Genomic DNA, 100,487 nt, shown 5'->3' with positions numbered 1-100,487 from the left:
TACTCATAGTCGCCTTGTTGTTTCATTACCCCCCCAGCTGTCTAGTGCGCCGCCGTCCCATCTCTCAGTGACAGCTTGCGCCGTCTTTCCTCGTCTCTTCATGCGAAGAATCGATGTATCCGGTATTAGCATCCGTTTCCGGAAGTTATCCCAGTCTGAAAGGCAGGTTGCCTACGTGTTACTCACCCGTCCGCCGCTAAGTATCAGAGAAGCAAGCTTCTCGTCAGCTCCGCTCGACTTGCATGTATTAGGCATGCCGCCAGCGTTCGTCCTGAGCCAGGATCAAACTCTCCATTAAAGTTGCGACCCGAAGGCCGGCTTATCAAGAAAGCACCATGTGCTCGTTTAAAACGTGGCGATTCTCGATTGCTCAAGAACCTTTTATTCTCACGATGACCGAAGCCATCGTTGTTCACTCGTTATCCAGTTTTCAAAGAACAAACTCGGTAATTCTCGTTTCCGCCGCTCAGTGTTTCTCGCAGCAGCAACTCTTATATATTAGCACGTTCGTTTTCGTTTTGCAAGCCTTTTTTGAAATCTTTTTTTCAGGCCCTTTCGAACCGTTCATCCGATTTCCTTTTTTGACTCGCTCGCTTTTTCGAACGCCCGTCGCGCCTTCGCTCGACTAGATTTCTAGTATACCACCCTCCCTTCTCGTTTTCAAGCCTATCTCCAATATTTTTTACGTCATGCAACATTTCCGTTTATCACGGCTTTTTAAGGTCGGCCAATCATACAAAAAGAGAAGCGCGGACGCTTCTCTTCGGATTCTTGCTCATTCATCCTAACGACCGTTTATGCCTCGGACTCCGATTTCTCCTGTTGGTAATCAAAGCAAGGATAAGATCCTAGGATTCTGACCTGGCAGCCCAAAGCTTGAATCTCTTCCACTGCGGCTTGCAGAAGAATCGAATCGCCCGGCACGAGAACATCGATGTAGAAGTAATAATTGCCCAGTTTCTTTTTCGTCGGCCGGGATTCGATACGCGACAAATTCAGCCTTCTCCAAGCGAAAGCGGACAACACCTGATGAAGCGCGCCGGCGTAATCTTCGGGAAGAATGACCTGCATGCTCGTTTTCTCGTGATCGCTTGACCGGTTCGCCTTGAGCGCTTCGGGACCGATCAGCACGAAACGGGTGTAATTGTTATCGTGATCCGTTACCCGTTCCGCCAGTATGTCGAGTCCGTAGCGCTGCGCGCCCAGTCGAGTGGAAAAGGCCGCCCAACCGTTTCCGGGATGCGCCGCGACCTGAGCCGCTCCTTCGGCCGTGCTGCTCGCGTTCTCCAAGTCGGCGTGCCGAAGATGTTCGGAGATGAACGTTCGGCACTGCGCGATGGCAACCGGGTGCGAGAGAACTTTGGCGACTTTCCCGAAATCGAGCGTCCCGTCTTCGCCAATGAATTCTTCGCGGCGGCCGACCAAATTCTGAATCGACGGGTATACCCATTCGGCCTGCATCGGCACGTCGACTTCGTTGACCAGCCAATCCATATGCAGACTTACGGAACCTTCGATCGTGTTTTCGATAGGAATGACCGCGTAATCGGCTTCTCCTCGGACCACCGACATAAAGACTTCGGAGATTACTTTGCAATGAATCAATTGGACCGGCTCGCCTCGAAGCAGATATTCGACCGCTTCATGAGAAACGGAACCGGCGGACAGAAGTGCAATACGTTTCATGACGAAATTTCTCCTTTGATCCGTTCCAGAAAAAGATCGGGGTGAATGCCGGCCTCGCAGACTGCACCCTCAAGATCCGGTTCTAACCACAACGTACGAGCGGCGATGCCGTTCTTCTGCATGACATCCCGCATGAAGTTCTCCAGCTCGCCGTGCGTCGCGCCGTCGCGGTCGACGAGAGCCAACACCGTCGGTCCCGCTCCGCTGAGCGCGGCGCCCAGCGCCCCGTAGTCGGAAGCATGCTCAAGGATCGTCTCCATCCCCGGCACGAGCGCCGCTCGATAAGGTTGATGCAGACGATCGCGCATCGCTGAAGACAGCAAGTCCAGACGCCCCGAAGCAAAGGCCGCGGTCAGCAGCGAAGAACGGCTGATATTATGCACGGCGTCCTGCAAGCTTAGCTGCTGAGGCAGTACGGCCCGCGCCGCCGAAGTGGCCAATTCGAACTCCGGGATCAGCGCGAGCACTTTGAGTTTCCGCGGCGGCTCGATACGAACGTAATCCGCATGTTCTCCGTCCCAAGCCGCCGCGACGATACCGCCGAACAGCGAAGCTCCAACGTTATCGGGATGCCGCTCCAACCCCGTGGCCAGATCGAACAATCGGTCTTTGGACAATGGCGACCCGATCAAAGCATTGGCCGCAACCAGTCCCGCGATGATCGCCGAAGCGCTGCTGCCCAGTCCCCGCGTAAGCGGAATGTCCGAACGCATGCCGATCTCCAGCTCCGGAACGTCCGCTCCGGCCGCGTCGAAAACGAGCTGGGCCACTTTGTAAATCAAATTTTCTTTATCCGCCGGGATGCCTTCAAAGCCCTCTCCCGCAAAATGGACAACCGTTCGTTCCGCGCGGCGCATTTCTACCCAGATATACAGGGACAGCGACATGCCGAGCGTATCGAATCCCGGGCCGAGGTTGGCCGTGCTGGCCGGCACTCTGACGCGTACCGATCCGGCGTTTTCGTTCTTCATGAGGTTCCTGCTCCTTCCGATTCCGTTTGCGCTTTACCCTTCTACCCGATAGACGCTGACGATCCGCCGCACCACTTCAAGCTCTTCGAATCGGTTCAGCACCTTCTTGATGCTCTCTTGGCTGGCTTGGTGCGTAACGATCACGATCTCCGCGTTCGGATTCAGCTCGTTCGGCTGCTGCACGACCGAAGCGAGACTGACTTCGTATTCGGTGAAAATTTGCGTGATCCGGGCAAGAACGCCGGCTTTATCGTCCACATGCAGCAAAATGAAATTTTTGGACATGACTTCCGCGTCGGTCTTGAGCTTCTTCGGCTTATGCGGAGCGATCTGCTTCAAGCCGTTCACGCCCAGTCGCAGATTCTTGATGACCGACACCAGATCGGCGACGACCGAAGTAGCCGTCGGCATCTCGCCCGCGCCCGCTCCGTAGAACATCGTTTCTCCGACCGCTTCGCCGTACACGTATACCGCGTTGTAGACACCGTTGACCGAAGCGATCGGATGCGAGACCTTGACCATCGTCGGCTGAACGCTGATCGAAATCGCGTCTTCGTCGCGTTCGGCGATGCCCAGCAGCTTGATCTCGTAACCGAGATTCTTCGCATAGGCGATATCGGATTGGCTGACGCCGGAGATGCCTTCGACTTTGACGTCGGACAGCTCTACATTGGTGCGGAATCCCAAAGTCCCCAGAATGGTCATCTTCCGTGCCGCGTCCAGACCTTCGACGTCGGAAGTCGGATCCGACTCGGCATAGCCGAGCTGCTGCGCCTCTTTGAGCACGGCCTCGTAAGAGACGCCTTCTTTGCTCATCTTGGTCAGCATGTAGTTGGTCGTTCCGTTGACGATGCCTACGATCTTGGTGATCCGGTCCGAAGAAAAGCCTTCGATCAGCGTCCGGATGATCGGGATGCCGCCCGCGACGCTGGCTTCGTAGAAGACGTCGCATTTCATCTCCTGCGCTTTGGCCAGAATCTCCGTGCCGTACAACGCCATCAGGTCCTTGTTCGCGGTGACGATATGTTTGCCGCGCGCCAAGGCTTCGAGAACGTAAGTACGCGTCTGTTCGACGCCGCCCATCACTTCCACGATCACGTCGATCTCCGGATCGCGAATGACGGCCCACGGGTCGTCGGTCAACTTCGACGGATCGATCGGAATATTGCGTACCTTTTCCCGATCTTTGACGGAAATTTTCTCGATCACGATCGGCGAACCTACTTGCCCGCTCAGATCTTCCTGATGCATGTCCACGATCCGTACGACTCCCGTACCTACCGTCCCCAGACCGAGTAATCCTACCTTTATCGGTTTGCTGCTCACGTGCACGTTCCTCCCCGTCCCTATGCGGTCCTTGCCTTGGCAATAATCGTTCCGCATCTCTCTGTTTCTCAAGCTTCCTGTCCCATCTTATCGCGTTCGTCGATTATCCTTGTCCGATCACGACTACCCGGCTTACGCCCGCCAGCGCTTCGAGCGACGCCGTCAAACGGCCGAGTTCATCATGCAGACGCGACGTTTCTACCGATAATACCACATTTGCCGTACCTTGCAGCGGAATACTTTGATTGATCGTCAACACGTTGCCGCCGCTCTCCGCGATCAGACCCAGGACTTTAAACAAGATGCCGGCGCGATGTTCGAGCAGCAGCGATAACGTCACCAGCCGCTCGCGTTCGAGTTGATTGACCTGATGAATGCCGTCCTTGTATTTGTAAAAGGCACTTCGGCTGATTCCCGCGATCGCTACCGCTTCGTTCACCGTCTTGGCCTGACCGCCCGCCAACAGCTCTTTGACATGCAGAGTTTTGAGAATGGCTTCGGGCAGAATGTCTTCTCTGGCCAAATAATAACGTTCTTTCATAAGCAGTCCTCTCCTTAAAGACGAGTGTTTTCATATAGCGGACATTATAACGAAGAAACCGACTCAGCGTCAACCCTTTAACGCAAAAAAGTTACACGGCGCGTGATCCTTCGGTTCAGATAAAAGAGATTCGGCGGGGAGTTCGCAAAAAAAAGCGAGCGCCGATCCCGCAGGACTCGACACTCGCTTGCTTGTTTCTATTCGACGGACGCCGGCTTATCGCTCGCTCCGATTTGCGTTTTAGAAATAACTGCTGCCTTCGACGAATTCGAACTCGAAATCGCCGATCCGCACGATCGTGCCGTCTTTGGCGCCGCGTTTGCGCAGCTCGTCGTCGACGCCCATATAACGCAGCGTGCGGGCGAGCTTCAGGATCGCGTCGTGGGAATTCAACTGCATCCGTTTCATCATGCGTTCGATCTTCGCGCTCTCCACCACGAACATCTCGTTCTCGCGGCGAACCGTGAAGCTCTCGTCTTCGGCTTCTTCCGCGCGATAGATCTTGCGTTCGTTTTGCTCGGCCGTTTCTTCGATCGCCGGAGCTTCCGGAATGGAATCGAGCAGATCGGCGGCGCGGTACATCAGTTCCTGCACGCCTTGACGGGTAAGCGACGAGATCGGCAGAATCTCGATGTCCGGGTTGACCTCGGCTACCTTCTCTTTGAACACGCGCAGGTTCTCTTCGGAGTCCGGCATGTCCATCTTGTTGGCCGCCACGATCTGAGGACGCTTCTCCAACTCCGCATTGTACAGCTTGATCTCTTCGTTGATCTTCATCCAATCTTCGAACGGATCGCGTCCTTCGGAGCCGGACATATCCACGACATGAATGATGACTCTTGTCCGTTCGACGTGACGCAGGAATTCGTGTCCCAAGCCTACGCCTTCGTGAGCGCCTTCGATCAGTCCCGGAAGATCGGCCATCACGAAGCTTCGGCCTTCTCCCACGCCGACTACGCCCAGATTCGGCGTGATCGTGGTGAAGTGGTACGCGCCGATCTTCGGAGTCGCTCCGGAAACGACGGACAAGAGCGTCGATTTGCCTACGCTAGGGAAGCCGACGAGACCGACGTCCGCCATGACTTTCAGCTCCAGCACGATATAACGTTCTTGGCCTTCTTCGCCGTTCTCCGCAAGTTCCGGGGCCGGATTGTTGGGCGTAGCGAAACGGATATTGCCGCGTCCGCCGCGTCCGCCGCGCGCGACGATGATTTCTTGACCGTTGCGCGTCATATCCGCCAGCACTTCTTGCGTGTCGTCGTCGATGATCACGGTACCCGGAGGAATACGCACGACCATATGCTCGGCGTTTGCGCCGTGTTGACTCTTGTTGCGGCCTTTTTCGCCGCGCTGCGCTTTGAAGTGACGTTGGTAACGGAAGTCCATCAACGTGCGCAGACCTTCGTCGACGCGGAAAATGACGTTGCCGCCTTTGCCGCCGTCGCCGCCTGCAGGACCTCCGTTCGGCACGTATTTCTCACGCCGGAACGAGACGATGCCGTCGCCGCCGTCGCCGCCTTTGACATAAATTTTCGCTTTATCTACAAACATGAATTCACCTCTTCTATAACATCCGCCCGACGCTCGGCATCGTCGATCCGATCGACGAGGTTGCGCGGACGGCTATTTTAAGTTCGAACAGGAAGCCTCCACCGGATCAAAGTGCCTCCGTCGGCCGCTTCCGCCCTCAATTCGCAAGATTCCAGAGCTTCTTCGACCGCTTGATGCAGAACCGATGCCGCTGCCGGATCATTTTCCGGTTCGATGAACAAAGTCGCTTCCCCGCCCTCTTCGCCGAACACGATCCGCAGCGCCGGGGCCGAAACATTAGCCGCCAGTCCGGAATATCGATAAGCCGACATCCCCGCGCGAACGGCACGAATCAATCCTTCTTCTTCGCGGACAGCCAGACTTCCGTCGTAACGCAGCTCCGAGTCCGCCTCGATATGCAAAGCGATCTCCCGATTCTCGCCTTTGAACGTCATCAAATAGAAGACCAACTCGGGCAGACCGAGCTTCGCGATCCGGCTTTCCGTATGCATGCTTTCGCTAACGCGCGTCACGATCTCTTCGATGCGCTCGGATTTGCCCATTTTGGCGTAACCGTAAATCAATTGAAGATCATTCATCCAATCGTGCCGCTGATGACTGAGCACGCCGAGAAAAAACGACTGCATCGATTGTCTGACTTCTCCAACCTCGCGCGTTCTGCGCATTTTCTCGTGCCGGGATAACAGCACAAAGACCGCCGCCAACCAAACGGCCAGCAAACCGAACGTGGCGATCCCCGGAAAAATCCAAGCCAGAACCAAAGGAAATGCAGCAGACAGCGGCAGTATTAAGGATAGATTCCCCCAGCTTCTCATCGGCCCTCTCCGTTTCTGATCATAGTTTTCGTCCTCTTCAGCCCTACGCCCCATCAAGATTTACTAACCATGAGTATACCCAGAATACGGCAAAAATCCAAGCAAAAGCAATTCGTCGTGCATCTGTTCCTGCGAAAATCCGGTCGTCTCTTCCCATAAAAAAAGACCTTCGGCACGAATACCGAAGGCTTCTTGATTACCCGTTAGGTCTTAGGCCTCTACGGAAGCTGCTACGTCAGCAACTTGTACCGGGTAGACGCTGACTTTTTTGCGGTCACGACCCAGACGTTCGAATTTCACGACGCCGTCGATCAGAGCAAACAAAGTGTCGTCTTTGCCAATACCTACGTTCGTTCCCGGGTGAATCTTCGTACCGCGCTGACGGTAAATGATACCGCCGCCGCGTACGGCTTGACCGTCCGCACGTTTAGCGCCAAGGCGCTTCGAGTGGCTGTCACGTCCGTTTTTCGTCGAACCTACACCCTTTTTGGAAGCGAATAACTGGAGATCCAATTTCAACATAGTGGTCTACCTCCTTCTTTGCTTATTTTGTAACCTCGTCGATGCGAATATATTCACGGTAAGAAGTTTCGATCGTATTCAGCATAACCACCATCGATTCAAGAATCAGCTCGGCTTGGGCTCTGAGTTCGTCCGATTCCATCGGCGGAAGGCTTCCGCTTAGAAAACCGTTCTTCATCCGGGTCTTCATCACCGTCTTCGTGAGCACCTCGACCGAATTCACCGTTCCGACCGTGATGGCCGAAATGGCGGAACAGACGATATCCTCGCCGCGATCGGCGTAACCCGCATGACCCTTAACCTGAAAACCGGTGATTTTGCCGTCCGGTGATCTTACGATTTGGACGATAACCAAGTTATCACCTTCAATTATGCTTGAATTTTGCCGATCGTTACTTTAGTGTACGGTTGGCGATGGCCTTGTTTCTTGTGATAGTTCTTTTTAGGTTTGTATTTGTATACAACAACCTTTTGGCCTTTACCGTGTTTTTCAACAGTCGCCGTTACGGTTGCTCCGGATACCAATGGAGTACCGATCGCCAGTCCGTCCTCTTTGGAAACGGCCAGGACACGGTCGAACGTTACGCTTTCGCCGTCGCCGGCTTCCAGCTTCTCGATGAACAGAACGTCGCCCTCTTGGACTTTGTACTGTTTACCACCTGTTTCGATAATTGCGTACATCTTCTTGCACCTCCTCATGTCTCAGACTCGCCTGGTTCGGGTGGATCTTCTGCTTAGCAGGGATCGCTTCGACCCGGCCTGTGCGGTTACAGCATGTTGTGCAAAGTGAAGTACACCGGCACACATACCAGAGTATCTTAGCATGCCTTTGAGCAAAAGTCAACGGCCCACTTCAACGTTCAGCGAATCGCGATTCGGCCCGTTCCTTCGCAGGCCCCGCACGTTTCGTAGAACAATCCCGCTCCGCTTTCCCTGACCTTCTTGCGCGTCATCTCCAGCAGGCCGAGCTTCGTCCAACCGACGATATGCGATTGCGTCCGATCCCGAATCAACTGTTCTTCCAAGCGGTTCAGCACGCGAGCGCGGTTGCGTTCTTCCTGCATGTCGATAAAATCCACGATCACGATTCCGCCTACGTCCCGAAGCCTCAGCAGCCGCGCGATCTCCGCCGCAGCTTCGAGATTGGCATCGGTTACCGTCGTCTCCAAGCTGTGATCGGCTCCGGTAAATTTGCCCGTATTGACGTCCACGACGGTCAAAGCTTCGGTCTGATCCCAGACCAGGTAGCCGCCGCCCGGCAGCCAAATCTTTCTTCCGAAATCCCGGTGCAGTTGACGCTCGACCGAGTACGCTTCGAACAAAGGCGTCGAATCGCGGTGCAGCCGAACGCGCGGCCGCGCCTGCGGCATCATTCGTTCCAGATAAGCGGACGCCTTCTCCTGCTGCGCGGCCTCGTCCACGATCAACTCGTCGGCCGCCGGATCGAATACGTCCCGAATCATCCGCTGCGCCAGATCCAGATCGCGATACAGCTCGTCCGGAGCCTGCGAAGTTTCGGCAGAGCGGCGAATGCTTTCCCACTGCGCGCGCAGCCGTTCGAGGTCCTCTTCCAACTCCTCCGCATGCTCGCTGCTTGCCACCGTGCGCAGGATCAAGCCTTCGTCCGAGCGGCGCATGCGCTCGCCTAGCTTTTTGAGCCGAACGCGCTCCGCTTCCGGTTCGACCTTTTTGGAAACGGCGACGTAATCGGCTTCCGGCATATAAACGATATACCGGCCGGGCAGCGAATAATGCATCGTAACCCTCGCGCCTTTGCCGCCGAACGGTTCTTTCGTGATCTGCACAAGCACTTGCTGACCTTTGCGGGCGATCTGCTCGATCGAAGGTTTGGGCTTGGACGGTTTGTCCGGATGGGCCGGAAGCATGTCGTCGATATATAAAAAGGCGTTTTTCTTGAGTCCGATGTCGACGAACGCGGCCTGCATGCCCGGCAGCACGTTGACGATCCTTCCTTTATAAAAACTTCCGGCCACGCCGTACTCCCGTACGCGTTCCGCCGCGAATTCGATCAACCGCCCGTTCTCGAGCAGCGCCGTCTGGGTCCATTCCGCTTCGCTATGCACTACCAGTTGTTTCATGCGTCACCTCTTGCGGACTTTGATCTCCATATTCGGCATGCCGCGAAGCGCGCGGCGCCTACCTCACTAGACGCGGTTCGCCGTTCAAAAGTTTCGCCGGCTTGCTCGGCATACGAAAAAGGCTCTTCGCCGAAAACGGCGAAGAACCTTGCGGTACGGCTTTATTTGCCGCCCCCGAAAATTTTCCGGAACAGATTGAACCGGCCTTTTTTCTCGTCCAACTGCATCAAAGGTACGGTATCTCCTTGAATGCGGCGAGAAATGTTTCGATACGCGATCGACGCCTTGGAATCCGGATTCATGACGGTCGGCTCGCCGGTGTTGGCCGCCTTGATGACCATCTCGTCGTCCGGCACGATGCCGAGCAGATCGATGTTCAACACCTGAAGCACTTCGTCCACGTCGAGCATTTCGCCCGCTTTGACCATGTTCGGACGAATCCGGTTGACCACCAGCTTCGGCGAACCGATATGCGAGCCTTCGAGCAGACCGATGACCCGATCGGCGTCGCGCACCGCCGCGTTCTCCGGCGTCGTCACGACGATCGCTTGATCGGCGCCCGCGATCGCGTTCTTGAAGCCTTGTTCAATGCCTGCCGGGCAGTCGATCAGCACGTATTGGAACTCGTTTTTCAATTCGAGAATGATGTCGCGGATCTGATCCGGCGACACGGCGTTTTTGTCTTTGGTCTGCGCGGCCGGCAGCATGTAAAGTTCGTCGAAGCGTTTATCTTTGACCAGCGCTTGATGCAAGCGGCAGCGCCCGTCGGCCACGTCGCAAATATCGTAAATGATCCGGTTTTCCAGCCCCATGACGACGTCCAGATTCCGCAAGCCGATATCCGTATCGACCAGACAGACCTTTTTGCCGAGCAGCGCCAGCGCAGTCCCGATATTGGCCGTGGTCGTCGTCTTGCCGACGCCGCCTTTTCCCGAAGTGACGACTATAGCCTCTCCCATTCTCTACACTCCTTTGAACACATTCAGATCCCGGCCCAGCCGGGCGATATTCGCCATCTTGTCCACCTGCATCTGCCCGTCTTGAAGATAAGCGAATTCCATCTGCGTCTCGTGCGGATGGAAGCTGACTTCTTCGTCGTTATCGGGCGGACGGCTGATGACTTCCGCGATCCGCAGCTGCGTCGGCGCCAGATAAGAAGCGCCCACGATCGCGAGCTCGCTGCCTTCCGAACCGGCATGAGCCATTCCGCGCAGCGCTCCGAGAATGTAGATATCGCCGGTACATACGATGGAACCTCCCGGATTGACATCTCCCAGAAACAGCAGATTGCCGTCGTGCCGGAGCACCTGCCCGGAACGGACCATGCCGCTGATCGTCGTCACCGGCGTCCGCAGCACTCCGTTCTCCCGCGCGTCGGCCGCTTTGGCGGCACCTTCGATCGAACGCACGAGCAGATTCCGTTTGCCGCGAAGCACGTCGAGGATTTGCAGCTTCTGCTCGTCCGACAGTTCCCGGATGCCGTAACGAACGTCGATCGAGACGAGCGGTCCGCTCAAGATGGCCTGATGACTGTTCTCGAGCATCTCTTTCAACTCTTCGAGCAGCTCTTCGAAGTCGCAGCGTTCGTCCAACCGGAATACGAGTCCGTCCTTGATTCCCTTGATCGTAATGAGTTTGCGCTTAATGGACATCTCCCCCGCTCCCCTTTCGACTGAATCTTTCGCGACGAAGGTTCCTTTCTCCTGCACGAAACCGATAAAAGTTGCCTGCGGGCTTACTCGTTCTCTTCTTTCTTCGGACGCAGCGGCATCTTGTCGAATTGCCGGCGAATCGGCACGTAGACGATCAACGCGAACACGACCCGGAACAGCAAATCGGGGATAATGTATTGGATGAGCGCCCAGTTGTAAGGCTGGTTGTTGAAATCGAACACGGTGTAGATCCCGAACAGCATGCTGTCGAGCATGAAGCTGCCGATCATGACGACGCCGAGCATGACCGGAAGCGGGGCTTTAGGAAGCTGGAAGATCAGTCCCAGCACGTAAGCGGTAAAGCCCATTGTGAACGAATAAGGACCCAACATCGCGCCGTAATACACCACGTCGTGCAGCATCCCGAAAACCGCGCCCAACACCATTCCCGCGTAACGATGGCGATACACGGCGACGAACAGCACGCAGACGAAGATCAGGTTCGGCATCAGATGCTCCGACCAAGCCTCCGGCATGAACCACGGCAGCACGCTGCCTTCGAACAGGAACAGCACGAACAGCAGCAGGACGAGAACCTGTTTGCGCCACGTCATGGCGTACCGTCTCCCGTCGCTGCGTTCGGATCGGGTCCCGGGATGACGACGAACAGCTCTTTCCATTCGACGAAGCTGGCCGTCGGCCGGATCTTGGCCGTCGAAGTCAGACCGAATTGACTCGGTTCGACCACCATGACTTTGCCCAATACGATGCCTGCCGGGAACACGCCGCCGCTGCCCGAGCTGACGATGATATCGCCGGATTTAATCATTTTGGTCGGATCGTCGTTTTTGATTCCTGTCATCAGCAGGCGTTTTTCTTTGGGATCGTAGCTTTCCACGATTCCGAAAGTTCCAGACTTCCCGTCGGCCGTCGCCGAAATGGCGTAGCTGTCCGGCGAAGTAAGGCTGAGCGAGGTAATCAATTGCACCGTCGCCGTATAATCGGTCGTCGTGCTGACCACTCCGACCATACCGTCGATGCTCGTAACCGCCATGCCCACTTCGACTCCGTCCTTCGAACCGACGTCGATATTGACCGTCGGGTTGTTAACGTCCTCGTTGACGGAAACGACTTGCGCGAATCGATAATGCTTCGTCGAGTTGTCGGTTTGAGTTTTCGTGAAATTGAGGGAAGCTTTTAATCCGTCAACGTCATTTTTCATCTGATTATAATTCACCAGATCCCGTTCCAACTGCGCCACCTTGATCCGCAGACGATCGTTCTCGTCGTACACTTGGCCGAGTTCCGAAATGTCTTTGAAGAAACCGGACACCGCGGAAGCCGGCTTGTTCACGACGCGCTGCGTGAAGCCTACCGTGTCTTTGACGAATTTCTCGGGCCAGGTCAAGCCGACCCGATCGCCGAGCGTCACGCCCATCAAGGCGATGAACAGCACGAGCACGATCAGCAGGATGAATAATTTGCGATTGCCGAACATTCTAAACAGTTCGAACACCTTCTAACGTCACTGAATTGGCCGTAAGCATGATTCGCCTCCGGTCTTAGCGTTTCGAGCGGGCCGAACCGTTGCTTCCGCGGCCCTTGAACAAGTGGATGTTATCCAGCGCGCGGCCCGTGCCGATCGCCACGCAGTCCAACGGGTTGTCGGCCACGATCACCGGCATGCCCGTCTCGCCGGCCAGCAGTTTGTCCAGATTGCGCAGCAGCGCTCCGCCGCCCGTCAAGACGATGCCGCGGTCCATGATGTCGGCCGCCAGTTCCGGCGGGCACTTCTCCAGCGTGACCTTGACCGCTTCGACGATCGAACTTACCGTATCGGCCAGCGCTTCGGCGATCTCGTGCGAAGTGATCGAGATGGTCTTCGGCAGGCCGCTGACGAGGTCGCGTCCGCGGATCTCGATCGTTTCCGCCGTTTCGAGCTGAATCGCCGAACCGATCTCCATTTTCAACATTTCGGACGTGCGTTCGCCGATCATCAGATTATACTGGCGTTTCACGTACTGCATGATCGCTTCGTCCATCTCGTCGCCCGCCACGCGAACCGAACGTGCCGTCACGATGCCGCCGAGCGAGATGACCGCGACTTCCGTCGTGCCGCCGCCGATATCCACGACCATGCTGCCCGTCGGTTCCCAGACCGGAAGATCCGCGCCGATCGCCGCCGCGAACGGTTCTTCGATCGTGTAAGCTTCGCGCGCGCCCGCCTGCTTCGTGGCGTCTTCGACGGCGCGCTGCTCGACCGCGGTGATGCCCGAAGGCACGCAGACCATCACGTTCGGGTGGCGCTGGAACATGGAACGCTTCTTCTGCGCTTGATTGATGAAGTATTTGATCATCGTGGCCGTCGTATCGAAATCGGCGATTACGCCGTCTTTCATCGGACGGATCGCGCGGATGTTGCCCGGCGTGCGGCCGATCATTTTCTTCGCGTCTTCGCCTACCGCTTCGATCGTTTTCGTGTCGGTACGCAGCGCAACCACGGAAGGTTCTCTTACCACGATGCCTTTTCCTCGTACGTATACCAGCGTGTTTGCCGTACCCAAGTCGATTCCCAGATCTTTATTGCCCATCATGTTCGTTTAACTCCTTTTCTCGTTCGAGTGTCGATTTTCGTGTTGGTTAATTCCGTGCGTGAATAAAAGCCCTCAGGCAGGAAAGCTCACATCATTCCCTGCTCCTTGAGGCTGACAAAATGGCCGTCGCCCACGACGATATGATCGAGCACGTCGATGCCGACGATCCGTCCCGATTCGACCAACCGCTTGGTGATCGCGATGTCTTCGGGGCTCGGAGCCGGATCGCCGCTCGGGTGGTTATGGGCGCAGACGATCGAAGCGCTGCCGTATTTGATCGCGGCGCGAAAGACTTCGCGCGGATGCACGATCGACGCGTTGAGGCTGCCGATCGACAGCGTCTCCTGCGCGATCACTTGATTTTTCGTATTTAGAAAAAGACACACGAAATGTTCTTTTTGAAGGTATCTCAGCTGTTCGGCCAGCAGTTCCGCCGCGTCGCGGGGACTTCGGATCACGACCCGATCGCCTACGCGCGAAACGGCCATGCGCCGACCCAGCTCGATAGCCGCTTTCAGCTGCACCGCCTTCGCCGGCCCGATGCCGTTGATGCCGATCAGTTCTTCGATGCCCATATCGGCCAGCTGCCTCAGGCCGCTCGTCTGGCCCAATATGCGCTGGGCGACCGTGAGCGCGGATTCTTTCCGCGTACCCGTGACAAGCAGAATCGCCAGCAGTTCCGCATGGCTTAAAGCTTCGGCTCCGGAGCGAAGCATCCGTTCTCTCGGCCGCTCTTCGCGCGGAAGATCCCGAAGCATAATAGTCGTTGTCGATTCCATTCGCAGTCTTCCCTTCATGGTCGGGAAGCCGCTTCATTCGTTCAACGCGTGTATGTCGATCATGGCAGGATCGGAACCCGGGCTTGTTCAACGCCTAATGCGGCAATACCGAATTTGTCCCTTTTAAACAATACCAGCTTAAAGCGGGTTGTCAACCGGACCTGCGCCGCGTTTTCTCCGCGGCTTAAGCACTCTCGAGGTTCCGGCGGCTATGTAACATCGCCCATTATACCATGCTCCGCTTGCGCAATCGAGTCGGCCCCGAACGTTGTTCGGGCGTTCGCCGATCAAGCGAGGGCGTTCGCGCCCAGACGCGTCAGCATACGGTACAGCAGAGCGACGGGCAGGCCCACGATCGCGTGATAATCGCCTTCGACGCGCTCGACGAACACCGCGCCCAGTCCTTGCACCGCGTAAGATCCCGCTTTGTCCATGGGCTCTCCGGTCGCGATATAAGCCGCGATCTCCGAATCGGAGATCTCCCGCATGGTCACGCGGGCGCTGCTGTATCCGGATAAAGTGCGGGCAGGCTGTTCGGGCACTCCGATACAGGCAAGTCCCGTATATACTTCGTGTTTGCGGCCCGATAAGCGGCGAAGCATTCCGGCCGCTTCCTCGGCGTTCGCCGGCTTGCCCAGCACTTGGCCGTCCAGCACGACGATCGTATCGCTGCCGATGACGATGGCGTTCTCCGGCATCTTTTCGCCGATGACGGCGCGCGCTTTGCGAAGCGCCAGCTCGGTGACGATCTTCTCCGGCTCCCAATCTTGCGGCGTGCTCTCGTCGGCATCACTCGGCCGAACTTCGAAAGGCAAATTCAGCAGCGACAACAGCTCCCGTCTGCGCGGCGAGCCGGAAGCGAGGATCAGCAGCGGTTCGTGTCGGTTCATCTTCATGTTCCCCCTTCAAAAAGGCATCGTCGACGCGAAGTCCGAACGATGCCCGCCAAAATAGCACTTACCCATTATAATTGAACGCTACTTGCGTCTCAAGTTCGCTTGCGCAGCCTTGAAATAGACGATGCTTCGGAACATTCGCCCTGCAAGGAGGATTGTTGAAAAAGAAGCTTTGCCGCGCCCGAAGGCGGAAGCAAAGCTTCTTGCAAAGGCAAGCTTATGAACCGAAACGAAGCGTTCGTCCTCAGCGCGTCCGGTTCTTCCAATCTTCGGCGAGCGCATGCGACACTTTCCAGATATCGCCCGCGCCCATCGTGATCACCAGGTCGCCGTCGGCGATGCGGTCCGTCAGATCGGCCAGCACTTCTTCTTTGGTCGCCAGATAACGGGCGTTCGGATTGCTGTTCTGCCGGATCAGTTCGGTCAGCGACGACGAATGCACGCCTTCGATCGGCTGTTCGCCGGCCGGCGAATAGATGTCGACGATAATCGCTTCGTCGGCGTCCGCGAACGCCCGGCTGAACGCGTCGAGCAGGAAGAACGTGCGCGTGTAACGCTGCGGCTGGAACACGGCCACGATCCGTTTGCCTGTCGACTTCGCCGCGCGAAGCGTCGCTTCGATCTCGGTCGGATGGTGCGCGTAATCGTCCACGACCAGCGCGCCGGCCGTATCGACCAACACTTGGAAGCGGCGCTTCGCGCCGTGGAACTTCGACAAGCCCTCCGCCGCTTCTTCGAACGGAATGCCGGCTTTGAGACAAGCAATCAGCGCGGCCGTCGCGTTGAACGCATTGTATTTGCCCGGCACGAACAAGTTGACGCGGCCCAATTCCCGGCCTTGCTCGCTGACGGTGAACGACGAGCGGCGGTCGCCCAATTCCAGATCGGAAATGCGGTAATCGACGTCTTCGCCCATGCCGTAGGTCACGAGGCGGCCCGTCAAACGCGGCATCAGTTCGCGCAGATTCTCGTCGTCGCCGCAGACGATCGCGTATCCGTCTTCGCGCGTCTGATTCAGGAACTGCACGTAAGCTTCCTTGATCTTCTCGAAGCTGCCGTCGTAATTCTCCAGATGGTCGGCTTCGATATTGGTCACGATGCTGATGTACGGATGGTATTGCAGGAACGTGCCGTCGCTCTCGTCGGCTTCCGCCACGACGTATTCGCTTTTGCCGGCTTTGGCGTTGGTGCCGAAGCCGACGATCTCTCCGCCGATGATGTAAGTCGGATCGACTCTGCATTCTTCCATCGCCAGCGCGGTCATCGACGAAGTGGTCGTTTTGCCGTGCGCGCCCGCGACGGCGATACCTTTGCGTTCGTTCAGGAGGCGGGCCAGCATCTGCGAACGATGCAGCGTCGGGATGCCGAGGCGCTGCGCTTCCACTCGTTCCACGTTGTCTTCCGGCAGCGCGGTCGAGTACACGACGGTGTCCGCTCCTTGCACATAAGCGGCGTTATGTCCGTAATGGATCTCCGCTCCGCCTTCCACCAAACGCTTGGTCAAGCTTTGTTCGGCCACGTCGGACCCCGTAATTTTATATCCCATTTCAAGCAAAACTCGCGCGATCGCGCTCATGCCGTAACCGCCGATGCCGATGAAATGGATGTGTTCGGTCTTATTCATCTTGCGTTTCACCAACCTTTCTCAGAATCGGCCTGCTGCAGCAATTGTGCACGCACGTCGGAAATCAAATATAAAGTGCCGGAAACGACCCCGAGGTCTTCCGGACCGATCGACGCTTCGAACCGGGCCAGCGCCGCGCGCCAGTCCGGCTCGACCGTAATCGCGAGTTCCGGCTTGGCGTATTCCGCCCGCAATCCTTCCGCGATTTCGGCCAATGCCGAAGCGTCCATCTTTTTGCGAAAATCCGGTTCCGTCACGATCAGTTCGTCGACCAGCGGCAGAATGGATTTGAAATAGTCTTCGTGGCTTTTGGTGGACAGCATGCCCATCATCAGCACCAGACGGCCGTACGTCCAGCCGCTTTGCAAGCTTTGCGCGAGCGCCGCCGCTCCTTCCGGATTATGCGCGCCGTCCATCAGAATGCGCGGCTCCCGGCGAACGAGTTCCATGCGTCCCGCCCAGAACGTCTCGGCGAACCCGGCGGCCGTCTTCTCGTCGTCGAGTTGGAACGCCATGTATTGGCGAAGCACTTCGAGCGCCATGAAAGCGCCGGCCGCGTTCTCCAACTGGTATTCTCCTCTCAGCGAAAGAGACAGGTCGAATTCGCGGAACGGTCCTCGGAAATGCAGGCTCTGCCCGTCTTCGCTGCCGGCCGTCTTCTCGTAAAAGAAGTTCTCGCCCGCCGCGTAACAGGTGCTTTTGCGCAGATTCGCGGTTTCTTTGATCACGCGCAACGCTTCCGGTTGGCTGACGCCGGTCACGACCGGAACGCCGGCTTTGATAATGCCCGCTTTCTCCGCCGCGATCTTCTCCAGCGTGTCGCCGAGAATGTCCATATGGTCATGGCCGACGTTCGTAATGACCGACACGATCGGATGCACGATGTTCGTCACGTCCATGCGTCCCCCGAGACCCGTTTCCCACACGACGACGTCGGGATAGCAGACGTCCGCGTAATACAGAATCGCGAGCGCGGTCGACACTTCGAACATCGTCGGCGAACCGAGCTCGGTCAAAGCGATCTCTTCCACCGCCGGTTTCAGGCGATTCGACAAGGCCAGCAGCGTCTCGTCCGGAATATCTTGTCCGTTATATTGAAAACGGTTCGTGAATTTGGTGATGTAAGGCGACGTGAACGTGCCGACGTCGTAACCGTTGCGGATCAGCGCGCCGGTCAGAAAAGCGCAGGTCGAACCTTTGCCGTTCGTGCCCGCGACGTGAATGAATTTGAGCCGGCGATGCGGATGCCCGAACAGCTCCATCAGACGCTCGATCCGTTCCAGCCCGGGACGGATGCCGAACGGAATGAGTCCGTTGATCCAATCCACGGCTTCCGCATAAGAAGTCAGGGGCGCCGAAGCGCCCCGATCGTTGTTGTCCATCGTGCCACCTTATCCTTTCAACTCGGCGATGCGAGCCAGCACCTTGTCGCGCTTGTCGGAGTAATCGGCTTGTTTGGCGCGTTCCTCTTCGATGACATGCGCCGGCGCTTTGGACGTGAAGCCCGGGTTGGACAGCTTTTTGTCGACGCGTTCCACTTCCGCGTTCAGCGTCTTGACTTCTTTCTCCAGACGGGCGATTTCTTGAGCGATATCGATCAGTCCCGCCAGCGGCAGATACAGTTCGGCTCCCGTGATCACCGACGTTACGGCTTTGTCCGGAGCTTGCAGATCCAGTCCGCTCGCGTAATCGGACGTGTTGCAGAAACGGCGGATATAGCCTTCGTTGGCGTTCAGGATTTCGAGCATTTCCGGCGAAGTCGCTTTGACGTTCAGCTCGATCTTTTTGCTCATCGGCACGTTGACTTCGGCGCGGATGTTGCGGACGGAACGGATGATATCCATCAGCAGTTCCATTTCGCGCGCGGCTTCGGCGTTCTCGAATTTCTCGTCGTAAGTCGGCCACTGGGCCAGCGTGATCGTCTCGCCGTCATGCGGCAGATGCTGCCAGATCTCTTCCGAGATGAACGGCATGAACGGATGGATCAGGCGCAGCGTGCGGTCGAGCACGTAAGCGAGCACGGACTGCGTTTTGGCTTTGGCAGCCGCGTCTTCGCCGTACAGCGAGAGCTTGGCGAATTCGATGTACCAGTCGCACAGATCGTCCCAGATGAAGTTGTACAGCAGTCGTCCCGTTTCGCCGAACTCGTACGAATCGATCAGACGCGTGATATCGCGGGCCGTCTCGTTCATGCGGTGCAGAATCCAGCGGTCCGCGGTCGTCAGGTCGCCCGTAATGTCGATCTGATCGTACGTGAAACCTTCGAGATTCATCAGCGCGAAACGCGAAGCGTTCCAGATCTTGTTCGCGAAGTTGCGGATCTGTTCGACGCGTTCCCAACGGAAGCGCAGGTCTTGTCCCGGCGTGATGCCCGTCGACAGCATGAAGCGCATCGCGTCCGCGCCGTATTTGTCGATGACTTCGAGCGGATCGACGCCGTTTCCGAGCGATTTGGACATTTTGCGTCCTTCGCTGTCGCGGACAAGGCCGTGGATCAGCGTATCTTTGAACGGCATTTTGCCGGTAAATTCGTAACCTTGGAAGATCATGCGCGATACCCAGAACGGAATGATGTCGTATCCCGTTACGAGCACGTCGACCGGATAGTAGCGTTTGAAATCTTCGCTGTTTTCGTCCGGCCAGCCCATCGTCGAGAACGGCCACAGCGCGGAGCTGAACCACGTATCGAGCACGTCGTTGTCCTGAACGAGATCGCCGCGGCCCAGTTTCTCGCGCGCTTCTTCTTCGCTCTTCGCTACGACCATCTCGCCCGTTTCTTGGGAATACCAAGCCGGAATGCGGTGCCCCCACCACAATTGACGCGAGATGCACCAATCGCGAACGTTCTCCATCCAATGCAGATACGTGCGTTCGAAGCGGTCCGGCACGAAATTGACGCCTTCGCCGTTCTTTTGCGCGGCGACGACCGGCTCGGCCAGCGGCTGCATTTTCACGAACCATTGGGTCGACAAATAAGGTTCGACGACGGCGTCGGTACGCTCGCTGTGGCCGACTTGATGCAGGTGGTCTTCGATCTTGATCAGCACGCCCTGCTCTTTGAGATCGGCGACGATCTTCTTGCGGCAGTCCGCGCGGTCCAGTCCTTCGTACGGACCGGCTTCGGCGTTCATGATGCCGCCTTCGTCCATCACCGTGATCTGCGGCAGATCATGACGCAGGCCGACTTCGAAGTCGTTAGGATCGTGCGCCGGCGTAATCTTCACCGCGCCGCTTCCGAATTCTTTCTCCACGTAGTCGTCGGCGATGACCGGAATCTCGCGGCCGATGATCGGCAGCACGAGGGTCTTCCCGATCATATCCGCATAACGCTCGTCTTCCGGGTGAACGGCTACGGCCGTATCGCCGAGCATCGTTTCCGGACGCGTCGTGGCGACCGTGATCGAACCGCTTCCGTCTTTGAGCGGATACTGCAGGTGATACAGATGTCCCTGCGTTTCTTTGTATTCGACTTCGATATCCGACAGCGCCGTACGAGCCGCCGGATCCCAGTTGATGATGCGTTTGCCGCGGTAGATCAAGCCTTTGTCGTACAGCTTGACGAAGACTTCTTTAACCGCGTCGGACAATCCTTCGTCCAGCGTGAAGCGTTCGCGCGAATAGTCGAGCGACAAACCGATCTTCGCCCACTGCGCTTTGATATTCGCGGCGTACGTTTCTTTCCATTCCCAAGTCTGCTCCAAAAATTTCTCGCGGCCCAGATCGTGGCGGCTGATGCCCTGCTCGCGCAGTTTCTGTTCGACTTTGGCCTGCGTCGCGATCCCCGCGTGGTCGGAACCCGGCAGCCAGAGCGCGTCGTATCCTTGCATGCGCTTCGCGCGAACCAGAATATCCTGAAGCGTGAAGTCCAGCGCGTGGCCGATATGCAGCACGCCCGTTACGTTCGGCGGCGGGATTACGATGGTGTAAGGCTTCGCTTCCGGCACGCGGCCGGCTTTGAAGAAACCGTTCTCCATCCAGTATGTGTACCATTTCTGCTCCGCGGACTTCGGATCGTAAGTCGTCGGCAGCGAGGTTTGATTTTCGTTGGCTTGAATATCCGACATCGGACAGCCCTCCCTGTTTTTGAAATGCGAATGTTGGGGTTAAAAAAGGCAATAAAAAAAGCCTTTCGTCGCAAAGGACGAAAGGACTTGCTTTCGCGGTACCACCTTTGTTCCGTGACTTGCTGGTTTTCGAAGAAAATCCAGAACAACTGGTCTTCGAAAATCCAAAAAAAGCCGCGGCACTCGTACGGATAACGGCCGTAAACCGGTTCTTCCTAGCTAATCGCACATTCGAAATCGAAGGCCGAAAAAAGGTTCAGAAGAACGACTCCCGGGCGACTTCGGTCAGCTTGTATCCTGCGGAATCTTCCAGCCTGCGAATTCCGCTCTCTGAAGGGCCTGCTGCCTACTCTTCCCGATCCTCGTCTGTAGAAAAGTTCATGAATATCCTCTATCATACCGTGAGCTTACGCACTCGTCAATGATTCTCCGCGAAATGTGCCACGTCATGTCAGACGGTCGAGCAGCCGCTCCATGTCTTCGGGCAAGGGATCGGATACTTCGATCCCTTCTCCGGTAAAAGGATGCGTAAAATCCAGCCGTTCTCCGTGCAGCGCCTGTCGGTTCAAAGGATCTTCCGGACCTCCGTACAAGACGTCGCCGATCAGCGGATGTCCGGCATGCGCCAGATGCACGCGGATCTGATGCGTGCGTCCGGTATCCAGCGTCAGCCGGACGAGGCTGGCGCGGCCGCCGGACAGATGGCGGACAAGCTCCACGCGCGTCCGCGCTTCCTGTCCGCCGGGGGATACCCGGCGGCGGCTCTTGTGATGGCGGTCGCGTCCGATGGGCGCGTCGATCGCGGTCAAGGACGGCGGGACTTTGCCCGCCGCGACCGCGAGATAGACGCGGCCGATGCCTTTTTCGCGCATTTGGGCGTCCAGCGCCAGCCGCGCGAACTCGCCTTTGGCGTAGAGCACGGGACCGGACGTGTATTCGTCCAGACGGTGCACATGGTGCACGGCGCAGGCTTCGCCGTGCATCTGGTAATGCGCGGCGACGAGGTTCGCCAGCGTCGCGCGCTGCGCGCGGCTGCCGTCGGGATGCACCGCGATCCCCGCGGGCTTGCGGACGACTAAGCAGAAGTCGTCCTCGTACAGGACTTCGATCCCGCTTTCTTCCCAAGCGGGATCGAAGCCGAGATCTTCGTCCGGGCGCAGCCGCAGCATCGCGCGGCCGCCCCGGACCTGCACTTCGCCCGCCGCGAGCAGGCGGCGGGCCAGCTTCTCGGGCACGCCGAGCGCAGCGGCGGCCCGGGCTTCAAGCCCGGCGGCCGCAGGCGCCGGGCGGCTCTCGCTCGCGGACGCTTCGGAGTCCGCGCCGGGTTCGCCGTCAGCCGCGCCCTCATTCGGCGCGGCTGACGGCGGCTCGGCCGGCAGCTTGCCGGCTTCGGCGCTCGGAACGCTCGCGTTCTCCGCTTCCGCGATTACCGCCCGGGTCGCTGCGCTTTTCGCCTCGGCGCTTGACGCGTCCGCCTTGTCCGCTTCCGGCTTATGTCCGTCCGCGAACCCGGCGGGCAGCGCCGTCTCGATCCATTCGCCGCGGCGCGTCCAGCTCCGCGCCATCAGAGCGACAGCAGCGCGCCGCGGTGCGCTTCGATCGTGGCGTCGATATCGGCGTCGCTGTGCACGCCCGAGACGAACATGCCTTCGAACTGCGACGGCGCCACGCTGACGCCGCGGTCGATCATCGCCGCGAAGTAGCGGCGGAACAGGGCCAGATCGCTCGCTTTGGCCGTGTCGTAGTCCACGACCGAACCTTCCGCGAAGAACGGGCAGACCATCGAACCGACCCGGTTGATCGTCACCGGAATCCCGGCTTCCCGGGCGTTTCGTTCGAAGCCCGCTTGCAGGCGCGCGCCGGCTTCTTCGAGCCGTTCGTAGACGGCCGGCGTCAGCAGTTTGAGCGTCGTGTAGCCCGCCGCCATCGCCAGCGGGTTGCCGCTGAGCGTACCGGCCTGATAGATCGGGCCGCTAGGAGCGACCTGCTCCATGATCTCGCGTTTGCCGCCGTAAGCGCCGACCGGCAGACCGCCGCCGATCACCTTGCCGAAGCAGGTCAGATCCGGCGTCACGCCGAAACGTCCTTGCGCGGAATTCAAGCCCACGCGGAAGCCGGTCATGACTTCGTCGAAGATCAGAAGGCTGCCGTAACGTTCCGTCGCTTCGCGCAGGCCTTCGAGGAAGCCCGGCCGCGGAGGCACGACGCCCATGTTGCCGGCGACCGGCTCGACGATGATGCAGGCGATCTGCTCGCCGAATTTTTCGAACGCCAGCTTGACCGCGTCGATATCGTTATAAGGCACGGTAATCGTATTGGAAGCCAGCGTTTCCGGTACCCCGGGACTGTCCGGCAGGCCGAGCGTCGCCACGCCCGAACCGGCTTTGATCAGCAGGCTGTCGCTGTGCCCGTGATACGAACCTTCGAACTTCAGAATCTTGTCGCGCTTGGTGATGCCGCGCGCCAGACGAATCACGCTGAGCGTCGCTTCCGTGCCGGAATTGACCATGCGCACGATGTCGACGGACGGAACGCGTTCGGCGACCAGCTTCGCCATCTCGGTCTCGAGCAGCGTCGGCGCGCCGAAACTCGTGCCTTTGGCCGCCGTTTCCTGAAGGGCGCGCACGACTTCGGGATGCGCATGGCCCATGATGAGCGGCCCCCACGAACCGACGTAATCGATAAAGACGTTGCCGTCGATGTCGTAGACGCGGGAACCTTCGCCCCGCTCGATGTAGATCGGCGTCAAGCCGACCGATTTGAAAGCCCGAACCGGGCTGTTAACGCCGCCGGGGATGTATTGTTTGGCTTCTTCGAAAGCGGCGCTCGAACGGGTATCGACCCGCTTGGATACGGATTCGCTCATGGAATCACTCCTCGATAATTAGTCCGACGAACCGGAGAAAAACGAGACTCCGGCTTCGGCTGCGGTACTTAATGCTGTTCTTCGCGCAGCCAGCGGGCCGCGTCTTTGGCATGATAAGTGATGATGATGTCCGCTCCGGCGCGTTTGAGTCCGGTGAGCAGTTCGAGCACGATGCCCCGCTCGTTGATCCAATTGTTGTTGGCCGCCGCTTTGACCATCGCGTATTCGCCGCTGACGTTATAAGCCACAAGCGGCAGATCGAATTCGTTTTTGATCGTGCGGATGATGTCCATATAGGCCATCGCAGGTTTGACCATCAGCATGTCCGCACCTTCCAGCACGTCGCTCTCCGCTTCGCGGATCGCTTCCAGCGCGTTCGCCGGGTCCATCTGATAGGTCTTGCGGTCGCCGAACTGCGGCGCCGAATCGGCGGCTTCGCGGAACGGGCCGTAGAACGCCGACGCGTATTTGACCGAATAGGCCATGATCGGAATCTGGTCGTATCCGGCGGCGTCGAGCCCTTCCCGGATCGCTTGAACGTAACCGTCCATCATGTTCGACGGCGCGATGATGTCCGCTCCCGCTTCCGCCTGCGATACGGCCGTGCGGACCAGCAGTTCCAGCGATTCGTCGTTAAGCACGTCGCCGTGAATATGGCCGTCGCGTTCAAACGTATGGACCATGCCGCAGTGGCCGTGATCGGTGAATTCGCACAAGCAGGTATCCGCTACGACCAGCAGGTCCGGATACCATTCTTTGATCTTGCGCGTCGCCTGCTGCACGATGCCGTCCTGCGCGTAAGCGCCCGTGCCCACGCTGTCTTTGGTCTCCGGAATGCCGAACAAGATCACCGCTTTGATGCCCAATCCGACGATCTCGTCGACTTCCGATCTCAGCGTGTCGAGCGAGAAGTTGTATACCCCCGGCATCGAGCTGATCTCGGTCTTGACGCCTTCTCCGTAAGTCACGAAGATCGGCATGATAAAATCGTTCGCGCTGATCGCGGTCTCCCGGACCATGCTCCGCAGCGCTGCGGTGCGACGCAAACGACGATGTCTGACAGTTGGAAATGCCATAATGAAAGACTCCTTTTTTAGAAAGAAATGGACCGGCCGCGACCGGCAAAAATCCGGCCGGTCCTTCGCGATGAAGGATTCCGGCCGCTTTATCTTACATACCCGATTCTCCGTGATCCGTCCCCGCTTTCCAGCCGCAGAGCGAATCCAACAGACTTTCGATCGTCGCTTCTTTGGCCAGCAGATCGACGCGCAAGCCGCTGTCTTCGGCGGTCTTGGCCGTCTGCGGACCGATGCAGGCGATCGTCGAACGGTTCAGCAGTTCGACGGCGTCGTCCGCGCCCATCCGCTTCAGTACCGCGAGCAGGTTGCGAACCGTGGACGAGCTGGTAAACGTCACCGCGTGCATTTTATCGTCTTGCAGCAGATCCAGCAGGTCCTCGTCGTCTTCGCCGGTCAATACCGTCTCGTAAGTATCGAGTTCGGTTACGCCGAGTCCCCGCTCTTGCAGCGTCTCGGACAACCAGCCGCGAGCCAGATCGCCTCTGGGCAGCAGCACGCGCTCGCCGGTAAGCAGCCGTTCGCCGTAAGCTTCGATCATCCCTTCGGCGTCGAAACGTTCCGGCGGCGCTTCGCAGCGGATGCCACGGCGACGCAGCGCTTCGATCGTCGCCGGTCCGACGGCCGCGATCTTCGCCCGATGCAGCGAACGGACGTCGAGTCCCGCTTCGTCCAGATGGCGAAAGAAATAATCGACGCCGTTCACGCTGGTGAAGAACACCCAGTCGTAGCTCTCGATCTCGCTCATCGCCAGCCGGATCTTCTCCAGCTTCTCTTCGCCCGCCGGCATGATCGTCTCGATCACCGGGAACTCGTAAGGCTCGCCGCCCAATTCCTCGATGCGGTCGACCAATTCGCTCGCTTGGCTGCGCGCGCGCGTGACCAGAATGCGCCGTCCGAACAAAGGCATCTGCTCGGCCCAACGCAGCCGTTCGCGCTGACCGACCACATCGCCGACGACGATGACCGCCGGCGGTTTGAAATCGCGTTCCGCCACTTTGTCCGCGATATCGGCCAACGTGCCGATCAGCGTCTCCTGCTCGGCGCGGGTACCCCAGCGGACAAGCGCGACCGGCGTCGAAGCCGGACGTCCGTGCTTCAGCAGCTGCGCGGAGATATGGCCGATCTGAGCCACGCCCATCATAAAGACCAGCGTTCCGGTCGCGTTCGTGACTTTGTCCCATTTGATCATCTTGTCCAGCTTCTCCGGATGTTCGTGTCCGGTGATGACGGAGAACGAAGAAGCCAAGTTGCGGTGCGTAACCGGAATGCCGGCATAAGCCGGGACCGCGATCGACGACGTGATGCCCGGCACGATCTCGTAACCGATGCCGTGCTTGCGAAGTTCTTCCGCTTCTTCGCCCACGCGGCCGAACACGGTCGGATCGCCGCCTTTGAGGCGAACGACGATATGGCCTTCCAACGCCAGCTCGACCAGCAGCTTGTTGATATCTTCCTGCTTCATGGTATGGCGTTCCGTGCGTTTGCCGACGTAAATTTTGCGCGCTCCCGGTTTCATCTGGCGCAGCAGCCGCGGGCTGGCGAGCCGGTCATAGACGACGACGTCCGCTTTTTTGATGCATTCCAGCCCTTTGAGCGTGATCAATTTGGCGTCGCCGGGACCGGCTCCGACCAGATATACTTTGCCTGTTGTCATTCCAGTTCAGCCCCTTGCCTGTTCGAGAATCCGGTCCGCGCCTTTGGCGGCCAATTTGCCTGCGACCTGAAGCCCGAGTTCCGTCGGATCGGTTCCTTCCGCGGTTTCTTTGAGCAGCAGGCTGCCGTCCGGCATCCCGACGAGGCCGGTCAGCGAGACGGTCTTGCCGTCTTCGCGAAGCACGGCGTAAGCGCCGATCGGCACTTGGCAGCCGCCGTTCAGCGCGGCCAGCAGCGAGCGCTCCGCTTGGACCGTGCGGGCCGTATCTTCGTCCTGATAGCGGCGAAGCAGCTCCAGCAGTCCGGCGTCGTCGGCGCGGCATTCGATGCCGAGCGCTCCCTGTCCGACCGCGGGCAAGCAGACCTCGACCGGCAGATACGAAGTGATCCGGTCTTCCCAACCCATGCGCTTCAGTCCGGCCGCGGCCAACAGAATCGCGTCGAACCCTTCGGTCTCCAATTTGCGCAGCCGGGAATCGATATTGCCGCGAATCCATTCCAGCTGCAGATCGGGCCGGTAAGCCAACAGTTGGCTGGAACGGCGCAGGCTGCTGGTTCCGACCTTCGCCCCGCGGGGCAGCCCGTCCAGATCCACGCCTTCGCGCGAAATCAGACAGTCCCGGGCATCCTGCCGAAGCGGCACCGCGCCGTTGATCAACCCTTCCGGCAGTTCGGACGGCATGTCTTTCATGCTGTGCACGGCCATATCGATCTCGCCGTTCAACAGCGCTTGTTCGATCTCTTTGACGAACAAACCTTTGCCGCCGACTTTCGACAGCGTCACGTCCAGAATCCGGTCGCCTTTGGTCACGATCTTTTTTACTTCGAAACGAAAAGCCAATCCCGCTTCCTCCGTCAGTTTCTCCAACGCTTCGATCACTTGATGGGTCTGGGTCAGAGCCAGCGCGCTCTGGCGCGATCCTACTACGATTGTCCGCAATTCCGTTGTCATTCCCGTTATTCCTCCCGCTCTTTCTCGATCCATGCGGCGGCTTCTGCTTCGCTCCACGGCACGAACTTGTCTTGTCTAATCTGGTCCAGTATATCGGTTTCCGCCAATTTTCGCATCAAGCGGTGCCGGACTTCCGGCTCGTTTACCGCTTCCCGCACCCGTCCGCGCATCACGTAAAGAAACTCGGCGTACGTTTCGTATTCGTCGCCGAAACGTTCGTCGAGTTCCCGAATCAGCGCGGACGCCGCGGAAGGACCGGCTCCGGACGTCGAAGCCGCCACGATCAGCCTTCCCCGCCGCAAAACGGCCGGATGAATAAAGTTTCCTTGCTGCGCGCGGCTGGCCACGTTCGTCAGCGCGCCCGCTTCCTTCGCCGCCGCCGAGATCCGGTCGTTCAGCGTTTCGTCGCCGCTTGCCGCATAGACGAGCCGGTAGCCCGCGGCGTCTTGTTCCGAAGCCTCGCGCCTCAACCAACGAAGCCGGCCCGCTTCTTCCAGCTCCCTAATCTCCCGCACGGCTTCCGGACTGATCACGGTCAGATCCGCGCCTGCCGCAGCCAACTGCCCGGCTTTGCGGCCCGCGATCTTCCCTCCGCCGACCAGCAGCGTCTTCATTCCTTCGACATCCAGCATAATCGGCATGTATTCGCCCATTTCCGGCTCAGCCTCCGTTCCACTTGTGATATTCGGAGAACGCGTTGCTGAGCAAGTTGACGATCACGAGCGCGTAACCGACCAGCGTCCATTTGGCGATCGAAAAGCCCGAGTATTTGCGCGTGCGTTTAAGCAGAAAATACAATCCGTACACGGCCAAAGCCGCAAACGTGGTGATGCCTTTGACGTCCAGCAGCATCTCCCAACGCCGCTGCGCCACGATCAGCAAGAACGCGACGAGCAGGGACACGATCAGCAGAGGCGTTCCGGTCAAGACCGACAGATGCGCCCAACGTTCCGTCTGTTCCAGACTCGGCAGCCGGCGAACCGTATCGTTCCATTTTTTCTTTTTGAGCATCGCATACAGAAAAAGGTACAAGATGCCGAACACCGCGGCGATCGTCAACGCCACGAGGCTTAGATTCGCCAGCACCACGTGCAGGATCAGCAGCAGCTTCTGCGTATAGCCGATATGTTCGGCGTGCGCGCCTACCGGGAACCAGAACTCGTTCAGCACGCTGGCCGTAAAGCCGACGATGCCCAACAGCAGCACGACGAATTCGGCTTTTTGCGTCAGCGCAAGCGCGAATCCCGCCGCCGTCAGCACGAAGACGAACAGAAACAAGAAATCGTAGACGGAAAACAGCGGCGGCCGGCTCTCGATCACGGTGCGAACCGCGATCACGGAAAATTGCAGCAGCGCCGTTACGCCAAGAAGCCCCGCGCCGATCCGCCGGGATCTCACGCTGCGGCTTACGCAATCGGAGAAATAGAACAGAAGGCTCAGGGCATAAATGTAAATCATCAACTCGATCAAACTCGCAAGCAGCAGCATGCCGTTCACCTGCCTAGAGAACTGCCGGACGCAGGGCAAAAACCGGGGTGTCCGCAGTCTTTTTGGTCGCTTCCGAAGTCTCGGCCGATTCCGCTTCTTCCAGTCTCGACTCCAGCGCGAAAATCTTCGTAAACATCTCGACGGCTTCCGCGCCGTCGCGATCGGCGGCCATTTCTTTGACCCGGTTGATCGGATCGTGCATCATTTGATTCGCTACGCTTTTCATCAAGCGGCTGATCACTTTGCGTTGACGCTCGTCCAATTCCGGCAGCTTGTTGAACAGACTCTCGAGCGTATCCTGATGGATATCGCTCGCTTTCTCTTGAAGCGCGCGAATCACGGGGCGGACGCCCAGCGTCTTCAGCCAACCGTAGAAGTTATCGGATTCCTGCGCGATCATCTTCTCGATCTTCAGGGCTTCGGCCCGGCGCAGTTCCATATTGCTCTCCACGATGCCTTCGAGGTCGTCGATATCGTAGAGGAAAACGCCCGGCAGCTCGGCGATCGCCGGATCGATGTCCCGCGGCACGGCGATATCGATCATGAACAGCGGACGCGAACGACGGACCGCCGCCAGATTCTTCGCCTGTTCGCGCGTCAGCACGTAATCGGAAGCGCCGGTCGAACTGATGACGATATCGACTTCGCTCAGCATCGCCACGCCTTCCTCTATCGTGCAAGGCACGCCGTTGAACTTGCCAGCCAATTCCCGCGCCTTATCCAGCGTACGGTTAGCCACGATAACCTGCGCGGCGCCGCTGGCGTACAGATGCTTCACCGTCAGCTCGCTCATCTTGCCCGCGCCGAGAATCAGCACTTTTTTGTCGGTAAACATGCCGAAGATGCGTTTACCGAGCTCGATCGCCGCGTAGCTGACCGATACCGCATTCTCGCCGATCGACGTCTCGGAGTGGGCGCGTTTGCCCAGCGTCACCGCCTGCTTGAACAGCATGTTGAACCAAGTTCCGGTCGCTTTCTCGGCCTGCGCGGTCAGAAACGCTTGTTTGACCTGTCCGAGAATCTGCGTTTCGCCGAGCACCATCGAATCGAGTCCGCAGACGACTCTCATCAGATGATCGACCGCCTGCTCGTCTTCGTAAATATATAAATGCTGCGTGAAATCGGCTTTCGGAATGCCGAACCACTGCTCCATGAAGTTACGGATGTAGAACGCGCACATATGCAGCCGGTCCACTACGACGTACAATTCGGTCCGGTTGCAAGTGCCGACGATCACGCCTTCCAGCACGCTTTTGGTTTCTTTGAGGCGCTCCAGCGCTTCCGGAAGGTCTTGGTCCGCAATGGCAAACCGTTCTCTGATGTCGATCGGAGCCGTCCGGTAATTCAATCCGACTACCATAATGTGCATAACAAGTTCACCGCCTGATCTGGGATTGCTGCTAAAAAGAATAAACACAAACCGTCATAAACAAACTATATAAAGTATATCACAGCGTATTCGCATAATTGGAAGAATTAAATGAAATGTTTATGAATGTTTGGATGTAAACAATCTTTTTTCAGGCTTCCAATATAAATAAACGCCGGGCTTCTTGGCGCAGCAGCCGATCGATCCGAAGCTTTTCTTCATCCGAAATGCCGTTTCGCCGGCGATCCAGCAGCAGGTCCACCCGCAGGCGGATCTCTTCGATCTCTTTCTCGATATCGGTCGTACGGAAGCGATATTCAAGTTCGGGCACTTGATCGCGATGTTCGAACACCAGACGGCTGGCTCCGCCCGTCAACTCGATGATTCTTCGCACCGATCCGTCCGCGTAGAAGTCGAGCATAACGAATCCGGGGTAAATCCGGCGGATCATTCCCGCGCCTTTGAACATGACGAATAATTGACGCACGAGATGCGTGAGGCGAGGATTGACCAGACGGCAAGACAATTCGCAGACGAAGAGGTTTCTCCGCCGGTCGAACGGCAGGCAGACGCCTTCGCCGCTCTCGTCTTCCAGCACGATCTCGCGGCTTCCGCCGTCGAGAATCCGAACCCGGCAGCGGATGCGCGGGTCCTGAACGTGCTGAAGAAATTTCGACATCTGGCTCTCCGGCAGCAATAAACGGGCCTTAACGAATTCCGTAGCTAAACGCTGCGCCATGGCGAATCCCCTCGATTCCTCAAGATGGGTAGACGAACTTAACTTTATTATACCCGTTAAACGCCAAAAGACGGCTCCGTCGCCGGAGACGCCTTTTCCGCAAATCTTTGCTTATTCCGCCGCATAAACGGTTTTTGTAAGCGTTTTACAGCAGATTGCTTCATGTTTCTTTCGGTTGCGCGATCTTACGCGAACCCTGCCTTATTCGGCAGGTTCGTCTTCGAAAGTTTCGGGCTGCGCGGCTTCTTTTTCCGCTGCGCGCTGCTCAAGCGTCTTCAGCTCGCCCAAGTAGCCTTCGAGCACGCTCCACAGCTCCTCTTTGCCCATATCGTTCTCGGAAGAGAACATGACGAGCGGATCGCCGGGACGCATGCCCAGATCCTGTTTGATGACTTTCGCGTGTTTCTGCCATTTCGTTTTCGGCACTTTATCCGCTTTGGTCGTGACTACGCAGATCGGACGTTCGTAATGGCTCAGCCATTCGTACATTTTGACGTCGTCTTTGCTCGGCGGATGACGAAGATCGACGACCATCACGACGAGCTTCAGCGTTTCGCGCTCGAGCAGATACGCTTCGATCATGTGGCCCCATGCTTCCCGCTGCTGCTTCGATACTTTCGCGAAGCCGTAACCCGGGAAATCGACGAAAAAGAACGAGCGATTGACCAAATAATAGTTCATATGCTGCGTCTTGCCCGGCACGGAACTGGTCCGAGCCAAATTTTTGCGCCGCAGCATGCGGTTAATCAGCGACGACTTGCCGACGTTGGAACGTCCGGCAAGCGCGATCTCCGGCAGGCCGTCCTCGGGATATTGTTTCGGGCCGACGGCACTGATCATAAATTCGGAACTTGTTACATTCATTAGGTTAAAATCCTCTCCGAACCGTTCCGGCCGCTCTTCGCCAAGATCCCGCATACGCGAAATCTGTTTTTTGCGAGCAGCCGACCCGGTTGATTGCTTAGTTTCTTCAATGGGCTTAATGCGTTTGCGCGGCGGCTTCCGTATCCGCTTGAGCCGATCCGGCCAACAACGCGTGTTCGAGCACCTGATCCATATGCGAGACGGGCACGAACTGCACCGCTTCTTTCACGCTGTCCGGAATATCGCGCAGATCCCGTTCGTTGTCGGCGGGAAGCAGCACTTTGGTATATCCCGCACGGTGAGCCGCAAGCGACTTCTCTTTGAGGCCGCCGATCGGCAGAACGCGGCCGCGAAGCGTGACTTCGCCGGTCATGGCGACGTCTTTGGATACCGGCCGTCCCGTCAGCGCCGAGATCAGCGCGGTAGCGAGCGTAATGCCGGCCGAAGGTCCGTCTTTGGGAACGGCGCCTTCCGGAATATGAATATGCACGTCGTTTTTCTCGTGGAACTGTCCGTCGATGCCGAGCTGCCGAGCCCGGGAACGGGTATAACTGAACGCCGCTTGAGCGGATTCTTTCATGACGTCGCCCAGTTTGCCGGTGAGGGTCAGTTTGCCGCTGCCCGGCAGTACGCTGACTTCGATCGTCAACGTCTCGCCGCCGACTTCGGTCCATGCCAGCCCCGTCGCGCTGCCGACCTGATCTTCCGCTTCGGCGAGGCCGTAACGGAATCTCGGATTGCCGAGGTATTCTTTTAACGATCCTCGAGTCACTTCGACCGTTTCGCGGACTCCCGATACCAACTGCTTGGCCGCTTTGCGGCAGATCGCGGCGATCTGCTGTTCGAGATTGCGGACGCCCGACTCGCGCGTATATTCGCGAACGATCTGGAGCAGCACTTCTTCCGGCAGATCCAACTTTTCTTCGTCCAGACCATGTTCCCGTTTTTGCTTCGGCAGCAAATAGCGTTTGGCGATCTCGAGCTTCTCCAACTCCGTATAACCGGGGATGTTCAAGACTTCCATCCGGTCCAGCAGCGGACGCGGAATCCCCTGCAGCATGTTGGCCGTCGTCACGAACATCACTTTCGACAGATCATAAGGAATCTCGACGAAATGGTCGCTGAACGTATTGTTCTGCTCGGGATCGAGCACTTCGAGCAGCGCGGCCGACGGATCTCCCCGGAAGTCCGACGCCATCTTATCGATCTCGTCGAGCAGGAATACCGGATTGCTGCTGCCGGCGGTGCGCATGCCTTGCAGGATGCGCCCCGGCATGGCGCCTACGTAGGTCCGGCGATGACCGCGGATCTCCGCTTCGTCTCGCACGCCTCCCAGCGAGATGCGCACGAATTCCCGGCCGAGCGAACGCGCGATCGAACGGGCCAACGAAGTTTTGCCGACGCCCGGAGGCCCTACCAGACACAGAATCGGTCCTTTGAGCTTCTTGACGAGCTGCTGAACGGCCAGATATTCCAACACGCGCTCTTTGGGCTTCTCGAGGCCGTAATGATCTTCGTTCAGAATGTCTTCGGCCCGAACGATATCCAGTACGTCTTCGGTCTCTTTGCTCCACGGAAGCGCCAACAGCCAATCGACATAACCGCGAATGATGCCGCCTTCGGCGGCGCTGGTCGGCATCCGTTCCAGACGGTCGATCTCTTTCTTGATCCGCTCGTGCACTTTCTCCGGGAAATTCCCGTTCTCCAGTTGTTCGCGCAGTTCTTCGACCTCGCCTGCCCGGCCTTCCTTCTCGCCCAACTCTTTTTGAATCGCCTTCATTTGCTCGCGCAGGTAATATTCCTTCTGCGTTTTCTCCATCTGCTTCTTCACGCGCTGGCCGATCTTGCGTTCCAGCTCCAGCACTTCGCGTTCGTTATTCAGCAGATCGAGCAGCTTCTCCAGGCGCGCGCGGAATTCTACCGTTTCGAGAATCGCCTGCTTGTCTTTGATCTTGAGCGGAAGATGGCTCGTGATCACGTCGGCCAGTCGACCCGGCTCGTCGATGTCCGATACCGCGGCAAGCGTCTCGGGAGTAACCTTTTTGGATAAATTGATGTAATGTTCGAATTGAGTGAGCACGGTACGCATCAACGCGTCGATCTCCGGATCTTCCGCGTCGGGTTCGGGCAGTTCGCGGGCATACACTTCGTAGAATTCGGTATTGTCCTCGATATACTCCAACACTTCGGCGCGTTCCAGACCTTCGACCAATACACGAATCGTGCCGTTCGGCAGCTTAAGCATCTGTCTGACTTTGGCTACCGTCCCGATTCGGAATATATCATCCTGCGCCGGTTCCTCGATATTCACCTCGGATTGCGAGCAGAGAAGAATCAAATGATCGTCGACCATCGCCTTTTCCAGCGCCTTGACCGAGCGTTCCCGTCCGACATCCAGATGAAGCACCATACTCGGATAGACGAGAAGCCCCCGCAAAGGCAGCAACGGAAAACGGCGGTTTTTCTGTTTGTTCAATCCCATCGTTTTCACACCCCTCAAAAGGCTTGTCGCGCTTATCGCGTTTTATTTGGGCCACGCGATAAGCGGCATGCGGCATTTATTCGTGTGTTAAGTGTAGCATAGGAACATGCGAGGCACAAAGCGCGCAAAAAGGCGGTCTCTGCCGCCCTTCGTCCCAAAACTTCCGGTACAAAAAGGCGGCCTGCCGGGCTTTGCCGGCAAACCGCCTATAAGGTCATCCGATTGCGCCGACTCGCTTGAGCGACGCGGGTCTTGGCCGCCGCTGAAAGCAAGGCGACGCGGACCTCGGATCAAGAGTCGACAAGCTATTAAGCTTCGACTTTCGAAGCTTTCGGTTGATGACGTTCCTCGCGGCCCGGAATCTGTCCCGTTGCTTCATAAGCAACCACGATCGCGTCGATTTCTTTTTTCAATTCCTCGACCATATCGGCTTCGGGAACTTTACGGATCATCTTGCCGTAACGGAACAACAATCCTTCGCCGCGAGCTCCGGCGATGCCGATATCCGCTTCGCGCGCTTCGCCCGGACCGTTGACCGCGCAGCCGAGCACGGAGACTTTGATCGGAACTTTGATCTTGGAAATATATTCTTCGACTTCGTTCGCGATCGAGAACAAGTCGATATCCAGACGGCCGCAGGTCGGGCAGGAGACCAGCGTCGCCGCGTTCGTGATCAGACCGAAGGTCTTCAGCAGTTCGCGGGCGACTTTGACTTCTTCGACCGGATCGGCGCTGAGCGAGATGCGCACGGTGGAACCGATACCCATCGACAGCAGCGCGCCGATGCCGGCCGAACTTTTGATCGTGCCCGCATGCAGCGTCCCGGCTTCCGTGATGCCGAGGTGCAGCGGATAAGGAATGACCTGCGCGGCTTTGCTGTAAGCTTCGATAGCCATCGGCACGTCGGACGCTTTCAGCGAGACGATGATGTCGTGGAAATCGAGCTCTTCCAGAATTCCGATATGGAACAAGGCGCTTTCGACCATCGCGTCGGCTGTCGGATACCCGTACTTTTCGAGCAGATGGTTTTCGAGCGAACCCGCATTAACGCCGATCCGGATCGGAATACCTTTGTCTTTGCACGCTTTGACGACGGCTTCGACCTTCTCGCGTTTGCCGATATTGCCCGGATTGATCCGGACTTTATCGATGCCGTTCTCGATCGCTTTGAGCGCCAGCTTATAGTTGAAATGAATATCGGCGACCAGCGGAATATGAATGCGTTTCTTGATTTCTTTGATCGCGTCGGCGGCTTCGTCGTTATTGACGGTTACCCGCACGACCTGACAGCCGGCTTCTTCCAGACGAAGAATCTCGGCGACCGTCGCTTCCACATCGGCCGTCTTGGTCGTGCACATGCTCTGAATGATCACTTCGTCGCTGCCGCCAATAACCAGATTGCCCACTTTTACGGGCCGTGTCTGATGTCTTAAATACATTTCGTTCGACCTCCAAATCGGAACAAGCAAGATAACGTCCTTCACGGACGAGGAATACGGCATTTGCTGTCTTAGCGGCTATTCGTACTCATAACAAACCGGCCAAACCATCTATAGGGTTGACCGGCTCGGCATGAGACCTATGCGAAAGAAGAAAACGCCTTAGGCGCTTTCTTCCCGTTTTTTGTTTTTGGCGCCCAGTTCGGGCACGACTTTCTCGCGAACGACTTTCTCCGTGATGACGCATTCGGTCACGTCTTCGCGCGAAGGCACTTCGTACATGACGTCCAGCATCAAGCCTTCGATGATCGCTCTCAGACCGCGGGCACCGGTATTGCGTTTGATCGCTTCTTCGGCGATTGCGCGCAGCGCGGCGTCTTCGAACTCGAGATTGACGTTGTCCATCTCAAGCAGCTTCTTGTACTGCTTGGTCAGGGCGTTCTTCGGCTCGGACAGGATGCGAACCAGCGTCTCTTCGTCCAGCGGAGCCAGCGTCGAGATGACCGGGAGACGACCGACGAATTCCGGAATCAGACCGAATTTGAGCAGGTCTTCCGGCAGCGCCATCATCAGGTATTCGCCTGCTTTCAGATCGCGTTGGCCTTCGCCTTCGGCGTTGAAACCGATGACTTTTTTGCCGATCCGACGTTTGATCATTTGCTCGAGGCCGTCGAAAGCGCCGCCGCAGATGAACAAGATGTTCGTCGTGTCGATCTGAATGAATTCTTGATGAGGGTGTTTGCGTCCGCCTTGCGGAGGAACGGAAGCTACCGTACCTTCGAGGATTTTCAGCAGGGCCTGCTGAACGCCTTCGCCGGATACGTCGCGAGTGATCGAAGGGTTCTCCGATTTGCGCGCTACTTTATCGATTTCGTCGATATAGATAATGCCGCGTTCGGCTTTCTCCACATCGTAATCGGCAGCTTGAATCAGCTTGAGCAGGATGTTCTCCACGTCTTCACCGACATAACCGGCTTCCGTGAGGGAAGTGGCGTCCGCGATCGCGAACGGAACGTTGAGGATGCGGGCCATCGTTTGCGCGAGCAGCGTTTTACCGGAACCGGTAGGTCCGATCAACATGATATTGCTCTTTTGCAGTTCGACGTCTTCCGATTTGCTCTGCGCGTTGATCCGTTTGTAGTGGTTGTATACGGCAACGGACAAAGATTTCTTCGCTTGGTCTTGGCCAATGACGTATTGGTCGAGAATCGCGCGGATTTCTTGCGGCTTCGGAATGTCTTTCAGATCGACTTCCTCTTCATGCCCCAATTCCTCTTCGACGATCTCCGTGCAGAGTTCGATGCATTCGTCGCAAATATATACGCCGGGTCCGGCAACCAGCTTGCGTACCTGCTCCTGCGTTTTTCCGCAGAAGGAGCACTTCAGCTGACCTTTTTCTTCATTAAATTTAAACATCTAACCACCCCTTCGAGGATTAAGGATTAATCGGTCGCTCAAGAACTTTGTCGATCAGTCCGTAAGACTTCGCTTCTTCGGCGCTCATGAAGAAGTCGCGGTCCGTGTCCCGCTCGATTTTCTCAAGGGGCTGACCTGTCGTATCCACATAGATCTTGTTCAGCTTCTGCTTCGTCTTGATGATCCAATCGGTGTGGATCCAGATATCCGAAGCTTGTCCGCTAACGCCGCCGAGCGGCTGGTGAATCATCACTTCGCTGTTCGGCAGCGCGAAACGCTTGCCCGGCGCGCCCGCCGTCAGCAGAAGAGAGCCCATGCTTGCCGCCATCCCGACGCAGATCGTGGATACATCCGGCTTAATGTATTGCATTGTATCATATATACCCATGCCCGCAGTTACAGAACCACCGGGGGAGTTAATGTACAAGTAGATGTCTTTCTCGGGATCTTCCGCTGCCAGGAACAGCAGTTGGGCGATAATCAGGTTGGCTACGTGATCGTCGATCGCATCGCCAAGCAGAATGATCCGGTCCTTGAGCAGCCTCGAATAAATATCGTAAGAACGCTCGCCGCGGCTTGTAGATTCAACAACTGTAGGGACTAAACTCATGCGATCAACCTCGCTTTCTTGGAACAAAGTCTGAAGGAGCAGTGGACCTCTTCGGCCGTGCTTTTATCCTACGCTTCTAGTTTACCATTTTCAAATGCCGATGTCATTTTTCGCTGCAAGAAATCGCATCCCTAACCGGAACGAGAGCAAAAAACCTGCTTTTGGCAAGTACAAAACAAAAAGCAAGGCACGCATAAGATCATACGTGCCTTGCCTATCCAAGTCAAGTACTCGGCTTACTCAGCGGAAGCCGCGACTTCTTTGCTGTTTTCGAGCAGGAATTCGATCGTCTTGCGCAGAGCGATCTCGTCGTTCAGGCTAGCGAGCGAACCGTTAGCGCCGAGGATGCTGCGGATTTCGTCGATGCTGCGTTTGTACATGTCAGCCATCGTTTGCAGTTCTTTTTCGATGTCTTCTTCCGAAGCCGCGATGCCTTCTTCTTTGGCGATCGCTTCGAGAACGAGGTTGTTCAGTACGCGCTTCTCGGCATCGGATTTCATTTGTTCGCGCAGATCTTCAGCCGTTTGACCGGAGAAGCTCGTGTACATTTCCAGGTTCATGCCTTGTTGACGCAGACGGTTGTCGAAATCGCGCATCATGTTCTCGACTTCGCTGCTCACCATAGCTTCCGGAATTTCCACTTCTGCCGCCGCGGCAACCGCTTCGACTACCGCGTTTTCGCGCGCAGCGTCGTTTTCGCGTTTTTTGCGATCCGCGATTTGCGTTTTGAGGTCTTCTTTATATTCGTCGAGCGTTTCGAATTCGCTAACGTCTTTGGCGAACTCGTCGTCCAGCTCAGGAAGTTGTTTGCGTTTGATTTCGTGCAGTTTCACTTTGAACACGGCTTCTTTGCCGGCCAGTTCCGCCGCATGGTACGCTTCCGGGAACGTCACGTTGACGTCTTTGGAATCGCCCGTGGACATGCCTACGACCTGCTCTTCGAAGCCCGGGATGAACGAACCCGATCCGAGTTCGAGCGAATAGTTCTCGGCTTTGCCGCCTTCGAACGCTTCGTCGCCTACGTATCCGTCGAAGTCGATCGATACGACGTCGCCGTTCGCTGCCGCTTCGTCGTCAACCACGACGAGCTCGGCATGACGGTTCTGGAGACGTTCCAGTTCGGCCGCGATTTCTTCGTCGTTTACGTCGACTTCCGTTACCGGAACTTCGACGCCTTTGTATTCGCCCAGTTTCACTTCCGGCTTAACGATTACTTTCGCTTTGAATTTCAGCGTTTGGCCTTTGCCGAATTGTTCGATGTCGATTTCAGGACGATCGACCGGGAAGATTCCCGCTTCTTCTACCGCTTCGCTGTAAGCTTCCGGCAGCAGGATGTCGATGGCGTCGTTGTACAGGCTTTCCACGCCGAAACGCGCTTCGAAGATCGACCGCGGCACTTTGCCTTTGCGGAAGCCCGGAACGTTCGCTTTTTTCACGACTTTTTGGAATGCTTTATCAAGCGCGGCTTCAACGCGTTCTGCGGCTACTTCGACTTCCAGAACGCCAAGGTTTTTCTCGGTTTTTTCCCAACTTGCTGTCATATTGAGTATTCCCCTCCAACAATTAGCTATCAATTAAGTTAATTTAACATACTGCTTTCACGCTCGCAACAACCATACCATCATAACCAAATTCCCGCGGGATTTCAAGCGTCTGCACGCTTCCCGTCTCAAATGGAGCGCTTTCGCCCGTTATCCTCTCGCCATGCCGCCGCGCGAAAACGTCTTGAGCGCTTTTTCCGCGCGCTCGCAGCGGAATCGAAGTTCCCCCGTGATGCCGTACGCTTCCCGAATCTCTTCGGCCCGTCCTCCGCCTTCCACCGCTTCGGAAGCCTGCGCGTGAAGCGCGGCCGCCCAAGCGTCGAGTTCGTTCTCCTCGCCGCGGATCAGCACGGCATAATCGTTCGTGCCGTAAGACGCCATCATGAACTGCATCCACAGTTCCCGGGCGAAATAAAAGAGCGAAGGATCGCCGCTGTCCGTCTGATCGGCGACCCGGACCAGCACGTCGTCGACCGCGGGCGGAAATTCCTGAGGCGTCAGCGGCGTGCGTTCGATCTCCAATTCCAGCAAAGCGCCGTCGCGGCGCAGGGTAACGCCTCCCGACGCCCCTCGCCGGCGCAGCGTCTGAAGCACCCGGAATTGCAGCAGAGGATGCAGCGGCTCGTTCTCCAGCCAGTTCGCGAGCTCGGCGTCCGTATCGCTTCCTTCCAGATAAGCGAGCTGTTCCAGCGCGATCTGCCCTTTCTCGGTCAGCGGCTCCGCCTTCGCGCGGCGCAGCAGTTCCGCTTCGTAACCGGAATCCTCGCGCTGCTTCTCGAGCGTGCGGCGGCGCAGCGTCTCGGAACGGTCTTCCGGTTCTTCGCCGGCCAGCACGGCTTCGTTGCCGTAAGCATCTTCGGATCCTCCGGGAAAAGCGACGCGCAGCCAATCGAGCAGCGTGCTCCATTCTTGACGGCGCTGTTCGTTCTGGCCTTCGCAGCCGAGCAGAAATTCCAACGTCTCCATCGCTTCGCCGTAACGTTCGGTCTCCAGCATGCGGGTGACCTGTTCTTGATAATGGTCGACCGTTCGCGGGAGCAACACGACGCCTCCCCTGCCGGATTTTCGTGTCGAATCGATAAGTCAACCCTCCTTCCGCTCGCAAGATCATCGTGAGGCTAAATTATAGCACAATCGCGATTGCCGCGTCTTGCGGACTCCGAACGGAGAATTCGATGGAACGCGCAATATATAGGTAAGGAAACCGCGGCACATGTTCGCAGCAGACTTTTTCTCGAATTTGCTTGCATAATCGCCTCGTGCATGATATATTATTTTCTGTTCTGTTTTTCACTTTTTTGTCCCAGTAGCTCAGTTGGATAGAGCATGCGCCTTCTAAGCGCACGGTCGGGGGTTCGAATCCCTCCTGGGACGTAAAAGTTAAAAGGCACCCTTCGCGGGTGCCTTTTTCTATGTCCGGAATCCCGAGCTTTACGCGCTTGCGGTCGCCCGTTCGTTTACATCGACGGCGGCGTCGGCGGTTTGGGCGCGGTCGGTCCCGAAGGTCCGGAAGGCGAGGTCGGAGGGCGGGAAGGCGTCGAAGGATTGGACGGGTTCGAAGGCGACGTGCTCGAATTGCCCGAATTCGAAGACGACGCTTTGGTCAGCAGCACGCGATTGCCGTTCTTGTCCCATTTCAGATCGACATCCAGCAGATCGGCCGCCACGCGGACCGGGATCATCGTCTTGTTCTCGTAAGACAGCGGAGCGGCTTGCAGCGTGATGTTCTGCCCGTTGCGCCGGGCATCCCGGCTGCCCAACGTCAAGACGATGCGATCGTTACTGCCGCCGCCCGTGATCGTCACCGTTTTCCACGTCTTGTTGTAACGGAACGTATAACCGCCCAACGATTTGAGATCGGTCAGCGTCAGATAAGTCAGACCGTTCCGCACCATGACTTCTCCGGAAGCGATCCGCCCGTTTATGTACACGGTCGTCGCGGCGGCCGAAGCCGTGTTTCCGCCCGGCGCGGCCGCCAGAGGCGCGATCAGCGCGGCTATGGCGGCCGCGATCAGCGTCTTTTTGGCTTTTCCCTCGAAAATCCTGTTCATTTCGATGTATCCCCCTCTCGTCATACCGTTTTATAACCGCCCTAATCCCGCTTCAATCGATTCCGAACGCTTCCTTCCCGAAACGCGAAAAACCGCCCGCGCATGCGCGTCGGGCGGCCGAATCCGGCGATTCTTTTTCGATATACAGCCGAAAGGCTTGTTTGGTTCTATCGGGATTGCACCTTGTACGTATGTGTCTTATGAGGCGCATAGAACGTGCCTTCCACTTCGACGATATCGTCTTGGTTCAGACGGTCCACTTCGACGATCGTCCGCGGCGGATACGGTCCCGCTCCCCACAGCTCTTCCTGAATTTTGTTCACGATCGGACGATAGCGGTACATGTCCGTCGTATACACCACGATCCGCGTCGCGTCGCGCAGGCTCGCGCCTTCCGATTCCGCGATCGTCTGCATATTCGCAAAGGCTTGACGGATTCGCGTTTCTTCGCCGTCCACCAGCTTGTCGGTTGCCGGATCGATGCCGCGCATCCCCGCCACGTAAATATTTTCGCCTGCCCGGGTAGCCAGATTCCATGTGCCCGTCGGCCGGATCGCGCCTGCCGGAGTCAGCGTCTTCACGCCGTTCGGCGATACGTTGACGTCCGAGGACGAAGCAGCGCTTTTCGGGTTTTGCGGCGCATAGAACGTGCCTTCCACTTCGACGATATCGTCTTGGTTCAGACGGTCCACTTCGATGATCGTCCGCGGCGGATACGGTCCCGCTCCCCACAGCTCTTCCTGAATTTTGTTCACGATCGGACGATAGCGGTACATGTCCGTCGTATACACCACGATCCGCGTCGCGTCGCGCAGGCTCGCGCCTTCCGATTCCGCGATCGTCCGCATATTCGCAAAGGCTTGACGGATTCGCACTTCTTCGCCGTCCACCAGCTTGTCGGTCGCCGGATCGATGCCGCGCATGCCCGCCACGTACAGGTTGTCTCCCGCGCGAGTCGCGAGGTTCCATGTGCCCGTCGGCCGGATCGCGCCTGCCGGAGTCAGCGTCTTCACGCCGTTCGGCGACACGTTGACTTCGGAAGAAGCTTCTTGGCGAGGGCGGTCGACGCTGACGGGAGGCGCGTAGAACGTGCCTTCCACTTCGACGATATCGTCTTGGTTCAGACGGTCCACTTCGACGATCGTCCGAGGCGGATACGGTCCTGCTCCCCACAGCTCTTCCTGAATTTTGTTCACGATCGGACGATAGCGGTACATGTCCGTCGTATACACCACGATCCGCGTCGCGTCGCGCAGGCTCGCGCCTTCCGATTCCGCGATCGTCCGCATATTCAAAAACGCTTGACGGATTCGCGCTTCTTCGCCGTCCACCAGCTTGTTGGTCGCCGGATCGATGCCGCGCATTCCCGCTACATACACGTAGTCTCCCGCGCGCGTACCCAGATCCCACGTTCCGGTCGATTGAATCGCTCCCGGAGGCGACAGCGTTTGAACGCCGTTCGGCGATACCGAAGTCGGCTGCGCGAATGCGGCGCTTCCGTAAGCCGATAGTCCGATCTGCATGGCGACGGCTCCTGCCAAGATTTTCAGCATCGGTTTTCCTGCTTTCAACATTCTCCCCACTCCAAACCTTTGATCGTAACGGATTTCCCGTCCCGCCGGCCGGTTTTTTCTGTTTTTTCTATCCGGCAAGCAAGGAACAATATACCACATCGTTCCCGGGTGTCAATTTGATATAGGGATATTCGAATCGTTTCTATGCAAAATTCGAGCTATCTTCATCGTATAAATCGATAAAAATTCATTCAAACCTTAGGTATATAGAACCAATTCAGTTAGGAAAGCGAATACAAAACTAACGAATCGCAAAGCGGTCACCGACAATAGAAAAGCTTGCCGCCGAATATGCGAAAAAGCGGCCGAACAGATACATACAAGGGGGAGCACCATGAAAACCAAATCGATCGAACGAAAAAAAACGAAACGGACCTTCAGCATACGCACCCGGCTTTTTGCCGCTTTTTTGGTCATCCTGCTCATTCCGACCCTGACGTTGGGACTGATCTCGTATCAGAAGTCGAAAACCGAGATCACGGCACAGTTCATGAAAAATACGCGTCAGAGCGTCCAATCCGTGAACGATCAACTGACCGAAATGATCCGAACGAGCTTTGAAGATCTCGATTATCTGTCGCGAACGGTGAAAGGAAGCATGGTACAGGGCGATGCGAGTCCGCAGCTGCGGCAGATCCTCGATCCTATCAAAGCGGTCAAAGCCGAGTACACTTACGTTCAGTTCGCCACGTCGGGCGGCAAACTGCTCAACTCGCCCCAGCAGCAGTTCGACGCGGGTTTCGATCCGCGCGAACGTCAATGGTATAAAGACGCCGCGGCGCAAAAAGGAACGACGCTCGTCAACAGCCCGATCGTAGGTCAGGACGGCAACGTGATCGTCGTGCCTTCCAAAGCCAGCGAAGACGGAACCGGCGTGGTCAGCGTCGTGCTCAGCCTGAGCCATCTGGCGGATCAGACCAATGCGATCAAAGTCGGGGAAAACGGTTATGTCGCGATCCTCGATTCGAACAACGCTTATCTGACTCATCCGGAGATCGCCGCAGGCACCGAAAACGCCGAAGCCTATGTCGTGAAAATGGGAGATCGGACTTCGGGAGAAATCGAGTTCGCTTCCGGAAACGACGAAAAAATCGCCGTTTACGCGACCAACGAGCTGACCGGCTGGAAAATCGTAGGGCTGATCGATCGTTCGGAAATCGAAGCGGCCAACCACGGCATCCTGATCACAACGCTCATCGTTATCGTCTTGTCCGTCCTGCTCGGCACGCTGCTCACTTGGTGGGTCGTGCGCTCCATCAATAATCCGCTGAAGCAGCTTGTAGCGTCTACGCAAAAAATGGCCGGCGGCGAGCTCGGCGAAGAAGTTCCGATCGCTTCGAATGACGAGTTGGGCCGTCTGGCCGCTTCCGTCAACGAGATGCGCCAAAACCTGCGCGGGCTGATCGAACAGATCGGTTTCCATGCCGAACAGGTCGCCGCGACGTCGGAAGAGCTGTCTGCCAGCGCCGAACAGACCCGTGCCACTTCCGACCATATCGCCTCTTCCATCCAAGAGATCGCCGACGGATCGGAACGTCAGGTGCACAGTTCTCAGGACTTTGCCCGTTCGGCCCGCGAAATCTCCGGCGGCATGGAAGGAGCGGCTTCGTCGATCCAATTCGTGTCCGAGCTGACCGGCATCACCAACGGCAAAGCGCAGGAAGGCAGCGGCGTGGTCCGTCAGACGGTCGAACAGATGCAGCTGATTCAGGCTTCGACCACAGACGCCGCGGAAGTCGTCAACACGCTGGGACGGAAAACGAGCGAAATCGGCACGATCGTCGGACTGATTACGCAGATCGCTTCGCAAACGAACCTGCTGGCGCTGAACGCGGCGATCGAAGCGGCGCGCGCCGGCGAACACGGACGCGGCTTCGCGATCGTGGCGGACGAAGTGCGCAAGCTGGCCGAACAATCGGCAGGCGCGGCGGGCAGCATTACGTCGCTGATCGGCGAGATTCAAGCCGAGTCGGAACGAGCGGTCCGTTCGATGAACGAAGGTACCCGCGTCGTGGAAGAAGGCATCCAGATGGTCTCGCTGACAGGTTCGGCTTTCGAAGACATTCTCGGCTCTATCGGCCGAGTTGCCGACGAAGCTTCGGCCGTGGCCGCCATCGTGGAGCAGGTCAATATCAGCTCGACGAGAATGGTCGAAGGCGTCGAAGATATGGCGGACATCGCCGCTCAGGCTTCGGGCAGTACCCAGAACGTCGCCGCCTCCACTCAGCAGCAGAGCGCTTCGATGGCGGAAGTATCGCATTCTTCGGAAGCGCTCAGCCGCATGGCTCAGGAGCTGCAGGAAGCGATCGGCAAATTCAGCGTATGACGTTTGCCCCGCAACGACTCCGGACATAGTAAAGCCCGCGAACCTAGACGGTTCGCGGGCTTTTTTGCGCGCGGCGGGAGACTGCGGCGCAGCGTCTTCAGCAGTATTCCTGCGCATGCACTTTGCTCCGGTATTCGTTCGGCGATATGCCTTCGAGTTCCTTGAATACGCGCGCGAACTGTTTGGCGTTCTCGAATCCTACCGCTCCGCCGACTTCGACGACTTTGAGGTCACGCCGGGCCAGCAGCGCTTTCGCGCGCTCGATCCGTACCTTTTTGAGATAGACGACGAAACTTTCTCCGGTATACGCTTTGAACGCTTCGCTGAAATACGAATAATTGAGCGATACGTGATTGCTGACCGTCGCCATATTCAGCGGGCGGGCATAGTTGGCTTCGATAAACGCGACCGCTTCCCGCAGATTGTCGTTGTCGTTCTCCGAATAGGCCAACCGGACCTGCTTGATATAATCGTTCAGGCTGGACAACAGGTTTTCGAGACTCCGGAAATAATCGTGGAAGTAGCGGAAGTTGTTCCAATCGCCGACCTTGCGGTAAAGTTTGAGCACTTCGATCGAAGCTTCGCCGTAGCGGCGAAAAATCTCGTCCAACACCTTCTCGTTAACGAGACGAGCCGTCTGCTCGATATAGGCGATATCGATACGGGCCATCTGATCGATGCGGAAAATGCGGTACAGCAGTTCATTGATTTCCCTTTTGCGGTCCGTGCCGAGCAGATTGCCGAGCAGCCGGATTTCTTCTTCCGGAGGCGCGAACATCAACCGGCCGTTTTCGATCGCGCGCGCTTCGACCAGATGGACGCCGGGATGCAAAAAGGTATATTGCAGCGCCCGGCAGGCGGAGCGGTAGCTTCCGGGCAGTTGGCGCAGTTCGACGCCCGGGATGCCGACGCCGACCAACAGCCCTCCCAATTCGCGTTTCTCCGCCAATTCGGCCAATCGGGCAAAACGTTCGGCCGACGGGTCGATCAGCACAAGGCGGCCGTCGCGGTCCCACAAAGCGGCTTCGTAGGCGCACTTGGGCGAACCGTCCAAACGTTCGACCACGGCCTCCAATTCTTCCCGGCTCATGCTGCCGCCCTGCTCGTAACGATAAGTGACGACTGCCAGCGCGAAAGGAAAAGTCAGCCCCGCTTCCGAAGCACCCAGATCGTGCAAACGCTCTTCGATCCCTTCTTCTTCGGTTTCGAGCAGTTGGCCCAGATAGGCCAGGCGAAGACGCTCCTTGTAATCCAGAGCGGCGTCGATCCGTTCCGACGCGGAATCGCGCCGATCCAGTTCTTCCATCGCGCGTGCCAACGCTTCGAACAAGTCTTCGCGACGAATCGGCTTGAGCAGATAGTCCCGGACCTGATAACGAATCGCCGTCTTGGCGTACTCGAATTCGTCGTATCCGCTCAGCACGAGCACGACCGGGCCTTCGGAAGCGGGCTGCTGCTTGCGCAATCGGCCCAGCAGTTCCATGCCGTCCATGACCGGCATTCGGATATCCGTAATGACGATATCGGCCGGATGCTGCTCATGCGATTCCAGAGCTTCTTTGCCGTTGGCCGCAAGCCGAATCTCGCATGCGTCTCCCAGTTCCCGCGCGATCATGACCTGCAAGCCGTAGCGAATATTTTTCTCGTCGTCGACGATCAACAGTCGTCTCATTTCTATTCTCCCCCTCCGGTAAGCAGCACTTTCGGAATCGTCAGCACGACGCTGGTGTAGGCGCCTTCTCCGCTCTCCAACGACAAGCCGTATTCTTCGCCGTAAAACAGCCGGATGCGCTGATGAACGTTTCGCAGACCGATGCCTCCGAGCTTGACTCCCGTGTAAGCCGCACCCGGACCGTTCCCTTCGGCGCTCCGGATTTCTTCATTTAATTCCGCTAAACGGCGCTCGTCGAGTCCTGCCCCGTTATCGGTCATGCGGATCTCGATCTTGGACTCTTCGGCTTCCCGCACTTCGATTCGGAACTGCCTGCGCTCTTGTTCGCCGAAATGCTGCCAAGCATGCTTGACCGAGTTCTCCACGACCGGCTGGAGCGTCATCTTCAGAATCTCCAGTTCCAAATAAGCTTTCGGAATATCGCAGCTCAGTTCGATCGGCGCATCGAAGCGGATATTCATCACTTCGATGTAATTTTCGATATGGCGGATTTCGTCTTTGAGTTTGACGTATTCGCCCGTCCATTTGAAATTGTAGCGCATCATGCCGCCGAGCGAAGTCAGCGCGTCGGAGATCCGCCGTTGATCCTCGATTTCGGCGAGCATCTTGATATTTTCGAGCGTATTGTAGAGAAAATGCGAATCGATCTGATTATAGAGCGTCCGCAGTTCCGCCTCTTTCATCAGCGCCTGCTTGCGGACGGCTTCCGCGATCAGTTCGTTGATCGTCAGCGTCATTTTGTTGAAATGGCGGGCCAGGTCGCCGATCTCCCCGCCGCCGCTGATCCGGAGCGAAGGTTGAAGTTCGCCTTTGCGCACTTGCTTCATGGCGTCCGCGAGCTGCTTGAGATTTTTGAGGATAAAAGAGTTCAGAATATAGGTCAGCAGAGCCAGCACCAAAATAAAACCGATATTGGCGTAGATCAGCATGCTTCGCGTACGGTTGAGATCTTTCAACACTTTCTCCAGCGATACCGCGTTCAGCAGGTAAGCGTCCATCCGGTCGACGGGCGTATACATCATCAGGTAAGACTCGCCGCCTTGCTCGTAACGGAAAAAGCCGTCTTCGACCGGATGCGTGTCGCCCTCGCCGCGCAGTCCTCGCAGGCGCGACACCGCGTAGGCGATTGCCGGAGAATCAGGAGGCAGCGATGCCTCTTCGAGGCGCGTGTAGACGTTATCGGCGGTTACCAGCAGCATCTGCGAACCTTCTTCTTGAAGCTCTCCGAACGTTCGGGGCGAAAATTGATCGAGGCGCATATCGACTTGGACCGTGCCCGTATGGGTATCCGCCGGCAGATTGACCTCGCGCAGCAAAGAAAGCTTGGGCGGATCGTTTTCGGCTCCGCCGACGTCCTGCCGGGCTTCGTACGGTTGAAAATACCAAGCTTGACGGTCGCCCAATCCTTTGACCAGAGAAAACCACGGCTGCTTCGCGATCCGGCTCTCGCGGTAAATGACCGGCCAGATCTCGTAGTTCCGTTCGTTCGCCGTATACAGCCGAAGATGCAGAATCGCCGGATTGTTGATCTGGATTCGGGCCAGATTCACGTAAGCCGTGTTATTGAAGTCGACTAGTTCGGCGGTGGACGGATCGCTTTCTTCGGTCAGATAACGGCGCACGTTCTGATCCGAGAGCGGAAGCTGCGCGGCGCGTTCCATCGTTTCGATCTGGTTCACGATGACCTGCTTCTCGCTCTGCATCAAATAATTGCTTTTGACGCGGGCGTCTTCGATATAACTGCTGCGGATGTCCGTATACAAATAAGCGGACAGCAGCGTGCTGGGAATCAGGATCAGCAGCGCGTAAGCGACCACCAAACGGCTTTGCAGCGAAAGCTTATGCATCCGGCGGCGGATCGCGTCAGCCGCGTCTTGCCATCTTTGTCTCATGGTCTTGCCGGCCTCCATTGTATCCGTTTCCATTATGGCGAGCTCTCCTATCATAGCCCAAAAACGACCTCGGAATCCACCGGTAAGCGGAGAACGAGGTCGTTCGGACTACTTTGAATGATGCCGGATTCGGAACGCGCCGCTTATCGGAACAGAAGGCTTATTTGATGCCGAGCTTTTGCAGATTCTTCTCGTATTCCGTCTGTTGGTAAGCTTGAACTTCGGCCAGTCCGGTCGATTCGCGTTTGGCTTGATAATCGCTCCACAGCTGATCGAATTCGGCGTCGGAAGGCGCCATCAGCAGCTTGGGCAGCGTCTTGCCCCACAGTTGGCCGAGCTTCGTATTGGCAATGCCTTCCTTCGAGTTGCCCGTAGGATTGATCTGGTCGAATTGGGAAGCGCTGACCGTCTTGCCGCGCGTCCAATCGGCCATTTGTTTGAACGGAGCGACCGCTTCCGGCGCCCATTGGTCGGTGACGTTCGTGTCCATCATCATCCAGTATTTATGCGAAGCGCCGTATTTCGTATCGAAAGCCGCACGGTCTTTGTTCAGCAGCTCCAGAACTTCCGGTTTGAATACGGGTTTGTCGCCTTGCATGTCGTACGTGACGCCTTCTTCGCCCATGTACAGGTCGCGTTGTCCTTCTTCGCTGGTCAGGTATTCCAAGAAGCTGATCGCGCGGGCTTTGTCTTTGACGTCTTTGGAGATGAGCGTCAGCGTCCAACCGGAGATGACCGGACCGGACAACGTCGCTTGATCCATAGCCGCGTTGGACGGGCCGTCGACCGCGATGTAGACGGAATTCGGGTCTTTCGAGAACAGCACGTTCTGCGGGTTGCTGAAGTCGCTGCGTTGATACATCATGGCGAAGTAACGGCCTTGCGCGATCTTCTCTTCCATTTGCGCGCGTTTGTCGATGAAGACGTCTTTGGCGAGCAGTCCGTCTTGGTTGGCTTGACGGAACACTTTCAGCCATTTGATGTATTCCGGATCGGTCTGACGGTCGTACAGCTTGCCGTCTTTTTCCTGCGGGATCGCGAGGAAGTTCTGCAAATACCCTTCCAGCGAGTAGTTGCCGTTATCCGTGAATTCGTGCAGTCCGATCGGAATCAGCGGCTGGCCGTTCACTTCCGGGAACTTTTCTTTGGCGGCTTTGAGCGCGGCCAAGAATCCTTCCGGCGTGCGCATATCCGGGCTGCCGATCGCTTCGTACATGTCTTTGCGGACGACGAAGGTCTGGTTGGAGATGTAATTGTCGCCGTACTTCTCGAAATCGGCCGGCGAAGACGAAGCGTTCGGGTAGCCGTACACGTTGCCGTCTTCCTGCGTGTACCAAGACAGTTTGGCCGGATCGGCCACGTTCGAGATGAAGTACGGATCGTATTTCTCCGCCAGTTCGTTCAGCGGCAGTACCAGCTTGCCTTCGATCATTTTCTTGACCGCGTCGTCGCTCCAAGCGATGGTCACGAAGTCCGGCAGTTTGCCGGAAGCGATCATCGTGTTCATTTTTTCCGCTTCGTTGCCGGCCGGAACCACGAAGTTCAGATTGACGCCGGTCTTTTTGGTGACGTATTGGCTGGTCAGGTCTTTGCCCCAATCCGTACCCGTGTACCATGCGAAGTTGATGTACCAATCGAAGGTGATCGGCGAGGTGTCGTTTTGCCAACCCGGTTTGCTCGGATCGACGGCTGCCGCCTGTTCCGCTTCTTTTTTGGAATCCGTGCCGTTCGCCGCCGATTTGGAATCGCCGCCCGACGAGCAGGCCGTGCTGAAGATCATCAGCATCGATGCCAGAAGAAGCGAGATTCTTTTGCCTTTTTTGCCCATGGATTTACCCCTTTTCTATTATGTGTTAAGATGCGCCGAACCCCTGCTGCTGTATGTGAACATGAAGCGTGAAACCGGTAAAAGTCTGTGAATCGAAGAAGGAAAACAGCTTAACCTTTGATCGAGCCGATCATCATGCCTTTGACGAAATACTTTTGCAGGAACGGATAGACGAACACGATCGGCGCGGTCGTCACGACCATCGTCGCGAGCTTGATCGATTGCGAAGTGACCGAACGCGCCACTCCGCCCGGCACCGCCGCCATCATCTGGTTGGAGCTGGATTCGGCCACGACCCGGTACAGATAAGTCTGGATCGGCTGCAAATCCGTATTGTTGATGTAGATCATGCCCGTAAAGTAATCGTTCCATTGGTAGACGCCGTGGAACAGCGCGATCGTCGCGAGTACCGGCATCGAGACCGGCAGCACGACTCTTAAGAAGATCGACCAGTCGTTGGCTCCGTCGATGCGGGCCGCTTCTTCCAGTCCTTCGGGAATCTCCCGGAAGAACGTCATGAAGATGATGAGGTCGAAGAAGCTGAACAGCACCGGGATGATGTAGACCAAGAAATTATCGAGCAGATGCAGATCCCGGATCAACAGATAAGTCGGAATCAACCCGCCGCCGAAGAACAACGTAACCGTTCCCAGCAGAATATAGAATTTGCCTCCGATCAACCCCCGACGGGAGAACGCGTAAGCAACCATCGCGGTGAAAAAGACGTGGGCGACGGTACCGATCAGCGTTTTCGCGACGGTGATGCCCATCGCGATCATGATGCCTTCGCTTCGGAACACCGCGCCGAAGTTTTCGAGGCTGAACATCCGCGGCCACCAGTAGATGCCTCCGCTCATCGCGTCCGAACCGTCGTTGAACGCGTTGACCAGCACGTACCAGATCGGATAGATCGTGACGAAGCAGATCAGCGTCATGACGATCACGTTCGCCGCGTCGAAGATCGCTTCTCCCCTCGTTTTGCGTTTTAATGTCAACATATCGGGTTTCCTCCTTCCGCGCTTATTTTAGAACAGCGACGTATTATTCAATTTTTTGGTGACGCCGTTAGCGATCAGCAGCAGAATCAAAGCGATAATCGACTTCAGCAATCCGACCGCGGCCGAATACGAGAAGCGGGCCTGCTGGATACCGGTCTGGTAGACGTAGATATCGACCACGTTGCTGGCGCTCTCGTTCAGCGAGTTGCGCAGCACGAGAATCTGATCGAAGTTCGAGTTCAGCACGCCGCTGACCGCGAGAATGAACAGAATCGCGATCGTCGGGCGAATATTGGGCAGCGTCACGTAGAACATTTTCTGGAATCTGCCGGCTCCGTCGATGGTCGCCGCCTCGTATTGTTCCGGCGACACGCTCGCCATCGCCGCCAGATAGATGATGGCCGACCAACCGAGTTCTTTCCAGATATCCGAAGTGATCACGATGCCCCAGAAATATTTCGGTTCCGCGAGATAAGAGATCGGTTCGCTGATCAGTCCGAGGCCCATCAGCACGTTGTTGACGATGCCGACGTCGGCGAGCCAAGTCGCCAGAATGCCTCCGAGGATAACCCACGACAAGAAGTGCGGCAGATAAGAGATGGTCTGCACGGTCTTCTTGAAGCGCACCGAACGCAGCTCGTTGAGGAACAAAGCAAAGATGATCGGCAGCGGGAATCCGATGATCAGCTTGATCAAACTGATGCCGAGCGTGTTGCGCACCACGTTGGCGAATTCGTCGTCTTGGATAAACTCTTTGAAATTGTCCAGACCGACCCACGGCGCGTTCGAGATCGAATCGACGATATTATACTCTTTGAACGCGATGATGATGCCGTACATCGGCACGTAATTGAAGATGATCATCCAAGCGACGCCGAGCAGCGCCATCACCTGCAAATGCCGCTGCTGCAGCAGCTTTCTCCACCATTTGCGCGCCCTGCCGTCCCGGTCCGACGGCACCTCCGAGGCGCCCGTCGTTATTTTTCTCTCCATCTTCCGGCCCCCTCCAACCTTTCGGTCGGTTTTTGTAAGTGCTTTCATTCATGAGTTAATTGTATCTTGCCCGACTTGATCGGATAAGGTTCCGATTTTCATGTCCGAGGGTCAGAATTTCGGGTGCATCTTTGCCGATGTCTTCATTCCTTTCTCCCTTTCTTGTTATAATCGGGTAGAGCCGTCTAACTCTTCTACCTCTACAACCGGCAAAACGGCTCGGACAGGCCGGAGAAGGAAGTGACCCGATGCCAGACCCGATGATATGGAAACAACGTATTGAAGTTCTTCGCGCTTTTAATTATAGCGAGACGACGCAAGCCGGCGTGCTCCGCGAGCGCCTGCTGCACAGTTCCTATTCGCTCACCGAATCGCGGATCATTCTGGAGGTCTCCAGACGGTCGCGATTGACGGCTACCGACCTCAGCCGCAATATGGGCCTGGATCCCGGCTATCTCAGCCGTCTGTTGAGCCGGCTCGAATCCGGCGGCGTCATCGAACGCTCGCGAAGCGAAAGCGACGGCCGCAGCCGCGTGCTCCGCTTGACCGGCGACGGCGCCCGAATCGCGGAACTGCTGAATCGCCGGGTCGACGACGACGTGGCCGAATATCTGGCGGGATTCTCCGATCGGGATCAGGCCCGCTTGATGGACGCGATCCGCACGATCGAACAGATCAACGACAGCCGGGCGCAGAACGTTCCCCGAGGGCGTTACTTTCTTCGGGAAGCCGAACCTTCGGACGCGGAACGGATCTCGCGCTCTTACGAGGCGCTGTTCGAACAGACTTTCGGGCCGATGGAAGAAGGCTTCTTGGAGGCGCTGACCGACACGACTTCGCAATTGTTCGATTCCGGAGGACAGGCGCCGGGCCGATGTTGGATCGCGGAGATGAACGGAGAATGCGCCGGATCGCTGATTCTCGAACCTCTGGACGAAGGCCGGATGCATATCAAGTTGTTTATGGTCGAATCCAAACGGCGCGGCCTCGGCATCGGCGGAAGCCTGCTCGACGAAGCCGTGCGTTATGCCCGAAACAGCGGCTGCGGCGAACTGCTGTTATGGTCGGTTCGCAATCAGCGCCGTTTGCAAAATTTGTTGTCCGGACGCGGCTTCAAGCTGCTCGACCGTCCTAACGTGTCGTATTACGGCATCCGTTTCGACGTGGAACGTTGGATGCTCCCGCTTGAACGCAAATCTTGAATCCGAAACCGTCTGCCGAGACCGAACTCGCGGACGGTTTTTGCGCGTTTCCTCATTAAATGCGCGAAATGCGCGCGTTTTCTCCCAAATTTCCTATTTGCAAGCTTGGTCTTACCGAAAGTCGGGTAATAGTAAAAAGTAAAGGCTTGGTTGAAAACTTGCTAGAAAGGAGAGAAGCCTTTGTCCCTCCTCCACCTTTTGGCATTGTCGCCGTTCCTGCTTGCCGCCGGACTTCCGCTGCTCGGAAGAGCGGCTCCCCGTTTGCACCGCGGCTGGTTCGCGGCTGCTTTGTCGGCGATCCTCTTCGCCGCGCTGCTTGGTTATTCCTCGAACGTTCGGTCAGGATCTTCCGTTACCGAATCGTTCGCCTGGATTCCGTCGCTGGGCATCTCGTTCACGTTGTATCTCGACGGATTGTCCCTGTTGTTCGCCCTGCTTATTACCGGGATGGGCGTCTTGGTCGCGATCTACTCCATTGCTTACATGAACGACGCATCCGAATCGCTTACCCGCTTCTATGTCCTCCTGCTGATCTTCATGGGTGCCATGCTCGGACTGGTCATGTCCGACAATCTGCTGACGCTGTACGGATTCTGGGAATTGACCAGCATCACTTCGTTCCTGCTGATCGGCTATAATCATCACAAACACCGCTCGCGATACGGCGCGCTCAAATCCCTGCTGATCACCATGACCGGCGGACTCGGATTATTGACCGGCTTCGTGCTGCTCTATGTGATGAGCGGAACATACCAGATCCGCGAACTGATGGACGCGGGCGGCACGCTGGTTTCGCACCCTCTGTTCGTGCCCGCGGTACTGCTGATCCTGCTCGGCGCGTTCACCAAATCCGCGCAGTATCCGTTCCATATCTGGCTGCCCGACGCGATGGAAGCGCCGACGCCGGTCAGCGCTTACCTGCATTCCGCCACGATGGTCAAAGCCGGCCTCTATCTGGTCGCCCGGCTCAGCCCGGTGTTCGCCGGCACGGCCGAATGGTTCTGGTTCGTCTCTCTCGGCGGCTTGATTACGCTGATCTACGGTTCGGTTGCCGCGGTCAAACAGACGGATCTCAAAGGCATTCTGGCTTATTCGACGATCAGCCAACTGGGCTTGATCATGTGCCTGCTCGGTTTGTCTTCGCTTTCCGTCGCGTTCGCGGGCGAAGAAAGCTTGCTGTACGCGGCCGCGGGTACGGCGGCCCTGTTCCATCTGCTGAACCACGCCGTGTTCAAAGGCAGCCTGTTCATGATCGCCGGCATCGTCGATCACGAGACCGGCACGCGGGACGTGCGCAAATTGGGCGGATTGGCCCAAGTCATGCCGATCGCGTTCACGATCTCGCTGTTCGGCGCTTTGTCCATGGCGGGTCTGCCTCCGTTCGGCGGATTCATCAGCAAGGAAATGTTCCTCGAAGCGGTGCTGGAACCGCTGCACGCGGGCGTATTCCGCCTAGAGACGTGGGCCGCGCTGTTCCCGATCGTCGCTTGGATCGCCAGCGTATTCACCTTCGTGTATTCGGCCCTGCTCGTCGTTCGGACCTTCCTCGGTCCGCGCAAGCCGGCTCTCGAACGCAAGAAAGTCCATGACGCTCCGCCGCTGATGACGCTCCCGCCCGCTCTGTTGGCGGTATTGGCGTTGATCCTCGGCCTGTTCCCGGGACTGGTCTCGTATTCGCTGATCCGTCCGGCCGCCGAAGCGATGATGTCGCATATTCCCGCTTCGGGCGAGCGTCTTCCGGGCAGCATCAAGCTGTGGCACGGCTGGACGCCCGCCCTCGGAATGACGATCGGCGTGGTCGCCGCCGGGATCCCGCTGGTCCTCACGGCGCGGCGCTGGATGAAGCTGTACGCTTGGATCCCGCGCAGAATGTCGATCAACCGTTTTTACGACGCCAGCTTGCTGTTCTTCGAACGCATCACGGTAAGAATCACGTCTCTGTACATGAACGGATCGTCGCGCAGCTACATCAAATACATTCTGGGCTTCATGATGTTGGTCGCGGGCTTTATTCTGTTCAATGCGACGGACGTGACGTTCCGGGTCGGCGCCTATGCCGTTATCGCGCCTTACGAATGGTTCATTATGCTCGGACTGGCCGCGGCTTCGTTGGCCGTTCCGTTCGCGAAATCCCGCCCGGTCGCCATCATTCTGACCGGCACGGTCGGTTATCTGATGACGTTGATGTTCGTCTTCTTGAGAGCGCCCGACCTGGCTCTGACGCAGATGGTCGTCGAATCCATCTCCGTCACGCTGTACCTGCTCTGTTTCTATCATCTGCCGAAGCTGCGAACTGAAAGCCAGGCCGTCCGTTTCAGGCTGCCGAACTTCCTTGTCGCGGTCGCCGTAGGCGTACTCATGACGTTGATCGCTTTGGCGGTGCTCGGAACCAATCCGTTCGATCCGGTATCCGACTATTACGTCAGAGAGAGCTACGAATCGGCGGGCGGCAAAAATATCGTCAACGTCATTCTGGTCGACTTCCGCGGCTTCGATACGATGCTGGAGATCATGGTGCTGGGCGTCGCTTCCTTGGGCATCTACAACATGATCAAACTCCGCCGCAAAGCGACGGATATCGGTTCTCGCCATGTCTCGCACGAAGGCGAAGACGCCGACGAGGAAGCGGCACAAACACGCAAATCTTTATACGGCTACGACGGCCCGCGCTGGCGTTCGGACGATGCCGCCGAAGACCCGGAACGCGCGGAAAAGCTCAAAATTCAGGAATCGCCCGAACTTCCCGGCGCGGAAAGCGGCGATTCTTCGCCGGACAAGAGCGAGACGCCGCCGAACTCCCATGCCGAAGGAGGGGATCGCGATGCCTAAAGGCAGCGACATTTTTTTGCAGAACGTCTCCAAAGTCGTTTTCTTCATTATCTTGGCTTTTGCTTTATACTTGTTCTTCACCGGTCACGGAAGCCCCGGAGGCGGGTTTATCGCGGGGCTGATGAGCGCGGGCGCGCTGCTGCTGTTGGCGCTCGCTTACGACATCGAGACGGTGCGCCAAGTCGTGCCGGTCGATTTCAAGCTCGTGACCGCGGTCGGGCTGTTGATCGCGTTATGTACCGGAACGGGCGCGCTTTTCTTCGGAGAGCCGTTCTTGAAACACGCATTCGGATACTTCGATCTTCCGCTGCTCGGCAAAACCGAACTGCATACCGCCCTGATCTTCGATTTGGGCGTGTACCTGGCCGTCGTGGGCGTGACCATGACCATTCTGCTGACGATCGGAGAGGATAGCTGATGGAAGTCATCGTCGCGATCATCGTCGGCGTTCTGTTCGCCGTCGGAATCTATCTGATCTTGACCCAAGACCTGCTTCGAATCGTGCTGGGCACTTCGCTGCTCACCCATGCGGTACATCTGCTGCTCATGGCGATGGCCATGCTGAAGACCGGAGCGGCTCCTCTGCTCGGCAGAGAAGCGGACGAGTTCGTCGATCCGCTGCCGCAAGCGCTTATTCTGACGTCGATCGTCATCAACTTCGGCGTCACGGCCTTCTTCCTCGTATTGTCGTACCGGGCTTATCAGAAGCTGGAAACGACGGACATGGATCGGATGCGCAGCGAATCTTCCAGACATCGAAGCCGGAAAGGAGGACGACGTTCATGAACAATTGGGTCGCCGCTCCGCTGCTGATTCCGCTGTTTACGGCGGTGCTTCTCATATTCCTGCATAACAAATTGATCTTGCAGCGCTGGATCAGCCTGCTCAGCGCCCTGCTCAACGCGTGCGTGTCGGTCGTTTTGATGGTGCAAGTTCGCACGTCCGGCATCCAGACGCTGAATATGAGCGGCTGGGCGCCGCCTTACGGGATCGTGCTGGTGGCCGACATGTTCGCCGTACTGCTGGTCTTGTCGGCCACGATCGTCAGCGCCTGCTGCCTCTGGTATTCGTTCCGGGGCATCGACGAAGAACGGGAACGGCATTATTTCTATTCGCTCGTGCATTTCATGCTCGCCGGCGTCAACGGTTCGTTCCTGACCGGAGACCTCTTCAATCTGTTCGTCTGCTTCGAATTGATGCTGATGTCTTCGTACGCGCTGATCGTGCTCGGCGGAACCAAACGGCAGTTCCGCGAAACGCTGCATTACATCCTGATCAACGTGCTGTCTTCGACGCTTTTCGTCGCTTCGGTGGCGTATCTGTACGGCGCGACCGGCACGCTGAATCTGGCCCACCTGTCTCAGCGGATCGGAGAACTCGGTCCGAGCGGACCGATCACGGTCGTCTCGGCGCTCCTGCTCGTCGTCTTCAGCGTCAAAGCCGGGCTGTTCTTGTTCTTCTGGCTGCCCGGCTCGTACGGCGCTCCGCCCGCGGCGATCTCCGCTCTGTTCGGGGCCCTGCTGACCAAAGTCGGCATGTACGCGTTGATCCGTTGTTTTACGCTCGTGTTCTATCACGAAACGACGGTCATCCATACCTTGATCGGCATCATGGGCGTGGCCACGATCGTGCTCGGCGGGTTCGGCGCGGTATCGCAGACCAACGTCAACCGGATTCTCGGTTACAACGTCATCGCCAGCATCGGCTTCATCTCGCTCGCGCTCGCCGTTTCGAACGAAGACGCGCTCAAAGGAGCCGTGTTCTATCTGGTGCACGACATGATCGTCAAAGCCCTGTTGTTTCTGCTGGCCGGCATCCTCGTGGCGGAAACGGGAACCGAGCGGATCAACCGGATGGGCGGCGTGCTGACGCATTCTCCTCTGCTTGCTTGGATGTTCTTCATCGCTTCGCTCGCCGTGGTCGGCATTCCGCCGCTCAGCGGTTTCCCGGGCAAACTGTTGATCGTGCAAGGCAGCTTGGAGAGCGGCCAATACGTCCTCGCCGCAGCCGGCATCCTGCTCACGCTTATGCTGCTGTATTCGCTCATGAAGATCTTTATCCGCGGATTCTGGGGCAAGCCTCGCCGGGCCCGAGAGATGAAGTGGAAACAGCCGCGCAAACTGCTGCTCAGTTCCGCCCCGCTTATGCTGCTGATTCTTCTGCTCGGTTTGTTCGCCGAACCGGTCATGCCTTACATGCAGCGGGCCGCCGATATTCTGACCGATCCATCGATCTATATTCAAGCCGTACTTAAGGAGTAGATGCCCATGGCTTTTCAACTGCTGCTCAACTTGGCCATCGCTTTCGTCTGGATGCTGCTCATGCGCGACATGACGATATCCGGATTCCTGGTCGGCCTGTTGATCGGACTGCTGCTGATGACCCTGATGCGGCGTTTTTTCCCGAAACCGTTCTATCCGCGCAAAGTCTGGGCCTGCCTGAAGCTGCTCGGACTGCTGCTTAAAGAACTGGTCGTCTCGTCGTTTGCCGTCATCCTCCAGATCGTCAAACCTAAGCTTACTTTGACGCCCGGCGTGTTCGCTTACGAGACCGAACTGAAGTCCGGCTGGGAATTGACGCTGCTGTGCGGATTGATGAACCTGACGCCCGGAACGCTGCTGCTCGAAGTCAGCGAAGACGAGAAAACGCTCTACGTTCACGCGATGGATATCCAAGAAGCCCAAGGCGTCGAGAAACATATCCGCGACACGTTCGAAAAAGCGATCATGGAGGTGACCCGAAGCTGATGCAAACGATTCTGCTAATTGCGATGATCCTGCTCGCGCTGGCGATCTCCGGCTGCCTGTATCGGGTGCTCAAAGGCCCTTCGATCGCGGACCGGATCGCCGCGCTCGATACGATCGGCGTCAACGTCGCGGCCGAAGTCGCCGTCTCGGGCGCTTATACGCGTTCTACCGCTTATTTCGAACTGGTGCTGCTGATCGGCATTCTGGCGTTCCTCGGCACGGTAGCGTTGGCCCGTTATATGGAAAGGGGGAGAGTGCTGGATGCTCCAGACGATCCAACTGACGGTTGAATGGTTGTCCGTGCTGCTGATCCTGCTCGGCGCGCTTCTCAGCGTGTTCAGCGCGTTCGGCATCATCCGGCTTCCCGACGTTTATCTCCGTTCTCATGCGGCAACCAAAAGCTCGACGCTCGGCGTCCTCTGCGTACTGACCGGCGTTTTCCTGTATTTCGCTTCGGTCATGCAGACCGCCAGCATGAACATTCTGCTCGGCATCGTCTTCTTTTTCATCACCGCTCCCGTAGCCGGACATCTGAACGGACGGGCGGCGCACCGCACGGGCGTGCCGCTCTGGACCGGCAGCGTTCAAGACGAGCTGGCCGAAGCGGCCAAGGCTGCCGACGTCCCGGACGCCGGAACATCGGGCCCGGAAGCCTCGGAAGCCGCGAAGCCGGACGATATGCCGGGCGATCTCCCGTCTGACCGGCTGCCCGAAGAGACTGCGGCGGGACGGCAGGAACCTGTTCCCGAAGAAAAAAAGGAATAAGCCGCGAGCAGATCCGTTTCTCGCGCGCGATGACGCAAAAAAGACTTTCGCTCTTGAACGTTCTCCTTCGGGAGATCGTTCGTGGTCGAAAGTCTTTTGGCATGCCGGCGCATGATGCCGACTTGTTTTTCCGCCGTTCGCCGCTTATGTATAAAACTCGATGAAACGTTCAAGGCTTGACGAACGTCAAGCGATACATCGAACCTTTGCATACTTCTTCGTAACGAATATCGAGCATCCCGGCCGGAAGCATACCCAGCACATCGGGCCGCTTCGCGTCGCCTTTTTTCGCCAGCGAAATTCGGGACTTGCGTTCGAGTTCGCCTGCAAGCAGAATCTTGGTTCCGCTCTTGGCGACCCGAACCATCTCGCGAACGGCCCGGACCGGATCGCCGAACTCGCTCAGCCCGCCGATCTGATAAACGCAGTCGAACGATTCGCCGCGAAACGGAAGATGCTCCGCTTCTCCGTGGATCAGCTCGGCTTCCGTTCCCCATTCCTTCAGATGCCGGGCCGCTTCGCGCAGCATCGCGGGCGACAGGTCGATGCCGTACAGCCGCGCTCCGGCAGGCAGGATCGGCAGATTCGCCCCCGTGCCGACGGAGACTTCGAGCACCCGGTCCCCCCGCCGGATATCCAACTGCGACAAGAACGTCCATCGGTATTGGATCTCCCCGCCGAAACGCAGTTTGACATACAAGCGGTGCGACCTTGCATAGAAACGGGCGATCTTGTTATGCAGCGACATCGCCTTAGCGTTGGCATGCCCCATTCCCTGCGGCCGGACCGCATGCAGGAATCCGTCTTCCGTACGCGGGAGCAGCGCGTCCGGTTCCGTGCGCGCTTCCGCCGGAATCCGGGCCAGATCGATCATGGATACCCCTCCAGACTTGATTCGGAACCGATTTTCTTTTCTAAACCCATTGTAACGTACCCGATGCCCGACCGGCTCCATCGGACGATCGAATTTCGACTCGGTCCCGAGTCGGAGCGACCGCCGCGCTTCGTCCCGGTTCTTCGATTTCTATAACGATTCCACGTAATCTTTCGCTTCTTTGAGCGACATGTTGTACATTTCGCGCGCTTTTTTGATCGCTTCGATCTTGCGGCCTTTCGCCACGAGCGAACGAAGTTGTTCGTCCCCCTCGCCGTACGCGGGCGAAGAAGACGATTCGCTAGCGCTCGACGACATCGACGAAGGCCTGTGCTGTCCCGGTCTCGCGGCGAGACGGTCAAGATCTTCGCGAAGTACGCGCACCTCGAATCGCAGCCGAATCACCATCAACATCAGCGAGAAAACGAGAATCGCCAAAACAACGGAAGTGTAGTCGAATTCCATATACGCCGACTCCTTTCGATAGTTTAGGTTTATCGTTCTTTTTCATTATACACGTCCGGAAAAGATTTGACCCGATGCGCCCTAACGTAAACTTCTGGTAAACGGAACGTCAAGCGTGTATAATCAGCGTAGCCAATTTGCGCTTTTGCCTTGTCAGACCGAAGTCGGATCAGGCAGCGGACGTAAAGATTAGAGAAAGGAATGGAAATCCAGTCATGAAATCCTCAGAAAAATGGGGCGCGTTGGTGCTGAGCGCCGCCGTGCTGTTAAGCGCTCCTGCCCACTCGGGGGCCGCCGCCGCGGACGCCGACCCACTCCCCCGCCCGGCTTGGACCTCTTCCGCCGCCTACGATACCTCGTCGGCCTCCGCGCACGAGATCCATTTCGTCAAATCGCGCGGCCTCGTTTACGTGCATACCGTGCAGAACATCAAGAAAACTTCTTCGAAAACTTCGTACGATTGGTATCTGGAGACGGTCACGGCTTTCGACGCTTCAACGGGAGCCAAAAAATGGTCCCGCACGTTCCACGATAAAGCCGGTCCGTATACCGTCGCCAGTTCGATGCTGTATGCCGAGAACGGCACGGTCTACTTCGTAGGCAGCTTCTCGGACAAAACGCAGAAAATCTTCGCGCTTGCTCCGGACGGCAAAGAAGCTTGGAATCGCGCGGTCCCGTTCGGAAGCGACGTGTACATGCTCGGCGATGAGAGTCTGCTGATCGCTTCGGCGCAAGGACCGAACAAACAAGGAATGCTCAAAACGACGGCCGTGCGCTGCAATTCGGCCGGCAAGACGCTCGCTTCGAAACAGTTGACGGGCAGCGTGCTGACGGCCGACGCGTCGCGCATCGTGGTCGACGTCAGCCGTCAACGCAAAGTCGGCAGCGGTTGGGACCGTTCGCCGAGTCCTTCGATCGAAGTATATACGCCGGACTTGAAGCGCGCGTATGCGTATCGTTTCCCGACCAGCGTCAATCTGCTCGGCGACGGAGGCGGCGCGCCGATCCTCGTTCAAGACGACGGTTCGATCCTGTTCCGCGGCTCGGTGGCCGGAACGGTCAACAAGCTGTTCGCGTTCTCGCCCGAAGGCAAGCTGCTCTGGGGACGCGTAATCCCGTCGGACTCGGTCATCGCCTCGACGGGCAGCGGATACGTGACCTATTCGAAACGCAAACTGACCTCGTTCAATCTGAACGGTCAGGTCGCGGAGCAAACGCTGGGCGACGAACCGGGCCAGATCGTCGTGCTCGAACGTTCGGCCGACGGTCGGATTCAAGTCGATATGGCGGACACGTTATATATTCTCGATCCGGTCAAGCTGAATATCGTGCAAGCCGTCTCGAACCTTCCGCTCCGTTCCGATTACGCGTTCGCTTACGCGGACGGCGTGTTGTATGCGGCGGAAGCCGGTTCTTTGGTGAAATACGCTTTATAACGAAAGCCGTCCGTAACTTATTTGCACCACCCGAACTCCCCTGCACGGCATCCGGCCGAATGCGCAGGGGAGTTCTTTTTTCATACCGTTTCCGCGCACCCACAAAGCCCTTTTACCCCCGCCTCCGCCCCATCGAAATTTTCACCCCTCCGACCCGTCTTGGTATGTTTCAAAATTAAATTTCGGGGTTCTTATTCAAATGCTTGCTATGAGGTTAAGTTGTAGTTGAGCAAACAAAAACACAAGCGGAGGCGATACAAAATGGGCATTATCTGGTCGTTGATTGTAGGCGGCATTATCGGTTGGTTGGCCGGACTCATTGTGGGCAGAGATATTCCCGGCGGCATCATCGGGAACATTATCGCCGGTTTCATCGGCGGTTGGCTCGGCGGAATCATCTTGGGCGAATGGGGTCCGGATCTGGGCGGCTTCTATATCATCCCGGCCTTGATCGGCGCGATCGTACTCGTTGCGGTAGTCAGCCTGATCATGCGTTCGGTAGGACGCAGAAACCGTGCCTAACCGGTATCGCTAGGCTGGTGTGCCTCGCACAAGCATCGTGCATGCACACCGCAAAAAAAGAGCGCATCCCGCTTCAGCGGAAATGCGCTCTTTTTTGCGTGCATTTGATCGGCATATCCGAAGCTTGCGGCGATATCGAGACCGTATTCCCGCTAGGGTTGCTGCGCAGCCTGCGTTTCGCGGAAATGTTCGACCGCCTGCTTGATGCCGCCGGTCAGTTCGGACAATCCCGTTACCGTTTCCGACAGCTGCTGCATGCCGGCCAGCTGTTCTTCCGCGGCTTGGCGAACCGTCGACACTTCTTCGGACGTGTTGGCTACCATCGCTTCCGCGTGGCTGATCGTGTCGCTGACTTGTTCGGTATGCGCGGCGATTTGTTCCACGGCCGCCGAGACGTCCTGCATCTGCACGTTGACTTCGTCCACCGCGGCTTGAATGAATTGGAAAGAACGGCCGACTTCTTCGAGCGAACCGATGCCGTGTTTCATGTCTTCGGCAACTTTCGAAGACGTGCCCACGACTTCGTTCGTATCTTGTTGGATGCTCGCGTTGATCGTCGATACGCGTTTCGCCGATTCGGAAGACTGCTCGGCCAATTTGCGCACTTCCGACGCGATGACCGAGAAGCCTTGTCCGTACTCGCCGGCACGCGCCGCTTCGATCGCCGCGTTCAGCGCCAGCAAGTGGGTCTGCGAAGCGATTTCGGTGATGATGCTGACAAAGTACTCGATCTCGCCGGATTTCTCGTCCAGGCGGTTGACCTGCTCGAGCAGCGTCTGGATCGTGCCGTCGGTCTTGCGAACTTGATCCATCGCGCCGACCAGCTGCCGGTACCCCGACGACGCTTGTTCCGACGTCACGAGCGTCGCGCTCGCCACTTCGTCCGCGCTGCCCGCCACCTGTTGGACGGCCGCCGACATTTCGCTTGTCGTGCGCGCGATTTCTTTCATCTTGCCCGTCTGTTCTTCGGAGCGGGAAGCCGCGCTGCGCGCCGATTCGGCGATCAAATCGGAAACGAACACGCCCATGTCCGCGTTCGACTTGACCTGCTCGACGCTTCCGTCGATCTCGAGCAGATAATTCTGCATCCGCTCCATCGCTTTAAGCGAAGCCTGCCCCGGCTCGTCGATATGTACATCGACCGTATCCGATACGGAAGCGGACGCTCCTTCGGCTTCGGCACTGCTTGCGACCGTAAAATGCTTCTCGATCTCGGCGGCTCTGCGATCGACTTCGCGCAGCATCCAGAAGATCCCCGCCACAAAAGCACCGGCGCCGACGATCGCCGCCAAGATCAGTCCCGGAACGAAGCTCCCCCAGCCGCGCCCCGGCATCATAAACAGCAAAGCAATGACGACTTCCAGCAGCGCGACGACCGCCGCACCGATCCCGATCAAGCGTTTATTGGCTTGTTTATTCATTTGTCCCCCACCAAGTCATTTATTGGATTCTGCAAAAAAAGCCCGGATACACCGGGCTTGAACGGACACATACGGGGAAAGCGCAGCGCGTACGACGCCTTTGCCCGTTTGAGCTTCTGCTTGTCGAACGAATCAGCTGTTCAGGTAAGCTTCGGCGTCTTCGAGTTTTTCGAACGAAACCACGATGTCGCCGAACATGCGCTTCATTTGCATTTTCGATACGGCGGAACCGGTGTAATAAGCCCATTTCGTCAGACCTTTGGCTACCGATTGCTCGCCGAGCGGAGCCAATGCTACCGCGACTTCTTGCGTGAACAATTTGCCTTTGCTCAGGTCGGTCAGACCGGTAAAGCCCGGTTTCACTTTTGCCAGTTCGGTCGCGTAAGAGGTTTTGTACGCTTCGACTTCGTCCATCGTGATGCTTTCCACCGTGCAGACGAGACGGTTAAGCGCTGGAAAATATTCGATTTTAAACATGAGTAAATCCCCCTTGATTCAGATGGTTGCCACACATACACATGATACTAAAAAAAATGTCGAAATCAAAGCAATAAATTGCATAATTTCATTAAAGTCCTTCGTTTTCATTAGAATGTCATTTAATAAAACCGGTCTCTTTCACGTAATCCGTCATCCGGGCGATCAATGTCTCGTCCATCGGTTTCCATACGAATCCCAAGTGTTCGAGATAAGCAAGCGTACGGTTGACGGCGATCTCGAACCGCGTTTGAATCTGCGCGCTTTCCAGCCATCCGTAATGGAGCATGATTTTGTCGATCTCTTCGAGCGATTCCCTTGCCAGGAATTTTTCTGTAATTTCATCGACAAATTTTGCAAATTCCATCGTTTTCACTTCGCCGCCGATCGCGCTTTGCCCGAGTATGCGATGCATGCTCTCCAGATTCGGGTTCATCAGATGGAAGATCTGATTCTGCAGGCTTTCCGGCTGCATGAGCAGCAGGATCGCCCGGCTGATGCCGTCGACGTAAGAGAAGTCCGTATCCGGCGCCATTTCCGGCATCATGCCGAGACGCACGAACGACTGCATCATCGTATAGAACGCGTTCTCTCCGATATTCTCTTGGAAGCGCCCGGTTTCCGAATGGAAGACGACGTTGCCGAGGCGGTAAATGCTCGTGTTCAGCCCTTCTTCTCTGGCTTTCGTCACCAGCACTTCGGCTTCGAATTTGGTCTTGGCGTAATAGTTCTCGTATTCTTGTCCCAGATCCAGATCGTATTCGCCGAAAAAGGCTTCTTGCCGCTGCGGAATCACGCCCGTCGCGACGCCCAACGTCGAGATATGGTGGAAATCTTTCCGGCGCGGCGATCCCGCCAACCGCAGCAGCCGCTCCGTCGCTTCGACGTTATGCCGTTTGAAATCTTCGTAGCTGCCGTAATGCTTGACGGTCGCCGCCGCGTGAACGATCGCATCCGTTTCCTGCTCCAGAAGCGCGTAAGCCTCTTCCGTCAACCCCATCCGTTCTTCCGACAGATCGCCGTGCAGAACGGTCAGGCGCGGCATCAGCCCGTCCAATTCGCTTTCGCCGAAATAGAACGCCAGCTTGCTGCGAACCCGGCGCGCCGCTTGAGCGTCGTCGTCTCCGCGAACGACGGCGTAGACGTTCCAATCGGTATGCTTCAGCATGTCGCCGAGCAGATGCGCGCCTACGTAACCGGTTGCTCCCGTCAACAATATGCCTTTGTAATCGCGCAGCCGCGTCAAGTCTGCCGATGCGGCATCGCCTTGCGCACGGAGTCGATACGTTTCGCGATCTTCGGACAAGGTGTCTTCGCCGCGCTGCAAGCTCGCCTGCTTAAGCTCAGCCAGCTTCTCGACGATGCGTCCGCCCGCCGGTTTCACGACCGCCGCCAATTCGGCCAGCGTCTGATGTTCGAACACGTCGTTGATGCTCAGTTCGAACTGCTCTTGCAGACGGGCCACCATCACGGCCGCCTTCAGCGAGTGTCCGCCGAGATCGAAGAAGTTGTCTTCGCGTCCGATGCGGCCCGCTCCGAGCACGGTCTGCCAGACTTCCGCGATCTTGCGTTCCGTCTCCGTTTCCGGCGCGCGATATTCCGTCCCCGCCAGCATCTCGCCCGGCTGCGGTTCGGGCAGCGCCCGCCGGTCGATCTTGCCGTTCGGCGTCAGCGGCATGGCCCCGAGCTGAACGAAATACGACGGAACCATGTAATCCGGCAGACGTCCCGACAAATGATCGCGCAGCTCGCGCTGCGGCGCATGCGACGGCGAAGCGACGTAAGCGCACAAGTATTTGCCGCCGGCTTCGTCCTCTTTGGCCAGCACGATCGTTTCCTTGACCGAAGGATGTTCGAGCAGCGCCGTCTCGATCTCGCCGAGCTCGATGCGGAATCCGCGAATCTTGACTTGATGATCCAGACGGCCGAGGAATTCGAGTTCGCCCGCGCGGTTCCAACGCGCAAGATCGCCCGTCTTGTACATGCGCCCGCCCGGCACGAACGGATCGGCCAGATACCGTTCGTTCGTGAGCTCCGGCTGATTGTAATAGCCTCTGCCTACGCATTCGCCGGCGATGTACAGTTCGCCCGCCGCGCCTCGCGGCTGCACGTGCAGAGCCTCGTTCAGAATGTAGATGCGCGTATTGGTAATCGGCTTGCCGATCGGAGGCAGCTCCGGAATATCCCCTGCCGGATCGAGCGTATGGGCGGTTGCCACATGCGTCTCCGAAGGACCGTAATGGTTATGCAGGAAGATGCCGTTGCGCCGCAGATGCTGCCGGAACGGGTCGGGCACGACCAACTGCTCGCCCGCCGTGACGATATGGCGGATGCAGGTCGGGAAACGTTCTTCGTATTCTTTTTCGCTCAAGATGAACTTGAGGAACGAGACCGGCATGAACAAGACGCTGATTCGGCGATCCTCGATCAGTTCGAGCAGTTGACCGACTTCGCGTCGCGTCTCGCTTCGGATCATGCACAGCGTTCCGCCCGCGAGCAGCGTGGACCAGATTTCCTGCGAGCATACGTCGAAACTGAGCGTGGTGAATTGCAGGACGCGGCCCGAATAATCGATGTTGGTCTGCGTGTATTCGTAATGCAGCAGGTTGATCATGTTCCGATGTTCCAACATGACGCCTTTCGGACGTCCCGTCGTGCCCGACGTATAGATAACGTAGAGCAGGTCGCTCGCGTTACTGCGCGCCGGAATATTTTCCGTACGCGGCGAATACGCGTCCGCTTCGTCCAGATACATTTCGGTCCCGCCGAAATTCAATTTGCCCGCCAGATGCCGCTGCGTCAGCAGCAGATCCGAAGCGCTGTTCTCCATCATGTAGAGAATGCGCTCTTCCGGATATTCCGGATCGATCGGCACATACGCGCCTCCGGCTTTCAAGATGCCGAGCAGTCCGACGATCATTTCCGGCGAACGGTCCACCATCAGTCCCACTAACTTATCGGCAGACACGCCTTTTTCGATAAGCGTGTACGCAAGACGATTGGCCCGTTCGTTCAGCTCGCCGTACGTCAGCATCGTATCTTCGAACATTACCGCCGGATGATTCGGAATCCGCGCGGCGCGGCGCTCGAACGCTTCTTGGACGGTCAACGCGCGTTCGTAATCGGACGCCGTGACGTTCAATCCGTCGGTCAAACGTTCCGTTTCCGCTTCGTCCGCCATCGGCAGCGCGTTCAGCGCGCGATGTTCGTCCGCCGCCGCTTCGTGCAGCAGCTTGACGTAATGATCGATCATGCCGCGTACCGTTTCTTCTTCGAACAGATCTCCGCAATATTGGAAGTCGACGCGGATTCCCGCGCCGAGTTCGGTCACGTCGGCCATCAGATCGTATTTGGCGACCTTCGGCGCGTAAGGCACCACCGTCGTCTCGGCGCCTTCCAGTTCGGGGGCGAGACTTCCGGTATTCTGCATGACGAACATCGTATCGAACAGCGGACTGCGGCCCGGAACGCGAGGCACGTTCAATTCGTTTACCAATTCGCCCAGTTCGTATTCTTGATGATCGAACGCGCCGAGCAACTCGCTTTTGACCTCTTGCAAGTATGCGGCGAACGTCTTGGTCTTGTCCGGATACGTGCGCAGCGGCAGCGTATTGACGAACATCCCGATCACGCCGTGCAGTTCTTCCCGCCCGCGATTGGCGACCGGCACCCCGACGATCAGGTCTTCTTGACCGGCATAGCGGGACAACAGCGTTCCGTAAGCGGCCAGCATGACCATGAACAGCGTCGTGCCCGTTCGGTCCGCAAGCGCTTTGAGCCGCTTCTGAAGCGTCTCGTCGATCGCGCCGTGCAGCGTCGCGCCGCGGAAGCTTTGCTTGTCCGGACGAGGTTTGTCGGTCGGCAGCTGCAGCATCGGCAGTTCGCCGGCAAGACGCTCCTGCCAATAACCGAGCTGCGACTCGCGGATGACGGCCGCGGCTTCGCGATGATGCCAGACCGCGAAGTCTTTGAATTGAAGCGCCGGGGCTTCCGGCGACTCGCCGCGGTAGAGGCGCGACAATTCTTCGAAGAAGACATGCATCGACACGCCGTCCACGGCGATATGGTGGAAATCGAGCATCACGAAATGCAGTTCCGCTCCGCAGGAGATCAAGCCGGCGCGGACCAGCGGCGCTCGGCGCAGATCGAACGGACGGACGAAAGCGTCCATCAGGGCCGGCACGTCTTCTTCTCGGGCCTGCGAAGACGGAAGACGCAGCACGGCGCGTTCGTGCACGCGCTGCACGACGGATTCGCCGAGCAGTTCGAACGTCGTGCGCAGCGATTCGTGACGCAGCACCATCGACTGAAGCGCGCGTTCCAGACGCACCGCGTCGAGCGGACCTTCGACGCGCAGCAGCGCCGGAGCATTGTAAGCCGTTCCCGCGCCTTCCATCTGCTCGATCAGGAACAGGCGGCTCTGCGCCGGATAAGCGTCGTAATGGTCGGCCGTCAGCGCCGCCGGAATCGAAGCGGATAACGCTCCGCCGGAAGCGGACGGTTCGAAGCGGCCTGCGCGCCGGGCGATCTCGGCGGCCTGCGCCCGGATGGTCGTATATTCGAACAGTTCGCGAATCGACAGCTTCGCGCCGAACTGACGCTCGATCTGCGCCCGAAGCACGGCGGCTTGAAGCGAATGTCCGCCGATATCGAAGAAGCGGTCGAGCGCGCCGAATCCGTCATGTCCCAGCACGCCGCTCCACAGGGCGTGCAGTCGTTCTTCCGTCTCGCCCGAGAGCGCCTCGCGAACGGAGGTATCGCGCGCCTGCGGCTCCGGCAGCGCGCGGCGGTCGATCTTGCCGTTGGCGTTGACCGGCAGTTTCGCCAAAGTGGCGAAGTGCGCCGGCACCATATAATCCGGCAGCGTGCGGCCCAATTCGGCCGCCCACTCCGCATGCGCGAGTTCCGTGTCGGATTCCACGTACGCGCAGAGGTAAGCATCGCCCGAAGCGTCTTTGCGCGCGACGACGACGCAGTCGCGCACGCCTTCGCGTTCGAGGATGCGCTGCTCGATCTCGCCGATCTCGATCCGGAAGCCGCGAATCTTGACCTGATGGTCCAGCCGGCCGAGGAACTCGATCGTGCCGTCTCTTTTCCAGCGGGCCAGATCGCCGGTGCGATACATGCGCGCCCCTTCGCGGTACGGATGGGCGACGAACTTCTCGGCCGTCAGTTCCGGCCGGTTCAGATAACCGCGAGCCAATCCGTCGCCGGCTACGCACAGTTCGCCCGCCACGCCGACGGGCTGCAAATGGCCGTAATCGTCCAAGATCAGGATCTGCGAACCGCGAACCGGCTTGCCGATCGGAATATTGTCTTCCGTCTCCGTAACCAGATGGGACGTGGTCACGATCGTGTTTTCCGTCGGTCCGTAGCAGTTATGCAGTTCGTACGGACGGGGACGGAACGACTTCAACTTGTCTCCCCCGGTCAGCAGCACGCGCAGCGAATAGTTGTCGTATTCCATGAACTGTTCGCAGAGCTGGGTCGGCAGGAACGCGATCGTAATGCCTTTTTCGTTAAAATGATCGTTCAATCCGGCCGGGTCCAAGCGCAGGTCTTCCGGAATCATATGAATCGAAGCGCCCGCCAGCAGGTACGGGAAGATCTCCCAGACCGAAGCGTCGAATCCGAATCCGGCATATTTGACCGTGCGGTCTTCCGCCGTGACGCGGAAATGGTCGATATGCCACTGCGCCAGATTGATCAGCGAACGATGTTCGATCACGACCCCTTTCGGCGTACCCGTGGAACCGGACGTGTAGATGACGTAAGCCGGGGCGTTCGGCTCGCCGAAATCGGCCGGATCCGCGGGAATCGTCCATTCGCGGTCATTGTCGATCCGAAGAGTCCGACCCTCGAATCCTTCCGGAGCATCCAGTCCGGGCGTCAGCAGCAGCAGGCCCGCGCCGCTATCTTCGAGCATGAAACGAACCCGCTCGCGCGGGTATTCCGGATCGATCGGCAGATACGCCGCGCCCGTCTTCAACACCGCCAATACGGACAGGATCATCTCGGCCGACGGACGGGCGAGAATCCCCGCGATCCCGCCGGAAGTCAAGCCGCCTGCCCGCAGTTCCGCGGCCAGCGCGTCCGAACGTTGATCGAGTTCCGCGTACGTCAGCGTCCCGTTTTCGTGCACGACCGCTTCCCGGTTCGGCTCCGAAGCCGCGCGTTCGCTGATCATGCGGTGGATCGGATGCGCGGCTTCGAAAGCGCCGCCCGATTCCCCGCTCCACAAACGATGCAGAATCTCGCGTTCCTGTTCGCCGAGCAGGTCTTCTTCGCCGATCCGCGCATCGGGCGCCGCGCTCATCCGGATCGCGATTCCTTGCAGATGCCCGAGCGCCGCCTGAACGAAACCGTCGCTGAACATCGATTTCCGATAGGCCGCGACGGCCCTGATCCGATCGGTTCCGGAGAAGGCGATGAACAGATCGCAGTCCGACATCGCCAGCATTTCGGCAGCATCAAGTTCAAGATCGAAGCCTAAACCGGTATTGTAAGGACGGTCGACTTCGCCGCTGCGATAGCGTTCTTCGAGATCCGCCGAGTCCGGAGCGTGCTCGCGTACCCGGCGCAGCTCGTCCTCGACCGAAGCGATACGCGTACGGAACGTGTCTTCCCGCTCGCCTTTATGCAGCAGAGGAACTACGCCGCCGGCTTCCGGCAGGTATACGGCAAAAGCCGATTCTTCCGTCCGCAAATACCGCTGGAGTAAGATCGACCAAGCCGCATGCGCCGCGCCCGAACGGAGCGACGAAGGATCGACGGCGTGAAACTCGCGTTCGGCCGTGCCGATTTCTTCGAAAGCAGACGCCGAATCTCCCGTCAGCCAAGTCTTTTCTTCCACTGCCCTCAATTGTTCCACCCAATACGTTTGGGTCTCCGGAGTATGTTCGAGTCGAACGTTCATCGATTTATTTTTTCCCCTTCCGCGTGTTGTCGTTTCCGAATAAATTCTGTTTTTTCCTGATGACTTTCCAGACTTCTTACAACAGCATGAGAAATCGCCGCACCAGCTCGTCTCCGTTAAGCAGCTCGATCTCCGATGCGGGCGATTCCTGCGGCCGACGGCATAAGGCGAACCTGTACCCCGTCGGCTCGGGCAATTCAATCTCCGTTGTCTCGATCACCCAGGGGGGACTGTCTTTCTTCAGCGAATCGACCCGAAAACAAGCGCCGTCCGGTTCGGGAGCGAACGCGGACAACGGGTGATTCTCGTGCAGCCCGGTGCCTTCGGCTTTCAGCCAACTTTCGAACATGGTCCAGCGCGCATAAAAAAATCGAAGTTCTTCTTCCGGCGTCCGACCGTTCGGCGCCGTTTCCGCCGGTGTTCCGAGCAGCAGACGAACGGAGGCCGCGTCGATCGGATCGCAGCGCTCGACGTCGATTCCGATCGGATGTTCCGCCAACGCGCACATCGCCAAACGGCCCGAACGGGAATGATTAAAACAAGGAGCGCCTTCCCGATCCAGTTCCGGTTTGCCGTATGCGCCTTGTTTGAAAAGAAGTTCGCGATACCCCGACCCCGACTTTTCGCTCAGCAGCGTCGCGACAAGCAGATGCGAAACGATTCGAAGCTTTAGGTCCTCTTCCCGGGACGACCGCGAGATTCGAGCCTGCTCGGCAGGTACAAAGACGGATAGCAATCGCCCCCAATCGGTCGAGGCGCGAAAAGAATCCAGGGAAACCGCGCGAATTTCGATCGATTTCTCCTCCTTATTCAGCGATTCGGATAAGCGTGCAGATGCCTGTTTTTTGCTTTCGCGTTCATGATACCAAAAAAACTCATATTAAGAATATCGGAACAAGGTGTGAAAAATGAACGATTTCTAAGAAAAAAGTCGCATTTAATCCTTTAGACCCATTTTTCGAACTTCCTATTTTGCTGCGTTTGCGCTTCCGCCGTGCAAAGCCTGCACTCGCCGCGTATAATGAACCTTAAAAAAAATCGAGGGGACGATCATGACGGATAAAATCGATTTGGAGAGACAGCGGCTGTGCATCGAAGCGGCGCGGCTGTATTATCTGTCCGACTACAGCCAGCAGGATATCGCCGCCCGGCTCGGCGTGTCGCGGCCGACGGTGTCCCGTCTGCTTCAATACGCCAAAGAGCAAGGCTACGTACGGATCAGCATCGCCGACCCGCTGGAAGACCTCGACGCGTTAGGCACGGAATTGGCCCGGCGTTTCGGACTGCAAGCCGCCCGCGTCTGCCATTCGCCGCAGAACGAATACCGCGAGATTCGCGGCCGGGTCGCGGCGGCGGCGGCGGAATATTTGCAGGAGACCGTCAGGGACGGCGACATCATCGGGATCACTTGGGGAACGACCATGCATGCGCTCGCCCAGTCGTTGACGCACAAGCCGGTACGCGGCGTCGAGATCGTGCAGCTCAAAGGCGGAGTCAGCCATTCGCAGGTGCCGACTTACGCCGCGGAAACGGCCAATCTGTTCGCCGAAGCCTTCGGCACGGTGGCCCGCTACCTTCCGCTTCCGGTCATCTTCGACAGCGTCGAACTCAAACGCATGGTCGAAGAAGACCGTCATATCCAGCGCATCATCGAACTGGGCCGGCAGGCCAACGTCGCCGTATTTACGGTCGGGACCGTCGAAGACGACGCTTTGCTGTTCCGGCTCGGTTATTTCGACGGCGAGCAGCGCAAAATGCTGCAAGAAGCCGGAGCGGGAGATATCTGTTCGCGCTTCTTCGACGACGGCGGCGCGATCTGCAGCGAAGAGATCAACGCGCGAACGGTCGGTATCGACCTGCCCGAACTGCGCCTCAAAGAAAAAGCGATTCTGGTCGCGGGCGGACCGCGCAAGATCCGGGCGATCCGCGCCGCGCTGGCCGGACGTTACGCCAATATTCTGGTGACCGATCAATTTACGGCGCTCGCGCTGCTCGCGGATTGAATCAATCGGACGGCCTGCCGATATAATCTTTGCGCGCTTCGCGCGCGCCACCCGATCCGTCGGACAGTCTTCGGACGGCCGTGGCGGCCGATTCCGAACCTGATCCGCGGACGAAGCGAAAGGTGAAGACGTTTTATGCCTACACGCCCTATGTTTACCCGCTGCTTGTTCCTCTGCCTGCTGTTTGTCTGGACGGCCGGGGCTTTCCCGCCCGATCGCGCGGGAGCCCGCGAAGCGGACAAATTCTCGACTTGGGTCTGGAATCCGTGGCTGCTTCGGAATTCTTCCGACGACCTGCTGCGTTTCGCCGCTTCGAACAAAGTCGCGACGCTGTACCTGCAGATCGACGCGGACATGGACGCTGCGGACTACGCCGCGTTCATCCGCCGCGCTTCGGCGCAAAATATCCGCGTTTACGCGCTCGACGGCGCGCCCCGTTGGGCGCTAGACCGCAGCCTGACGGACGCTTTCTTGAACTGGCTGTCCGATTACCAAGCTTCGGCCGACGCCGATCAACGCTTCGCGGGCATCCATATCGATACGGAGCCTTATCTGCTGCCGGAATGGAACCGCGATCGCGACGCGCTGCTGATTTCTTGGAAAAGCCGTATCGAAGCCCTGCTCGCCGGCGCGAAACGTCTCGGCCTGCCGGCGGAAGCCGACATCCCGTTCTGGTTCGACGAACACGCGATGCCGGGTCAAGCCGGTACGTTAAGCGCTTGGTTGATCGGCCGCTTCGACAGCGTGACGATCATGGCTTATCGCGATTCCGCCGACCGGATCGCAGACGTCGCCAAGAACGAACTGGCCGAAGCCGCCAAAGCGGGCAAAACGCTGCGGATCGGCGTCGAGACGAATCCTTCGTCGGAAACGCCGCAGGTCACTTTTTACGAAGAAGGTTCTTCTTATCTGAATGCCCAGCTTGACGCTTTGCGCGGCAAGCTGGGCGCGAACGCGGCTTTCGGGGGATTCGCCGTTCACGATTACGAAGGTTGGAAGAAATTGCAGGAAAAAGAAGCGGCGTCCGCGGCCCGCATCGCGCAGCAAAAGAAAAAGTCCCTAAAAGCGGCAGCCGGAAAATCGTCCGAAGCAGCCGCCCCGGCCGCTTCTCGCAAGAAATAACGACGCGCAGGCCCGACGGCCTCGGCCTCATGCCCGTTTCCCGATTCGCCGATTCCGGCGGATGTTCGGGAAACGGGCTTTTTTTGTTTTCGACCGGCGATTTAGCGACTGTTCAGCCTCTTTGAACAAAATTTCATTTTAACTTTTGCATTTGTTCACGAACATGATATGATGAGGGTAAATCCTATATCGAAGGAGAGATCCTTAATGAATCTTGCATCCATGATCGACCATACGCTGCTTCGCGCGGACGCCGCGGAAGCGGAGGTCGCCAAGCTGATCGAAGAAGCGAAGACGTACGAGTTCGCTTCGGTCTGCGTCAATCCGACGTGGGTAGCCTTCTCCGCCGAGCGCCTGGCCGGCAGCAGCGTCAAAGTCTGCACCGTGATCGGTTTCCCGCTGGGAGCGTCCACGCCGGAGACCAAAGCGTTCGAAACCCGCGACGCGATCGCCAAAGGCGCGAACGAAGTGGACATGGTCATCAACATCGGCGCGCTGAAGAGCAGCAATGCCGAACTGGTCGAGCGCGATATTCGCGCCGTGGTCGAAGCGGCCGCCGGCCAAGCGCTGGTCAAAGTCATCATCGAGACCTGCCTGCTGACCGACGAAGAGAAAGTTCTGGCTTGCGAACTGGCCGTTCGCGCCGGCGCGGACTTCGTCAAGACGTCCACCGGTTTCTCTACCGGCGGAGCGACGCCCGAAGACGTGGCCCTGATGCGCAAAACGGTCGGTCCCGAGATCGGCGTCAAAGCTTCCGGCGGCGTACGCAGCCGCGAAGACATGGAGAAAATGATCGAAGCCGGCGCGACGCGCATCGGAGCAAGTTCCGGCGTCAAGATCATGCAAGGCGGACAATCCGACTCCAACTACTGATCGAAGACGATCGCCCGAATCGCCCATCTTGATCCGAGGAGGCCCTAACATGAGTCACCCTATGGCAGAACGTCTGATCGAAGCCGCGATCGAAGCCCGCAGCGCCGCCTACGTCCCGTATTCGCATTTCGAAGTCGGGGCCGCGCTGCTTGCGGACGGCAAGATTTACTCCGGCTGCAATATCGAGAACGCGTCGTTCGGCCTGACCAACTGCGCGGAACGCACCGCTATCTTCAAAGCCGCTTCCGAAGGCATTCGCCGCATCGAAGCGATCGCGGTGGTCGCCGACACGGAAGGTCCGGTCTCTCCGTGCGGCGCATGCCGTCAGGTGATCGCGGAATTCGCGGACGAACATACGCGCATCTATCTGACGAACCTGCACGGCAATACCGAAGAATGGACGATGGACCGTCTGCTGCCGGGATATTTTCAGGCTAAGGACATGGACAAGAGTCGATAATCGGGTCGCTTGAGCGTCTTTGCGGATCTCCGGATTCGCGAAGATTCGCTCGGGCGCGATCGGCAAATTTTGTTCGTCGCCCGTCACTATGTCGCTTTTTGTAACCGCTTCATATCGCAAGATGTCAGCGTCTTGTCAGACTTATAGTGCCAACCGTCGCCCGTCGTTAGTCCCAATCCAAAAAAAAATACTTCCGGGAGAATTTCGTCCATGAACATTCTAATTGCCCTGATCGGACTTGCCGTCGTGTTCGGCCTCGCATTCGTGGCCAGCAACGGCCGCAAAAAGATCCGCTATCGCCCGCTGATTATCATGGTGGTGCTTCAAGCCCTGCTCGCGTTCCTGCTGCTCAATACCGTACTGGGTACCACGTTGATCAGCGCTTTCGCCACCACGTTCGAAACGCTGCTCGGTTACGCTTACGAAGGGATCGGGTTCGTGTTCGGCGGCATTCTGGCCGAGAACAGAGCCTCCATCTTCTTCCTTAACGTATTGATGCCGATCGTGTTCATCTCCGCGTTGATCGGGATTCTTCAATACATTCGCGTCCTGCCGTTCATCATCCGTTACATCGGTCTCGTCCTGAGCAAGATCAACGGCATGGGCAAGCTCGAATCGTACAACGCGGTCGCATCCGCCATTCTCGGCCAATCCGAAGTGTTCATTTCCGTCAAAAAGCAGATCGGCCTGCTGCCGAAGCACCGTCTGTACACGCTCTGCGCTTCGGCCATGTCCACCGTCTCCATGTCGATCGTCGGCGCGTATATGGGCCTGATCCCGCCGCGTTACGTCGTAACGGCGCTCGTGCTCAACTTGTTCGGCGGATTCATCATCGCTTCGATCATCAACCCTTATAAAGTCGAAGCGGAAGAAGATATACTGGAAGTGCAGCAGGAAGAGAAGCAGTCGTTCTTCGAAATGCTGGGCGAATACATCATGGACGGCTTCAAAGTCGCGATCGTCGTCGCCGCCATGCTGATCGGTTTCGTCGCTTTGATCGCCATGCTGAACGGCATTTTCGGCGCGATTTTCGGCATTACGTTCCAAGAGCTGCTCGGCTACGTGTTCTCTCCGCTCGCCTTCGTCATGGGCGTGCCGTGGCACGACGCGGTGACCGCCGGCAGCATCATGGCGACCAAGCTGATGACCAACGAATTCACGGCCATGCTGGACCTGCAAGGGCTAATCAAAGCGGGCACGCTGTCCGAACGCACCGTCGGCATCGTTTCCGTCTTCCTCGTCTCGTTCGCCAACTTCTCCTCGATCGGCATCATCGCCGGCGCGGTGAAAGGCCTGCACGAGAAGCAGGGCAACGTCGTCGCCAAATTCGGCCTCAAACTGCTCTACGGCGCGACGCTGGTCAGCATGCTGTCCGCCATCATCGCCGGCCTGTTTATTTGATCGTGAAAAAGCATTAAAAAAGGTGTAGAATAAGATTTTCTGAAAGGAGCATGAACATGTCCACATTCAAACGTATCCACCTGATCGTCATGGACTCGGTCGGCATCGGCGAAGCGCCGGATGCCGCGGAATTCGACGATTTCGGAGTCGACACTTTCGGCCATATCGCTCGCGAAACGGGCGGTCTGAACATGCCGAACATGGCCAAACTCGGCCTGTCCAATATCGAGGAAGTCCAAGGCGTACCGAAGGCCGAACAGCCTCTCGCCTACCACACCAAAATGCAGGAAGCTTCGCGCGGCAAAGACACGATGACCGGCCACTGGGAGATCATGGGTCTGTATATCGATACGCCTTTCCGCGTCTTCCCGGACGGATTCCCGGATGAGCTGATCCGGCGCATCGAAGAGAAGACGGGCCGCAAAGTGATCGGCAACAAGCCGGCCAGCGGCACCGAGATCCTCGACGAGCTGGGCGAAGAACATATGAAGACCGGCGCGCTGATCGTTTACACGTCCGCCGACTCCGTGCTTCAAGTCGCCGCTCACGAAGAAATCGTTCCATTAAAAGAACTGTACGAGATCTGCGAATTCTGCCGCGAGATCACGCTGGAAGATCCGTACATGCTGGGCCGCATCATCGCCCGTCCGTTCGTCGGCGAACCGGGCGCATTCAAGCGTACGGCAGGCCGCCACGACTACGCGCTGAAACCGTTCGGCCGCACGACCATGAACGAACTCAAAGACGGCGGATTCGACGTGATCGCGCTGGGCAAGATCTCCGACATCTACGACGGCGAAGGCGTGACCCGCTCCGTTCGTACCGTATCCAACATGGACGGCATGGACAAACTGGTCGAAGAACTGGACAAACCGTTCCACGGCCTGAGCTTCCTGAACCTCGTCGATTTCGACGCGCTGTTCGGACACCGCCGCGATCCGCAAGGTTACGGTCAAGCGCTCGAAGAATACGACGCCCGCCTGCCGGAAGTGTTCGCGAAGATGAACGAAGACGACCTGCTGCTGATCACCGCCGACCACGGCAACGATCCGACGTACCGCGGCACCGACCATACCCGCGAATACGTCCCGCTGCTCGCCTACTCGCCGAGCTTCAAGAACGGCGGAACGAAGCTGCCTCTGCGCACCACTTTCGCCGATATCGCCGCGACCGTAGCCGAGAACTTCGGCGTGAAGATGCCGGAATACGGCACCAGCTTCCTCGGCGATCTGAAGTAAGATTCGGAAGATCCGCTTGAGAGCCGCTGTTCCGACGCCGAACAGCCGCCCTCCCGAAGCGAAGATCAAGCCCGAAGATCGGTCAACGAATCGGACTTGCTTTTCTTAACCATAAAAAAGAACGCGAATTGGGCTTCTCCTCCGTTTCGCCTCGTGCCCGCTCAAGCGGAGAACGGGGCGGAGCCGGAGAAGCGGAGCGCTCGCATTTTCATTCCGGTTTTCACCTTATAAAAGTCAAATCGAAAAACCGGAATGGAACGGCGATCGCAGGCCCGCCCCGTTCGCAGCGTCTCACCGCGCACCCAAGCGCCTCACACCGAAAACGGAGGTTTTTACAATGAGTGTTCACATCGAAGCCAAAGTCGGCGATATCGCCGAAACGATCCTGCTCCCCGGCGACCCGCTGAGAGCGAAATTCATCGCCGACACGTATCTCGAAGACGTCGTGCAGTACAACCAAGTCCGCGGCATGCTGGGCTTCACCGGCACGTACAAAGGCAAACGCATTTCCGTCCAAGGCTCCGGCATGGGCATCCCGTCGTTCGCGATCTACGCCAACGAGCTGATCAGCGAATACGGCGTCAAGAACCTGATCCGCGTCGGCACCTGCGGCGGCATGCAGGAAAGCGTGCGCGTGCGCGATGTCATTCTGGCGCAAGCGGCCTGCACCGACTCCAGCATGAACCGCAACACGTTCCCGGGCTTCGACTTCGCTCCGATCGCAAGCTTCGGCCTGCTCAAAGAAGCTTACGAACGCGCCGTGGAAAAAGGCCTGAACGTGCACGTCGGCAACATCCTGAGCTCCGACATCTTCTACCGCGACGACAAGACCGTCACGACGAAGCTGATGGAATACGGCGTGCTGGGCGTCGAGATGGAAACGACGGCGCTCTACTCGCTCGCGGCGAAATTCGGCGTCAACGCGCTGACGATCCTGACCGTCAGCGACCACCTGCTGACCGGCGAAGAAACGACGGCGGCCGAGCGCCAATCGACGTTCAACGACATGATGGAAGTGGCGCTGGAAACCGCGATTACCCTGTAATCCGGGTTTCCGCATCCGGCGGAAGGGAGCCTGCCGGCTCCCCCGCTCTTCTATTTCTGATCACACATAACCCGACCGGATCGCCGGGAAGGTTCATTACGCGAAAGCGAGGCGGACATACATGAGAATGGTAGACTTGATCGAGAAAAAGCGGGACGGCAAAGAGCTGACCACCGAAGAAATCAACTTCATCATCGAAGGCTATACCAAAGGCGACATTCCGGATTATCAAGTAAGCGCATTCGCGATGGCCGTCTTTTTCCAAGACATGAACGATCGCGAACGCGCCGACCTGACGATGGCGATGGTCCACTCCGGCGACACGATCGACCTGTCGGCGATCGAAGGCGTCAAAGTCGACAAGCACTCCACGGGCGGCGTCGGCGACACGACGACGCTGGTACTCGCTCCGCTCGTCGCGGCGCTGGACGTGCCGGTCGCCAAGATGTCCGGCCGCGGCCTCGGCCATACCGGCGGCACCGTGGACAAACTGGAAGCCGTAGCCGGCTTCCACGTCGAAATCACGAACGACGAGTTCGTCAAGCTCGTCAACGAGCACAAGATCGCCGTTATCGGCCAGAGCGGCAATCTGACGCCGGCCGACAAGAAGCTGTACGCGCTGCGCGACGTGACCGCGACGGTCAACTCGATCCCGATGATCGCAAGCTCGATCATGAGCAAGAAAATCGCCGCGGGAGCGGACGCCATCGTACTGGACGTCAAGACCGGCGCGGGCGCGTTCATGAAGACGCTGGAAGGCTCCAAAGAGCTGGCTCACGCGATGGTCTCGATCGGCAACAACGTCGGCCGCCGCACGATGGCCGTCATCTCCGACATGAGCCAACCGCTGGGAGCGGCGATCGGCAACGCGCTGGAAGTCCAAGAAGCGATCGATACGCTGAGAGGACAAGGACCGAAAGATCTGGAAGATCTGTGCATGGCGCTCGGCAGCCAGATGGTCTACCTCGCGGGCAAAGCGTCTTCGCTCGAAGACGCCGAAGCCAAACTGCGCGAAGTGATCGCGAACGGCAAAGCGCTCGATAAGTTCCGCGACTTCCTCGCGAACCAAGGCGGCGACGCTTCGGTCGTCGACCATCCGGAACGCCTGCCGCAGGCGGCGTACAAGATCGAAGTGCCGGCGCCGCGTTCCGGCGTCGTCTCGAAGATCGTCGCCGACGAGATCGGCGTCGCCGCCATGTGGCTCGGCGCGGGCCGCGCGACCAAAGAATCCGAGATCGATCTGGCGGTCGGCCTCATGCTGAACAAGAAAGTCGGCGAAGCCGTCCAAGAGGGCGAATCGCTGGTCACGATCCACGCGAACAGCGAAGACGTGGCGAACGTGCGCGAGAAGATTCTCGCCGCGATCTCGATCGACGATCACGCGGACGCGCCGACGCTGATCTACGGCACGATCACCGAATAACGCGCATACCGAGTCTTTTCGTATAAGCAACCGGCCGAGCATGCAGGGCGTCTCTCCCATTTCCGAATGGGCGGGACGCTTTTTTGCATGACGAAAGACGCAAAAAAATCGGCCGATTTGGAATCGGCGAAGCAACAAGTTAGAATAAAAATAAGATAGATTTCTAACATACAAGCAAAGTTTCCCAGCTTCGAAGGAGGAACCAAGATGCCCGATTCGCAAGAATACCGCTTCCAGGTCAACCTGAGCGGCATGATCGACATTCTGTCCAACCATCTCTACAGCAGCCCCCGCGTCTTCCTGCGCGAACTGCTGCAAAACGCGACCGACGCCATTACCGCGCGGCTGGATCTCGACCCGTCCCATCGCGGCGAAGTCACCGTCGAACTGGCCGGCAGCGGTTCGGGCGCGACGCTGCTCATGCAGGATAACGGCATCGGACTGACCGAAGAAGACGTGCACGAATTCCTCGCCATGATCGGCCATTCGTCGAAGCGAAACGGCACGGAACTGCTCGGCGAGACTTCTTTTATCGGGCGCTTCGGCATCGGTCTGCTCTCCTGCTTCATGGTGAGCGACGAGATCGTGATGCTGACCCAGTCCGCCAAAGGCGGACCTTCCATCGAATGGCGCGGCAAGCCGGACGGTACATACAGCATTCGCAAGCTTGAAGCTTCGCTGACGCCGGGCACCAAAGTTTATTTGCGCTGCAAAGAAGAAACGGACTTCTATTTCGAACCCGAATCCGTCGAACTCGACCTGCTGCATTACGGCGCGCTGCTGCCTTATCCGATCCTGCTGACCGAAAACGGGCGCGAGCGGCGAATCAATCCGGAACCGCCGGACTGGATCGTCTATCCCGAGCTGATCCGCGACCGGCAGGACGAGGTGCTGCGTTTCGGCGAGCGGATGCTCGGCGAACGGTTCCGCGATTTTATTCCGCTGCAGACGTCGACGGGACGCACCGGCGGCATCGCTTATATCCTGCCGCATGCCGTCAACCTGAACGCGAAACGTTCGCACAAAGTTTATCTCAAGCGGATGCTGATCTCCGAACAGGCGGACAACATCCTGCCGGAATGGGCCTTTTTCGTCAAATGCCTGATCTGGACCGACGAACTTCAGCCGACGGCTTCGCGCGAACACTTCTACGAAAACGAACAGCTCGAACGCGTGCGCGGCGAACTGGGCGAATCGATCCGCGCCGAATTGATCCGTATGAGCGAGACGGACGAGAACCGCCTGCGGCGCATCATCGAGCTGCACGCGCTGTCCATGAAGAATCTCGCGGCGGAAGACGACGAGTTCTATCGCATGATCCACCGCTGGCTACCGTTCGAGAGCACTTACGGCCACAAGACGCTGGGCGAACTGCTCGACGAACATCGCACGCTGTATTACACCGCGACGCTGGATCATTACCGTCAACTGCGCCATGTCGCGTCCGCCCAATCGATGCTGGTCGTGAACGGCGGCTACATCTACGAAGCGGAACTGCTGGCCTCGCTGCCGCGCATTCTGCCCGGTGCCGACGTCCACCGTTTGATGCCGGAAGACGTGTCGCTCGCTTTCGCCGATCTGAACGCCGAAGAACGTTCGTCGACGCTCGAAGCGGCGCGCGCGGCCGATCTGGTTCTTCAGCCTTTCCGCTGCCGCGTGCTGCTCAAACGGTTCAAGCCGGAAGAACTGCCCGCTTTGTTCACTTTGCCCGAAGAAGCCGCGACGCTGCGTTCGATCGAACGCGCGAGCGAAGAAAGTCCGCAGGCGTTCGCTTCGATTCTGGGCAGTCTGGGCGGTTCGATCCAGAACCACGCAAGCTCGTATTCGATTCTGTACCTGAATTTGAACAACCCGGTCGTCGAGCGGCTGTTCGCCGGCAAGCCGACGCGGCGGCTGAACACGCTGGTCGAGATGCTGTACGCGAACGCGCTGATGATGGGCCATTACCCGATGAGCCGGCAAGAAATGGCGCTGCTGAACCGCGGCATCTTGTCGTTGATCGATTGGAGCATGGATTCGGAAAGAGAGGAGTAGAACGGATATGGAAGATTATTTGACGGAGTTTCAAGATTTGATGTCGCAAGCGTACAGTCTGCCGCATAGCGCGGCGAAGATGGCGCTGCTCGAACGGGCGGCCGAGATCGCGGATCTGGCCGGCGACGTGGAAGCCGGATACGAAGCGCGCGAAGAAATCGTGGAGACCGGAAGTTTCGGCGGTTTTCCGATGAAAGCGATCGTCGCTTATTCTTGGCAGCTCGGGCAGTATGACCGCGATCCGCAAGCTTTCGACGAAGACAGCCTGTATTGGAATTACAAATGGATCATCGACGACATCCCTTCGTTCCCGGAAGTTCCGGCCGAGCAGATCGATTCGCTTCTTCAAGACATGCGCCGGCGTTATAACGAATACGGGGTCAGCGACCGCACGTACTGGTATTATAACTTCCGTCTTTCGATGTACATGGGACAGTTGGAAAAAGCGCAGGAATGCCTCGAAGAGTTCCGGAAATTGAAACGCGACGCCATGAGTGACTGCGCGGCCTGCGAGTTGGACGAACAGGTCCATTACCTCGTGCTGCTCGGCAAAGACGAGGAAGCGATCAAAAAAGCCAAGCCGATCATCGAAGGACGCAAGCGCTGCGCGGAAGTCCCTCATATGACGCTGCCGCAGCTTCTCGTCCCGCTGCATCGTCTGGGACGGCACGAAGAAGCCGCGGAGATGCAGCGCAAAAGCTATTCGCTGATCCGGCAGAACGCGAAATTCATCCAGTTATTCGGCGAACATATCGGCTATCTGTCGCTCGTCGATCCGCAGCGCGCGCTGCCTATGCTGGAACGCCATCTTCCGCAGGCGGAAACGCACGAAGATCCGCTGAACCGCATGATGTTCTACTGGAACTCCGCCGCTTTGCTCCATAAGCTGCAGCGGACGGGCGAAGATTTTGTCCTGAATTTGCCGCCGGCTTCCCGCTTCGCCGGCTTGGCCGACCGGCCCGAAGAACTGCGCGCGAAGCTTGAAGAAGAAGCGTTCGCGATCGCGGAAGCGCTGGACGCGCGCAACGGCAACGACTATTATAAAGAATTCGGCAAGAAACTGCTGGCCGAACGCGGATAAACGCTTCGCCTGCGCATAACCGAAAAGAAGACCCTCGAAATCGCCGCAGCCTGCGATCCGGGGGTCTTCTTCGTTCTTCTCTATTCATTTCATTTCGATGCCCAGAATTTCGTCGCTTTCCTCCAGCAGCGGCATCAACTGATCGGCGCTCATGCCTTTCGGCATCCGGACCACCATGTCCAACGTCAGCTGCCGCTTCTCTTCTTCTTTGCCCGCTCCTTTGAAGTCGATCACGGTTACGCCCCGTTCTTCGAGAAGCTTCTTGAACTGTTCGGACGCTCCTTTTTCTTGACGGACGGTCACGATCAACCGATGCGTCGAAGCGACGAAACGCCCTTTGAAATTGCCGTGCATGATGATCTGCGTCAGATAGATCAGCAGCGTCGCGATAATGCCCAGAATGTACAGGCCGGCTCCCATCGCCATGCCGACGCCGGCCGTCGCCCACATGCCCGCCGCCGTCGTCAAGCCGTTGATCGTATATTTGCGCATGAAGATCATGCCCGCCCCGAGAAAACCGATTCCGCTGACGATCTCCGAAGCGACTTTGGTCGGGTCGATCTGTACGCCGTCGCGTCCTTCCAGATCCATAAAGCCGTATTTGGAGATGACCATGATAAGCGCCGCTCCTACCGCCACGATAAAATGCGTCCGCGTTCCGGCTTCTTTTCGCCTGCTTTTTCGTTCGTAACCGATCAAGGCTCCGCAGAGCCCGGCGATCAAGATTCGCAGCAGATGCTCCAGTTCGAGCGGCAGATCGATCATATCGAAGTATCCCAATTCTCCCACTCCTTTTATACGCTGCCCGTCTCCGGACGCTCAACACCGATTCGGCAGGTTCTTGCTCTTTTTTACCCCGCGCCGGCACCGCCGCTCCGCTTTTCGCACACGCTTTTGCAACATTTTTTCGATCGGCTGCGTCTGAAGGACAATAACGCAACCACGAGGAGAGTGTTGATCATGAAAACGAATATCCGAAAAACCTTGTTTGCCGCTCCCGCCGCCGCCGTTATCCTGCTGTCTTCGTTTGCCGGAGGACAAGCTTACGCGGCGCCCGCGTTCGGCGACTTGAAAGGCATCGCGCAGGCTCCTCAAATCGCCGCTTTGCAAGAAGCCGGGATTATCCGAGGCGCGCAAGACGGCAAATTCGATCCGCAAGGCACGCTCACCAACGCCCAAGCCATTCAGCTTGCCGTCGATCTGTACGGCTTGAATATCGATAACCTGAACTTTGTCAAAAAACCGGAAGCGTCCGATTCGTTTCCCAAAGCCGACGACGACGCTTGGTACGCGGACGCGCTGATCATCGCCGCATACAGCGACCTGAACCTGCCGCGCGATCTGGACCCGAGCGCTCCGGCCACGCGCGCGTCGCTGGCTTCGCTGCTGATCGCCGCCGGACAAAACGCAGGCAAGCTGCCGGTGTTCCGTCTGATCCCGGTCGAGATCAAAGACGAAGCGTCCATTCCGGACGGCATGAGCGGCCAGATGCAGACGGCGCTGGCGCTGGGTCTGCTCAAGCTCGACGCCAAAGGCGATATTCGTCCTAACGAACCGCTGACTCGCGCCGCAGCCGCCGAGATCGTGTATCAAGCCGCCTTGAAATCGCACGTGGTCGAAGAAAAATGAACAAGCAAAAGCAGTCCCTCGGAAGGGACGCTTTTTTTCGGCTTCAGGCCGTTTTTTCGGAACGCTTCCGAATCGTACGACGGCTGCGGCACATAGCGCGGTCTTTTCGTACCATCCGAACGCCGCGGACAGCGTGACGATAAGAAGCGTCTGCGTCAAATAATTCGTTAGCGCCGTCCGGCCCGCCGAATAAAGATATAAAAGCCCGCTCCGAATACGAAAGAAAAGATGTTGGCGAAAAGACAGGCCGGAATGCCGGAAAGCTGCCGCTTGTTTGTCCGTTCGGCGGATCGCGCACGCAAAAGGGAGACTCCGCAAAAGCGGAATCTCCCTTTTTCTTGAAGCAAACGATTTATTTTTTCGCGATCAGCACGATGTTCGAGACTTTCTCGTCCGTCAGCTTGACGCTTTTCGTTCCGTCTTCGTTCATCCGGTACAATCGGCCGCCGTCCGCCGCGTTGAGATAAAAGATGCCGGCCACGTCATCTTCGTACTGGCACATGTCCCACTCCAGGCCGACCATTTTCTTCAGGGTCAGCTTGGCCGGGTCGAGGACGTAAGCGCCGCTTTCCGCAAACAGCACGGTCGAGCGTACCACGCCTTGATTGGTCAGATTGCGCACGTAGCCGACATTGCCGAGCGACAGCTTTTTGGTCTTGGTAACTTTGCCGTTAACCAGCGTGGCTACGTACGATCTGCCGCCGGCATCGTTAAAGGCAAGGCTGCTGCTGCCCACGTTGGCAATCTCGTGAACGCCCGTGGTGTGCAGTTTGATCGTTTTGCCCGTCGCGCCGTCGATCACATAGCCGACTCCTTTGGAGTAATCGAATTCGCCGTCCGCGCCGAGCCGGATTCCTTTGTTGAAAACGAAGTAACCGTTCGCCCAGGAGCCGGAATTCACCGCGTTGACGTCGATCGGAGCTTTCGCGTTCAGCGCTTTGGCCGCCCCTCCCGCTTTGGGCAGCGAATACATCACCATGCTGGAAGTCGAATATTGACGTTCCTGCGGGTTGGTGTTGACCATCAGGTACAAGCGGTTGCGGTCGGCGTGGGCGAAATAGGCGTCGTCGAGCGAGCCTTTGGCGATCCACTGCAGCGAACCGCTGCCGTCGACTTTGCGGGAAGCGACCCAGGTCGCGCGGCCGTCTTTGAGCGCGTTGAAATAGATGCGGTCGCCTACGACTTTGAACGCCGGGAAGTCCGGATCGGCCATATTGGTAAGCTTGATGCCGTCCGTCAACTGCGCGGCGTCTGCCGAAGTCGCATAGAGCACGCCGGAATCGTCCAGCGCATAAACGGTGCTGCCTTTCGTGTCGAAATGCACGATACGCTTGCTTTTGCCGAAGTCCGCGGCTTTCGCGCCGGAATCGCTCAGCGACAGACGCAGAAGCGTCGTCGAATTGTCGTCGTACATATAATACATGTAACCGCCGGCCGGCTTTAATTCCGTGCCGTCGAAGTTCTGGCGCAGACGCTCCGAAGCTCCGCCTTCCGTGTTTACGCGGTACAAATCGCCGTCCGATACGTAATAAACTTCCGCTTTCTGAGCAGCTGCCGCTTCTGCTGCGGGCGCTCCCGAAAACGCTGTTCCTGCCGCGATCAGCACGGCCGCAAGCGTCGAAAACGTCAGTTTTTTTGTCCAATTCCATCTGGTTGTCATCATTTTCCCTCTTTCGTTCGTTTTCCGTATGTAATAAGCAAGCACTATTCAGATTAACATGCCAAAATAATCGATTAACAGTAAATGTTTGGCATTCATTGAAAATCGTCCTGCGGAACCTTCTTATTCATAAAAATCCAGGCAAAAAGAACCCTGTTCTCCGTGAGGAAAACAAGGCTCTTTTGCATAAAAAGCGACTTTAGAATCGAATCTTGCCGGAATTCCGGAGTGCTGACGTTCAGTCGTCGTCCCGGTCGTCGTCATCGTCGTCATAATCCGTTTCGCTTTTCAGCACTTTTCCCGTGTTCGCATCGATCTTGACGTCGGTTTCTCCGTTCGCCGTTTTCACTTCGATCTCGTATACGTAAACGCCGTCTTCTTTGTCGAGATCGTTGTCGGTCACTTTGCCGCCGCCGGCATGTTCGATCGCGATCGAAGCCGCTTGAGCCGACGTGATCTTCACGGCGGAAGACGTCTGTCCGGAATTCGAGGCGTTTCCTCCGCGATCGTCCCGGTCTTCGTCCGGCTCGACTTTGAGCAGCGAACCGGTATACGCGTCTACCCAAACATCCACGTCCGATTCTCCGGCAGGCCGGTCGATATCGACTTCGTAATACGTTTTGCCGTTGCGCGTTTTCAGTTCGACTTCGTCCACCGTTCCTTTTTGCGCTTTCAGCGCGATTTGCTCGGCTTGGCTTTGCGAGATCATCGCTTTGGAAACGGATTGCGCCGTCGTACCGTTTGTCGTTCCGGTCGTTCCCGCCGCGCCTGCCAGAGCCGCCGTTCCTCCGAGCGTCAATGCGGCCGCCACCGCGCCGATCATCAATTTGCGTTTCGTCATTTCGAATCTCCTCCTCGATGGGTCTCTGTATTCGGTCTTGTACCGGTTTGCAAGGAGCGACTGTCGTCCCTGCCTCATTATCAGATTAACCCTAGGCTCTGAGAAACCGGGAAGAGGCACATTAGAATTTCATGAGAAAAAAAGAAGCCCGTTCTCAGGAAGCGTTTCCCGAGACGGACTTCTATTATATGGCTATACGGCGGCGATAACCGCGTACGGCTTGATCTTTCGGAATCAATCTTCCGAACGGTCTTCGCGTTCGGGATCGTCTTTGCCGGATTTCTCGGGCTTCGGATCGTCTTCGTCCCAAGTAATCGTCAGCATCGCTCCCGAGACGGCATTGATTTGCACCTCGGCTTCGCGGCCGTTCTTCAGTTCGACGTCTACCAGATAATAAGCTTGGCCGTCTTCTTGTCTGCGAAGCTCCGCGTCGGTATCTTCGACGGCCGAAGCTTGCACGTTCAGCGCGGCGGCGGCCGCCGCTTTCGCTTCGTCTTCGCTGAGCAGTCTCGCCTGCGGCTGGCCCGGAAGATCGGGCGGCGTTGCGGCCGGCCCTTCTTCGTCCGGAGCTCCGGGAGTTCCGGGGGTTCCCTTGTCTCCGCCCGCATCCGAAGGCTGCGCTTCGCGATCGGTCAAGATATCGCCCGTATACGCGTCGATCTCCAAACTTCGGCGTTCGCCGCTCGAGTTCGTGACCTCCGCGACATACAAGCGCGTCGCTCCGCCGTCCGGCGTATCGAGTTCCAAGCGCTGTACCCGCAATCCTTCGCGCTGCTCCAGCCGGACCTTGACCGCTTCGCGGCTGACGATCTCGGGAGGCGGGACTTTCACCGCTTCGAGTCTCTCGATCGATTCGACTTGTCCGTCTTCCGCGGACAACCGGACCGCATACAATCCGGTATCGGTCCGCAGACGCATCTCGTACAGCTCTCCGGTCTGCGCCGAAGACTCGATCTTGCCCGCATACTGTTTGAGCAATTTGTTCTCCGCCTCCGCCAACGTCAACGCCGGAGACGACGGACTCCACGGACTCCAGACCAGCAGTCCGGCCGCCGCGGCCGCCAACAATACCGGCGCCGAGATCCATGCCGCTCTTCGCTTCATGTCGGCTTGCCTCCTTCCTCGTCAGTTCGCCCGGCGCTGCCCGGTTCTTCGCGATTCGCCGACCGTTTGTCTTCGCTTCGAAAACGGCGGTTTCTCGACGGCATCATGCCGCGCGGTTCTTTGTCTCTGCTTCCGTTACGGTTCCGGAAACGCAGCGTCACGGTCGTGCCTTCTCCGAGCCGGCTCTCGATGCCGATCGCGATGTCCAGCGCTTCGGCCAGATCTTGAGCCAGCGCGAGGCCGAGACCCGCTCCTCCGGTTCCGGGAAGCCGAGCGCGCGAAGAATCCACGCGATAGAAACGATCGAAGACTTTGGGCAGCTCGTCTTCGGGAATGCCGATGCCCCGGTCGACGACTTGAAGTCGGGCCTCCTCTTCGCTTCCTCCGGCGACTCGAAGCGTAATCGTCGCCTCGCTGTATTTGCGGGCATTGTCCAGCAGAATGAACAGCAGTTGGCGGATTTTCGCTTCGTCCGTTCGGACGAATACAGGCTCCGGCGCGATGACTTCGATATCCCGGCCGTAAGCCCGAATGAAAGCTTTGACCGATTCGGCGGCCGAGCGCGCCAGATCGGTTTCTTGCAGATCCAGCGTATCCGATTCCGAACTTCGGGCCGTCTGGAGCAGCCGTTCGGTCAGTTCGCGCATGCGAACCGATTCCGACAAGATCGCTTCGACCGCTTCGTCGAACACTTCCGGCCGTTCCTTGCCTCTGCGCTTAAGCAGGCTCGCATAACTCTCGATGATCGTGAGCGGCGTCTTCAACTCGTGCGAAGCATCCGATACGAAGCGCTCCTGCCTGGCGAAATTGCTCTCGAGCAGCACGATCATGTCGTTGAACGTTCTTCCCATCTCGGCCAGCTCGTCTCCGTTCTGCTTGTCGGTCTCGATGCGTTGGAAACGGCCGCTGCGCCGGATATCGCCCATCGTCTCCGTCAGCGCGCTGATCGGCTTCACGATCCGGTTCGCCAGAACCGTATTGGCCAGAATCGTCGGCACCAGCGCGAGCAGCGCCACGATGACCAGCACGGTCTTCAGAACGTTCAGACGATCTTCCAGATCCGCGATGCTGCGGCTGACCTGTACGCTGAGGACCTCCCCGTCCGGCCAGATCACCGGAACGGAGACTCGGATATAACCTTCTCCGCCGCTTCTGAACCGCTGCGCCTCGTGAACCGCGACATAATGATACGGCTCGCCGCTGAGCCGTTCGCTTCGCTGCGGATCGTCGCTGGCCGTCACCGGACGGGCAAGACTGCCGCCGTCCGGCGTGACGACGCGCAGCATGCCGTCGGCCGGCGCGTACGCGCGCAGCAGATCGTCCGGCGCGGTGCGCGACGCCGCTTCGCTGATCCGTTCGGCCGTCAGTTCCGCTTCCGATTCGAAGCGGCGGATTTCCGCATCCAGCGACATTTTGCCGAACAACAGATAGATCGAGACGCATGCCGCCGCCAACAAAGCCGCGAACAATACCGACGAGTACAGATAGATCTTGCTTTTGAGTTTCATTTTACGAAGATTCCTTCAGCACGTAACCGACTCCCCGGACGGTATGGATCAGTTCGGGCAGGCCTTCTTCGTCGATCTTGCGGCGCACGTAACGGATATAGACGTCGACCACGTTCGTATCGCCGGCGTAATCGTAACCCCAGACTTCGCGGATCATCTGATCGCGGCTGAGCACTTGGCGTTGATTGCGCAGCAGGAAGACCAACAGATCGAATTCGCGGGGCGTCAGATCGATCCGCCGTTCTCCCCGGTAGACTTCCCTCGTCTGTTCGTTCAACCGCAGATCGCCCGCGGCGAGCGTCTGTTCGCTGTCGCCGCTCTCCGATCTCTCCGGTCCGGCTGCCGCGCGAGCGCGCAGCGCGGAACGGATGCGGGCCAATAACTCTTCGATCTGAAAAGGCTTGGTCACGTAATCGCTCGCTCCGAGATCCAGACCGGACACCTTGTCTTCGACCGAATCTTTGGCCGTCAGCAGAATTACCGGCGTCAGCGAATCGGCCGCGCGAATCCGCCGCAGCACTTCGATGCCGCTGAGTCCGGGCAGCATCACGTCCAGCAGAATCAGGTCCCAGCCGCCTTCTTTGAAACGTTCCAGGCCGTCCGTTCCCGACGCGGCTCTTCCCGTCCCGTATCCTTCGTACCCCAGTTCCAATTCCAGAAGCCGGGCAATTTTATCTTCGTCTTCGATAATCAATACTTTTCCGCTCACGGGCTTCCTCCTCGATTCTCGCATCGCCGGCGCCGAAGCGCGGGCTTGCAGGATCTTGCGTTCGACGTTCCTTTTCGCCTTGCCCATATTCTAAGCGAAAGCGCAGCGGACGGCTACCGGTCGTCTTCCGCCGCAACGTTCGCTATTCGCATTTAGGCCAACAGATAAAAGTTAGGACTTTAGGGGCATTTTTTGTCGAAATTCCAGTCTACAGTTTACATACCGTGTCATATCTCACTATACTTAACGGATATTCGGATTTTTTTATTCTTAATTTCGTTCGACAAGGAGGTCTCTTCTTCATGCAGCAAAAAATCAGAATCGGCATCGTCGGTTACGGCAACCTCGGCCGCGGCGTGCGCAGCGCGATCGCGCAGAACGCCGATATGGAACTTGTGGCCGTCTTCAGCAGACGCGATCCGAAAACGCTTGAGCAGCGCGGCGAATCGGTGCGTTTCGTACATATCTCGGACGCGGACCGTTACCGCGGAGACATCGACGTCATGATCTTGTGCGGCGGCTCCGCCACCGACCTGCCCGAGCAGACGCCTCAGCTTGCCGCGCTGTTCCACACCGTGGACAGCTTCGATACGCACGCCAAGATTCCCGAGTTCTACGCCGCCGTCAATACGGCCGCTCTGGAAAGCGGACATGTAAGCGTGATCTCCACGGGCTGGGACCCGGGCTTGTTCTCGATGAACCGGCTGCTGGCTCAAGCGATTCTGCCGGAAGGCAAAGAGTACACGTTCTGGGGCAAAGGCGTCAGCCAAGGCCATTCCGACGCGATTCGCCGCGTTCCGGGCGTGAAAGCGGGCGTGCAGTACACCGTTCCGGTGCAGACCGCGATCGATTTGATCCGTTCGGGCGAGACGCCGGAACTCAAGACGCGCGACAAGCATCTGCGCGATTGTTACGTCGTGGCCGAAGAAGGCGCGGACCGGGACGCGATTCGCGAAGCGATCGTGTCGATGCCGAACTATTTCGCCGACTACAACACCAGCGTCACGTTCATCACCGAAGAAGAACTGCGCAGCGAACATTCCGGCATGCCGCACGGCGGCTTCGTGATTCGCAGCGGCGTAACCGGCTCCGGCACCAAGCAGCGCATCGAATTCGGCTTGGATCTGGAGAGCAATCCGGAATTCACGGCCAGCGTGCTGGTCGCTTACGCCCGCGCCGCGTTCCGTTTCGGCCAAGAAGGCTCGAGCGGCGCGAAAACGGTATTCGATATTCCGCTCGGTTATCTGTCTCCGAAATCTCCCGAGGAACTGCGTAAGGAATTATTGTGATTCGCCCGACCCGCCGCTTGCGCGGGTTTTCTTCGAAGCTTCATCCTTTAACGCAATAACGCTTGTCCTTGTCATTCGGGCAGAGTATCCGCCGTTTATTCGTCCGTTCGATTCGCGGACGATCCGAACAAACGGCTTTCTCCGGCCCGGACGGAAAACCATTTCGAAGGAGCGTGTATCCATGATCGAAACTCAACGTTCAACGGCTTATGCCGAAGCTAGAGCTTACGTCGAATCCGTTTATGCCGCCGTCGTCCGGCGCAACCCTTACGAAGACGAATTCCATCAAGCCGTGCGCGAGATCTTCGATTCGCTCGTGCCCGTTTTCGCCAAGCATTCCCGTTACCGCGAACAAGGGATTCTGGAACGTCTGGCCGAACCCGAGCGCTTGATCGCGTTCCGCGTGCCGTGGGTCGACGATTCGGGACGCGTGCAGGTCAACCGAGGTTTCCGCGTCCAATTCAACAGCGCGATCGGTCCGTACAAAGGCGGGCTGCGTTTCCATCCTTCGGTCAACGCCAGCATCATCAAATTTTTGGGCTTCGAACAGATCTTGAAGAACTCGCTGACCGGCCAAGCGATCGGCGGCGGCAAAGGCGGTTCCGACTTCGATCCGAAAGGCAAATCCGATATGGAAGTCATGCGCTTCACTCAGAGTTTCATGACCGAACTGTACCGCCATATCGGCCCGGACGTCGACGTGCCGGCCGGCGATATCGGCGTGGGCGCGCGGGAGATCGGCTATATGTACGGCCAATACAAGCGCATTCGCGGAGCCAGCGAAGCCGGCGTTCTCACAGGCAAAAATCCGCTGTACGGCGGCAGTCTGGCGCGGACGGAAGCGACCGGCTACGGCTGCGTCTACTTCGTGCAGGAGATGCTCAAAACCGCGGGATCGAGCTTCGAAGGCAGCCGCGTTCTCGTATCCGGTTCGGGCAACGTCTCGATCTACGCGATTCAGAAAGCGCAGGCGTTAGGCGCGAAAGTCGTGGCATGCAGCGACTCTTCCGGCTATGTCTACGACGAGAACGGAATCGACCTCGATACGGTGAAACGCATCAAAGAAGCCGGACGCGGCCGGATCTCCGAATATGTCGCCGAGCATCCGGAAGCGGTCTATACCGAAGGCTGCGAAGGCATCTGGACCCTCCCCTGCGATATCGCGCTGCCCTGCGCGACGCAGAACGAGATCGACGCCGAAGCGGCGGCCCGCTTGATCGAAGGCGGCGTCAAAGCGGTAGGCGAAGGCGCCAACATGCCTTCGACCTTAGGCGCGATCGAACGTTTCCAGAGCGCCGGCGTATTGTTCGCTCCGGCGAAAGCCGCCAATGCGGGCGGCGTGGCCGTATCCGCGCTGGAGATGTCGCAGAACAGCGCCCGCTTGTCTTGGTCGTTCGAAGAAGTCGACGCCAAACTGCACGGCATCATGAATCAGATTCACGAGAACTGTCGACGCGCGGCGGAAGAATACGGCCACCCCGGCAATCTGGTCGTCGGCGCGAATATCGCGGGCTTCCTGAAAGTCGCCGACGCGATGATCGCGCAAGGCGTCGTGTAATCCATCCGGTTCGGGGAACGGAAGATCCTTTCGTTCCGGCACGGAATCCACAAATAAGTCCGAATATCCGCTTATTTCTGTGCTTTTCGAGTGTTTCGACCGAATAAGGCCGATAATCCCTTTAAATTGTCTTTTTCGTTCCTGTTTTCGAAGATCTCCCCGAAATAAGTGGATAAATGGACTTATCGATCTCTTTAGAGAAAATACGGCTGAAATAAAAGGATTTATGGACTTATTCCGGCGGCGGCGGATGTATCCGGCGTTCCATATTCAGCATCCGGCGTTGAGCGCATTCGACGAGCGGCAAGCCCGAAGTTCCGAAAAAGAACCGACCTCAAACGCCCCCGATTTCCGCGAAGCCTGCTTCGCCGGAAATCGGGGGCGTTCTCGTAGACCGCTGCCGGACAGACCGCTGCTTACCGAACATCCTTCGATCGCGAGCCGAGATCGGCCGCCCGTTCGCAGCATAGGCTCCTCAGATCCGCATCGTATCCGGCCGGAAATGCTTGATCTCCGAGCGGATGCGCTCGGCATCCCAGTTCTCTTCGGCCGCGCGGGCGCAGAGCTTCGGAAATTCCGTGTCGCCGGCATTGCGCAGCGCGATGATCTGCGCGACGCTGAGACGCTTGTCGGGTTCGCGGCCCGTCAGCCGGTAATAGCGGAAATTCTCTTCGATCCGCACGATGCGGTCCTGCGTCTTAGTCGCATAGACGCGCATGCGCAGCAGCGCCAGCAGCAAGACGAACGCCAAGCCGACCAAGATCCAATCGGGCAGCGACGCCTGCCCGTCTCTCAGCACGCCGATCAGATGCACGATCGACGCGATCAGCAGGATCAGCCCGAGCGGGAGCGCCAGAAAATGATGCGGCCAGTCGAAGCGCAGCTTGAATTTTTGCGGTTGTTCCATGCTTTCCCCTCTTTTCTCGAGAACATGCGGCGGGCAATCCCCGGCCGCTAAGTTCTATTACACGCCCGGCGCCGTTCGCAACCAGCCCGGCTCTTGACGACTTCTTTGCCGTCGACAGAAGCGCTTTATCTCTTGATCAGCGGCGCGACGGGCGCTCGGGGAAAGCCGCGCCTCGGCGATATTGGTTCGGCGACACGCCCATCACTTTTTTGAACGCGGTGCTGAAATAATGTTGGCTGTCGTAACCGCTCTGTTCCGCGATCTCGTAGATCGGCAGGTCCGTCGCGTTCAGCAGTTCGATCGCTTTGCGAATACGGGTATGGGTCAGCAGCGCCACGAACGAATCGCCCAGTTCTTTTTTCAAAACGCGGCTCAAATACACCGGAGAGACTTGCAGCTCGCGCGCGAACGATTCCAACGTCAGTTCGGGATCGCCGTAATAATCGCGGATATACTCTCTTGCCCGGCGCACGAGCGGGGATAGCTGCGCGTCTTTGTATACGGCTTCCCGGCAGCGTCCGTATACCTCGGGCAGCGTCTCCGCGGCGCCTCCCGGCGGAACCGATTCGATATGCGCCTGCACCGTGATCTTGAGAAACTGCCGAAGGCTGCGTTCGATTCGGGCCGTGATCTCTTCCTCGACCGCATCCCACAGAAATAACAGCAGCAGCCCCGCGGCATCGCGAATCAGCATATGGCGGCGCGGCGCGACCAGTTCGGAGACGATATTTTCCGCGGCGAACAGATAGAGCTGCCGGTCGCTTTCTTTGAGAATCGGCTGCGCGGCTTCCGGCTCGGGCCAGCGGACGACGCCCAATTGAACCGGGCTGCCCGAAGGCAGGCCCAGAAACGCCAGACGTTCCTCGATCTCTTCGCTCGCCAACTGCCCTTCGGCCCACTCTTGTCCGAACCGCGATTGCAGCATCGGAATATTGCGCTGAATCTGTTCGGACGCGAGCTTCAAATAACCCGCCTGTTTGGCCGCTCCGTCCAAACTTTCCCGGACCCGAAGCAGTACGCCGCGCAGCAGTTCGGGATTGACCGGTTTGAGGATGTAATCTTCGACGCCCAGCCGGATGCCTTCGCGGGCATAATCGAATTCGTCATGTCCGGTAATGATGACGAAGCGGCAGTCCGGCAGCCGTTCGCGAAGCTTGCGCATCAGCGAGATTCCGTTCAAGAACGGCATATTCATATCGACCAGCGCCAGATGGATATCCAGACTCAGCGCCAGCTCCAACGCTTCTTCCCCGTCTTCGGCTTCGCCGACCACTTCCATGCCGAGCGAAGCCCAATCGATCGACTCGCGCAGCCCTTCCCGAATAATGATCTCGTCGTCCGCGATCAAGACCCGATACGGCGCTTGATTCATGGCTGATCCTCCTCTTTGATACGAAATGCGGGCGGTTCGTGCAGCAGCGGATGCCGGACTCTGACCCGAGTGCCTTCGCCCGGCGCACTCTCGATCTCGATGCCGTAGTCGTCGCCGAACGCCAGCTTCAGACGCGACTGAACGTTCAGCATCCCGTAACTGCGGCCGCTTTTTTCGCGTTCCGACGCCTGACGTTCGATCGCTTCAAGCGGATTCGCCAGTTTCCGCCGCAGCTCTTCGAGGCGCTCCGGTTCCATGCCGGCTCCGTCGTCGCCGACTTCCAGCAGCAGCGTCTCTTCTTCGACTTGGATGCGAATATCGATCCGGCCGGGTCCGCGGCGCGCTTTGATCCCGTGGTAGATCGCGTTCTCGACCAGCGGCTGAAGCAGCAGCTTGAGCACGAAGATCTCGCCCGGTCCGTCGGCCGTGCCGGCTTCCGCCTGCACCTCGACCGTCAAACGGCCTTGATACCGCGTCTGCTGGATCAGCACGTAGCTGCGGATATGTTCCAGTTCGTCCGTCAGCAGAATGACGTCGCCGCCTTTGCTCAGTCCGATCCGGAACAGCTTCGAGAGCGATTCGACCATCTCGGACACTTCGTCGGCTCCTTTTTTGCGCGCCATCCAGTGGATCGTATCCAGCGTGTTGTACAGAAAATGCGGTTTGATATTGTCCTGCAGGCTTCGCAGTTCGGCTTCCCTTTTCTGCCGTTCTTTGCGGTTATTCAGTTCGATCAACCGGCGCAGTTCGACCAGCATCCGATTGAAACTGCGTCCGAGCATCCCGATCTCGTCGCCGCGCACGGCCGCGTGCCGGACCGTCAGATCGCCCGATTCCGTGCGGCGCATATCGTCCATCAGCAGGCGGATCGGTTCGGAGATGGAGCGGGACAATCGGAGCGAAGCGGTCAACCCCGACATGCAGACGAGGAACAAGAAACAGATGACGTAGAAATGGATCTGTCCGACTTCGAACAGCGATTCCCGCGTCAAAAAAACGCCGACGGTACGCCACCCGGTAAACGAAGAATCGGCATAAATCAACTGCAGTTCCCGGCCGTCGACGGTGCGCGTGATCGCTCCACGATCGCCCGACGCGAACCATTCCGACGGCAGGCGGTCCACATAAGGTTCGTCCGGCGCATAGATCTGCCCGCCTTCCCGATCGACCACCGTCAGATAACCCGTTCGGCCGAGCTTGACGTCGCGCGCCGCTTTGGAGATCGTCCACAGTTTCAGATCGATCAGCACCGCGCCGATCGTGCGCTCCGTGTCGGGATCGACGACGGCCCGTACCACCGTCACGACTTCGTCGTCCCGGTAATTGACGTGGGAAGTCAGATTGCGGCCCGACGGCTGGCCCAAGATCGTAAACAAGCCTTCCGCGGCTTCCGCCTGCCGATACCACGCTTCCCGGGTCAGGTTGTCCGGCGTTCGGGCATACAGCTCGTTGCTGACGTAACGCCCGTCCGCGCCGACGATCAGCAGCCCTGCGATCTCCGGATACAAGGTGGTATAGCGCTGCAAATACTGCTTCAACCGGTAGGTCTCTTCCTCGCCGGAGGCCTCGCCCTTCGCTCCGCCGTTCATGAAGGCGCGCACGCGGTCGTCGAATCCGATCAGATACGTCATGTTCTGCAGATTCTCCATATCGCTGTCGAGCGTCTGGTTGACTTTGGTGATCAATTGCAGCGTATGATCCACGGCTTGATGCTCCAAGACCCGGCTGACCGTCCAGTTGACCAGATACCCGAGCCCGATCGACGGCAGCAGACCGACGAGCAGAAACAAGATCATGAGCTGATAGCGCAGCCGAAGATCGTGGAGCCGCCACGCCGCCGCGCCGCGAAGCGTGCGGGAACTCGTCGTTCGGCTCGGACGCCCGGATTTATTTCGCATAATAATCATCCACGTTCTCCGGGGTCACGATCGAGATCCCCGTGTCGACGCGTACCGGAAGCGGCGCGACTTCGCCGGAGGCGGTCGGAGAAGGAATCGTCAGGTCGTGATGCAGATGGAACAAATACTGCAGCGACCAATACCCCATATTCCAGCTTCCTTGCGCGATCGTGGCCGAGATGCTGCCTTCGCGGATCATATCGAGCGTGTCTTTGTCCGTATCGAACGCGATCACCCGAAGCTGCTCCGTACGCGTCAGTTCTTTGGCGGCTTCGCCGGCGCCTTTGCCGCCGGCCGCTTCGGTGACGAACACGCCGGCCAGATCCGGATACCGCTTCAGCAGCGATTGCGTCAAGCGTTTCGCTACCATCGCGTCGCCTTTGTCGTCTTCGACGGCCACGACCTGCATACCGGGATAACGCTGTTCGATCGCGTCTTGAAAGCCCTGCGTCCGCTCGTCGTGGTTCTGCTGGTTGGGCAGCGTGATTACGGCCACTTTGCCTTTTCCGCCGAGCAGCGCCGCCATTTGTTCCGCCGCCGAACCGCCTGCCGCGTAATTGTCCGTGCCGAGAAACGAATACGCTTTGCTGCCCGGCGCGCCGGAATCGAACACGACGACCGGAATCCCCGCCTCTACGGCTTTGTCGATCACGCCGGTCAGCGAATCGGGATCGATCGCGGAAACGGCGATGCCGGCCGGCTTTTTGGCGATGATCTGTTCCAGCA

The 100,487-nt window shown here is 57.8% G+C and carries 83 protein-coding genes, 1 tRNA gene, 1 rRNA gene, 2 pseudogenes and 1 other annotated feature (1 of these 88 running past the window's edge); of the genes and pseudogenes, 25 read left to right on the top strand and 62 right to left on the bottom strand.

Translation table 11 applies throughout. From position 1 onward, the window contains the following. From CDO73_RS13965 to CDO73_RS13785, 37 genes are all read right to left on the bottom strand, one after another. Positions 1–298, bottom strand: a 16S ribosomal RNA gene (locus CDO73_RS13965); the annotation flags it as partial. A gap of 497 nt (positions 299–795) precedes the next feature. Continuing rightward, complete coding sequence (gene pheA / locus CDO73_RS13960) at positions 796–1,686, bottom strand: prephenate dehydratase (RefSeq protein WP_088489115.1); 891 nt, start codon at positions 1,684–1,686, stop codon at positions 796–798. Beyond that, positions 1,683–2,657 carry a homoserine kinase gene (gene thrB / locus CDO73_RS13955; RefSeq protein WP_088489114.1) on the bottom strand — a complete coding sequence of 325 codons (975 nt, stop codon included), beginning with the start codon at positions 2,655–2,657 and terminating at the stop codon, positions 1,683–1,685. The genes pheA and thrB overlap by 4 nt, the downstream gene beginning before the upstream one ends. Before the next feature lie 33 nt (positions 2,658–2,690). Beyond that, on the bottom strand, positions 2,691–3,983 hold the full coding sequence (locus CDO73_RS13950) for a homoserine dehydrogenase (protein WP_088489113.1): 1,293 nt from the start codon (positions 3,981–3,983) through the stop codon (positions 2,691–2,693). Positions 3,984–4,086: 103 nt separating this feature from the next. Continuing rightward, positions 4,087–4,524, bottom strand: coding sequence for an ACT domain-containing protein (locus CDO73_RS13945; RefSeq protein ID WP_088489112.1), 438 nt, complete (start codon positions 4,522–4,524; stop codon positions 4,087–4,089). A gap of 240 nt (positions 4,525–4,764) precedes the next feature. Then, on the bottom strand, positions 4,765–6,075 hold the full coding sequence (gene obgE / locus CDO73_RS13940; protein WP_088489111.1) for a GTPase ObgE: 1,311 nt from the start codon (positions 6,073–6,075) through the stop codon (positions 4,765–4,767). A 77-nt stretch (positions 6,076–6,152) separates the two neighbouring features. Then, the gene (locus CDO73_RS13935; RefSeq protein WP_179218704.1) at positions 6,153–6,890 is read right to left on the bottom strand and encodes a Spo0B domain-containing protein; all 738 of its coding nucleotides are present in this window, start codon (positions 6,888–6,890) and stop codon (positions 6,153–6,155) included. 210 nt (positions 6,891–7,100) lie between these two features. Further along, positions 7,101–7,412 carry a 50S ribosomal protein L27 gene (gene rpmA / locus CDO73_RS13930; RefSeq protein WP_087801010.1) on the bottom strand — a complete coding sequence of 104 codons (312 nt, stop codon included), beginning with the start codon at positions 7,410–7,412 and terminating at the stop codon, positions 7,101–7,103. A 22-nt stretch (positions 7,413–7,434) separates the two neighbouring features. Next, entirely contained in the window at positions 7,435–7,767 is a 333-nt protein-coding gene (locus CDO73_RS13925; protein ID WP_088489109.1) for a ribosomal-processing cysteine protease Prp, read from the bottom strand. 14 nt (positions 7,768–7,781) lie between these two features. Then, positions 7,782–8,093: a 50S ribosomal protein L21 gene (rplU, locus tag CDO73_RS13920; RefSeq protein WP_087801012.1), complete on the bottom strand. Its 312-nt coding sequence runs from the start codon at positions 8,091–8,093 to the stop codon at positions 7,782–7,784. A gap of 13 nt (positions 8,094–8,106) precedes the next feature. Beyond that, positions 8,107–8,191: a sequence feature (ribosomal protein L21 leader region), on the bottom strand. A gap of 81 nt (positions 8,192–8,272) precedes the next feature. Continuing rightward, the gene (locus CDO73_RS13915) at positions 8,273–9,511 is read right to left on the bottom strand and encodes an Rne/Rng family ribonuclease (RefSeq protein ID WP_088489108.1); all 1,239 of its coding nucleotides are present in this window, start codon (positions 9,509–9,511) and stop codon (positions 8,273–8,275) included. Between the two features lie 161 nt (positions 9,512–9,672). Further along, the gene (gene minD / locus CDO73_RS13910; protein WP_088489107.1) at positions 9,673–10,470 is read right to left on the bottom strand and encodes a septum site-determining protein MinD; all 798 of its coding nucleotides are present in this window, start codon (positions 10,468–10,470) and stop codon (positions 9,673–9,675) included. A gap of 3 nt (positions 10,471–10,473) precedes the next feature. Then, positions 10,474–11,163 carry a septum site-determining protein MinC gene (locus tag CDO73_RS13905; protein ID WP_088489106.1) on the bottom strand — a complete coding sequence of 230 codons (690 nt, stop codon included), beginning with the start codon at positions 11,161–11,163 and terminating at the stop codon, positions 10,474–10,476. An 83-nt stretch (positions 11,164–11,246) separates the two neighbouring features. After that, entirely contained in the window at positions 11,247–11,777 is a 531-nt protein-coding gene (mreD, locus tag CDO73_RS13900) for a rod shape-determining protein MreD (RefSeq protein ID WP_088489105.1), read from the bottom strand. Further along, positions 11,774–12,679: a rod shape-determining protein MreC gene (mreC, locus tag CDO73_RS13895; RefSeq protein WP_088489104.1), complete on the bottom strand. Its 906-nt coding sequence runs from the start codon at positions 12,677–12,679 to the stop codon at positions 11,774–11,776. The genes mreD and mreC overlap by 4 nt, the downstream gene beginning before the upstream one ends. 46 nt (positions 12,680–12,725) lie before the next feature. Next, positions 12,726–13,757 carry a rod shape-determining protein gene (locus CDO73_RS13890; protein WP_088489103.1) on the bottom strand — a complete coding sequence of 344 codons (1,032 nt, stop codon included), beginning with the start codon at positions 13,755–13,757 and terminating at the stop codon, positions 12,726–12,728. 86 nt (positions 13,758–13,843) lie between these two features. Then, positions 13,844–14,536, bottom strand: coding sequence for a RadC family protein (gene radC, locus CDO73_RS13885; protein ID WP_088489102.1), 693 nt, complete (start codon positions 14,534–14,536; stop codon positions 13,844–13,846). A gap of 287 nt (positions 14,537–14,823) precedes the next feature. Further along, a complete protein-coding gene (locus tag CDO73_RS13880; protein ID WP_088489101.1) occupies positions 14,824–15,426 on the bottom strand; it encodes a Maf family protein in 603 nt (200 codons plus the stop codon). 250 nt (positions 15,427–15,676) lie between these two features. Continuing rightward, entirely contained in the window at positions 15,677–17,056 is a 1,380-nt protein-coding gene (murC, locus tag CDO73_RS13875) for a UDP-N-acetylmuramate--L-alanine ligase (protein ID WP_088489154.1), read from the bottom strand. Between the two features lie 8 nt (positions 17,057–17,064). After that, complete coding sequence (locus tag CDO73_RS13870) at positions 17,065–18,438, bottom strand: bifunctional folylpolyglutamate synthase/dihydrofolate synthase (RefSeq protein ID WP_088489100.1); 1,374 nt, start codon at positions 18,436–18,438, stop codon at positions 17,065–17,067. Positions 18,439–18,447: 9 nt separating this feature from the next. After that, positions 18,448–21,120 (bottom strand): valine--tRNA ligase, encoded by a 2,673-nt coding sequence (locus tag CDO73_RS13865; RefSeq protein WP_088489099.1) that lies wholly within the window; start codon positions 21,118–21,120, stop codon positions 18,448–18,450. Between the two features lie 446 nt (positions 21,121–21,566). After that, positions 21,567–22,685 carry an RluA family pseudouridine synthase gene (locus CDO73_RS13860; RefSeq protein ID WP_256972693.1) on the bottom strand — a complete coding sequence of 373 codons (1,119 nt, stop codon included), beginning with the start codon at positions 22,683–22,685 and terminating at the stop codon, positions 21,567–21,569. Beyond that, entirely contained in the window at positions 22,685–23,986 is a 1,302-nt protein-coding gene (gene hemL / locus CDO73_RS13855; RefSeq protein ID WP_088489098.1) for a glutamate-1-semialdehyde 2,1-aminomutase, read from the bottom strand. The genes CDO73_RS13860 and hemL overlap by 1 nt, the downstream gene beginning before the upstream one ends. Before the next feature lie 68 nt (positions 23,987–24,054). Continuing rightward, entirely contained in the window at positions 24,055–25,062 is a 1,008-nt protein-coding gene (gene hemB, locus CDO73_RS13850) for a porphobilinogen synthase (protein WP_088489097.1), read from the bottom strand. Positions 25,063–25,156: 94 nt separating this feature from the next. Then, on the bottom strand, positions 25,157–26,719 hold the full coding sequence (cobA, locus tag CDO73_RS13845) for a uroporphyrinogen-III C-methyltransferase (protein WP_088489096.1): 1,563 nt from the start codon (positions 26,717–26,719) through the stop codon (positions 25,157–25,159). Between the two features lie 6 nt (positions 26,720–26,725). Further along, the gene (gene hemC, locus CDO73_RS13840; protein ID WP_088489152.1) at positions 26,726–27,658 is read right to left on the bottom strand and encodes a hydroxymethylbilane synthase; all 933 of its coding nucleotides are present in this window, start codon (positions 27,656–27,658) and stop codon (positions 26,726–26,728) included. A gap of 17 nt (positions 27,659–27,675) precedes the next feature. Next, positions 27,676–28,323 (bottom strand): precorrin-2 dehydrogenase/sirohydrochlorin ferrochelatase family protein, encoded by a 648-nt coding sequence (locus tag CDO73_RS13835; protein ID WP_088489095.1) that lies wholly within the window; start codon positions 28,321–28,323, stop codon positions 27,676–27,678. A gap of 7 nt (positions 28,324–28,330) precedes the next feature. Continuing rightward, positions 28,331–29,158 carry a cytochrome c biogenesis protein CcsA gene (ccsA, locus tag CDO73_RS13830; RefSeq protein WP_088489094.1) on the bottom strand — a complete coding sequence of 276 codons (828 nt, stop codon included), beginning with the start codon at positions 29,156–29,158 and terminating at the stop codon, positions 28,331–28,333. Positions 29,159–29,171: 13 nt separating this feature from the next. Beyond that, positions 29,172–30,527: a glutamyl-tRNA reductase gene (hemA, locus tag CDO73_RS13825; RefSeq protein WP_088489093.1), complete on the bottom strand. Its 1,356-nt coding sequence runs from the start codon at positions 30,525–30,527 to the stop codon at positions 29,172–29,174. 151 nt (positions 30,528–30,678) lie between these two features. Further along, positions 30,679–31,266: a non-ribosomal peptide synthetase module gene (locus CDO73_RS13820; RefSeq protein WP_088489092.1), complete on the bottom strand. Its 588-nt coding sequence runs from the start codon at positions 31,264–31,266 to the stop codon at positions 30,679–30,681. A gap of 201 nt (positions 31,267–31,467) precedes the next feature. Next, positions 31,468–32,130, bottom strand: a complete 663-nt coding sequence (yihA, locus tag CDO73_RS13815) for a ribosome biogenesis GTP-binding protein YihA/YsxC (protein ID WP_088489091.1) — start codon at positions 32,128–32,130, stop codon at positions 31,468–31,470. 115 nt (positions 32,131–32,245) lie between these two features. After that, positions 32,246–34,612, bottom strand: a complete 2,367-nt coding sequence (gene lon, locus CDO73_RS13810) for an endopeptidase La (protein WP_088489090.1) — start codon at positions 34,610–34,612, stop codon at positions 32,246–32,248. Positions 34,613–34,920: 308 nt separating this feature from the next. After that, positions 34,921–36,051, bottom strand: coding sequence for a flavodoxin-dependent (E)-4-hydroxy-3-methylbut-2-enyl-diphosphate synthase (gene ispG / locus CDO73_RS13805; RefSeq protein WP_087801034.1), 1,131 nt, complete (start codon positions 36,049–36,051; stop codon positions 34,921–34,923). Between the two features lie 162 nt (positions 36,052–36,213). Next, positions 36,214–37,467 carry an ATP-dependent protease ATP-binding subunit ClpX gene (clpX, locus tag CDO73_RS13800; RefSeq protein ID WP_088489089.1) on the bottom strand — a complete coding sequence of 418 codons (1,254 nt, stop codon included), beginning with the start codon at positions 37,465–37,467 and terminating at the stop codon, positions 36,214–36,216. Positions 37,468–37,486: 19 nt separating this feature from the next. Then, positions 37,487–38,077: an ATP-dependent Clp endopeptidase proteolytic subunit ClpP gene (gene clpP / locus CDO73_RS13795; RefSeq protein WP_088489088.1), complete on the bottom strand. Its 591-nt coding sequence runs from the start codon at positions 38,075–38,077 to the stop codon at positions 37,487–37,489. A 236-nt stretch (positions 38,078–38,313) separates the two neighbouring features. Further along, positions 38,314–39,618, bottom strand: coding sequence for a trigger factor (tig, locus tag CDO73_RS13790; protein ID WP_088489087.1), 1,305 nt, complete (start codon positions 39,616–39,618; stop codon positions 38,314–38,316). Positions 39,619–39,768: 150 nt separating this feature from the next. Continuing rightward, positions 39,769–40,662, bottom strand: coding sequence for a hypothetical protein (locus CDO73_RS13785; RefSeq protein WP_256972692.1), 894 nt, complete (start codon positions 40,660–40,662; stop codon positions 39,769–39,771). 256 nt (positions 40,663–40,918) lie between these two features. Between CDO73_RS13785 and CDO73_RS13780 the strand changes: the two genes are divergently transcribed. Further along, a tRNA-Arg gene (locus tag CDO73_RS13780) sits at positions 40,919–40,992 on the top strand. Between the two features lie 83 nt (positions 40,993–41,075). Here CDO73_RS13780 and CDO73_RS13775 read toward each other — a convergent pair. Together CDO73_RS13775 and CDO73_RS26970 are read right to left on the bottom strand one after the other, a co-directional pair. Then, the gene (locus tag CDO73_RS13775) at positions 41,076–41,669 is read right to left on the bottom strand and encodes a copper amine oxidase N-terminal domain-containing protein (protein WP_179218703.1); all 594 of its coding nucleotides are present in this window, start codon (positions 41,667–41,669) and stop codon (positions 41,076–41,078) included. A gap of 167 nt (positions 41,670–41,836) precedes the next feature. Further along, positions 41,837–43,243 carry a RidA family protein gene (locus CDO73_RS26970; protein ID WP_218821626.1) on the bottom strand — a complete coding sequence of 469 codons (1,407 nt, stop codon included), beginning with the start codon at positions 43,241–43,243 and terminating at the stop codon, positions 41,837–41,839. A gap of 334 nt (positions 43,244–43,577) precedes the next feature. Between CDO73_RS26970 and CDO73_RS13760 the strand changes: the two genes are divergently transcribed. Beyond that, on the top strand, positions 43,578–45,569 hold the full coding sequence (locus tag CDO73_RS13760) for a methyl-accepting chemotaxis protein (RefSeq protein ID WP_088489085.1): 1,992 nt from the start codon (positions 43,578–43,580) through the stop codon (positions 45,567–45,569). 97 nt (positions 45,570–45,666) lie between these two features. Here the strand turns inward: CDO73_RS13760 and CDO73_RS13755 are convergent, their stop codons facing one another. From CDO73_RS13755 to CDO73_RS13735, 5 genes are all read right to left on the bottom strand, one after another. After that, positions 45,667–47,241 (bottom strand): response regulator, encoded by a 1,575-nt coding sequence (locus tag CDO73_RS13755; protein WP_088489084.1) that lies wholly within the window; start codon positions 47,239–47,241, stop codon positions 45,667–45,669. Positions 47,242–47,243: 2 nt separating this feature from the next. Continuing rightward, positions 47,244–49,133 (bottom strand): cache domain-containing sensor histidine kinase, encoded by a 1,890-nt coding sequence (locus CDO73_RS13750; RefSeq protein ID WP_088489149.1) that lies wholly within the window; start codon positions 49,131–49,133, stop codon positions 47,244–47,246. A gap of 160 nt (positions 49,134–49,293) precedes the next feature. Beyond that, a complete protein-coding gene (locus CDO73_RS13745) occupies positions 49,294–50,961 on the bottom strand; it encodes an extracellular solute-binding protein (RefSeq protein ID WP_088489083.1) in 1,668 nt (555 codons plus the stop codon). A 110-nt stretch (positions 50,962–51,071) separates the two neighbouring features. Then, the gene (locus tag CDO73_RS13740) at positions 51,072–51,959 is read right to left on the bottom strand and encodes a carbohydrate ABC transporter permease (protein ID WP_088489082.1); all 888 of its coding nucleotides are present in this window, start codon (positions 51,957–51,959) and stop codon (positions 51,072–51,074) included. Positions 51,960–51,986: 27 nt separating this feature from the next. After that, positions 51,987–52,952: an ABC transporter permease gene (locus CDO73_RS13735; protein ID WP_088489081.1), complete on the bottom strand. Its 966-nt coding sequence runs from the start codon at positions 52,950–52,952 to the stop codon at positions 51,987–51,989. 248 nt (positions 52,953–53,200) lie between these two features. On the opposite strand from CDO73_RS13735, the gene CDO73_RS13730 reads away from it, so the two are divergent. The 8 genes from CDO73_RS13730 to mnhG all read left to right on the top strand — a co-directional run bounded on the left by CDO73_RS13730 (position 53,201) and on the right by mnhG (position 60,495). Next, the gene (locus CDO73_RS13730) at positions 53,201–54,154 is read left to right on the top strand and encodes a bifunctional helix-turn-helix transcriptional regulator/GNAT family N-acetyltransferase (RefSeq protein WP_088489080.1); all 954 of its coding nucleotides are present in this window, start codon (positions 53,201–53,203) and stop codon (positions 54,152–54,154) included. Between the two features lie 180 nt (positions 54,155–54,334). Further along, positions 54,335–56,983 (top strand): Na+/H+ antiporter subunit A, encoded by a 2,649-nt coding sequence (locus CDO73_RS13725; protein WP_088489079.1) that lies wholly within the window; start codon positions 54,335–54,337, stop codon positions 56,981–56,983. Continuing rightward, entirely contained in the window at positions 56,976–57,401 is a 426-nt protein-coding gene (locus tag CDO73_RS13720) for a Na(+)/H(+) antiporter subunit B (protein ID WP_088489078.1), read from the top strand. The genes CDO73_RS13725 and CDO73_RS13720 overlap by 8 nt, the downstream gene beginning before the upstream one ends. Then, positions 57,401–57,769 (top strand): Na(+)/H(+) antiporter subunit C, encoded by a 369-nt coding sequence (locus CDO73_RS13715; RefSeq protein ID WP_088489077.1) that lies wholly within the window; start codon positions 57,401–57,403, stop codon positions 57,767–57,769. The genes CDO73_RS13720 and CDO73_RS13715 overlap by 1 nt, the downstream gene beginning before the upstream one ends. Further along, entirely contained in the window at positions 57,766–59,244 is a 1,479-nt protein-coding gene (locus CDO73_RS13710) for a Na+/H+ antiporter subunit D (protein ID WP_088489076.1), read from the top strand. The genes CDO73_RS13715 and CDO73_RS13710 overlap by 4 nt, the downstream gene beginning before the upstream one ends. Positions 59,245–59,250: 6 nt before the next feature. Then, positions 59,251–59,730: a Na+/H+ antiporter subunit E gene (locus CDO73_RS13705; RefSeq protein WP_088489075.1), complete on the top strand. Its 480-nt coding sequence runs from the start codon at positions 59,251–59,253 to the stop codon at positions 59,728–59,730. Further along, positions 59,730–60,020 (top strand): Na(+)/H(+) antiporter subunit F1, encoded by a 291-nt coding sequence (locus CDO73_RS13700; protein WP_088489074.1) that lies wholly within the window; start codon positions 59,730–59,732, stop codon positions 60,018–60,020. Before CDO73_RS13705 ends, CDO73_RS13700 begins: the two co-directional genes overlap by 1 nt. After that, the gene (gene mnhG, locus CDO73_RS13695; RefSeq protein WP_088489073.1) at positions 59,992–60,495 is read left to right on the top strand and encodes a monovalent cation/H(+) antiporter subunit G; all 504 of its coding nucleotides are present in this window, start codon (positions 59,992–59,994) and stop codon (positions 60,493–60,495) included. The genes CDO73_RS13700 and mnhG overlap by 29 nt, the downstream gene beginning before the upstream one ends. A 169-nt stretch (positions 60,496–60,664) precedes the next feature. Here the strand turns inward: mnhG and CDO73_RS13690 are convergent, their stop codons facing one another. Beyond that, positions 60,665–61,369 (bottom strand): class I SAM-dependent methyltransferase, encoded by a 705-nt coding sequence (locus CDO73_RS13690; RefSeq protein WP_179218702.1) that lies wholly within the window; start codon positions 61,367–61,369, stop codon positions 60,665–60,667. Positions 61,370–61,519: 150 nt separating this feature from the next. After that, entirely contained in the window at positions 61,520–61,834 is a 315-nt protein-coding gene (locus tag CDO73_RS13685) for a ribosomal protein L7/L12 (protein ID WP_256972691.1), read from the bottom strand. A gap of 215 nt (positions 61,835–62,049) precedes the next feature. Here CDO73_RS13685 and CDO73_RS13680 point away from each other — a divergent pair, with 215 nt between their 5' ends. Together CDO73_RS13680 and CDO73_RS13675 are read left to right on the top strand one after the other, a co-directional pair. Continuing rightward, a complete protein-coding gene (locus tag CDO73_RS13680) occupies positions 62,050–63,270 on the top strand; it encodes an outer membrane protein assembly factor BamB family protein (RefSeq protein WP_088489071.1) in 1,221 nt (406 codons plus the stop codon). Between the two features lie 261 nt (positions 63,271–63,531). After that, the gene (locus tag CDO73_RS13675) at positions 63,532–63,792 is read left to right on the top strand and encodes a GlsB/YeaQ/YmgE family stress response membrane protein (RefSeq protein WP_088489070.1); all 261 of its coding nucleotides are present in this window, start codon (positions 63,532–63,534) and stop codon (positions 63,790–63,792) included. Positions 63,793–63,944: 152 nt separating this feature from the next. Here CDO73_RS13675 and CDO73_RS13670 read toward each other — a convergent pair whose 3' ends face one another. The 5 genes and pseudogenes from CDO73_RS13670 to CDO73_RS27450 all read right to left on the bottom strand — a co-directional run. Then, positions 63,945–65,213, bottom strand: coding sequence for a methyl-accepting chemotaxis protein (locus CDO73_RS13670; RefSeq protein WP_088489069.1), 1,269 nt, complete (start codon positions 65,211–65,213; stop codon positions 63,945–63,947). 132 nt (positions 65,214–65,345) lie between these two features. After that, positions 65,346–65,690 carry a hypothetical protein gene (locus tag CDO73_RS13665; protein WP_088489068.1) on the bottom strand — a complete coding sequence of 115 codons (345 nt, stop codon included), beginning with the start codon at positions 65,688–65,690 and terminating at the stop codon, positions 65,346–65,348. A gap of 118 nt (positions 65,691–65,808) precedes the next feature. Further along, positions 65,809–72,606 carry a non-ribosomal peptide synthetase gene (locus CDO73_RS13660; protein WP_088489067.1) on the bottom strand — a complete coding sequence of 2,266 codons (6,798 nt, stop codon included), beginning with the start codon at positions 72,604–72,606 and terminating at the stop codon, positions 65,809–65,811. Between the two features lie 76 nt (positions 72,607–72,682). Beyond that, positions 72,683–73,105, bottom strand: coding sequence for a 4'-phosphopantetheinyl transferase superfamily protein (locus tag CDO73_RS26780; protein WP_179218701.1), 423 nt, complete (start codon positions 73,103–73,105; stop codon positions 72,683–72,685). A gap of 12 nt (positions 73,106–73,117) precedes the next feature. Continuing rightward, positions 73,118–73,378, bottom strand: a pseudogene (locus CDO73_RS27450) (hypothetical protein); the annotation flags it as partial. A 292-nt stretch (positions 73,379–73,670) separates the two neighbouring features. Between CDO73_RS27450 and CDO73_RS13650 the strand changes: the two are divergent. The 10 genes from CDO73_RS13650 to CDO73_RS13605 all read left to right on the top strand — a co-directional run bounded on the left by CDO73_RS13650 (position 73,671) and on the right by CDO73_RS13605 (position 85,286). After that, positions 73,671–74,609, top strand: coding sequence for a DNA-binding transcriptional repressor DeoR (locus CDO73_RS13650; protein ID WP_088489147.1), 939 nt, complete (start codon positions 73,671–73,673; stop codon positions 74,607–74,609). A 135-nt stretch (positions 74,610–74,744) separates the two neighbouring features. Then, a complete protein-coding gene (locus tag CDO73_RS13645; protein ID WP_179218700.1) occupies positions 74,745–75,731 on the top strand; it encodes a hypothetical protein in 987 nt (328 codons plus the stop codon). Positions 75,732–75,938: 207 nt separating this feature from the next. Then, entirely contained in the window at positions 75,939–76,604 is a 666-nt protein-coding gene (gene deoC / locus CDO73_RS13640) for a deoxyribose-phosphate aldolase (protein WP_088489065.1), read from the top strand. Positions 76,605–76,665: 61 nt separating this feature from the next. Then, entirely contained in the window at positions 76,666–77,064 is a 399-nt protein-coding gene (locus CDO73_RS13635) for a cytidine deaminase (RefSeq protein ID WP_088489064.1), read from the top strand. A 210-nt stretch (positions 77,065–77,274) separates the two neighbouring features. Next, on the top strand, positions 77,275–78,465 hold the full coding sequence (locus CDO73_RS13630) for a NupC/NupG family nucleoside CNT transporter (protein ID WP_088489063.1): 1,191 nt from the start codon (positions 77,275–77,277) through the stop codon (positions 78,463–78,465). A gap of 56 nt (positions 78,466–78,521) precedes the next feature. Next, positions 78,522–79,703: a phosphopentomutase gene (gene deoB, locus CDO73_RS13625; protein WP_088489062.1), complete on the top strand. Its 1,182-nt coding sequence runs from the start codon at positions 78,522–78,524 to the stop codon at positions 79,701–79,703. A 337-nt stretch (positions 79,704–80,040) separates the two neighbouring features. Beyond that, entirely contained in the window at positions 80,041–80,748 is a 708-nt protein-coding gene (gene deoD / locus CDO73_RS13620; protein ID WP_088489061.1) for a purine-nucleoside phosphorylase, read from the top strand. A 121-nt stretch (positions 80,749–80,869) separates the two neighbouring features. Beyond that, positions 80,870–82,171 carry a pyrimidine-nucleoside phosphorylase gene (locus CDO73_RS13615; RefSeq protein WP_088489060.1) on the top strand — a complete coding sequence of 434 codons (1,302 nt, stop codon included), beginning with the start codon at positions 80,870–80,872 and terminating at the stop codon, positions 82,169–82,171. Between the two features lie 207 nt (positions 82,172–82,378). Next, complete coding sequence (locus CDO73_RS13610) at positions 82,379–84,205, top strand: HSP90 family protein (RefSeq protein ID WP_088489059.1); 1,827 nt, start codon at positions 82,379–82,381, stop codon at positions 84,203–84,205. Between the two features lie 7 nt (positions 84,206–84,212). Continuing rightward, the gene (locus tag CDO73_RS13605) at positions 84,213–85,286 is read left to right on the top strand and encodes a hypothetical protein (protein WP_088489058.1); all 1,074 of its coding nucleotides are present in this window, start codon (positions 84,213–84,215) and stop codon (positions 85,284–85,286) included. Positions 85,287–85,370: 84 nt separating this feature from the next. On the opposite strand, the gene CDO73_RS13600 is transcribed toward CDO73_RS13605, so the two are convergent. After that, positions 85,371–86,075: an MgtC/SapB family protein gene (locus CDO73_RS13600; RefSeq protein WP_256972690.1), complete on the bottom strand. Its 705-nt coding sequence runs from the start codon at positions 86,073–86,075 to the stop codon at positions 85,371–85,373. A 171-nt stretch (positions 86,076–86,246) separates the two neighbouring features. On the opposite strand from CDO73_RS13600, the gene CDO73_RS13595 reads away from it, so the two are divergent. Continuing rightward, positions 86,247–86,915, top strand: coding sequence for an S-layer homology domain-containing protein (locus CDO73_RS13595; protein ID WP_179218699.1), 669 nt, complete (start codon positions 86,247–86,249; stop codon positions 86,913–86,915). Between the two features lie 87 nt (positions 86,916–87,002). On the opposite strand, the pseudogene CDO73_RS27445 reads toward CDO73_RS13595, so the two are convergent. From CDO73_RS27445 to CDO73_RS13570, 6 genes and pseudogenes are all read right to left on the bottom strand, one after another. Beyond that, positions 87,003–87,233 (bottom strand): annotated as a pseudogene (locus CDO73_RS27445) (DUF418 domain-containing protein); the annotation flags it as partial. A gap of 34 nt (positions 87,234–87,267) precedes the next feature. After that, entirely contained in the window at positions 87,268–88,575 is a 1,308-nt protein-coding gene (locus CDO73_RS13590) for a DUF5050 domain-containing protein (RefSeq protein WP_256972689.1), read from the bottom strand. Between the two features lie 238 nt (positions 88,576–88,813). Next, positions 88,814–89,416 (bottom strand): PepSY domain-containing protein, encoded by a 603-nt coding sequence (locus tag CDO73_RS13585; RefSeq protein WP_179218698.1) that lies wholly within the window; start codon positions 89,414–89,416, stop codon positions 88,814–88,816. Between the two features lie 234 nt (positions 89,417–89,650). Then, positions 89,651–90,520 (bottom strand): PepSY domain-containing protein, encoded by an 870-nt coding sequence (locus tag CDO73_RS13580; protein WP_088489054.1) that lies wholly within the window; start codon positions 90,518–90,520, stop codon positions 89,651–89,653. After that, positions 90,517–92,028: a sensor histidine kinase gene (locus CDO73_RS13575; protein WP_088489053.1), complete on the bottom strand. Its 1,512-nt coding sequence runs from the start codon at positions 92,026–92,028 to the stop codon at positions 90,517–90,519. The genes CDO73_RS13580 and CDO73_RS13575 overlap by 4 nt, the downstream gene beginning before the upstream one ends. A gap of 1 nt (position 92,029) precedes the next feature. Beyond that, positions 92,030–92,737: a response regulator transcription factor gene (locus tag CDO73_RS13570; protein WP_088489145.1), complete on the bottom strand. Its 708-nt coding sequence runs from the start codon at positions 92,735–92,737 to the stop codon at positions 92,030–92,032. A 302-nt stretch (positions 92,738–93,039) separates the two neighbouring features. On the opposite strand from CDO73_RS13570, the gene CDO73_RS13565 reads away from it, so the two are divergent. Together CDO73_RS13565 and gdhA are read left to right on the top strand one after the other, a co-directional pair. Then, complete coding sequence (locus CDO73_RS13565; protein WP_088489052.1) at positions 93,040–94,026, top strand: diaminopimelate dehydrogenase; 987 nt, start codon at positions 93,040–93,042, stop codon at positions 94,024–94,026. Positions 94,027–94,207: 181 nt separating this feature from the next. Further along, on the top strand, positions 94,208–95,584 hold the full coding sequence (gene gdhA, locus CDO73_RS13560) for an NADP-specific glutamate dehydrogenase (RefSeq protein WP_088489051.1): 1,377 nt from the start codon (positions 94,208–94,210) through the stop codon (positions 95,582–95,584). A 475-nt stretch (positions 95,585–96,059) separates the two neighbouring features. On the opposite strand, the gene CDO73_RS13550 is transcribed toward gdhA, so the two are convergent. The 4 genes from CDO73_RS13550 to CDO73_RS13535 form a co-directional block, all read right to left on the bottom strand. Next, complete coding sequence (locus CDO73_RS13550) at positions 96,060–96,491, bottom strand: DUF6526 family protein (protein ID WP_088489049.1); 432 nt, start codon at positions 96,489–96,491, stop codon at positions 96,060–96,062. Positions 96,492–96,627: 136 nt separating this feature from the next. Further along, the gene (locus CDO73_RS13545; protein WP_088489048.1) at positions 96,628–97,863 is read right to left on the bottom strand and encodes a response regulator; all 1,236 of its coding nucleotides are present in this window, start codon (positions 97,861–97,863) and stop codon (positions 96,628–96,630) included. Continuing rightward, positions 97,860–99,770: a cache domain-containing sensor histidine kinase gene (locus CDO73_RS13540; RefSeq protein WP_088489047.1), complete on the bottom strand. Its 1,911-nt coding sequence runs from the start codon at positions 99,768–99,770 to the stop codon at positions 97,860–97,862. Before CDO73_RS13540 ends, CDO73_RS13545 begins: the two co-directional genes overlap by 4 nt. Further along, positions 99,751–100,487, bottom strand: partial view of a substrate-binding domain-containing protein gene (locus CDO73_RS13535; RefSeq protein ID WP_088489046.1) — the 3' portion only. 274 nt of this gene lie beyond the right edge of the window; only the last 737 of its 1,011 coding nucleotides appear in the window; the start codon falls outside the window, past its right edge; its stop codon occupies positions 99,751–99,753. Before CDO73_RS13535 ends, CDO73_RS13540 begins: the two co-directional genes overlap by 20 nt.

Origin of the sequence: Saccharibacillus sp. O23 (assembly GCF_002205895.1) — a bacterium.
Classification (GTDB): domain Bacteria; phylum Bacillota; class Bacilli; order Paenibacillales; family Paenibacillaceae; genus Saccharibacillus.
The sequence above is the reverse complement of the archived record's forward strand: the minus strand, read 5'-3'. Positions and strand labels throughout refer to the sequence as shown.

What these genes read in the sequence shown, in the direction of transcription:
- pheA (WP_088489115.1), bottom strand. Translation starts at nt 1,686, where the DNA reads ATGAAACGTATTGCACTTCTGTCCGCCGGTTCCGTTTCTCATGAAGCG.
- thrB (WP_088489114.1), bottom strand. Translation starts at nt 2,657, where the DNA reads ATGAAGAACGAAAACGCCGGATCGGTACGCGTCAGAGTGCCGGCCAGC.
- CDO73_RS13945 (WP_088489112.1), bottom strand. Translation starts at nt 4,524, where the DNA reads ATGAAAGAACGTTATTATTTGGCCAGAGAAGACATTCTGCCCGAAGCC.
- obgE (WP_088489111.1), bottom strand. Translation starts at nt 6,075, where the DNA reads ATGTTTGTAGATAAAGCGAAAATTTATGTCAAAGGCGGCGACGGCGGC.
- CDO73_RS13935 (WP_179218704.1), bottom strand. Translation starts at nt 6,890, where the DNA reads ATGAGAAGCTGGGGGAATCTATCCTTAATACTGCCGCTGTCTGCTGCA.
- rpmA (WP_087801010.1), bottom strand. Translation starts at nt 7,412, where the DNA reads ATGTTGAAATTGGATCTCCAGTTATTCGCTTCCAAAAAGGGTGTAGGT.
- rplU (WP_087801012.1), bottom strand. Translation starts at nt 8,093, where the DNA reads ATGTACGCAATTATCGAAACAGGTGGTAAACAGTACAAAGTCCAAGAG.
- CDO73_RS13915 (WP_088489108.1), bottom strand. Translation starts at nt 9,511, where the DNA reads ATGAAACAACTGGTAGTGCATAGCGAAGCGGAATGGACCCAGACGGCG.
- minD (WP_088489107.1), bottom strand. Translation starts at nt 10,470, where the DNA reads ATGGGAGAGGCTATAGTCGTCACTTCGGGAAAAGGCGGCGTCGGCAAG.
- CDO73_RS13905 (WP_088489106.1), bottom strand. Translation starts at nt 11,163, where the DNA reads ATGTCCATTAAGCGCAAACTCATTACGATCAAGGGAATCAAGGACGGA.
- mreD (WP_088489105.1), bottom strand. Translation starts at nt 11,777, where the DNA reads ATGACGTGGCGCAAACAGGTTCTCGTCCTGCTGCTGTTCGTGCTGTTC.
- CDO73_RS13890 (WP_088489103.1), bottom strand. Translation starts at nt 13,757, where the DNA reads ATGATGGGCAATAAAGATCTGGGAATCGACTTGGGTACGGCAAACACG.
- radC (WP_088489102.1), bottom strand. Translation starts at nt 14,536, where the DNA reads ATGGAATCGACAACGACTATTATGCTTCGGGATCTTCCGCGCGAAGAG.
- CDO73_RS13880 (WP_088489101.1), bottom strand. Translation starts at nt 15,426, where the DNA reads ATGAACCGACACGAACCGCTGCTGATCCTCGCTTCCGGCTCGCCGCGC.
- murC (WP_088489154.1), bottom strand. Translation starts at nt 17,056, where the DNA reads ATGAATAAGACCGAACACATCCATTTCATCGGCATCGGCGGTTACGGC.
- CDO73_RS13870 (WP_088489100.1), bottom strand. Translation starts at nt 18,438, where the DNA reads ATGGACAACAACGATCGGGGCGCTTCGGCGCCCCTGACTTCTTATGCG.
- CDO73_RS13865 (WP_088489099.1), bottom strand. Translation starts at nt 21,120, where the DNA reads ATGTCGGATATTCAAGCCAACGAAAATCAAACCTCGCTGCCGACGACT.
- CDO73_RS13860 (WP_256972693.1), bottom strand. Translation starts at nt 22,685, where the DNA reads ATGGCGCGGAGCTGGACGCGCCGCGGCGAATGGATCGAGACGGCGCTG.
- hemL (WP_088489098.1), bottom strand. Translation starts at nt 23,986, where the DNA reads ATGAGCGAATCCGTATCCAAGCGGGTCGATACCCGTTCGAGCGCCGCT.
- hemB (WP_088489097.1), bottom strand. Translation starts at nt 25,062, where the DNA reads ATGGCATTTCCAACTGTCAGACATCGTCGTTTGCGTCGCACCGCAGCG.
- cobA (WP_088489096.1), bottom strand. Translation starts at nt 26,719, where the DNA reads ATGACAACAGGCAAAGTATATCTGGTCGGAGCCGGTCCCGGCGACGCC.
- CDO73_RS13835 (WP_088489095.1), bottom strand. Translation starts at nt 28,323, where the DNA reads ATGGGCGAATACATGCCGATTATGCTGGATGTCGAAGGAATGAAGACG.
- ccsA (WP_088489094.1), bottom strand. Translation starts at nt 29,158, where the DNA reads ATGCTGCTGCTTGCGAGTTTGATCGAGTTGATGATTTACATTTATGCC.
- hemA (WP_088489093.1), bottom strand. Translation starts at nt 30,527, where the DNA reads ATGCACATTATGGTAGTCGGATTGAATTACCGGACGGCTCCGATCGAC.
- CDO73_RS13820 (WP_088489092.1), bottom strand. Translation starts at nt 31,266, where the DNA reads ATGGCGCAGCGTTTAGCTACGGAATTCGTTAAGGCCCGTTTATTGCTG.
- yihA (WP_088489091.1), bottom strand. Translation starts at nt 32,130, where the DNA reads ATGAATGTAACAAGTTCCGAATTTATGATCAGTGCCGTCGGCCCGAAA.
- lon (WP_088489090.1), bottom strand. Translation starts at nt 34,612, where the DNA reads ATGGGATTGAACAAACAGAAAAACCGCCGTTTTCCGTTGCTGCCTTTG.
- ispG (WP_087801034.1), bottom strand. Translation starts at nt 36,051, where the DNA reads ATGTATTTAAGACATCAGACACGGCCCGTAAAAGTGGGCAATCTGGTT.
- clpX (WP_088489089.1), bottom strand. Translation starts at nt 37,467, where the DNA reads ATGTTTAAATTTAATGAAGAAAAAGGTCAGCTGAAGTGCTCCTTCTGC.
- clpP (WP_088489088.1), bottom strand. Translation starts at nt 38,077, where the DNA reads ATGAGTTTAGTCCCTACAGTTGTTGAATCTACAAGCCGCGGCGAGCGT.
- tig (WP_088489087.1), bottom strand. Translation starts at nt 39,618, where the DNA reads ATGACAGCAAGTTGGGAAAAAACCGAGAAAAACCTTGGCGTTCTGGAA.
- CDO73_RS13775 (WP_179218703.1), bottom strand. Translation starts at nt 41,669, where the DNA reads ATGAACAGGATTTTCGAGGGAAAAGCCAAAAAGACGCTGATCGCGGCC.
- CDO73_RS26970 (WP_218821626.1), bottom strand. Translation starts at nt 43,243, where the DNA reads ATGTTGAAAGCAGGAAAACCGATGCTGAAAATCTTGGCAGGAGCCGTC.
- CDO73_RS13760 (WP_088489085.1), top strand. Translation starts at nt 43,578, where the DNA reads ATGAAAACCAAATCGATCGAACGAAAAAAAACGAAACGGACCTTCAGC.
- CDO73_RS13755 (WP_088489084.1), bottom strand. Translation starts at nt 47,241, where the DNA reads ATGAGACGACTGTTGATCGTCGACGACGAGAAAAATATTCGCTACGGC.
- CDO73_RS13750 (WP_088489149.1), bottom strand. Translation starts at nt 49,133, where the DNA reads ATGAGACAAAGATGGCAAGACGCGGCTGACGCGATCCGCCGCCGGATG.
- CDO73_RS13745 (WP_088489083.1), bottom strand. Translation starts at nt 50,961, where the DNA reads ATGGGCAAAAAAGGCAAAAGAATCTCGCTTCTTCTGGCATCGATGCTG.
- CDO73_RS13740 (WP_088489082.1), bottom strand. Translation starts at nt 51,959, where the DNA reads ATGTTGACATTAAAACGCAAAACGAGGGGAGAAGCGATCTTCGACGCG.
- CDO73_RS13735 (WP_088489081.1), bottom strand. Translation starts at nt 52,952, where the DNA reads ATGGAGAGAAAAATAACGACGGGCGCCTCGGAGGTGCCGTCGGACCGG.
- CDO73_RS13730 (WP_088489080.1), top strand. Translation starts at nt 53,201, where the DNA reads ATGCCAGACCCGATGATATGGAAACAACGTATTGAAGTTCTTCGCGCT.
- CDO73_RS13720 (WP_088489078.1), top strand. Translation starts at nt 56,976, where the DNA reads ATGCCTAAAGGCAGCGACATTTTTTTGCAGAACGTCTCCAAAGTCGTT.
- CDO73_RS13715 (WP_088489077.1), top strand. Translation starts at nt 57,401, where the DNA reads ATGGAAGTCATCGTCGCGATCATCGTCGGCGTTCTGTTCGCCGTCGGA.
- CDO73_RS13710 (WP_088489076.1), top strand. Translation starts at nt 57,766, where the DNA reads ATGAACAATTGGGTCGCCGCTCCGCTGCTGATTCCGCTGTTTACGGCG.
- CDO73_RS13705 (WP_088489075.1), top strand. Translation starts at nt 59,251, where the DNA reads ATGGCTTTTCAACTGCTGCTCAACTTGGCCATCGCTTTCGTCTGGATG.
- CDO73_RS13700 (WP_088489074.1), top strand. Translation starts at nt 59,730, where the DNA reads ATGCAAACGATTCTGCTAATTGCGATGATCCTGCTCGCGCTGGCGATC.
- mnhG (WP_088489073.1), top strand. Translation starts at nt 59,992, where the DNA reads ATGCTCCAGACGATCCAACTGACGGTTGAATGGTTGTCCGTGCTGCTG.
- CDO73_RS13690 (WP_179218702.1), bottom strand. Translation starts at nt 61,369, where the DNA reads ATGATCGATCTGGCCCGGATTCCGGCGGAAGCGCGCACGGAACCGGAC.
- CDO73_RS13685 (WP_256972691.1), bottom strand. Translation starts at nt 61,834, where the DNA reads ATGGAATTCGACTACACTTCCGTTGTTTTGGCGATTCTCGTTTTCTCG.
- CDO73_RS13680 (WP_088489071.1), top strand. Translation starts at nt 62,050, where the DNA reads ATGAAATCCTCAGAAAAATGGGGCGCGTTGGTGCTGAGCGCCGCCGTG.
- CDO73_RS13675 (WP_088489070.1), top strand. Translation starts at nt 63,532, where the DNA reads ATGGGCATTATCTGGTCGTTGATTGTAGGCGGCATTATCGGTTGGTTG.
- CDO73_RS13670 (WP_088489069.1), bottom strand. Translation starts at nt 65,213, where the DNA reads ATGAATAAACAAGCCAATAAACGCTTGATCGGGATCGGTGCGGCGGTC.
- CDO73_RS13665 (WP_088489068.1), bottom strand. Translation starts at nt 65,690, where the DNA reads ATGTTTAAAATCGAATATTTTCCAGCGCTTAACCGTCTCGTCTGCACG.
- CDO73_RS13660 (WP_088489067.1), bottom strand. Translation starts at nt 72,606, where the DNA reads ATGAACGTTCGACTCGAACATACTCCGGAGACCCAAACGTATTGGGTG.
- CDO73_RS13645 (WP_179218700.1), top strand. Translation starts at nt 74,745, where the DNA reads ATGCCTACACGCCCTATGTTTACCCGCTGCTTGTTCCTCTGCCTGCTG.
- deoC (WP_088489065.1), top strand. Translation starts at nt 75,939, where the DNA reads ATGAATCTTGCATCCATGATCGACCATACGCTGCTTCGCGCGGACGCC.
- CDO73_RS13635 (WP_088489064.1), top strand. Translation starts at nt 76,666, where the DNA reads ATGGCAGAACGTCTGATCGAAGCCGCGATCGAAGCCCGCAGCGCCGCC.
- CDO73_RS13630 (WP_088489063.1), top strand. Translation starts at nt 77,275, where the DNA reads ATGAACATTCTAATTGCCCTGATCGGACTTGCCGTCGTGTTCGGCCTC.
- deoB (WP_088489062.1), top strand. Translation starts at nt 78,522, where the DNA reads ATGTCCACATTCAAACGTATCCACCTGATCGTCATGGACTCGGTCGGC.
- deoD (WP_088489061.1), top strand. Translation starts at nt 80,041, where the DNA reads ATGAGTGTTCACATCGAAGCCAAAGTCGGCGATATCGCCGAAACGATC.
- CDO73_RS13615 (WP_088489060.1), top strand. Translation starts at nt 80,870, where the DNA reads ATGAGAATGGTAGACTTGATCGAGAAAAAGCGGGACGGCAAAGAGCTG.
- CDO73_RS13610 (WP_088489059.1), top strand. Translation starts at nt 82,379, where the DNA reads ATGCCCGATTCGCAAGAATACCGCTTCCAGGTCAACCTGAGCGGCATG.
- CDO73_RS13605 (WP_088489058.1), top strand. Translation starts at nt 84,213, where the DNA reads ATGGAAGATTATTTGACGGAGTTTCAAGATTTGATGTCGCAAGCGTAC.
- CDO73_RS13595 (WP_179218699.1), top strand. Translation starts at nt 86,247, where the DNA reads ATGAAAACGAATATCCGAAAAACCTTGTTTGCCGCTCCCGCCGCCGCC.
- CDO73_RS13590 (WP_256972689.1), bottom strand. Translation starts at nt 88,575, where the DNA reads ATGACAACCAGATGGAATTGGACAAAAAAACTGACGTTTTCGACGCTT.
- CDO73_RS13585 (WP_179218698.1), bottom strand. Translation starts at nt 89,416, where the DNA reads ATGACGAAACGCAAATTGATGATCGGCGCGGTGGCGGCCGCATTGACG.
- CDO73_RS13580 (WP_088489054.1), bottom strand. Translation starts at nt 90,520, where the DNA reads ATGAAGCGAAGAGCGGCATGGATCTCGGCGCCGGTATTGTTGGCGGCC.
- CDO73_RS13575 (WP_088489053.1), bottom strand. Translation starts at nt 92,028, where the DNA reads ATGAAACTCAAAAGCAAGATCTATCTGTACTCGTCGGTATTGTTCGCG.
- CDO73_RS13565 (WP_088489052.1), top strand. Translation starts at nt 93,040, where the DNA reads ATGCAGCAAAAAATCAGAATCGGCATCGTCGGTTACGGCAACCTCGGC.
- gdhA (WP_088489051.1), top strand. Translation starts at nt 94,208, where the DNA reads ATGATCGAAACTCAACGTTCAACGGCTTATGCCGAAGCTAGAGCTTAC.
- CDO73_RS13550 (WP_088489049.1), bottom strand. Translation starts at nt 96,491, where the DNA reads ATGGAACAACCGCAAAAATTCAAGCTGCGCTTCGACTGGCCGCATCAT.
- CDO73_RS13545 (WP_088489048.1), bottom strand. Translation starts at nt 97,863, where the DNA reads ATGAATCAAGCGCCGTATCGGGTCTTGATCGCGGACGACGAGATCATT.
- CDO73_RS13540 (WP_088489047.1), bottom strand. Translation starts at nt 99,770, where the DNA reads ATGATTATTATGCGAAATAAATCCGGGCGTCCGAGCCGAACGACGAGT.